Below are 114709 nucleotides of genomic sequence, written 5' to 3' on the forward strand. Positions count from 1 at the left end.
ATATACACGCTCATCGACGAAATTATGGATCGTATCAATTTTTTTATTCGGTTTAATCAGATCGTATGTCTGCGCAGCTAATGAATGTGATACAGCTGTTACGCGGTCAGATGATTCGATCGCAAACCGGATGACTTCCTTTAAAGATGGGTCATAGCCTAAAACCGTAATATCCGTCCCGTGAAGGGTGGTGACGACTTTGACAGACTGTCCAGTCATTTGTTTGGCTAAGAACGCACAGACAGCGTGAGGGACCGCATAATGCGCATGAATAATATCAAGCTTCTCTCGTTTTGCGACTTCTGCGAGTTTACTTGCCAGTGCAAGGTCATAAGGCGGATATTGAAATACAGCATATTGATTGACATCCACCTCATGAAAATAAATATTCGGATACACTTTATTGAGTCTAAACGGAATACTTGAGGTAATGAAATGAACATCGTGCCCTTTTTCAGCTAAACGTTTTCCAAGCTCTGTGGCAATAATGCCCGAACCGCCAACACTCGGATAACAAGTGATTCCGATCTTCAATTTTTTCATAATTACCCCCCAAGTAAGTCATCGTCCATCAAAAGTGGCTTCTTTGTCAGAAACCCTTCTGCAAAAGGTTTATTGACTTCCCTTCCATACATCGACTCTCTCATTTTGACAAAATCGATATAACCATTTACAAGCGGTGTCTCCACTGAACTCTCTGTTTTGACAAATTGGCTTTTATACGCATGTAAGCTATCAATTTTTTGCTTCATCTCGTCTGAGATATCGATCACAAAATCTGGACGATGGTGGCCATTAATCATGTAATAATACATCTGGCTTATTTTATGCGCTGGCTGCTTGTATGAATCTTCAAATTTATGTATACCTGCAGAAAAAGCGGCCTCTTCTACAAGTGAACCCGCATGACCATGATCAGGATGCCGATCTTGGTGGTGCGGGGCAAAAATAAGTCTCGGTTTGTATGTTCGGATGACACCTGCAATTTCTTTCATCGCTTCGTCATTCAGATAAAGTCCTCTATCTGGCAGCGTGAGCTGGATTCGAGTCGTGACGCCTAAAATGGCAGCGGCTGCTCTGGCCTCTTCTTTTCGGCTTTCAACCGTTCCATTTGAAGATAATTCAGCCTGAGTCAAGTCACAAATCCCAACACGTGCCCCTTTTTTTACGTATTTTGCAATCGTTCCACCCATACCGATCTCTACATCATCGCTATGGGCACCGAATGCAAGGATATCAAGTGGTTTCATGCGTTCCTCCGTTTTTTGCTACATCTCGAAAATCAAACGTACCTTTATTTAAATTCCTGACTAAAATTTCGGCAGTCCCCATATTGGTTGCTAATGGGATGGCATACACATCGCAAAGCCGGATGAGTGCAGATACATCCGGTTCATGCGGCTGTGCAGTGAGAGGGTCTCTAAAAAAGAGCACAAGATCCATTGCATTATCAGCAATCATAGCACCGATCTGCTGATCTCCTCCAAGTGGTCCTGATTGGAAACGATGAATGGGCAGCCCAGTCGCTTCTTTCACTCTTAAACCTGTGGTTCCTGTTGCATAAAGTGTATGATCTGCCAAAAGATCTCGATACGCAATGGCGAATTGAATCATGTCACTTTTTTTCTTATCGTGAGCGATTAAAGCAATGTTCATCAGGGATCCACTCCTTATTAGTCGATAATATTTTCTAAGCCATAGACGAGTTGATCAATATGCATCACCTGTTCAACAGAAAGCTTCACACCTGACATAAAGGATGCACGGTTATAAGAATCATGACGGATCGTGAGCGTCTGTCCGTCCATTCCAAACAGCACTTCTTGATGAGCAATCATGCCTGGAAGCCTTACGCTGTGAAGACGGATGCCATCATAATCTGCTCCTCGAGCACCTTCGATTAGTTCTTTTTCTTCAGGGTGCCCCTGCTTTTTGCTTTCTCTTACTTCAGCAATCATTTCAGCCGTTTTTAGTCCTGTACCGCTCGGAGCGTCCAATTTTTTATCATGATGAAGCTCAATGATTTCAACATCAGGAAAATAATTTGCTGCCATTTTGGCAAACTTCATCATTAAAACAGCACCAACAGCAAAGTTAGGCGCAATAATACAGCCTATCCCTTTTTCTTCTGTTAATTGCTGAAGTTCTTTTAGGTCGTCTTCTGAAAAACCTGTTGTGCCTACGACTGGACGTACGCCATGTTCAAGGGCTTTTTTTGTATGTACTTTCCCGATTTCTGGGGTCGTCAAATCAATTAATACATCCGGTGCTGTTTCTGAAAGACACACGTCAATATCTGTATAAATGGGCGCATCAGATGTTGTATGAAGCACATCTGATAGCTTTTTCCCCTCATGTGTGTGATCAAGTGCTGCTACTAGTTCGAAGTGGCTTGTTTCTTCTGCCAGCTTGACAGCCTCTATCCCCATTCTTCCTCTTGCTCCAGCGATTACTACTTTGATGGTTTGATTCGTCATCTTCTCTACTTCCCTTCTTTTTTCGTCCAGCGGTCTTTGTCTCTTGTATTGAATTTATGCATCACACGATCATGGGCTTCTTCAAGTGATATATTGAGTGAATTGGCAAGGCATGTTAACACAAACAGCACATCGCCAATTTCTTCTTCCATGCTTTTTTCTGTTTCTGATGTTTTTTTCGGCTTTTCTCCATAGTAATGGTTGACCTCTCTTGCCAGCTCACCTAATTCTTCTGTCAGACGGGCCATCATGGCAAGCGGGCTGAAATAGCCTTCTTTAAATTGTCCTATGTAATCATCGACTTCTTGCTGCACGTGACGCAGCGTTTTTTCATTCGTCATGAAGCTCATCCTCCTATCCATCTCTTACATGTTAGCGAAATCATAAATATTTGACAAATGTTTAAAACTCAGTTTGCTTGTTTCTCTTCCATACCATATAATATTATCGCTGTCTAAGCAAAAAAAGGAGTGATCTTTTGCTAAAAGAAATTCGTCTTAAAAATATCGTATTTATTTTAATAGGATCTGCGATTTTTTCTTTCGGCCTTGTTCATTTTAATATGCAGAACAACTTGGCGGAAGGCGGATTTACAGGTATCACACTGCTTTTATATTTTCTATTTCACATTGACCCATCTATTTCAAACCTTGTTTTAAACATTCCGATCTTTTTTATCGGCTGGAAAATGCTTGGCAGAACCATGTTTACATATACAATTGTCGGAACCGTCAGTCTTTCTGTCTTTCTAGCCATCTTCCAGCGCTTTCAAATACATATGCCTCTTCAGCACGATTTAGCCTTAGCCGCACTCTTTGCAGGTGTATTTATCGGAACAGGCCTCGGAATCATCTTTAAATTCGGCGGGACAACAGGCGGCGTGGACATTATTGCAAGACTGATCAACAAACATTATCAAGTCGCAATGGGAAGAACGATGTTTATCTTCGACGCATGCGTCATTACCATCTCTCTCACCTATTTAAATTACAAAGAAGCCATGTATACACTTGTTGCCGTATTTGTTGCTGCAAAAGTCATCGACTTCATGCAAGAAGGCGCTTACGCTGCCAAAGGAGCGATGATTATTTCTGAAAAGGATGACATCATTCAAAAGAAAATCACAGAGGAAATGGAGCGCGGAGTGACCATTTTAAAGGGTGTCGGCTCCTATACGAAACAGGAACGCAACGTCCTTTACTGCGTCGTTCCAAAAAATGAGCTTGTCCACCTCAAGAGCGTCGTAACTTCCGTCGATCCTCATGCCTTTGTATCAGTGAGTGACGTGCATGACGTACTTGGTGAAGGCTTCACATTAGATGAACATAAAAAGCCGCTCAATCCCCACTAAAAAAAGAAGCCCGATAACGGTGCTTCTTTTTTTATGATTTTGGATAATCGGCTTGTCGCTTTTGCTTTTTTTCTTTTTCAGCACGGTATTTCCTAAACCCAACATACGTTAGAGTGAGTAAAATCATACTTCCTGTTGTTAAGATGACCCATAAAAGCGATGGATCCGCTTCATCTTGATCAACGTTCGCAAACACACTTGATAAATCTTCTTCAAGTTTCGTGAGACGCTCAAGCTTTGTCCCACTCGATGCTTTTAAAAATTCACCTTGTTCAATTACTTCCATGTGCTGCTTAATCGTCTGCAGCTTTTCAGGCGAGATATCAATGGTTAAACTCGGATAAATCATATCATACAATGAAACCAGCTCATTCCAAGTTTCATAGAACGTCGTCGATTCTGGATCTTTTACTTCTTTCTTTAATGTCGGAAAAGACCCCATAATCGGCTTCTCGAGCGAACCCCAAAGAGGTTCCGAATTTGATTGTATCGCATCAAGAAGCATTCTAAACTGAGAGGCATACCGAAGTTTTTCGCGCTCATTTAAGTCTTCCTGCGGGAGTCCTTTAATGATATCTTGATAGCCAAGTGTAATTTGCCGAACCTGCGTATTCGTCAGAGTTCCACGCCAATTCTCAGCTTTAAATGTCTTTTCAGCATATAATGCGACTTGTAATGCCTCATCATATTTAGCTTGTCTCGTTAATTGAAAGATTGAATCTGATAGTTCCGTTAATTCTTGCAGCACTTTAGCAGCTGTTGTTTCCTCACCTTTTGCAGCAGCTGGATGCAAGACGAGAAATAATAATAGAATCATCGCGATTGACTTTCGTTTCATGCAAGTCCCTCCTAGCCTTTCTCCATACAGCGTATGAAGAAAAGGACAAGGTTAGACCAACATTGTTAAGGGAGTTCAAGCTTGACCGATTTTTTCGAGAGGACAAGATAATACGAAACAAGAAGAACGGCAATACTTAACCAAAACGTCACGTAGCCGATCTCATTTGAATAGGCAGAAAGCATAGAATAACGCGGCATCATTCCAAACACATAATCAATCACATCATTATGTAAAATCCATATGCCTGCTACAACCAAATGACGCATGTGAAAACGATAATACGGCGCAAATAACACAGCCTGTAACGCCATCGCAAAGTGCGAACCAATTAGCATATATCCTTCCCACGGAAAATCATCAACAGAAACGAGCACGAAAAGATTCATCCCTACAGCCCATAATCCATATTTGATCAAGGTGACAAGGGCCAGTGCTTCAAAATAAGGAGCATGGCGTTTCATTAGAAAGGCTAGTAATACAAATAAAAAGAAAAAGCTTGCCGTCGGACTGTCCGGTACAAAAGGTAAAAAGACAGCCGGCGTCTCTACGAGCTGCGGAATATACCAGTAATAGCCGTACGCAGTGCCAAGAAAGTTGACAATGAGCACGAGCACAAGCATGTAGCGTGTGGCTAGCAGATATTGAATCCATCTCATATTTCTCTTCACTCACGATCTGTTAAAATCAGAAAAAAGCTGACAGCGCCAGCTTTTTTCTCCTTTTGAGTATATCCTTGTACTTGCATTTAAACAACTGAATTATTTAGATTTGACCTCAGATAAATATTTCGAGAGCTTTTCAAGTTCTTCATCGCTGCCTTTAAAAATGCCCTTAGGCATGTTGCCTTTTCCTTCTACAGCGATTTTCGCAATTTCCTCTGGTGCTAAGCCATTGTCAACAAGTGACGGTCCAGCTGCCCCGCCTTGCATATTATCTCCGTGACAGGAGATACATGTCTGCTCTTGATAAATTTTATACTCTTCAGCTGAGGTATCAATCTCTGCTTCTTTCTTGATTTCACCTTGCTTCGCTGCTGCTTCCCAGTCATGAGTAGCAACAGACTCCCATGTTAAATAGGTTGCTGCACCAACTGCAAGAATCATCATCCCAACTGCAATTGGTCTTCGATATGGCCTGCGTTCAGGACCAGAATCAAGAAATGGTGCGAGTAAAAGAGCACCAAACGCAATTCCAGGCATAATCATTGCGCCAACTACTGTATAGCTCCCTGCAGCAAACTCATATTTTAACAACTGGTACAAAAATAAGAAATACCAGTCTGGCAGCGGAATATAGCCCGTATCTGTCGGATCAGCCATCCGCTCAAGCGGAGGTGCATGAACAACAGTTAGGACAAGAAATCCAATTAAAAAAACAGCACCTACAAGCCATTCCTTTAAAAGAAAGTTCGGCCAAAAGGCTTCGGTTTTTCCCGGATATTCGGAATAGTCTTTAGGTATGTTAGGTTTTCTTTCTGCCGGTATTCTGGAATCTCCGACAAACTTCATCCCTTTTCCCCTATGCAAAGTCATCCCCTCCTCATTGAACATTCATCAAACGCAAAATTTTACAGCGGTCCAGAAATTCCTTGCTTACGAATCATAATAAAGTGGGCAGCCATCAGCCCAAATAATGCCGCTGGCAAGAAAAAGACATGGATAGCGAAAAATCTCGTCAGCGTTTGTGCACCTACAATGTCAGGATGACCTGCAAGCAGCGTTTTAATCTCTTTCCCAATGAAAGGTGTCGCCTCTGCAATTTGAAGACCAACCTTCGTCGCAAATAGCGCCTTCATATCCCACGGTAAAAGATATCCTGTAAAACCAAGTCCAAGCATCACAAAGAAAATGAGCACACCGACAATCCAGTTTAGCTCTCTAGGCTTTTTATACGCCCCTTGGAAAAAGACCCTCAGCGTATGTAAAAACATCATAACAATGACTAGACTCGCACCCCAGTGGTGCATCCCTCTTACAATCTGTCCGAATGCCACTTCATTTTGCAAATAATAGACAGATTCCCATGCGTTTTTAATATCCGGTACATAATACATCGTTAAAAACATGCCCGAAAGGACTTGAATGACCGTCACAAAAAACGTTAAACCGCCAAAACAATACACAAAAGCAGAGAAATGATGTGCTGGATTGACGTGCTCTGGCACTTCATGATCCGCAATGTCTCTCCATATCGGTGTGATGTCCAGCCGCTCATCTACCCAATCGTAAATCTTGTTAAGCATCGTTACCCTTCCCCTTTCGGCACAGCTTTTCCAAGATAGAGGTATCCGTCCTTCACTTGCTGCTTATAATGGTCAAGCGGAGCAAGCGGCGGAGTTCCGGGTACGTTTGTACCATCCTTGTCGTACAGCCCATAATGGCATGGGCAGAAAAATTTGTTTGGATTTTTCGGATCACTGTTCCAGTTCACTGTACATCCTAAATGTTTACAGATTGGCGATAAAGCGACAATTTCATCCCCTTCTTTGTACACCCATGCAGACCTAGATTCCTTTGACTCATACCATGCATCTACTTGATCAATTTTAAAGTCAAAGCGCTTCGGTTCTTTTGTCAGTTCATCTACACTGACAACTTGAACCATATCCTGATCCTCTGTTCCTTTTAGCACTGGGTCAAGCGCAAAGCGAACCATAGGCATGAGCATTCCAGCGGCCATAAATCCCCCCACGCCGGTCAACGTGTAATTCAAAAATTGACGCCTGGACACTCCATGTCTCTTCTCGCTCATTTTTTTCTCCCCCCCTCAGGTCGTCAGCTACTTTATAACTGAATTAGAAAAAATTTCATAAAACTAGGACACCCTCATAATATATCAATCTATTCACAAGGTCAACAGCCTAAAAAGCTATGTACAATGCAAATGTAAGGGTTTTTATGAAGGGTTCCATTTTTGTAACAAAAAGTTCAAAATTTGTTCTACACTGTCTTGAATGACTTTTTGCTTTAAATTGACCTTTAAATGCTCAAGCGGAACAGACTGCAATATAAATGCCGATTCGCTCACTTCTAGCTGTTCTTTCCATTTGTTATCAGATGTGATAAACACAACATGCTGAAAATGTTCTTGCAATGATTGTTTTAGTGCAAGTATGTCTTCTTGCTTACGATTATTTACTTCTAAATATGTATATGGAGGAAAAAGAAACACTCTGCCTTTCAGTTGCCTTTCAAGATCCTCAGCCACAAGCATTGTAAACTCACCTAAAGACACGGTTTGTTTGATATGGCTTGCATTTATCCCAACTAATGGAATGATAGCGGTATCAATGTAATCTTTAGATTGTAAAAAGAGATCCGCGTCCTCCGCCTGAAACTTCATCTAGTTCCCCTCTTTCATCACATAAGCCCTGCCTGTATAGGGCAAGGCTTATTGGCTTGGTTTATGATAATAGGCTTAATTCTTTTGCTAACTTATTAAATGTTTCTTGATCATGACGGTCAAGCGCTTCATCGATTTCTTTCATCAGCCGTTCTTTTTGGAAAGTAGCGATAGAATGCTCTAGCACTTTCTCAGCAAGATCTTTATCTTTTTCATTTTCATAAAGATCTTTAGGAATATGAGGATTTGTTTCAAGTACAGCGGCATATTCCGGCGAACGATATGCAGATCGGAAATTCAATTGAATAAACAAATCTTGCTGTTTATTCAAACGAATATCATGAAATGATTTTTCTGCATCTGTCGTCATGATATTTTCTTTATAAAATCTAAAGGGAACTTCATCCACACAGTGTGTTGACATAATAATTCCCCTTGGGCAAAATTCTGCTTGCTCTACAAAATGAACCTTTTCCATCAAAGAGTCGTGACTCATTAAATAATTTAATATCCAAACACACTCTCTTCGCTTTAACTGATAATGGTTTAAGAACCACCGGATAAATTCCTTCTTTTCATTGACAGAAACAGGGGTCTGCATGTTATTCCCTCCTCTATCGTAAATTAAATTTCTATACATGAATTATTCAACAAACCAGTTCTTCATTCCTGCAAACTATAAGGAAATTTCGTCTTCAATTCTTAAAATCGTTTCTTCAATTTCTTCATTCGTGCCATCTTTCTGAAGAACTTTTCGTAATAACGGCAAGGCTTCTTTTTGTCTACCTTCTTCTAAAAGGAACGAAGCATATTCATATAAAAAGTCACGTTCCTCATCAAAATCAGGCAGAGCAAGTTTGAAATACTCAGCGGCTTCATCGTATTCTTCTCGTCCGACAGAAGCAGAAGCAGCATACCAATTCCATTTTGGATCTTCTTCCCCAAAGCTTTTAACCTCTTTAATCACATCCAGAATTTCATCAAACAGCTCTTCATTTAAATAGATCGCAAGCAGCGTTTGAACCGCTTCAATATATCCTGGATCAAGAGCAAGTGCTTCTTGAAGCAATTTTTTCGCATCTTCCGAATGGCCATTTTTTAAATCAATCTTTGCCCCATATAAGTATAACTCTTTGTTATACTCATCCACTTTAATTCCTTCTTTTACTATCTCTAAAGCTTCATGATATAGTCCTTCTTCCTCATAGCTTTTGGCTAAAGGCATATAAAGTGACGAATACGAAGGATCAATATCTTTTAGTTCAGAGAGCTGCTGAATAGCCGTTTTCGTTCTGCCAGCCCTCATCGCTGTAAATCCGTAGCCAAAAAGTGTATTTGGATCCACTTGATCCTTTACAGCCTTTTCATACCATTCAAGGGCATCTTCAAATTCTCCAGCTGTGCTTAATGATTCAGCGAGCCGCTGATATACATTGACACCACCAATTTCATTTTGTTGATCGGCCACTTTGTAGAAATAGTCGGACGCTTTCTTTGAAAGACCTTGAGAAAAATACAATTCCCCTAAAGCAAAATCAATGACGGCTTCATGAGGTAGTAACTCTTTCGCTTTTAAAAGCTTTTGTTCACTAACTTCAAATAGTCCTTGCATTTGATACAAATCTGCCATTAACAATAAACTCTCTGGATACGCATCGTCATCTTCAGGAATCGTTTCAAGAACTGCTATTGCCTTCTCTTCTTCATCAGAGTCTATTAACAGCTCTGCATAAAAACAGGTTAATCCTGTTTCTTCTGGATATAAATCATGTAAATCACTAATGAGATTCCGTGCTTTATCAATATCTCCCCAGTCATAATATAACTGAGCTGCCTGCGCTTTTTCTTCATCATGAAGATGCTTCTCTGCTTGAGCAAGTGTTTGGAGTCCCTTTTCAGTCTCACCCGCCTCAACTAATTTTATGGCTTCTTGTAATGAACTATTCAAATCAAACCGTTCCTTTCTGTTTCCAAAAACCTAAACTGTTGTTACTTCATATCATAATCGACAGCTGCATATCCAGCAAATATGTTGCTCTTTTAACATGAAGCCATTTTTGTGTTTTGAAGACTCTTTTTCAATCAATACTTTACTAAACTGATGATTTGTAAACCGAATACGCTAAAAAATTGTTTTTGAATCAGCAAAATGCTCTTTTTCAAGGTTTCACCTTGAGACAAGCTATGCTATAGTTCTTTCAAATATGCAAAAGGAAAGAAAAAGCCTGAGGAAATCCTCAGACTGTTTGCGTTAAGTATTCAATGTGTTCAAAGAAATTTGGGTAAGATACACGTACTGCATCTGTATCTTCAATCTCGATTGCTTGCTCTGTTATACATGCCGCAATTCCTAACATCATACCAATTCGATGATCTCCGTAGCTTGAGACGACTGCGCCGCCTTTAAGGCTCGTTTTACCATGAATCTTCATTCCATCATCTGTTGCTTCAATATGAGCACCTAGTTTTTTAAGTTCTGAAACGACTGTATCAATCCGATTGGTTTCTTTCACTTTTAATTCAGCGGCATCTTTAATGATCGTTGTTCCTTCTGCTTGAGTAGCTAGGAGCGCAATAATAGGAATTTCGTCGATGAGTCTAGAGATCATATCACCTGAAATGTCGATCCCTTTTAATGAAGAGGTAGAGATCGTTAAATCACCGTACGGTTCTCCGCCTTTAGCATCCACTTCTTGAATGTCGAGGTCTGCACCCATTTGTTTTAGCACATCTATTATACCAGTTCTCGTTTTGTTCAAACCGACATTTCTCAATACAATCCGGCTGTTTGGAACGATAGATCCAGCCACTAAGAAAAATGCAGCTGAAGAAATATCTCCAGGGACAAATACATCTGTTGCTTTTAACGTTTGTCCACCTTCAATTGAAACACTTTGTGCATCTTCATGTAGCGAGACACCAAACATTGATAACATTCTTTCGGTATGGTCTCTTGATTTATGCGGTTCAGTTAACGTCGTTGTTCCTTCTGCCTGCAGTCCAGCTAGAAGGACAGCCGACTTAATCTGGGCACTGGCAACTGGAGACTCATAAGAGATAGCTTTTAAATTACCCCCACGTATAGAAAGCGGTGTATACTCGCCATTTGCTCTACCATCGATCTTGGCTCCTAATTGTCTTAACGGACCTGTTACCCGTTTCATCGGTCTTTTGGCAATACTTTCGTCTCCGATCAGCGTACTGTGGAACTCACAGCCAGCCAAGATTCCCATCATTAAACGAATGGTCGTGCCAGAGTTACCAACATCGAGAATATCGCTCGGCTCTTTAAGTCCTTTTAGTCCCTTACCATGAATGACAACATCTGTACCTTTTTGTTCGATGTCGACACCCATTTTTCTAAAACAATCAATCGTGCTTAAACAATCAGCGCCAGGAAGAAAGTTTTTTACTACTGTAGTCCCATCAGCAATAGCGCCAAACATCACAGATCTATGAGAAATGGATTTATCTCCTGGAATATGAATTTCTCCATTCATAGGAGCACTTTTATGAATTTTCATGTTCCTCACCTCAATCAGCATAAAATGTATCGTAATTTGCTCTATTTTTTATACAGAGTTCTGCCCGCTTTCGATCGTCATCTGTTTGAAAACTAATACGTAAAATCCCGTTAATGTCTTCTCGCGTTTCAATAATACGGATATTTGTAATACTAATGTTTTCATTTGCTAGATATCCAGTAATTTCCGAAATTACACCAGGATGATCCGGCACATCGACATAAAGATCATAAAAAGCAGGGATCGCTCCTTTTTTCCTCAGAGGCAGGCCGTCGCGATATTCCTTGGCCTCTTGGAAATAAGAGAATAACCCCTCAGCATCTTCTTGTTGCACAAAGGATTCAATGCGGTCAATCTCTTTTTTCCATTCATTAAATCGGTCTAAAATCTTGTTTTTATTGTGCAAAAGGATATCGCGCCACATTGCAGGATTACTTGATGCAATACGGGTAATATCTCGAAAGCCTCCAGCAGCAAACCGTTTTACAAGAGGAAATTCTTCTTCAAAATGATGCGCTTGATGCACAAGACTGGCAGCGACGATGTGTGGAAAGTGACTAATCACACTTGTCACAGCATCATGTTCTTCGGGTGTCATTTCAATGAAATGAGCATTGGTTCCCTTCAGTAGATCCTTCAAACGGTCAACAGCTTGACGACTTGTTACTTTTGCTGGCGTTAAAATGTAGAATGCATTTTCAAATAAAAAGTCTTTCGCTGCAATGACACCTGATTTATGAGACCCTGCCATCGGATGCCCGCCAATAAATTGGTAATGATCAGGCAACGTTTTTTCAGCAAAATGAACGACCTTTTGCTTTGTGCTCCCTACATCCGTAATCGTGAGCTCTCTTTCAATTCCAGATGCCGCAATATCACTTAACATTTTGACGGTTTGTTGTACTGGCGTTGCCAAAATAATCGTTGCTGATGCTTTTAAGCCTTCCATCAAGGACTCAGCAGTCGCGTCGATGATTCCTAGTTTTGTTGCAGCAATCATTTGTTCTTTAGAGACATCATAGCCTACAATTTTTTTATGTGGAAATTCTTTTTTAATCGACAGTGCAATAGAACCACCAATTAAACCAAGCCCAGCGATTAATATGGTTTCGTTTGCTTCATTCATGTTCATCACCTGATTTTTCGCGTAAATTAAACAAGCTGTTTCAATAGCTTATATGTATATTGGATGAGTTACAACGAAAGCCATATCCCATAAACAGGATATGACTTCATTGTTATGCTACGCACGAATGCCTTGTAATAAATCGGCAAGTGTAGTTAGGATTTCTTCATTTTGCTCCTTTGTTCCAACAGTAATACGTAAAGAGGTTGGGAATCCGAGAGCTTGACCAGATCGAACGATATAGCCCTTTTTCAAAAGTGCATTGAACAGCTCATCTGCGTCTCTTTTAAAATCAATCAGCACAAAGTTTGTTTGAGATGGATAGATAAATAATCCAAAACGGTCTGCAAAATCTTGATATTGTTTGAGACCTGCTTCATTTTTTTGTCTGCACGATTGAATAAAGTCTTGATCTTTAATGGCTGCACGTGCAGCTGCCTGAGCGATACGACTTGTATTAAAAGGCTCTCTCGCAGGTTCAATGGCAGTAATCAACTCCTCTGAGGCAACCCCATAACCTACTCGAAGTGCCGCAAGTCCATATGCTTTAGAGAACGTGCGCAGTACAATGACATTTTGATAGGCTTTTAATAGAGATAAACTGTTCGGAAAGTCTTCCGCGCGAACATATTCAAAATATGCTTCATCTAGAACGACAAGCACGTGAGCAGGCACTTGATCTAAAAACGATACGAGCTCAGACTCTGACAAATGATTTCCTGTCGGATTGTTCGGGTTACACACCCAAACGACTTTTGTGTTGTCATCCACCGCATTCAGCATTCCCTTTAGATCATGAGCTCCTCCATTTAGAAGTGGTACTTCTCTAATCTCTGCATGCTCAATCACTGCATTGTGACGGTATTGCGGGAATGACGGAGATGGGATCACCGTATTTGTATGTTGATCAAGGAATGCCCTAGCAATAATTTGCACAAGTTCATCTGAGCCATTCCCGAATATTAATTGTTTTTCATTTACTTGAAGAAACTCAGCCAGTTCCGTTCTTAAACTTGCGCTGTATCCGTCTGGATAAATCGCTAAATGTTCAAGTTCAGCTTGTATGGCCTCTCTTGCATGTGTGGAACATCCAAAAGGGTTTTCATTTGAAGCCAATTTCACAATTTTGTCTAATTGATATTCTTTTTTGACCTCTTCAATTGGTTTCCCAGGTTGATACGGTTTTAGCTGTTTTAATTGATCTTTGATTTGCAAAATGTTTCACCTCATTTGAATGAATAGAGGGGACTAAATGTTTTTGCATATGTTTCAAATTCTCTTAAAGCCTCTTGGCGTGTATCACTTGCTACTAATTGTTCTTGAAGCTCTTCAATTTTTTTGACAAGCGCACTGCCGACAACGACACCATCACTCATTTTATTCATTGAGTCTACTTGTTCTCTTGTTGAAATACCAAAACCTACAGCAACTGGTATTTGACTCAACTGTTTTACTTGTTGAATAAAATCTGTAATCGATGCGTCGAAAGATTGTCTGACACCTGTGACGCCGAGAGATGAAACACAATACACAAAACCTTCTGCCTGCTCTACAATTTTTTCTAATCGTTCCTTGCTTGTTGGTGCAACGAGTGATATATATGAAATGTCGTGTACTTGACAGTTCTTCTGCAGCTCGCTACTCTCTTCAAAAGGCAAGTCGGGTGTTAAGAGCCCCGAAATATGATTTTTGCGCAGTAAAGCGAAAAAGTATTCTGTGTCTAATTGTAACACAGGATTATAATACGTAAATAGAATTACAGGAATTTTTACGCCGTTTTTTTTCATCTTTCCTGCTAATTCTATCGCTTTTACGATATTCATACCATGATGAAGTGCTCTTTTAGAAGCTCTTTGAATGACGGGGCCGTCCGCTAACGGATCGGAATACGGAACACCTAGTTCAATCGCATGTGCCCCTGCTGCTTGAAGCGTGAGGGCTAAATCAATGGTGATCTCTTCTGATGGATCACCCGCTATAATAAATGGAATAAATAATTTCTGACCTTGCTCTAATTGAAATGTGATCATTTTGTTTCACCCTCACTTTCAAGCACATTCATTAATGTATGCACGTCCTTATCTCCTCTGCCTGACAAGCAGACAAGAACAATGTCGTCTTCACTCATGTTCTGGCTCATTTCAAACGCTTTCGCTAAAGCATGTGCAGATTCGATCGCTGGCAGGATTCCTTCTTTTTCTGTGAGCAGCTTTAACGCATCTAGTGCTTCTTGATCTGTCGCACTCACATATTGAACCCGGCCGCTCGCATGCAAATACGCATGCTCTGGCCCGATCCCCGGATAGTCTAATCCAGCTGAAATCGAATAAGGCTCAATAATTTGACCAAATTCATCTTGAATCAAGTATGTCAAAGATCCATGTATGACACCTTTTGTCCCTTTCGTGATGGTCGCTGCATGAAGCGGAGTGTCGATTCCTTTCCCAGCAGCTTCTACACCAATGATATCGACCTCTTCATCTAAGAACGCCCGGTACATTCCTATCGCATTGCTCCCTCCGCCAACACAGGCAACGACTTTATGAGGAAGCTGCCCTTCCTTTTCAAGTATCTGCGCTTTCGCCTCATCTCCGATCATCCGCTGAAATTCACTGACGATTTGAGGATACGGATGAGGTCCAACGACTGAGCCGATCATATAAAAGTGGTCACTGCAATGCTGGACCCAATAGCGGATGGCTTCATTGGTTGCATCCTTTAATGTTCCGTTCCCGCTTGTGACAGGTATGACTTCAGCGCCGAGCAGTTTCATTCGGAACACATTGAGTGATTGTCTTTCCACATCTTCTTTTCCCATAAATACAGTGCAGGATAAACCGAATTTTGCGGCCACCGTTGCAGCAGCTACACCGTGCTGACCTGCTCCTGTTTCGGCGATGATATTTGATTTTCCCATTTTTTTCGCTAGCAGTGCCTGCCCAAGCGCATTGTTAATTTTATGAGCGCCTGTATGGTTTAAATCTTCTCTTTTTAAATAGATTTTAGCACCGCCGAGATATGCCGATAATTGATCAGCGTATGTGAGTGCAGTTGGTCTGCCTGAATAGTTTTTCAAAAGCGATATATATTCCTTTTGAAAAGCAGGGTCTTCTTTTAATTCACGAAAAGCTTGTTCGATCTCTTCTAGTGGCTGCATGAGCGTTTCAGGAACGAATTTCCCTCCAAATTCTCCATATCTGCCAATCTCATTTGGATATGCGTACATGGTTCAACATCCTTTCTTCGAGCACTTTCATCTTTGTACTGCTTTTCTTCCCGTTTTCTTCTATACCGCTTGAAAGGTCTATGGCGTCTGGACCAAAAGCAAGCAGATCTATTATGGTGTCTGGCGTGATCCCGCCAGCAATGGCGCAAGTTTTCCCCAGTTGTTTTGCATGCTGAACATATGAAGGCACCGCCTCCCATGCAAAAGCTGTTCCAGAACCGCCTCTCATGCCTTTTACTTTCGCATCAATGAGAAAGCCGTCGACACTTGGAGCAAATGCCGTCATATGTTCAAGTGTGTCGTTTACATCGGGCTCGTGATGGAACACTTTCCAAACGAGCGCCTTCGTTTGTTGTTTGATGTCGCTTGCATCTTCTGGCGTCTCATCGCCATGAAGCTGCACAATATCTAAGGGGAGGTTGTTTGTGATCTCGCACACTTTTGGTGTTTTTTCATTCACAAATACCCCCACTATCTCTTTTTTGCATTTTACTTTTGACAGCCAGTGTTTCACTTGATCTGGATCAACTCGTCTTTTACTCGGCGCAAAAATAAAACCGATGGCATCCGCTTGAGATTGCGAGATGCATGCGACATCCTCTTGTGAGACAGCCCCGCAATATTTTAAGTAAGGCTTACTTTTCTTCATTCTCCGAACAATGCCTGAACGGCTTTCTCCTGTGATTGTTCCCTCATTAAAGATTCACCAACAAGAACGGCATTTGCTCCGTGCTGTTTCACAAAGGTCAGATCATCAAATGTCTTTATCCCGCTTTCACTTACTAGTAATACGTCTTTTGGAACAAGTGGCGCGATCTCTTTTGTTTGTTCAACAGTTGTTGTAAACGTATTGAGATTCCGGTTGTTCACACCGATAATCTCAGGAGTAAATAGGTGTAAGATCTTTTCTAGTGTATGTGCTGCATGTACTTCAACGAGGACATCCAGTCCTTTTTCTTTCGCTTCTGTATAGAGCTCATACAGCTTTTGCGGCTCAAGTACCTCTCCGATTAATAAAATGGCATCTGCCCCTATCCGTTTCGATTCTTCTACTTGTATAGAGTCAATAATGAAATCTTTTCTTAAAATAGGACGTGTGATGTGTTCTTTAATAAGAGACAAATATTCGTTTTTCCCTTGGAAAAACGGTTCATCCGTTAAGACAGATAAACAATCTGCATTTGATGCTTCGTATGCTTTTGCTGTCTGTAAAGGATCAAAATGAGGCTGAATGATGCCTTTGGAAGGAGACGCTTTTTTCACCTCAGCAATCAGTCCGATCGAGCGGTGAGGATTCATAAGGGCTTCTTTAAATGATTGTCTTTCATAATGTCCTTCCTCAGGTAATTGCAAGGTTTGCACATGTTCTTTTTTACGGGCGATAATTTGATTAAGCATAGATCTCTTCCTCTTTCGTTTTTTGTTTTAGACGGGCTAATTGTTCTTTAGCTGATCCATTTTTGATCGTTTCTAATGCTTTCATTGTGCCTGCCATCAGACTCTCTGCTTTTCCTGCCACATATAATGCGGCCCCAGCATTAAGAGCTGTAATATGAAGCGGTGCTCCACCCGCTTGATAATTCAATATATTCTGAATCAATTTGGCGCTTTCTTCTGGTGATTGGACCTGAATGTCTGATAAATGCCCTTTTTCAAGTCCGAAGTCTTCTGGGTTTAACGTATATTCTGTCATGACACCTTTTTTGAGTTCAATGATGTATGAATTTGCTGTAATGGTTAATTCATCCAGCCCATCATCTCCGCAAACAAACAGGACATGTTCTGGCTCTAAAGGAGCAAGAGCTTTCGCCATAAGCTTTGCCTTTTCCTTTGCATACACACCGATGATTTGCTTTTTGGCCTGCATCGGGTGGCAAAGCGGTCCTAATAAGTTAAATACCGTCCGAAATCCGAGCTGCTTGCGTACGGTGGCTACTTGTTTCATAGAAGAATGATAGAGCGGTGCAAATAAAAAGCCCATGTTTTTCTGCTGTATTTGCCGTCTTGTTTCTTCAGGTGTGGATTGAATTTGAATACCAAGACATTCTAGCACGTCAGCACTCCCGCTTTTAGAGGAGACGGAACGATTTCCGTGCTTGGCGATTTTCGCCCCAGCAGCCGAAGCAACGATGGCAGCGGCTGTTGATATATTAAATGTTGATAAACCGTCGCCTCCTGTCCCGCACGTATCAACAACATCAAGTGACCTTTCTACTGGTGCTGCATGCTGCCTCATGGCTTTCACGAAGCCTGTCATTTCTTCAGCGGTTTCTCCTCGATGCGCTAAAATAGATAGACTAGCAGCGACTTCAGCATCTGTTAACGAGCCGCTCATCATATCATGCATCAGGTCATTCGCTTCTTTTTCTGATAGTTTTCCTCCATTAACAAGAGCTGATAGTCGTTGATTCATTTGGCACACTCTCCTTTTCTGAGAAAATATGTTCAGCAAGCTGAATGGCTTTTAGAAGTGCTCCTGCCTTATTACATGTCTCTTCCCATTCGTTTTCTGGAACGGAATCAGCTACAATGCCGGCACCTGCTTGTATAGAAGCAGTCTGATGTTTGACGCTCATTGTGCGAATGGTAATACAGGAATCGATATTGCCGTCGAAACCAATATAGGCAATACAGCCGCCATACGTCTCTCTTGGCTCAGGCTCCATTTCGTTTAATAATTGCATCGCCCTAATTTTTGGGGCGCCTGTCAATGTGCCTGCTGGAAAAGCGGACATAAGTGCGTCTACTGGATGTGTATCCTGCTTCAGCTTCCCTGTCACAATAGAAATAATGTGCATGACGTGCGAAAAATTCACGACTTTTGTAAAAGTTGGGACAGACACACTGCCGTATTCTGCCACACGTCCCACATCATTTCGAGCCAGATCCACCAGCATGTAATGTTCTGCTTTTTCTTTTTCATCATCGAGTAACTCTCTTGCTAGTGCATCATCTTCTTCTTTTGTCATTCCTCGTTTTCTTGTACCAGCAATTGGATGGATTTCTAAGTGTCCGTTTTTCGCATGGATTAATCGTTCTGGCGAGCTTCCGACTAAGTCTCGATCTTTTAATTTCATAAAATACATATACGGTGATGGATTGACGATCCGAAGCACACGATATAATTCAAATGAGCTCACTGTCACTGGAATGTCAAAACGCTGAGAAAGTACACCCTGGAAGATATCACCCGCTCGAATATACTCCTTGATTTTTTCGACATCCTTTAAAAATTTTGCTTTTTCATAGGTAGACGTCACCTGTTCAAACGAAGGGGGTTCATTCATATTCCCTGAGATAATCAGTTCTTTCATATCAATTTTTGTATGAAGCTGCTGTATCATCAGTTCAAGCTGCTTTTGATTTTCTCGATAAACCAGAATTTTTTCTTCCTCTGTTTCATGACCGTTCAGCTGCGTGTACTGAATAAAATGAACTTGGTTTGTTTCGTGATCAAATGCGATCATTGTTTGGCAAACAAATAATGTGCAATTATCTGTTGTTGATGCATTCGGATGCGGCTTGACAGACGGCTCAATGTTGGGAATGAGGTCGTAACTTAAGTACCCTACGGCTCCGCCAGTAAATGGGATATCAATTTCAGGTGTCTTGATTTGATATTGCTCTTTCATCCAGTCAAGCAACTCTTTCAGCTCCGCTTTTTGCATCACTGACTTTCCCGCAGCGTCACGAGCAATATAATGGTCTTGCTCGTCATGTAATGTTAAAAAAGGATGTAATCCGATAAAGGAATATCTCGACCAGCTAGAAGATTCGTCTTTGCTTTCTAGCAAATACACAATATCCTGTTTCAGTTTCTCAACAATTTGAATGGGTGAGAGCGTATCAACTGTAATGGTTTCAACAATCGGGATGGTTTTGTAAAACTGACTGTCTCTTAAAAATTGGGTAAGGTTTGATTGGGATTTCATAAGCACACTCCTTAAATGGAATTAAGGAGAATGAGGGGACATCTTGAGGATTTGTTTGAGTATACGAAATAAGCCTAAAAGAGGCTTCGCTCTTTTAGGCAGTATGATTAAATAGAAGTATCGTATCTCTGCTCAACTCTACTCATCTCAACTACCCTAGTCTCATTCTCATCTTCTCTAAGCTTGCAATGCCGTTCACACCTGTGTGTAAACTTCGGCTGTTCATATCGTATTATAATTCCTTGTTTTTTGTCAACTGTAAATCAGGCCGAAGCGTGACAGCCTCTTCCAAGTATACGTGCTGGATGTCTTCCTGCTTGACATCTGTCTGAACGGTCATTAAAACGCGAATACACTTCTTTAGACCTCCATCAATGTCAAGCTCTTGCATACAAGTAACAGGCACATAGGTCCATCCTTCAAACTGCCTGAGTGCTTTTGCTGGAAAAACAGAGTGAATATCTTGTGTAGCTGAAATCAAGATCTGCACGACACGCTCTGGATCTACTTGATTTTTTGAAATGATCGCTTCTAGCAGCTGCTTCGTTTTGGTTAACACTTCTGTTTCTGTATCTTCTGTCACAGTTGTAGCCCCGCGTATCCCGCGAAACATCATAGACAGCCCTCCTCCCGTTTCCATTCTTCGAGCCAGTGATACAGCTCATCTTTTGTGAAAGATTGCAGGGTGACGTCTCCAACTTGTTTTAGCAAAACAAACTGAACACTCCCGCCTCTTGCCTTCTTATCACCAATCATGCGATCGACAAATGTTTTGGTTGAAATCGTTTGTGTGACTTGTACTGGGAACCCTAGTTCTTTCATCCACAATTTAAGTTTCTCACGATCTAGGCTGAGTCCTTGCTCTTTTTCACTGACATATAAAGCAAACTGCATGCCAATTGCAATGGCATCTCCATGCGTGATCGCACCGTATCCATACTCCGCTTCAATGGCATGCCCTAGTGTATGACCTAAATTCAAGTATGCCCGCACACCTTGTTCTTTTTCATCTTCTTGAACAATGGATGCCTTCACTTGAATCCCTTGATAAAGCATATGTGCCAGTTCATCCTTTGATAATTCTGTCAACGAACGAATGGACATCAGTTCTGATAAAAAGACTTCACTTGAAATCAGTGCATGTTTTATCACTTCTGCAAAGCCTGATCTCAGCTCTATTGGTGAGAGTGTCTCTAGCATACTTGTATCATAAATGACAGCAGCCGGTTGATGAAACGCACCAATTAAATTTTTGCCGAGCGGATGATTGATTCCGGTTTTTCCGCCGACTGCACTATCATGTGCAAGCAGCGTGGTCGGTACTTGAATAAAATCAATGCCTCTCATATAAGTGGCAGAAGCAAAGCCAGCCAAGTCTCCAATCACCCCGCCGCCTAATGCAATGATGCATGAGGAGCGGTCGAGTTGAAATTGGATGGCTTTCGTATGAATCTGCTCAAACTGCGCAAAAGATTTTGATTGTTCTCCGTTTGGCACCACTACTTTTTGTACAGACCATTTCTGTTTAAGTAATTGAACCATTTCATCTCCATAAAGGGCATCGACGGCTGAATCTGTCACGATGAAGAGCTTCGTGTAGGATCGCCCAGTGGAAGTAATCAAGTCTACGATATTTTGTCTAATCCCATCACCGATATATACAGGATAAGTGGCTGAAGACGTCTTCACTTCCAGTGTTTTCATTAAAACTCCCTCTGAAGCTGGCGCATTTTGTCCACATTTTCTTTAATGCGGTCAATTTGATCAAGACCAAACTGCTCAACCACTGCATTGGCGATTTCCCATGCAACGACTGCTTCTGCTACAACACTTGCGGCTGGAACAGCACAGCTGTCAGAACGCTCAATACTTGCAGAGAAAGGTTCTTTTGTTTCAATATCCACGCTTTGCAATGGTTTGTATAAGGTTGGGATTGGTTTCATAACCCCTCTTACGACGATTGGCATGCCAGTTGACATTCCGCCTTCAAGACCACCTAAACGGTTTGTTTTTCTCGTATAGCCTTTTTCTTCATCCCAGATGATTTCATCATGAACTTCACTGCCATTTTTAGAAGCCGCCTCAAAGCCAATACCGAATTCAACCCCTTTAAAAGCGTTGATACTCAGTACTGCGCCTGCAAGCTTGCTATCCAGTTTGCGGTCATAGTGCACATAGCTGCCGACCCCAACTGGCATCCCTTCAACGATGACTTCGACAATACCACCAATTGAATCGCCGTTTTTCTTCGCTTCGTCAATGGCATCCATCATTTTTTGACCAGCTTCACTGTCATAGCAGCGAACAGGTGATTCTTCTGTTACTTTTTGCAAATCTTCAATAGATGCATAAGCGGTATGGGAAGCTTTTACTCCACCAATTTCAAGGACGTGACCAGCCACTTTGATTCCAAGGTGAGCCAAAATTTGTTTCGCTACTGCACCTGCTGCTACACGAACCGTTGTCTCGCGTGCTGATGAGCGCTCTAATACGTTTCTCATATCACGGTGACCATATTTAATCGCACCATTTAAATCCGCATGCCCTGGTCTTGGACGAGAGATTTGACGCTTCATTTCACTCTCTTCTTCTTCAGTAATTGGCTCTGCACCCATGACCTTTGTCCAGTGCTTCCAATCATTATTTTCAACAACAAGTGCAATAGGAGAACCTAATGTTTTCCCGTGGCGGACTCCACTTAACACTTTCGCTTGGTCTTTTTCAATCTGCATTCTTCTTCCGCGGCCATGACCTTTTTGTCTTCTAGCCAGTTCATAATTGATGTCATCCTGCTCTATGTAAAGTCCCGCTGGAACTCCTTCAATAATTGTGGTCAGTTGTGGACCATGTGATTCACCTGCTGTTAAGTACCTCATGACTTATTCTCCCTTCATCGCATTAACGCTTTTAAGTAAAACTATAATAACACACTTCCTACTAAAAAGTCAGCTACTACCCCTTCTTTTGATAAAAGAAAGTATCAGCAGAGGTTAGTCCAAACTTTTCTGGGTGAAAAATTTGTTCTGTAGAACCAACAAATAATACGCCGTTTTGCTTTAAACTGCTGCTCATTTTTAAGTAAATTTCTTCTTTCGCCTCTTCTGTAAAGTAGATGAGGACATTTCTGCACACGATGAGATCCAGCTGTTTTTCATATGGATCTGCTAAAAGGTTGTGTTTCTTAAATTGAATGTGCTTTCGAATCTCATCCTTCACCGTGTAAAATGAAGAATCTTCTTTGGTGAAATATTTTTGCTTGATTTGATCTGGCACCTCTTGCAAAGATCGTTCATGATATCTTCCTTTTTGCGCAGATTGCAGGACTTTATCATCTATATCCGTTGCAATAATTTGGAAGTCCTTCACAAGCGGATGGCTTGATAGCAACATTGAGAGTGTATATGGCTCTTCTCCAGTAGAGCAAGCTGCACTCCATATTTTTAGGGTGCCGCTGTTTTTTGAAAGCAGCGGCAGGATTTTTTGATCAAGTACTTCCCAGCGCTGATAATTTCGGTAAAATTCTGACACATTGATCGTCATTCGATCCATCGTTTCATCTAATAGCGCTTTGTCCTTTTCAAGAGCAGACGCAAATGCCTCAAAATCTTTATATCCTTTTTTATCATAAAGAGATGTTAATCTTCGTTTCATTTGTGCTTCTTTATATAAATTCAGATCTACCCCAGTTAGTTTTTTCCATTTCCCAACAAATACTTGATACTGATCCATCAATGTCCTCTCCTGTCTCATCTATCTTTGTCCTAGTATAGCTGTTTTTATCATAAATTTGTATCATCTCATGCGAAAATTCGGATAGAAATCTCAATATAAAAAAGCCAAAGTGATCATTTGATGAACACTTTGGCTTGAACATTAATAAATCCAGCTTGAGATCGTTTGATCCCAGTTTGTCAGTTCTTCTTGTTTGAAGAACAGGTTGATTTCTCTTTCGGCACTTTCTGGTGAGTCTGAGCCATGGATAATGTTTTTGCCAACAGTTAATCCATAGTCGCCTCTTATTGTTCCTGGAAGCGCTTCCTTCGGATTTGTCTTTCCAATTATCTGCCTTGTTACGTCTACGACTTGTTCACCTTGCCATACCATCGCAAATACAGGTCCTGACGTAATAAAGTCAACCAATTCACCGAAAAATGGTTTTTCTTTATGCTCTCCGTAATGTGTTTCTGCTACTTCTTTTGGAATGCTCATGAGCTTTGCTCCAACAAGCTGAAGCCCCTTTTTTTCGAATCTTGACACAATTTCACCGATTAATTGTCTTTCCACACCATCAGGTTTGACCATAAGAAATGTTTTGTCCATATACGTTTTCCACCCCGTCGTTATGTATGTATAGGCTTACATTGTTACAAAGTGATCGTATCATTTTTTTTTATAATAATCAATTTTTGACAAAAAATTTCACAAAAAAACCAATCAACGAAACGTTGATCAGAATTTTCGTTTACCAATATATTTTGCAATCGACGCTAATGAAGATTTAGCCCGCCCGCGCGGAAGTTGATCGAGCTGTTCAAATGCTTTTTTCAAATACATTTCACTCACTCGAATGGAACGGTCGATCGCATCTGTTTGTTTAAGATGTTCAATCACAGGTTTCAGCTGCTTTTCCGTCGTTTCACTATTGATCAGCTTCAACTGACCTTCTAACGTCGGGTTCTGAAGCGCATATAAAACGGGAAGAGTGACATTTCCTTGTAAAAGGTCCCCGCCAACAGGTTTACCTAATTCTTCTTCAGTTGCTGTAAAATCAAGGACATCATCAATGATCTGGTACGACATACCAACATAGTACCCAAACCAGTAAAGGGCTTTATGTGTTTTTTCATCTGTTCCAGCTGCAATCGCACCTAATTGGCAGCTACCTGCAATAAGCAAGGCTGTTTTTCGTTTAATTCTTCTTAAATATGTACGAAGGTTTTGGTCCATGTTGTATTTATCTTTGACTTGTTCTATTTCCCCAAGACAGAGCTCGACGACCATTTTTGACAAAATTTCATGTGCCATTGGGTGATTGATTTTCGTCATGTACTCGAGTGACCTTGCAAATAAGTAATCCCCCGTGTACATCGCAATTCTGTTGTCCCATTTTGCTTTAATCGTCGGTTTCCCTCTTCTTAGTTCTGCATCATCAATGACATCGTCATGGACAAGTGATGCCATGTGGATTAATTCAAGCGCTACGGCTACATATTTAATTTTATTAATATCATAGTCACCAAACATGCCTGAAAGGAGAACAAAAACGGGGCGGATTCGTTTTCCGCCCGCTTGCAGCAAATGAAGACCGGCTTCACTTAATAATGCATAATCAGAGCGAACGGTTTGTTCAAGCTCTTTTTCAATTATATCGATATCATGATTTAGAAAAGAAATCATTGCTTTTAGTTTCATTATTTTCACCCAAATATCGTTTATTCAAAGCTTCTTTCCGATATGTGTTGCTGCTACACCGCCTGTAAATGGATGATACGAGACATCAGACAGACCGGCCTCTTCAAAAAGAGACGCCAGTTCTTTCATGCCAGGGAACGTTTTGGCTGATTCTTGAAGCCATGAATACTCCTGATAGCTTTTGGCAAACAGCTTGCCAAAGAGCGGCATGATGTATTTGAAATAGACATAATATCCTTGTTTAAACCCAATCATCTCAGGCTGTGATGTTTCAAGGCAGACAACCATTCCACCGGGTTTTACCACTCGTGTCATTTCCTTTAGCACTGTTAAGTAATCAGGGACATTTCGAAGGCCAAAACCGATTGTTACATAATCAAATGAGTTGTCCTCAAAAGGAAGCTCCATTGCATTGCCGTGGAGCAGCTCAATTTGATTGTAGCCGCCTGTTTTCACCTTCGTTTCGCCAACACTCAGCATATTTTTACTGAAGTCAAGACCTTTGACCTCGCCTGTTTCTCCAACAGCGTCTGCAAGCGCAATCGTCCAATCGGCAGTTCCGCAGCATACATCTAGTGCTTTGGCTCCTTTTTGAACATTCATGAGCTTCATTGTTTTATCGCGCCATTTTTTATGCTGTTTAAAGCTAATGACAGAGTTCATTTGGTCATAGTTTTTATAAATTTTTTCAAATACACCGTGTACTCGCTGTTCTTTTGATTGCTGCATGACTTACCCTTCTTCCACTTTCTGATGGTACGCAGGCTCATTTTTCATATGATCCAAGCGATTTAATAGCTCTTTTTGAACGATCGGAGATGAAACTAGATGCTCCTTAATTGATCGTTTGGCCTTTTCATAGCCTTCACTTTCAAAGTTGTCAAAACATGTATAGGCGTCCGTATAGCTATCGTTCAAAAAAAGTTTTAAATGTTTGTCGTCTTCTGCTTGTTTCATAAAACGTTTATAAACAAGGAAGCGACTTGCAATTTCATTCCAATGCGTCAATTGAAAGTGCTCAGAAATTCTTTGGAATAGCGCAGATTCTACTGTAGCAACACTTTTATAAAAGTGGGCTGCATCTTGAATGGATCGATCATATAGTCTAATTTTATGTTCGTTAATCTCTTTGATCGCCGTGGCGAGAGTACGGATCATGTAAATATCTTTCATGTCAGAGAGAAGAGAGTAATAGAGACCGCTGAAATAGTCTCCTGCTAGGATGGTCAACTGACGATTTTTGAACTCGTCTTGTTTGATGGCTGCAGCAGTTGTGACTTCGTCATGGGTATCAAGGGCAATTTGCACAAGCATCGCCGTTAAAATATAATTTTCTTTTTTCTCAGCATCGATTTGAGCTTCATCAAACATTGCATGAAAAAGAAGGAGCTTATCTTCATCGATGAGCGGCGCACGCAAATGCTTCGCCAAATAAGGATGAGAAAGCTTTTTGTTTAATTTTATATTCAGATTAGATAAAATTCCGTAGATGTCTTGCAAAGATATCACCCTTGTCCCAAAAATTACAGTTTCATATGTAGCTCTCTACATTGTATAGAGATTTATTATACCATATCAGGCCTGACTTTCATGCTATCAAGTGCATAGTCGGGCGTTATTTCTTTGCTTCGCTTTGAATTTCACCGAAGCTTGTTTGAATAACAGCATCGCCCCGCACTTTGATGGCTGATGTGTGCTCAGTAAATTGTGCGATAATGACTTCACCTTTATCGAGCTTTTCGGAATGGTGAAATCTTGTATCGGAACCTCTAGTTAAGCCGATCACATTGACACCATTATCAATGGCTTTAATCACCACAAAATCAGATGCTTTATTTTCACTCAATCTGTTCACCTTCCATCTATGGATTAGTCGTTTTTAATAAATGAAAGCACTTCTGCTCTTGCTGCCGCATCATTTGCAAATGTACCGCGTACGGCTGAAGTGACTGTTTTAGCGCCGGGCTTCTTCACTCCGCGCATCGTCATACACATATGCTCTGCTTCAACGACAATCATCACACCATGTGGATTTAAAGTTTCCACCATACTATCTGCAATCGTTGATGTAATGCGCTCCTGAAGCTGCGGGCGCTTTGCCACGGCTTCTACTGCTCTCGCCAGCTTGCTGAGTCCCGTTACTTTTCCGCCGCGCGGAATATAAGCGACATGGGCTTTGCCATAGAATGGCACAAGATGGTGTTCACACATTGAATGAAAAGCAATATCTTTCACAAGAACAAGTTCTTCATGATCTTCACCAAAAATGGTTTTAAAATGTTCTTTTGGATCTTCATTTAATCCCGAGAACACTTCTTCATACATTTTTGCTACTCGTTTTGGGGTATCAAGAAGTCCTTCACGATCTGGATCTTCTCCGATTGCTTTTAATATATCGCGTACCGCGTGTTCGATTAATTCTTTATTTATTTCACTCATGTATTATATCCTCCAAAGGCGATTACATTTCATTCAGATTCTAGCACACTTCAGATCCTAAAAGCAAAGGAGAGCGTTCTAAACAAACCATTTGATTCAAAAGGAAAAGCCCCTTATCAAAGGGGCTTTTCTAGACCAGTGTGAAACTGTATATGTATAACTCCTTCAATAGGATCATTACACATAACGATTATTTACCTGCCACCGCGTCTTTAAGTGCTTTACCTGGTTTGAAAGCAGGTACTTTGCTTGCAGGGATTTCGATCTCTGCACCAGTTTGTGGGTTACGTCCTTTACGAGCTGAACGCTCACGTACTTCAAAGTTACCAAAACCAATAAGTTGGATTTTGTCACCATTTTTAAGTGCATCTAAAATTGTATCAAAAACAGAATCAACTGCTTTTGTCGCGTCTTTTTTAGATAACTCGCTTGCTTCAGCAACCGCGTTAATAAGTTCTGTCTTGTTCATGCCTTTCACCTCCTCCCAAAAATATGCATTCAATAGATTGTTATCATTTCTTCACAATTCATCTTCTTTCTATACACTTTTTTTGAAAAAAAGAGCGTCTAGAAAGCGTCATACATGGCTTTTCATTAGAAAACTTCTCTTTGAAGGAATGTTTGTCCAACAAAGTGAAGATTTTCTGTAAGTAGATTAACACATATGAAATACCATATCAAGCATTTTAAAGGGAAGAATCCTTATTCGTCAAGGATTAAGGGCACTTTTGCGAACGAATATTCCTAATTTCAGCCTGAATCTGACTAATCTTTATACAATTGTCTTTTTATGACTTCACCCGCACGCAAAAAAAGACCCCCATCAATGAGAGGTCTCACATCCTATAGAATAATCGCGATCAGACCGCCTGATCCTTCGTTAATAATTCGTTCAAGCGTTTCCTTTAGTTTATACCTTGCATTTTCCGGCATTAGCGAAAGTTTTGCTTGAATGCCTTCTCTGACAAGCGAGCTGAGTGAGCGTCCAAATATATCGGAATTCCAGATAGAAAGCGGATCATCTTCAAAGTCTTGCATTAAGTATCGGACGAGCTCTTCACTTTGTTTTTCTGTTCCGATAATCGGTGCAAACTCACTTTCTACATCTACCTTAATCATATGAATAGATGGCGCGACTGCTTTTAATCTGACGCCGAATCTTGATCCTTGCCTAATGATTTCCGGCTCATCTAAACTCATATCCGACAAAGCTGGTGCCGCAATTCCATAACCAGTCTGCTTCACCATTTTTAAAGCGTCAGACACTTGATCATACTCCGTTTTCGCATGTGCAAAATCTTGCATGAGCTCAAGAAGGTGATCTTTGCCCCTAATTTCCACACCAACCACTTCTTTTAGGATATGATCATATAGATCATCCGGCGCATACAGATCAATTTCTGCGATCCCTTGACCCATTTCAATGCCTGCTAAGCCCGCTCTTTCGATAAAATCGAATTCACTGAACTGACCTACCACTCGGTCAACATCTCTTAATCTCTTAATATCCTTGACGGTTTCTTTCACTGAATCCTGATAACTCTCTCTTAACCAATGATCTTCTTTTAGTACCATGACCCAGCTTGGCAGGTTCACATTCACCTCAAGCACTGGGAATTCATATAATGCTTCACGAAGTACACTGAGGACGTCTTGTTCTCTCATACTTTCGACACTCATCGCGAGTACAGGAATATCATATTTTTGACTAAGCTCCTGCCGCAGTGCTTCTGTTTCAGGGTGATAAGGTCTCACAGAGTTGATCACCATAATAAAAGGCTTTCCAACTTCTTTGAGTTCGTCAATGACACGTTCTTCTGATTCAATATAGTCATGTCTTGGGATTTCCCCAATTGATCCATCTGTTGTAATCACAACACCAATGGTTGAATGCTCTTGAATGACCTTGCGTGTACCAATTTCCGCTGCTTCATGAAACGGGATTGGCTCTTCATACCACGGCGTATTAATCATTCTCGGACCATTTTCATCTTCATACCCGCGTGCACCAGGCACGGTGTAGCCTACACAATCGACAAGCCTAATGTTGACATCCAGGCCGTCACTCACGTGAATGGATGCCGCTTGATTTGGCACAAATTTTGGCTCTGTGGTCATAATGGTTTTTCCTGCTGCGCTTTGCGGCAATTCATCCTGTGCTCTTGCACGGTCTGCCTCATTATTGATATTCGGGAGCACCACGAGCTCCATAAACTTTTTAATAAACGTAGATTTCCCTGTACGAACAGCTCCAACGACTCCTAAATATATATCGCCTCCTGTTCGTTCAGCGATATCCTTGAAAATATCGACTTTTTCCAAGTGATCCCCTCCCGGACTTGCTATCCTCGTTTTCAAATAAAATACTCTATACTTCAATCAAACGGTGCTTGAAAGGTGTCAGGACAATATATGTGTATGACGTTGTCCTATTTGAATATGACACCTTTTTTGTTTTGAGAGTATGTTTAGCCATAAAAAAACCTTTCTCCTCATTTATATGCAGAGGAGAAAGGTTCATTCTTGTTTATGACGTCTTTTTTTCTAAAAAAGCCGGCTCACCTTTTTTGTTGATCGTATATGGAACAGAAAACGCTGGTACAAACGGAGTTTCCTGCCAATAGACATCTTGAATATTTTCACCTGGTTTCAGCTTTTGTTTCGTATTTTTCAAAATCTGGGCAAAATCACTGCGATAGTCAACATAGATTTCGCCATTTGAGGAAATCAGTAATGGAAGTGATTCACCCGTGACAGGGCTCGTCACTGTAGGCGGTGCTTTTAACCCTAGTTTTTTTTCATTTAACGTATATAAATCTTTGGATACTACTTTGCCATATGGCGGATATGTATGTTCATCTTGATATATTTTGATCCTCAGGCGTAATTCACTGATCGTTTGTGTCATTTTGACATCAAGCAGTTTCACCGTTGGGTTTTGTTCGACGTCTGTGAGGACATAGATATATTCGCCCCCGCCTTCAAAAGATGTCGACGGTACATCGTGTAAATATCTTGGTGACAGACGCTTAAAGTCAATGACATACTTCTGATAAATAGGTGTGTCGCCTTCTTTTGTTTCAATCGGTAAAAGGCCATTTGTCGCTTTTTGAAAGTCTTCAATCGCTGTCTGCACACTTTGCAGCTGCTCTTTATATGGCACGCGGTTTTCAGCTTTGCGATTCTCTGGATAGAAGCACCCCGTAAGTAAAATAAGTGTTAACAGCATGACACTGATTTTTGCTTTGATCATCACATTCTTCCTTTTTCTTTATTCATTGACCGGCCCGCTAACTACAACTAAAAACACAATGATACCTGATATGAGCATCAAGCTGTACGCAACAGTCGAAGCTGTTATTTTCAGAAATCGGCTCTTCAACTTAAACCTACTCAAATAAATGGTTACAACGGCTAAAAACATGAGCCCCATTGAACCAAGCGCAAACCACATCTTGATTAAAGCAAAACTCATCGTGCCTGTCCCCCTTTAATATAAACGAATTGTAAGCGTTTATATTTCATTCTAAACCAAAATTAAGTAAAATATCAATCATTTTTCCAATCATTCAGAAAAAAGTGAATAAAAAAACTGAAGCAAAGAGGGGGACTCTGCTTCAGTCATTAGGTCGACTATTTTTCCTCATTCTGTAGAGGCAAAGCTCTATTCAAACTTCATTGTTATGTTATGCAAGTCTTCCCCTTCTTGCATCCTCTACACGCCTAAGTTCAGTCTTCCAATTACTTTGTTTGGTTTTCGAACATGTTCACAAGGTCTTCCATCTCATGTGTTTTCACACGTGCCATCAAGGATTCTACAGCATCGTCTACCTTTTTCCCTTCAAATAGGACGCCGTAAAGAGCCTCTGTAATCGGCATGCTGACCTTGTATTCTTTGGAGAGCTGATAAGCGCCTTTTGTTGTGCGGACGCCTTCGACAACCATCCCCATTTTTTCAAGCACTTCTTCGAGCTTAAATCCTTTACCGAGTAAATTCCCGCAGCGCCAGTTACGCGAATGAACACTTGTACATGTGACAATCAAATCTCCAACACCTGTTAATCCGGCAAACGTAAGAGGGTTTCCTCCCATTTTTGTGCCGAGGCGGGCGATTTCAGCAAGACCCCTTGTGATGAGCGCTGCTTTCGCATTATCGCCATATCCGAGTCCGTCTGTGATCCCTGCTGCAAGAGCGATGATGTTTTTCAGCGCCCCGCCAATTTCCACCCCAATCACATCAGGGTTGGTGTACACTCTAAAATGATTGTTCATGAACAAGTCTTGAACAAATTGAGCTGCTTCAATATTTTCTGACGAGACAGTCACAGTTGTCGGATGACGCAAGCCAACTTCTTCAGCGTGACTTGGTCCTGACAGGACAACCACTGCTTCCCTTTTCGCTTCTGGGACTTCTTGTTCAATCATTTGAGAAATTCTAAGAAGCGTATCTGGTTCAATTCCTTTACTGACATGAACAAATGGCACCTTTGACGTAATGAACTCATTTGCCTGTTTCAATACTTCTCGAATAGCCTTTGTTGGCACAGCGACAATAATCGCATCTGTCCCTTCTAGTGCCTGTTTCATATCTGTTGTCGCTTGAATAGACGCTGGCAATGCAACATTAGGCAAGTAATCATGATTTTCATGTTTCTCGTTGATTTGATCAATTAATTCTTGTCTATGTCCCCACATGTGTACATCATGATGATTATCAGCTAATACAAGCGCAAGAGCTGTTCCCCAGCTCCCTGCTCCAAGTACTGAAATTTTCTTCATCCTGCTCACCCTTTTTATTTTCTCGCTCTCGCAAATATTTTAATTGGTGTTCCTTCAAAACCAAATGCATCTCGAATTCGGTTTTCTAGGAAACGCTCATAAGAAAAGTGCATAAGTTCTGGATCATTTACAAACACAACAAAGGACGGCGGTTTGATCGCCACTTGTGTTGCATAGTAAATTTTCAGACGCTGTCCGTTATGGGTCGGCGTTGGGTTCATTGCTACGGCATCCATGATAATATCATTTAGAATGTTAGTTTGAACGCGCATCGCATGATTTTCACTAGCGGTAATAATTGTTGGCATTAACGTGTGAATTCTCTTTTTCGTAAGAGCAGACATGAATAAGACAGGTGCATAATCAAGGAATTGAAAATGCTCGCGAATGTTTTGCTCAAATTCCTTCATTGTACGCTCGTCTTTTTCAACAGCATCCCACTTGTTCACAATGATCACAACGGCTTTACCCGCTTCGTGTGCGTAGCCGGCAATACGTTTATCCTGTTCAATAATGCCTTCTTCACCATCAAGAACAACAGCGACAACATCCGATCGATCAATGGCTTTCAACGCACGGAGTACACTGTATTTCTCTGTTGTTTCATATACTTTCCCTTTTTTTCTCATACCGGCTGTGTCGACAATGACAAAGTCACGTTGATTGTACGTAAACATTGTATCTACAGCGTCTCTTGTTGTACCAGCGATGTTGCTGACAATGACACGTTCTTCACCGAGCATCGCATTCACCAAAGAGGATTTCCCTACATTTGGGCGGCCGATTAAGCAGAACTGGACCACTTCTTCATCATACTGTGTATCTGGTAAGTTTTTGAAATGCTCTGCGACAGCATCAAGCAAATCACCTAGACCGAGCCCGTGCGTTCCAGAAATCGGATACGGTTCGCCAAATCCAAGTGCATAAAAGTCATACACGTCGCTTCTCATTTCAGGGTTGTCCAATTTATTGACAGCAAGTACGACAGGTTTTTTCGTGCGATATAAAATTTTTGCGACTTCTTCATCCGCAGATGTGACGCCATCTCTTCCATTGACCATAAAGATAATAACATCCGCTTCATCCATTGCGATTTCAGCCTGATGGCGAATTTGCGCCAAAAACGGCTCATCTCCAATATCAATTCCACCAGTATCTATTAAATTAAAGTCATAATTTAACCATTCAGCAGAGCTATAGATTCGATCTCTTGTTACACCAGGTGTGTCTTCTACAATCGATATTCTTTCGCCTGCGATTCGATTAAAAATTGTAGATTTTCCAACGTTGGGCCTTCCAACAATGGCTACGACAGGTTTACCCATAGTACCCTTCCTTTCAATCCAGCCGCGATTCAATATGTTCATCATCATGTTTCAACCGGGATTTATAATTTTCATTCAGTTTTATGAAATAAACCCTTCAAACATGAAGGGTTCAACTTATATATTATATCAATTTTTAATCAGACCACAATGAATAACTTAAAAATGTTTGACGATCAAGTAAAGATCTTCTCCAATGCCGTGTGCAATTCCATCTAAAATGGCCTCTAAATTCATGGCATACATGTCGAGCTCTTCTTTATTTTCACAGAAAAAAACGGCTGTTCCGCCAATGACCCGCTCTTTATTTGTTGTCGCCACAGCCAATATAAATTGTTCAATGGTGTTCGCCATGCCCTATTACCTCACTTTCTTTTTAATGAAATCTGTCGGCATTCTAATGGCATTTTCTAAAATAGGCACCTCTTCTAATACACGGACAGCTAAATCTTCACGCTGCCATTGCGGTAAAATGAATACGCCAAGTGTGCCATTATTCAGATCACGTTTTGCGAGCGGACAAAGCGATGGTTCACCAGAATCTCGGTATACACCAAGCACGTTGGATAAATCAAATAAGATAGCTTGCCGCTGCCCAAGGTTTGCGATGGTTGTGGCCGAGTTAAAATTCTTCGGAGTCAAGATGAACCCCATTCCATGCTCTAATATCAATTTTTGCTTTTCAGGCAGCCCGATATTCATAATGTAAATATCATTTACGTAAAGTCCTGCGCCGTCAAAACGAAGTTCCCCTTTTTGAATATTCACGATATCCTTTAATTGGCTCCCTGACATTAATAGTTTTGCCATGAAAAAACAAAGAATACCGACCACGGTCCCAACGACGAGCGAAAAGAAAATACAGGCGGTCGTTGTAATAAGGGCAGTAAGAATGGCAATATAATTTCGACTTTCAAAGGCGATCGCAATGCCTTCGATATATGTACTGCCTCGTGAGACAAGCTCATACGAATCCATTTGGGTCAATGTATTTCTTTCCATATTACGCACATCACGAAATTGCGTGGCTGCAAGCGTCAGAAAGGTAATGGCAGTGAATTCTTCCTGGATCAGCGCAGGCATAATAATAGCACCAAGCCCTGATGCGATAAAACCTAGCGCAATGTGAATCACTTGTCCATGAATATATGTGGGATATTGCCGATAATCAGTTCTTAGCATATAAAGCCTAGCCGCCATCCCAAAGATGACACCAATAATCACAGGAAACGTGTAATCCGTCATGTTGATTTTGCAGCCCCTTTTACTGGTTTTCTAGATGAACGGGTGTTCAAGAGTTTTTCAAGCTGACCTACACCTAATAGAAAGACAGCTCCTTGAACAGTCATGGAAAGAAACGAGAGATCTCCTATGACAATGGAAGATGTGAGGCGATGAATCGTAAGCGCATAAAGGGCTTCCCCCAGACATATAGCCATCATCCATAAAGTGATCCGTTCCGTTAACTGATGCCCATATGTTAAACACATCAAGATCAGCAAGGCAAATACAACCCAGTCCACCTTTATTATCGTGAACCAAACTGGATCATATAATGCAAAAATCATAAAAAAGGCATACGCACTGACCATGGAACCTAATTGCATGATTCGCATGATTCGATGAGCAGGCCGAAAGATCACGAATGACATGCAAGCATATAAAAAGGTCATCAAAAATCCTGCATTGATCCTAATGTCTAAAATAGAAACCATGACATGACTGCATATAATATGAATGAGAACACATACGCCCAGCACATTGCGCCACGTGCTTTTCTCCATGATAAATGTCACCATAATCCAAACGAACCATATTGACCAATAATAGTACAATGCCTCCAACCCTCATCACCTCAATTACATTATGGGAAAATCTCCAGTTTTTAAACGTATGAGAAGGTGCGGGATTTGCATGAAATAAACAAGAGGTGACACCCTAATAGTTGAGGAGGGATGTATGATGGGTAAGGATAGACAGGAAAAACGCCTAAAGGCGTCAAGAAGAGTTGAATCTGATCGCGATCAATCCATTCATCACAAAGGGGCAACAACTTTAGAAGGCCCGGAAGACGCTCGCAAAAGAAATCAATAAAAAAAAGACATGTGATTACCACATGTCTCAGCGTGCAGACAAACCCTCGCATTCAGTGTCAGTCCTGCGCATTGGTGCTCACGAATGTCAAATTCGCTCCGCAAAAAGTAGCTGTCTTTCATAGACAAAAAAAGTTTTCTTTCACGCTGAAAAGAAGACAAAGGGCTACATTTCATTTAGTCCTTTGTCTTCTTATTTCTTAAACTATAGTACGTAGTATCCACGCCTCTTTCTTTCAGCCAATGACTTGTTTCCCCTGTAAGCACAATCGGAGCTTGCCTTAGCTCCTCAATTGTTTTCATGCCAAGTACTGTCATCAACATCTTCACATCATCTTGTAGATCAATGATATCAGAGATGAGGCCCTTTTCTCCTCCACTCGTCAGGGATTTTAAGAAAAAGCCGGCTAATCCAACGGCAGACGCACCAAGAGCAATTGATTTTGTCACATCAAGTGCATCTTGAATGCCTCCAGAAGCTAGGACGGTTTGATCTGGAAAGGCTGTATGTACTTCAGCCAGACTCGCTGCAGTTGGAATTCCCCACTGGTCAAAATAGCGAAGTGCTTTTTGACGGCGCAGGTTCTCGATTTTAGAAAAATTCGTTCCCCCAAATCCACCTACATCAACAGTAGCAACTCCAGCATCAAATAATTTCTTTGCTGTTTCCTTACTCATCCCAAATCCAACTTCTTTGACGACAACAGGCACCTCAATTGATTCAGCAATGGCTGAGATCCGCTCAACAGCACCTCTGAAATCACGATCTCCTTCAGGCATGACGATCTCTTGAATCACGTTTAAGTGAATTTGAAGCATGTTTGCCCCCAGCATGTCAACGGCTTCCCGCGCTTGCTGAATTGTCGCCTCACTGCCCAAATTGGCAAAAACGAGTCCATCTGGATTCACCTTTCGAACCACTTCATACGTACGACGTTCGTCTGCATCTTTCAGTGCAGCCATTTGTGATCCGACTGCTACTGGAATATTGGTTTCCTTCGCTGCGATAGATAAAGAGCGATTAATCTCATAGGTCGATTCTCCGCCTCCACCAGTCATTGCATTGATAAAAATTGGCGAACCGAAAGTCAGTCCGCCAATTGTCGTATGTGTATCAATTTGTGATGTCGCAAGATCTGGTAAACTGGCGTGAACGAAGGAAACATCTTGTAAACCTGTTGCTGCATGCTGGCCAGTCGACAAAGCATGCTCAATATGCTGTTTCTTTCTTTCTGCTCGCGTCAATTTTGATCACCAAATTATTTTAGTTTATTGAGTTTATCACCAATCAGGTCACCAAGCTGGAATCCGCTGGTATTTTCTTCTTTCGCCTGATATTGACGGTAATCCTCTTCGATTTGTTTTTCAGGATTCTCTTCTAATTCACGAATGCTAAGTGAAATGCGCTCTTCATCTTCATTGACATCAAGCACTTTCACTTTCACAGTCTGCCCTTCTTCAAGGACTTCTTGAGGAGTACCGATATGTTTGTGTGAAATTTGGGAAATATGCACAAGTCCTTCTACACCTGGCAGAATTTCAACAAATGCTCCAAAGCTCACAAGGCGTTGAACGGTTCCTTCAAGAACATCACCTTGTTTTACCTTTTCGCCAATTTGGCTCCAAGGTCCTGGTAATGTTTCTTTAATAGATAGTGAGATACGTTCGTTATCGCGGTCAACAGCAAGAACTTTGACTTTCACTTCCTGTCCTTCTTCAACAACGTCAGATGGCTTTTCGACATGCGCATGGGATAGTTGAGAAATGTGAACTAATCCATCAATGCCGCCAATGTCAACAAATGCACCAAAGTCAGTCAGGCGCTGCACTTTTCCATCAATCACACTGCCTACTGCAAGCTTTTGCAGGAAGTCTTGCTTCTTGTCTAATTGTTCTTGCTCAACGACTGCACGATGCGATAGAATCACGCGGTTTTTTTCGCGGTCAAGCTCTACCACAACAAGCGAGAGTGTTTTTCCTTTGTAGTCAGTGAAGTCTTCTACATAGTGTGCCTCAACAAGAGACGCAGGAATAAATCCGCGAACACCAATGTCGACCACTAGACCACCTTTGACAACGTCTTTTACTTCTGCTTCAAATACTTCTTTTGTTTCAAACTTTTTCTCTAGGTCTTCCCAAGCGCGGTCTGCATCAACAGCACGTTTCGATAAAATCAAAGCATCGTCTTCGACCTTTGTTACTTTAAGCTCTAACTCGTCGCCATCTTTCACGACATCTGATGCTTTTTCAACGTGAAGACTTGATAATTCACTGATTGGGATGATCCCAGGTTGTTTCACATTGACGATATCTACATTGACATGCTTGTCCTCAACTTTAGAAACAATCCCTTTCACTACATCTCCAACCTCTGGTACCTGAACATCGATTTGATTCATTTCCTCTGTCATTTCGATAACCTCCTTGGTCCAAACCTACACAGCTTAGTTAAAACGACTGGGTGAATATGTGTCCTTAGCATGATGATTGCCAGCCGAATATGTATTATAGAAACATTCAAATCAACAGAATTGCTTGAATGATCAATAAAAATAGTATTAGTATAAACTTCTAATAAAAGACCTTGTTTGTCAAGAGATAAACCTCTAACTTATAAAAGTTTTCTAAAATTTCTTACTGTTTTTCTACACGCTCTGCTGCATCTAAAATTTTACCTGCAACCTCTTGAATAGAAAGGGAAGTCGTGTCAATTTCAATGGCATCATCTGCTTTCTTCAGCGGTGATACCTCCCGCTCAGAATCAAGCTTGTCACGTCTTGCAATCTCTTCGATCAGCTGATCGTAATTGACATCATAGCCTTTTTTCTGATTTTCTTCAAAACGACGTTTTGCTCTTTCCTCTACTGACGCAAGCAAGAAAATTTTCACTTCTGCATCTGGAAGAACATGCGTGCCAATGTCTCTTCCATCCATGACGACACCGCCTCGGTTCCCCAGCTCTTGCTGCCTGCGGACCATTTCTTCCCGGACAGCTCTATGCTTTGCAACAACAGAGACTTGATTGCTTACGCGGTCTGTTCTGATGTCTTCTGTGACATCGATCGTGTCTAAATGTACTTTTTGACCTTCGTCAGTTGACACAAGTTCAATGACTGTGTTTTTCAATAACGCATCAAGTGCCTGTTCGTCTTCAAGGTCTACGCCTTGATTGAGTGCTGCAAGTGTAATTGCGCGGTACATCGCACCTGTATCGATATAAATATATGATTTTTTCGCTGCGACAATTTTTGCCACAGTGCTTTTTCCTGCTGCAGCAGGACCGTCAATTGCGATAGATAATTTCTTTTTCATAATACCTCTCCTTGATTGAATCTCCCTTATGAATTGTAACACGATCACCGCTCAAACGGGGGAATTTTCTATCAATCCTTTTGCTTAAATGTCTCAATCCAATCTTCAATGCTCATGTTATTCACACCCTCGTATTGTACGACTTTTGACAAAAATAGTTCTCCTTTCGTCAAGTGAAGGGTGACCTGAACCGCCAAAAGCAGAATGAGCTGAATGAGCACTGCTTTGAATAGCCATCTTTCCATTGTTTTCATACAAAAAGCCTCCAACGCTAGATTCTTTCTCTCTAGTATGGAAGCTTTTGACAACCTTTATTCTTATACTTTTTTCACACGTGTTAGAAGCTGCTGCTGGAAGCAATACTTCATGATGTGTTGCTGGTGGTCGTTTGTGATTTCAGTAAATTCCATGATCGCTCTTGTTTTCCCCGTCTGTTCATCTTGATAAACACGATTCATTTCTGCAATCGCTTTAATTTTCACTGGTTCTTTAAGTGAAAGTTCAAACTCTGTGACGACCTCGCCATATTCTTTTAGTGAGACACCTTCTGGAACAGCAATTGCTACACCGCCAGCACTCATATTGACAATAAATGTGTCGAAGGTTTCTTCACCATTTTGCGTAATGGACGCTTTCACCATCGTATCCACTCGAAGATATTCTCTTCGCTGAAGCCGAATCATTTCTTCTTTTGGCGGAATCGAAACGACAATCATCGGGATATCTTCTTTTCTTTTCCCAATGACTTTGCTTGTACATTTGTATGGAATTTGATTTTCATCGAAAAAGAAGACGGTGATTTCTGTTTCTTGATTTAAATAGATCGTGCGCCCCGTTTCTTTATCAGCTGGATAATTAATGCAAATATCATCGTTATTATTTTCCAAAACTTTCGATTTTGCAGTTTTCACTTCTTTGTTCTCATTGACATACTCAATTGTGATTGCATCCCCTATTTGTAACATTCCTCATCACTCTTTTCATCTGTGAAATCGTATCCTCTCTTATATTAAACCATGTATAAAACAAAAGGAAAAGGCTTATTCGCCTTTTCCTCGCTTCCTTTTCTATAGGTCTTTATATATAGGTTCTGCATTTTTTAGTTTATCTACTCTTTCTTCTTTTCCAGTATCTGCATTAATGAACATTCGGTACGTGTCGTTTTTAATGGTTCCTAAAAACTCATAGCAGAGAACTTCCTCTGACATATCATTTTGAACAAGAGCTACATGTGTATCCTCGATCTTCACATGTTTATTTAAGGTCTTTTCAGCTTCTTTTCGAGAAATCTTTGGTGCTTTTATGTCACGTTTTCTGTGATTCATTAAATAGTCTTTCGCTGAGAATCCCACAACCTCACCATCATCTAAAGCGACTTTCATTCGAATACTATCTGGATAAAGCAATACGTTATTCTGTAAAGGCACATAGGTAAATACGCCGATATTATCAAATTGCGCACTCTCATCTAAATGAAATGATTCGGTATCGAATCCATGCTTCTTTAAGAAACTTAGTGCTTTTTCTGAGGCATCATTTAAACTGATTTTTTGTTTTTTCACTTCACGGTTCTGAAGAAGATAGACAGGATGGCCGCCTTTTTCAGTCAAGTCTAAATAAAAGTTTGCCCGGTTGTCTGGGTCAGACATTGACAGGCTGTAGACATCACGGTTCGTTTTACTCCCACTTTTTCTCACCTTAAAATCTTTGTTATGGTCAGGCGCAAATTGCTGGGCGATGCGAATCGCTTCTTTTTTTGAAATCTTTTGCCCTTTTAAGTGATTGTAGCCTTGCGTTTCTGATTCAGTTGACACATTTGTAGGGCCAAGATCAACATCTGCAAACGCATCAGCATTTCTCTCAACGGTTTTTAATCCGTCAATGATGGTGTTGTCGTTTTTTCGATCTCCATCAGCCAGTGCCATTTCAACATCCATCCATTTTAAATTTTTGTTGAGTACGAGATGCTGCACTTGTCTAAGTTCGTTTTGAATATCTGCCGCTTGATCATATAAAGTGGTAATGGTTTTGTGTGTATCTTTGTTTAATGGTTCATCTGATAAAGATTTAAGTGACGATTTGTAGCTAAAGTCACCGACATTCGCTAGAAACTCTTCTGTTTTGTTAAAAGGCATCAATGTGAGCGGAAGCTGACTGACATTGTTATGCGCTTCTGATGACATTCTCCATACATCTGCCAGTGCTGGAGATATAGATGTTTGGCTATTCATCGCAAGTGTTGCGCCAAGTTTATCGTGCAGCTGATCGACTTGATACGTTAAATCATGGAAGGCTCTTTGATAGTTGTTCTCTGCATGAAGCAGTACTGCATCTTTTTCTTGATGCTCTTTATAGCCCCAGTATCCTGTTGAGATGACAGCAATTCCTAAAATAGCAATCAATATTCCTCTGATCATTTATTTACACCTCTTTTTATTCACAGAAAATATGTTTCCCGATTCGTTTAATTTGTGGTCTTCCCCAAATCCATGGGCTTGTTGCTGTATCAGGATTAAAGTAATAAACGGCGCTTTCAGATGGGTCCCAGCCATTAATGGCATCAAATACTGCCTTTTTAGCGGTTTCATTTGGCGCCATATAAAATTGTCCATCTGCTACAGCAGTAAACGCAAGCGGTTCAAAAATGACACCAGCAATAGTGTTTGGAAAGGTCGGGTTGTTTAAACGGTTTAAGATGACGGCTGCGATCGCTACCTGTCCTTCATAAGGTTCACCTCTCGCTTCACTATAAACAGCTTGTGAAAGAAGCTGAATGTCATTGCTTGAAAAACCACCTGGCATGTTGGCTGCTGTTTGTTTCGGCGTTTGATTTGCTTGACCATTTCCTGACTGCTTTCCAGACTTCCCAGTCGAGCTGTTTCCTCCGCTTTGACTTTTTTGATTCTCTTTTGCACCTTGTGCTGTCTTTTTTTGCGTGTTTCTTTGCGCAGGAGCCTTTGTTTGCTGATCAAGAGGTTTCCCGCCATAATGCGTAAACTGATTCCCTTTTTGCAGCTGCTGCTGCACAAACTCTTTATAGTATTTCGTCTTTTGAACTAATAGGTTTTTTGTTTTTTCCCCTACGAGTCCATCGACTTTCTTTACACCAAACTGGCTTTGAAAATTGCGCACGGCCCAGTAAGTTCCCCAGCCATACACCCCGTCTATTTTTCCATTGTAAAAACCATTGTATTGGAGCCTTGCCTGGAGCTCGACGACATCTTCTCCTGTAGCTCCCCGCTGAATCACTTGATTCGTGAAAGCTTCACTTTTTTCAGCTGTCATCAATGAAGACGCGAGCAGAACAATTGAGAAGATAAGGACGATTTGTTTCATGAAACGAGCTTTGTCCATATTTGATCCTCCTGTACTTTTGATGTTTGAATATATGTTTCTTCCGATCCCTATTTTTATACATTCATCACAGGAGGGAATTGGATGGAAAAGACAAAAAACGCCCTAAAGACGTATAGGACGTTTTCCAATTTAAATTTGTACCATCTTCACCGCACGGGCTTTTTTGGCTTTCCGCAGACCAAACCACCATAAAAAAATCATGAACGGCAACATAATATATCCCCAATTTTTCATGCCGAGAAGAATGAAATCATATAAGCCATGAAAAAGGATAGGAAGTATTAAAGAGAGAATCAGCCATTTTCGCTGCTCTTTTTTATCAGAGAAGCGAGCTTTACCTATATAAAATCCCATCACCACACCAAATAAAGCATGGCTTGATACAGGCAGCAAGGCACGTGTAAACGCGTACTCTACCCCATGACCCACTAAGTACAAAATATTTTCAAGTGTCGCAAATCCAAGTGAGACACTTGTTCCATAGACAATCCCGTCATAGTGTTCATCAAACTGTACGTGCGCATAGACACTGACCATTAAAATAAACCACTTTAATGATTCTTCTAAAAAACCCGATGTCACAAATGAAATCACGATAGGATTCGTGGCGATATTTTCCTCTTGGAGGACATACTGAATAAACATGGTTGGAAACACAAGTATGACACCTAGCATAAAAGATCTGATGACCATATGAACCGGCTCATTGTCGTATTGATCTTTCAAATAAAAATAACTTAAAAGTGCGATGCCGGGAGCTAAACCTGCTGAAATGATTGCGATCATAATCAGACCTCTTTCCCTACATTATCCTTTATTATCGTACCACGAATCACCCCTTTTTTATATGACTCGAGCCCATTTTCCCAAAAATAATCTTCTATATAATCCCAATTTACATAAAAAAGAACTGAATCCCTTAGAAGGACCCAGTTCTTTTTTTACCCGTTGATTCTTTTGTTGATTTCTTCTGCAATTAACCCGCCATGAAATCTTCCATTTTCAATGAAAATTTCGTTGGCGTTGTTACCAGCTGCAATGACCCCTGCAATGAAAATACCTTCTACATTTGTTTCCATTGTTTGTTCATCAAATGCTGGGCGGCCTGATTCTGGATCGATTGTTACACCCATTTTTTCTAAAAATGAATGATCAGGATGATAACCTGTCATCGCAAACACATAATCACTTTTCACTCGATCCGTTTGGCCCTGCTGGTTTGTAAAGACAATATCCTGTTCTGTGATTTCCTTCACCTCTGCACCGAACTCCATTCGAATGGTGCCATTTCGAACAAGCGCTTCAAACTCTGGTAAAATCCAAGGTTTGATGCTGGATGAATATTCAGTTCCTCTATATAAAACCGTCACCCTGCTTCCGCATTTCACAAGTTCCAGGGCAGCATCAACACTAGAGTTCTTCCCGCCGATCACCGTCACATCTTTATCAAAGTAGGGGTGTCCTTCTTTAAAATAATGATACACATGAGGAAGGTCTTCCCCTTTTACATTCATATAGTTAGGATGATCATAGTAGCCAGTCGCAATCACAACATATTCACATGTATAGTCGTCTTTTGATGTATTTACCGTAAAACGGCCATCTTTTTTCGTCACAGCGTTTACCTTTTCAAAAGCATTCACACGAAGGCTTTTTCGTCTGACCACCTCTCGGTAATAGGAAAGCGCCTGAATACGAACGGGTTTCCGATTTTCAGTGATAAAAGCGACGTCACCGATCTCAAGCTTTTCACTTGTACTGAAGAAGGTTTGGTGTGTAGGGTAATGATAAATACTGTTGACCACATTGCCCTTTTCAATCACAAGTGCATCAATCCCAATTTGCTTGAATGCAATGGCAGCTGATAGACCGCACGGGCCGCCTCCTATTATGATCGCTTTTTCTTGTTTCATTTGTTCCACTCCTGTCGTTTCACTGCAATAACAATTGCTGGGCTGTTTGATTCTTTGCATGATTCCATAAAAAAATCTCCTATTTAAGGATAGGAGATTTTAAGGCGCGATGCAAATAAGTCGCTTAAATCCAGCCTCTGAATCGAGAAGCTTCAGCCATTTTACGTACACCGACCATATATGCTGCTAGTCGCATATCAATACGGCGGTTTTGCGCCATTTCATAAATATTATTAAATGATTTCACCATCATATCTTCTAAACGAGTTTCTACTTCTTCTTCTGTCCAGTAGAACCCTTGGTTATTCTGAACCCATTCAAAGTAAGAAACAGTCACTCCACCCGCACTTGCAAGTACGTCTGGAACAAGCAGTACACCACGATCTGAAAGAATTTTTGTCCCTTCCAATGTCGTTGGTCCATTTGCTGCTTCTACGACAATTTTGGCTTTAATGTTCGCCGCATTATCTTCTGTAATTTGATTTTCAATGGCTGCAGGTACTAAGATATCACAATCTAGCTCAAGCAGCTCTTGGTTTGTAATTGTATCATTAAATAATTTAGTGACGGTTCCAAAGCTGTCACGTCGGTCAAGCAAGTAGTCAATATCGAGACCATCTTCATCATACAAACCGCCGTAAGCATCTGAAATTCCTACGATTTTCGCTCCGGCATCATACATAAATTTAGCCAAGTAACTTCCTGCATTTCCGAATCCCTGAACGACAACACGAGCCCCATTGATGTCAATTCCTTTTTTCTTCGCCGCTTCTTTGATACAGATCGTTACACCTTTTGCCGTTGCAGTATCACGTCCATGTGAGCCTCCAAGAACAATTGGTTTTCCTGTAATAAATCCTGGCGAGTTAAATTCATCAATTCTAGAATACTCATCCATCATCCATGCCATGATTTGAGAGTTTGTAAACACATCTGGTGCTGGAACATCTTTTGTTGGTCCAACGATTTGACTAATTGCGCGTACATAGCCGCGGCTTAGTTTTTCAAGCTCCCTAAATGACATTTCTCTTGGATCACAGATAATACCGCCTTTTCCTCCGCCATAAGGAAGATCCACAATACCACATTTTAAACTCATCCAAATTGAAAGCGCTTTTACTTCTTTTTCAGTAACGTTCGGGTGGAATCGAATTCCGCCTTTTGTTGGACCGACAGCATCATTATGCTGCGCACGATAACCAGTGAAAATTTTCACCGATCCATCATCCATACGTACTGGAATTTTGACCGTTAATAGGCGAATTGGCTCCTTCAGCAATTCATACACTTCTTGCGGATAGCCCAATTTATCAAGCGCTTTATGTATGACGGTTTGAGTTGACTTTAAAACATCTAGCTTATCTTCTGCGTTATGAGCGGCGTTTTGATCGGCTGCCATTAAAATAAACCCCCTAGAAATCTTTCATGATCTACTGCTCCCTTTCAAGCAATAGTATACACCTTCGTACTGGTAAAGCAAAGGTAAAAAGCGTTTTTTATCAAAATAAAATATCAGCGTTTATAAATATAAAAATGGATATAAAAAAATACTGTTGTTTCATCACAACAGTATTAAATATAATAGAAAAAAGTGATTAAAAATACAGTTGAATCGTTTTCACTGCATCTTCCTGCATGATCACTTTTCCGTATTCTTTTAACCGGTGAATGGTTAATGTCGTCGGTGAACCGAACTCCGCTAAAATAGAAATGACCGTATCTGCAGACAGTTCTTCGAAATCATCTAGACTGAGAAAATATTGACCTTCATAATGGTAAACTGTACCCCCTAAAAGTCCAATACGACTTAAAATATGGGACAGTTGAATCACATCTTCAAACGAGGCAAATTGATAGAGCACATGCTTGCTCTCGTCGAGCTTGACTTGCATCTCAATGTAATCTTCATCAAACTCATCATCAGCATCTTCCTGCTGACTCTTTGTCACAATGACGACCATCCCCTGCGCCTGAAGAGAAAATACTTCAACAGCAATCGGTCCATTCGCTTCAAAACCGAGCTCCTGATTCGCTTCGTTCATCATGTCTTTAAACAGCTGATGAACTTTGAACGAATCTTTCCAAAGGTCTTCTTTCGTAAGACCTCGGTCTGTCAGATCATCTAGTGTGAGAAAAATTTTGATTTTATTATAATTCAGACGCTCTAGCCGCATAACGTTCCCTCCTGCCTCTTCTAACACACATCATACTGTAGTATATGAGATGATGAGTCATAGGTTCTTAATTTTGTATTCAGTTTACACTGTGTCAAGACGGAAGACAAGCATGAAGCTATGCTTACGGTGACTTTTATGGAAAATATTGATGGGGCATCAACTTAGCGCGTTTTTAGCGGCATTAAATAGATCAGATGGGTTTCTGGTTCTGCTCCAAGACGCATCGGAATCTTTGTTGTTCCGTAACCATTACTAATCAGAAAGAAAGCACCTTTGACTTGGCCTGTTCTTCCTTTTTCATACGGACCAAATTTCCCAATGCGAATTTGACCCCCATGGGTATGACCGCTCAAAACGAGATCAATTCCCTCTTCTTCACTCATCAAGTGATGCACATCTGGGTTGTGTGATAAAAGGATATTCACGTCTTCTTTGACAAACTCCGGCCGTATCGCTTCATAATCTGCTTTTTCAAGCCGGATATCATCAATTCCGCCTATTTTAATGGGCTGTCCTTCAAAATTCCACACAGCCGTCTCATTTTGCAATGTCGTCACCTGATAGGTATGGAGGATGTCTTTGAGTTTTTGCTGATGCAGCTCATGGTCGTTATTCCCCCACACAAAATACACCGGGGCAATCCTTGCTAAACGTTTCACATTTTCTTCGACTCTAGCATATGGGACTCCCTTTTCAGCTAAGTCCCCGCCGATCATAATGACATCAGGCTGCTGCTCTTCCACTTCCGCTAATAAAGTATCACTAATTAGACGGCGATGGGTATCAGAAATAAAGAAAATGACTGCAGGTCGATCTGACTGAAGTCCTTCTATTGTAAAGTAATGCTTTTTGATGTTGTTTTGTTTTGCCGTTTTCACCATTTTCGCTGTTACACACACACCTGTTGTCACAGCCGCTATGGCAGCAGTAAATCCGATGGCATATTTCATTATGAATGACTCCCTTGTATCAGCTTTCTTTTATAGGACGCTTGAATGAAAAAAGACGTTTCAACTGTTTAAACGTCTTTTGCTCATTTATTTACTTTCATAATAGAGGTTGATGTCATATTGCGTCTGCATGAAGTGAAAAACGGCCTCGCGCTCTTTCCACTGATTTGATTGAGGCCATAAATCTGTGCTTTTCTGTATAATTTCACATCTGAGCTTATGATATTCATCCTCAGCCTTTTCTTCTTTTTTCTTATAATAATACGATGCGTAAAAAGCAAACACTTCAGCCATGATCCAAAACAGAAACACCTCATGGCCAAGCAATGTGGCAATCATCGCTTCCGGCTGCAGGGAGCCCCCGCTATTAGCTGTTATCACAAAATAAAACAGAAGAATCGCAAGTGATAAAAGGGCTGTCCATTGCCACCTTTTGCATTGTTTTGCAAATCCCTCGTATTTGCGTTTCCTTTTGATCAATGTTTCAATCATTTTCTGTGTCGGCTGATCCATATAGCGGCTGATTGCGTGCAAAGTCATCACATACACCCTTGTCCCTTTTTTCTACATATGTATGTGCTTTTCGATTCATTCATGTCAAATATTAATTTTCTAATGGGATATTCAATACTTGTCCGCTGTACACGCTATTTCCTTTTAAATGATTGTAAGCTCGAATTTTCTCTTCCCCTGATCGGTTTTGATAATACTTCATGGAAATTCGATACAAGTTTTCCTCTGGTCCAACAGTATGCTGCACGACACGAACAGGCTTTTCTTCCTTCTTCTTCTTCTCTTCTGCTTCTTTTCGCTTTTTCTCTTCCTGCTGTTTTTGAAGAGCGAGCTGTTGCTGCTCACGCTTTTTTGCAGCTTCGGCCTTTTCACGCTCAGCCTTCTCTTTAGCAGCTTGTTCTTTTTTCTTTTGCTCTGCTTTTTCTTTTGAACGCTGCTTTTCTTTATCAGCATCTTTCTTTTTCTTCTCATCATCAGACGCATCCGCTTTGTCAGCGCTTGAATCATTTTTTGTGTCAACAAGTGCTGACGGGACTGGATCTGTGTCAGCACTCGATGTTTTATCAATATAAACACCTTGATTGTTGTTATCGTTAATTTCCTTTGATGTGTAATAAATCAACAGGAAGAAAACCGTGACGACAATAATAGGAAAGATAATAGCCAGTGTCGTAAACAATGGATTACGCACCTTTTTGGTTCGCTGCTTTTTATATTCATGAAAATCTTCTCGTGTAGGAAAGTGAGAGTCATCTGAAGGATGCACTTTTTCTTCTTCAAGATTTTCCTCTACATCATCATGGATGTTTGTCAGCTGCTGCTTTTTTCTCTTCATTCTCGACATTTCTTCCATGTTCATCCCTCCCCCAATATTTAAAACGAATTTGACATGCAAAGACTAGGTCAATGACAAAGTGTGTCATGACAGGAACGAATAAATTTCCTGTCCACTCGTATAAAAGTCCTAAAAAAATACTAATAGAAACCACAAGGATAAACAAGAGTATTTTTGACAAGTAGCGAAAGTGAAGAAGTGCAAACACAATGCTTGCAATCTCCAGTCCAAATTGCTGCTGAACGATCCCGCGAAATAAAATTTCTTCTGAAAAGGCAATGAGCAGCGTTAACCAAACAATATGCAGGATGCTGCGGTTTTTGAACATTTTTTCATTTAATCCGCCATCATCATACATATGAGCCGGAAACACCTTCATGACAATAGCGTCGACAATAATCACAAGCAAAGCGCCGCCAATTCCGTAAGTCAGGATACGCATATCTCGGATCTGCCATAAGGCTGTAAAATCAGTCCAATGATCAAACATAAACATCCCTAGTAAAAAAGAGACAATCAGCATGAGCAGCTGTGTGAAATACAACTGTTCTACTACTTGTCGATCGGTTAATTTTTCAATAATACGGCGATGTTGTTCAATCAATGCTGCGCCTCTTTTGTCAGGTGAAACAGACGATCCAGCTCGGTCTTCCAGTGTTTCATTTCATTCAGCTCCAATGGTTGATCTTTTTTTTCGTAATCAGACAGGTCAAGTCCGCATGAAGAGCAGCAGTTCCCAAAGGAAGCGTCCTCCGTTAGATCAAGCTGCTCATCAAAGTATGATAACAGAGATTGCCTAAAGCAGCGATGGCCAGTGATATGCTCTTTAAACTGCCACACTTTTTTTAGCTTTTCTGTTTGTCTATCCTGCAGCTTTTCTTTCAGCTTCTTCATGAGCAAACGGGGCTGTTCAGTTTGGTACATCTTGTAATAATGCGAGAGCATTCGCGCACGCGTCTCCTGAAGCCCTGCTTCCATCAATTGTTCACGTAATTTCTTTTCATCATTTATCGGCATATGTGATACTCGAGCTAAGAAAAAATCAATTTCTGGATCATCAAAACCTTCTGCTTGAATCAAATGACTTTGAATATCCGCATCCTCTTCTGTATATAAAAGAACGCTCACACTATTTTTCCCGTCCCGTCCAGCTCTTCCAATTTCCTGCATAAATGCTTCAATTGACTGAGGCGGACTCATATGAATCACAAAGCGTATATTTGCTTTATCAATTCCCATTCCAAAAGCACTTGTACAGCAAATGAGATCAATTTGACCACTGATAAATTGCTGCTGGATCAGCATGCGGTCTCCTGACTCCATTCCACCATGATAAAACTCTACACGTTGATGCGTTTTTTGTTTCACCAAACGTGAAATATCTTCTGTCATTTGCCGGGTCGGACAATAAATCAGCCCAGGCCCTTGAAGGGTTTCCACAAGCTCCAGTGCTCGTTTCTCTTTTGCTTCTTTCGTTTCATGTGCCTCTTTTAATAGTGCAATATTCGGCCGGTTGACTGAATGAATATGAACATCTGGATGCTCTAGCCGCAACGTTTGCACAGTATCTTTTAAGGTTTGTTTCGTCGCAGTTGCCGTTAGTGCTAAGGCGACAGGATTGCCGAGCGCTTCCCTCCATTCCCCAAGCTTGGAGTATTCAGGGCGGAAATCATGTCCCCATTCCGATATACAGTGGGCTTCATCTACAACGAATAGCCCCACATGCATCGCTTTGAGCTGCTCTAACAATACCTCTGACATAAGCGCCTCAGGTGCGACAAATAAAAATTTATATGATGGCAAATGCCGAATAATATGTCTTCTTTCTTGAAAAGACAGTGTACTGTTAAGCGCAGCTACTCGCTTTTCACCGCGCATTTTCATGCGTTCCACTTGATCTTCCATGAGTGATAAAAGAGGTGAAATGATCAGCACTAACCCGTCTGTCAAATAGCCCGGAATTTGATAACAAAGTGACTTCCCGCCACCAGTAGGAAGCATGGCAACCGTATCTTTTTGTTGAAGTACACTTCGAATAATGTCCTCCTGACCTGTTTTGAAGGCATCATAACCAAAGTATCGCATCAGCGTCTGATGAAGCTTATCCACTTGCTTTCACCATCCTTGTCAATGCCAATCGTATTTGAAAATAAGTAAATGAATGCTCGAGACTTTCTTTGATCAGCTTCATCTTGTTGGTTTGGAGCTGACCGGCTACCTCATGTATCGCCTTTTGAGCTTCACTGCTGACATATGGTTCGATCGAGAAGCTCGGCTCATGTATCGAGAGCTCCACAATATGATCTTCAATTGTCGCTTTTTTTAATGAACGAATATGAGCAATTTGATCAATACTGAACCCTTTTTGTACAAGCTCAAGCGTTTTATGGGTAGAGGTGGTCAGCACACGTTTGAATTGAAGATCATCTATCATTCGCTGGATGATCGGTGCCTCACCTTTTTGCGCACATTGAATAAAATAATGGAGCACATTCCAAAAAAGCAAGTAAACATACCATACATCTTCTTTCATCCATTCCGCCATTTGCTGGTACGTCCGTCCGATTCTTTCATTTGAAGTCAATGAATAAACAAAAAGCAGTGCCTCTTGATCAGTTAAATGAGCAAGAAGTGTTTCAAGCTCATGATGGATATCTTCAGAAAGCTTTTTCTTCTGGTGATATTGCGAGAAGAAGGATTTCGTCCAGTTTTGAACCGATATATCTCTTTGAATCGGCACATAGTGTTGTGACCGCGCTGCATGATGTGAAAGGACCTGCACAAGTAAAGACAGCCTCATCCATAATATTTTTGCTTTATCATGATACTTGGCACCATCAAAATAAACTGGCATCGGTTTTTCAGCAAAACGCTGACTTAGCATACTTATTCCTTCATCTGTGGCAATGAATGTATCCTCTGTCTTTCTGATAAAGTGTTGCTCTAGCAGCCTTTTTACAGAGCGATTCAGCTGATCCCTCGTAAAAGCTGGATAGCAGCCGAAGTAGCTAGAAAGCTGAAACAAACTTGCATCCTGTATCGTTTGTGATGATTTTTTTCCTTTAAAAAGATGGTAGACAGCACTAATGGAGCGTTCGCCGTTCAATTTATGTACGCTGTCCATCAACATGACATCCAAGTAATGAATCGTCATTGACCAAAGCACCTGTCTTCCTGACAAAATTCGAATATTTTCTCCCTTTATTTTAACAGATTTCATTGAAGAAGAAATGTTTAAACTCAATTAATGGGGGAAAGTTATGAACAAACCCTTATGTGATAAGCATTCTCAATCACTTTACAGTTGAAATGTGAATTTAAAATCATTACAATAAGGTTTGAGGAAATTGGTTTTTTATCGGTGAAACTAAAAAGGTTAAACCATTTGTTCCATCGAACAATCTGGGAGGTATTTTTTTAACATGGCAAAATATACAATTGTAGACAAAGACACATGTATTGCTTGCGGCGCATGCGGTGCAGCTGCTCCAGACATTTATGATTATGATGATGAAGGCATTGCATTTGTCACGCTTGATGACAATCAGGGGACTGTAGAAGTTCCAGAAGTACTTGAAGAAGATATGCTTGATGCATTTGAAGGTTGCCCAACTGACTCAATTAAAGTTGCGGACGAAACTTTCGATGGTGATCCACTTAAGCATGAATAGGATAAAAGCCCCTTTAAAAGGGGCTTTTTTTATATTAACTATTTTGAAGTCGGCGTTTATTTTCAAACCATGGACGCATTTTGACAAAAATGAAACTAAAAACGATGGTGATGATGATTCCTTTAATCAGGTTAAAAGGCAAGATCCCTGCTGTAATGGTTGCCTTTAGCACATGATCTGACAGGACGGGTGCATTCAAAAACCATGTATAAGCAGGTAGGAACAAGAAATAGTTTAAGATGCTCATCATGACTGTCATGAGTAATGTTCCGAGAATCATGGACCACGCTAACCCTCTTGCTGATTTAATCTTTTTAAAAATAAAAGCCACCGGTAAGATGAATAGTACACCTGCTGTAAAATTCGCTACTTGATCCACAGGAACACCGGACATGCTACCATGAATGAGGTAGTGCAGTAGATTCTTTAAAGCTTCAACAGCAATCCCAGCACCTGGCCCATAAATTAAAATCGCAATAATCGCAGGAATGTCACTAAAATCAATTTTTAAATACCCAGGAAGCCCAGGGAAAGGGAAATTCAATAACATTAATACAAATGCGATACTGCTAAGCATGCTGATGACAACTAAACGTTTTACTTTACTTTGATTCAATATTCTCTCTCCTTTTCGATCAAATCTTTCGAAAAGAGGATTGTTCAATTTTAGCCACAAAAAAACCGCTCTGAATACATACACAGGAGCGGGAAATTTAGGCTACACAAATAAACGTATAAACAGACATGTTTTCAACGTTTACGAACCTCCATCTTCTCCCATCCAGACTATACTGTCGGCTTCGGAATCACACCGAATCCTGCCAAAAAAGGCTCGCGGGCTTAGAGACTATGCCTCATCACCGCCGGTAGGGAATTACACCCTGCCCCGAAGATTGATCATTATTCAATTCGACATCATTATATATGATATATGAGCATTTGTACAGATAAAAATCCTGAGCAAATTCATCAGTTTTAAGAAATCGTAAAAAACCTAAAATTTATAATGACAAATGCGTAAAAATTGGTTATCTTTTGTTTAAAGGTGTCCATTCTCGATCAAGACACTAAAAAATGTTCGTGTTTTCTTTTTCGCTTTACTGCTTTAATTTGATTGACACAGTGAAAAGGAATATGGTAAATTATCAGATATTTATGACGTTTATTTTAGGAGGAAATCTTACGATGTTTCGAGTATTAGTCTCAGATAAGATGAGCAATGATGGTCTTTTACCACTATTAGAATCAGATTTTGTTGAAATTGTTCAAAAAAATGTAACAGAAGCAGAAGATGAATTACACACGTTTGATGCCTTACTTGTCAGAAGTGCCACAAAAGTGACAAAAGAACTTTATGAAAAAATGACTTCATTAAAAATTGTTGGCCGTGCCGGTGTGGGAGTCGACAACATTGACATTGATGAAGCGACAAAACACGGTGTGATTGTCATCAATGCACCAAATGGGAATACGATTTCAACGGCAGAGCATACGTTTGCGATGATCTCATCTCTCATGCGTCATATTCCTCAAGCCAATATTTCTGTGAAATCAAAAGAATGGAACAGAGGCGCATATGTCGGTGCTGAGCTTTACGGAAAATCTCTTGGGATTGTTGGCTTAGGCAGAATTGGAAGTGAAATCGCCCAGCGTGCAAGAGCATTTGGCATGACGGTCAACGTATTTGACCCTTTCCTCACAAAAGAACGTGCCGAAAAAATTGGTGTCAATGCAAAATCACTTGATGAAGTGCTTGAAGTATCAGATATTATTACGGTACATACACCTTTAACAAAAGAAACTAGAGGACTTCTCAATAAAGAAACAATCGCAAAAACGAAAAAAGGTGTTCGTCTAGTGAACTGTGCACGCGGCGGCATAATTGACGAACGAGACCTTCTTGAAGCACTTGAAAATGGTCATGTCGCAGGGGCAGCTCTCGATGTATTTGAAGTAGAACCACCTACTGAGAATCCACTTGTGGATCATCCAAACGTCATTGCCACTCCGCATCTTGGTGCATCTACAAAAGAAGCACAATTAAATGTGGCGGCACAAGTCTCTGAAGAAGTTCTTCAATTTGCAAAAGGACTCCCGGTCATGTCATCTATTAATCTACCAGCGATGACAAAAGACGAGTTCAAAAAAATCCAGCCTTATCATCAATTTGCGGGAAAACTTGGACGTCTTGTTTCTCAATCGATGAGAGAACCTGTAAAAGAAGTCAGCATTTCATATGAAGGATCTATCGCAAAACTCGAAACATCATTTATTACAAAAAGTCTGCTTTCTGGCTTTTTGAAAGAGCGCGTCGATTCGACTGTAAATGAAGTCAATGCAGGTATGGTGGCAAAAGAACGCGGCATTAGCTTTAGCGAAAAAATTTCTTCAAGCGAATCTGGCTATGAGAACAGCATTTCCATTGAAGTCAAAGGTGACCTTTCCACCTTTACATTAAAAGCAACGTATATCCCGCATCTAGGTGAACGTGTCGTTTCTATTAATGGTTTCAATATTGACTTTTACCCAGATGGGCATCTTGTCTATATTCAGCATACTGACGCACCTGGTGTGATCGGTCAAGTTGGAAAGATTTTAGGCGACCACGATGTGAACATCGCGACAATGCAAGTAGGCCGTAAAGAAAAAGGCGGCGAAGCCATCATGATGCTATCTTTTGACAAGCACCTTGAAGATGAAATTGTCCAAACTTTAACTGAAGTAAACGATATTCTTTCTGTGCGTCTGATTGACCTATAAAAAATGGTAAACCTCATGCAAAAGCATGAGGTTTATTTTGTTGAAACGATTAAACGTTCACCTGTACGTATGAGATGCGTTGTCAGTGCATTGATTTTCTTCAATTGATCAACGGTCATTTGATGTGCTTTAGCAATGGACCAGAGCGTGTCCCCTTGTTGTATGACATATGTATGTTTCTCATATCCATCTACATGAAGGGCTGGCTCTTGGAAACGATCTCTTGCAATGATTGTGAGCGGATCTACTGCATCTTCTTTACTGACTGACCAATTACCCCTGTGCACCTCAAAATGCAAATGAGTGCCCCTAGAAGCGCCTGTGTTGCCTATGATGCCGATCGGCTGTCCTGTTTGTACATGGTCACCATTCTTCACAAAACGCGCATTTAAATGCGCATAGACGGTTTCATATCCATTTGGATGCCGAATAAATACAACTTCACCATATGTAGCAGATACATAGGAACGAGTGACCACACCTTCGCTAGCAGCCAAAATGGATTCTCCTTCCGGTGCAGCAATGTCTAACCCCTTATGCGAACCCCCTCTTGTCCCAAACAAATCAGTGACTTCACCTCTGATTGGTTCCACCCACTCGGTTGTTTTCTCTGCACGGGCAAACGGTGATAAGGTCAAGAACAAGAAACAGCTAGCACATATGTAGCAATACCTTTTCATCAGTGACTTCCCTTCTTTGAAGTTCTTTTCATGACAGCATAGTATACCTCAAGGAAGCCCTTTTCTATACATGAAAAAAGAACGCAATAAGTTGCGTCCTTTAGCGTTCTTTGATAACAACTGGGTTTGGCAGTGCCGGTACCTCTAGCGGTTCTTTTAATTCATATGGGCCTACTTGATCTGTTCCTGCATTTTGTATCGTGACATCTGTAAAACCGAAATCTTTCGCTGTGAGCAGCAGTCCTTCAATAAGTAAAATATGATCAATTGAGTCCGTTAATTGTGCTGATGCTCCAAACGTGATGGTTGCATGTTTTCCTTTTGATGTCACCTTTTGTATAGGCTCTTCTTTAATGAGTGGATCGAGTCCTGCATCATTCGCCCGCTTCATCGCCTCTACCGCATCTTTATAAGAAGGATAATTATCTTTTGACGGCACCAAAAATGTCCCGCTCTTATTTTCTAAAACGTAGTAAGCGTGCTTTGTTTGTTTATTAATTGAAATGGTACCAAGACGGCCATTCGTCCCTAATTGAAGGTGCGAGCCATTGACAGACTTGACCTGTACTTGTTTATATTGGCTCCATTTTAACGTTTCTTTGACCATGTCTTTAAAACGATTGGCTTCTTTTAATGTATCAAGAGACAAATCACTTTTCAGCTGAAAAATCAGTGTGTCCCCTTTTTCACTCACATCCACCATATCCATATAGGCTTGAAGAGGTTTTGTCATTTCAGGCAGCTCCAGTTTTTCGTATGTATCAAGAAGCGCCTGCACATCGTCATGCTTATTTTCTTTTTGAATACTGATTGGGACAACTTGAGAAGTCGATTCATCTATGTATGAAATCGTCATATACTTTTCTTTGTCAGATGCGTAAGCAACATGTGAAGGATCATTTGTGTTTTTTACCGCCTCTAATGTAGCATTCACCTGTCCTTTTTCAGCACTCGAGTCCATTTTCACTTTCTTTATATCTTGAGCAGCCGGCTGAAATAAATGAGGAGAAATCAAAAACGCCATAAATAAGACCACAACGGTTGCGACCGCTGGACCGATCCATCTGGCACTTTTCTTTTTCTTCCCGCTTGCCATCAGCATTTGCTGGTAAATCTGCTTAGATGAACGGTTGTCCTCCACCTTTGGAAGCTGACTGAGTAATACTTTAATTCGTTCTTCGCTCCAATTGGACCTGTTCGTTTTCATTCACTAGCTCCTCCTTCAAAAGCTCCATATGTTTTCGGAGCACTTTCAGGCCTCGGTGCTGCGTTGTTTTGACTTTGCTTTCCGAGAACTTTAGCGCCTTGGCCGTCTCCATGATTGAGTAGCCTTGGATAAACCTTAAAATGATGACGGCTCGTTGATCAATGGTGCAATGATCAAGTGCGGCATAAATTTCTTTGATATTTTCATCCTGTACAGCCAATTCATCTGGGAGCAGGTCTGGATCTTTTACATCCTGTTTATCCCAATCAAACGTGCCGAGCACCCGTTGTCTGATGGTTTGCTGTTTGCGAAACCAGTCAATTGCCACATGCCTTGCAATTGAAAACAGCCATGTTTTCTCGCTGCTTCTTCCTTCAAAAGTTTTATATGAGTGAAGTACCCGAATGTAAACCTCCTGCACGAGATCCTCTGCCTGATTTTTATCTTTTACCATATAAAATAAAAATTGGTACAAATCTTGATGGTACGAATCATATATTTTTTGAAAGGTTTCATGCATAGGAAACCCCTCCGTTCACTTATTTTTGTCGAGTGACTCTCACAAAACGTTACATTACAACTTTATGACAAATATATTACAAGATCGACAATTTGGAAAGGGCTTTTAGTTTAACTTCTCCTTAAAAATATGAAAATAGAAAAAACACTTCATTTTCTTTCGAAAAGAAGTGTTTCTCATGTAACAAGATTCTTCGTCAAGATTAGACGAGTTCCTGCTTTTTTTTCGGAATATAGAAAGTGAAGTGAGTACCTGTTCCAGCTTTACTATGTGCATGAATGGAGCCTTGATGCGCTTCTACGATGTTCTTCACAATCGCAAGGCCCAGCCCCGTACCGGAACGTCCTCTTGTTCTTGCTTTATCTGCTTTATAGAACCGTTCAAAAATAAACGGGAGATCCTCTTCAGGAATGCCGCTTCCCGAATCTTTCACATCCATTTTGAGCCCATTTTCCACCGATTGAACTGAGAAGTGAACTTCTCCGCCTTCTGGTGTATGACGAATGGCATTATCGATGAGATTTGTAAAAACCTGTTCTATTTTATCTGGATCAAATACAAAATACGGTTCTTCTACTTGAATTTCATACGTCAGGTTGATTTGTTTTTCTTTCGCAATTCCAAGGAATTTACGGTAGATTTTTTCAGTCAGCTCTTCTGTATCAGTTGATTCAAGATTCAGTGTAATATGACCAGCTTCCATACGTGCGAGATCGAGAAGATCATTCACAAGACGCCCCATTCGAAGTGATTCATCATAGATAATTTGGGCAATCTCTTTCTTTTCCTCTTCTGATCCGGCAATGTCATCGACAATCGCTTCACTATAGCCCTGGAGCATAGCAATAGGTGTGCGGAGTTCATGGCTGACATTTGCAATGAAGTCTTTTCTTAGCTTATCCAGTCTTCTCTCTTCTGTCATATCGCGAAGTACCGCTACCGCCCCTCTGACATCTTGCTGGTTATAAAGCGGAGACATGAGAAGAACCCAAGTACGCCCTTGCAGCGTGACTTCGATCATTTGCTCTTTTTCCGTACTGACGGCAGTATGAAACAATTCACGCGCTTCCGGCGGCAGTTCATCCCCATCTTTGATCTTCATATTTTGCTCGTAATACCAAGCCTGCAAGAATCTTTCTGCAGGAGGGTTTGTCATGAGGATCGTTCCATCAATATTGATCGTGATAACACCGTCTGCCATACTGCTGAGAATGTTGGACAAATGTTCTTTTTCTTGATTTAAAGCGGTTATATGAAATTTAAGCTGCTTACCCATTTGATTAAAGGCGATCGCCAGTTCCCCAATTTCATCTTGCGTTAAAATAGGAATCTTTGTATCAAATTTCCCTTTCGCCAAATCTTGTGCTCCCTCTCTCATCTTTCTGAGAGGATAGGTGACACGAGTGGATAAGAAGAAAGCGAAAATCGTGGTGAGCACAATCGCAATTCCGGCTGCGAGGAAGATATAACGCGTCGTATGTTTTGTTGTCTGCTCTACTGCGAGGAGGGATTGAGAAAGAAAGACCATCCCTTTCTTTCCGTTCGCCTCGTAAGGAACACCTACTACAATGCGCTCATCCTTCTGATTGCCTGTATCAGATTCAGCTCGTTTACTGATTTTTTTTCGTTCTGTCAGTGCCCTGTTCAAATCTTTGTCTGCTTCAATTTGTTCTTTTGTGATCGCAGGAAGCTTCCCGCCTTTTTCAGACGAATACCATTCTAGTCCATCCTCTTGAACAATCGCGATACTTGTCAATTTATCAGCTAGTTCTGATGTAATCGATCTTGCAAGTGATTGATCCTCATGGCTTTCTAAAATGACTGCTACTTTGTTGGCCATTTGTGTTAAATCAGACTTTGCTTCTTCCACATGGTAATTCTCAATGAACTCTAAAAGAAGCACAGTTAAAATCGATAAAACAATGAGCACGAGGAAAAGAATGGTTAACCATAGCTTTCCTACGACACTTTTCCACAGCTTCATTCAGCGCCGACCTCAAATTTGTACCCGACACCCCATACTGTCACGATTTTTTTCGCTGCTTCTGGTGACACTTTATTCAGTTTTTCACGAAGCCTTTTGACGTGGGTATCCACTGTTCTCAGATCCCCAAAGAATTCATACTGCCACACTTCTTTGAGAAGCTTTTCCCTGTCATAGACCTTATCCGGCGTTTTTGCCAAGAAATACAAAAGTTCGTATTCTTTCGGCGTGAGGCTGACTTCTTTTCCATCTGCTGTGACCCGGTGTGCATCATGATCAATGGATAGATGAGAAAACACGAGAACATCTTTTGTGGTTGTTCCAGTATTAAGGTATGACGTTTGAGACGATCTTCTTAGCAGTGCTTTCACACGAAGAACCACTTCACGCGGGCTGAAAGGTTTGACGATATAATCATCCGTTCCTGCCTCAAAGCCTTGCACACGGTTAGCTTCCTCACCTTTTGCTGTCAGCATAATAATTGGGGTGGCTTTTTTATCTCGGATTTGATTACACACTTCAATCCCATCTGTCCCAGGCATCATTAAATCAAGCAAAATGAGGTCATAATCGGTTTGAAGTCCTTTTTGAATGGCTTCATCCCCATTTTCCGCTTCATCAATTTCATAATTTTCCCGTTCTAAATACATTTTTAAAAGGCGACGAATTCTTGCCTCATCATCGACGACTAATATTTTCGTTTGAGTTGTGTGTTCCATTAGACAATCCTCCTGCTTTCTCCGTTGTTACATACATTTTAACAAAAAGCCGAATCGAATCATAAAAGTTGGCCTTTTTCATGCGATTACGCGTAAGAATGAAGCCCCGCAATCACTAGGTTGACAAAGATGAGGTTAAACATAATGATCGCAAATCCGATTACAGCAAGCCAAGCGGACTTTTCACCATGCCAGCCTCGTGATAACCGAAGGTGGAGATAGGCGGCGTAAAATAAAAATGTAATTAAAGCCCATACTTCCTTCGGGTCCCATCCCCAGAATCTCGTCCATGCAATTTGTGCCCAGATCATCGCAAAAATAAGACCGCCTAACGCAAATACAGGGAATCCTATGGAAACAGCCCTGTACCCAATTTCATCGACTAAATCGAGATTCACCTGTCTTACGAGCGGCTGAAGCAGCGCACTTAGTCGTTTGCGAATGATCAATCTTAGCAGTCCATAAATAATTAGCCCAACGCCAAATGACCACAGCACTGTATTCACCTTTCTACCTGAAAAAACAGGCGGCAGATCAACCGCAGGCTCTAAACGATCTTTTGTGATAAGTTCTCCTTTATGAGGTCCTACTAAAGCAGGCAGCTCATAGACCATGACGCTCTCTTCTTTATTTTTATCTACCCAATTAAATTTCGCTTCATACCCTGTCATTCTAAAAATGGACGTGACTGCGATAAATGCAAGGGTGACCACAATCATAAACATGACCAGCTCTAAGCCAAAGGTTTTCTTCCCCGGTTTTGTTTGATCGACATGCTTCAAAAGAAAAATCACACCTGCCACAAAACTGATCGCCAAAATGGCTTGACCAAGCGCTGCTGTCGTGACGTGAATATATAGCCAATTACTTTGAAGCGAAGGAATCAGCGGTGAAATATCCGATGGAAACATGCTTGCATAAGCAATGATTAATAAAGCGATTGGAAGTGTGAATAAACCTAGCACAGACACTTGATAGACAAAATATAAAATAATAAATGCGAGCACCAGCATCATGCCAAAGGCTGTGGTGAATTCAAACAGATTACTGACTGGTGCGTGACCAGACGCGATCCACCTTGAAATAAAATAGCCAAATTGACTCAAAAAACCGATGATGGTGAGCGTTATGCCGATAAGTGCCGCCTTGTTTTTGCGCGGACCCTCTTCTTTCTTTTTTCCTTTAATGGCCCCTCCAAAAAAAGGAACTGCCGCTAAATACAATAGAAAAGCTGCAAATAACAGGTTTTCACTGACTGCCGCCATCTAATCCTTCCCCCTTGCTTTTGCTGATACTTGTTGTATCAGGCAGTTCTTTTTGATCCACTGGCTGTTTGATGCCACTGCCGTGCAGTAACACCTTGAGATCAGACTTTAAGCCGAACCAGTTTTTGTTTGTATGTCCTGCCACAAACACTTTTCCATCCTTTACCGACAGCCAGATTCTTCTATGCTGCCAGTACATCCCTTGTACGACACCAATCATAAAGATCATTCCGCCAACAATAAGTACCCAGAGTGTTAAGTCTTTTCGAACCGTTAAACCTGTCACGTTTTTTGTTTCAACCCGGTCAAATTTCATTTTATAAAGATTGTTATCAGAACCCTCTACTGTCTCTTGAATCGCGACAAAACTTTTTTCACCTTTTGGTTTTTCAGGAGAGATCATTTCAAAGACGAACGCAGGATTATTCGGATTCCTCGTTTTCGTACTAGGTGTGCCATCTTCGTCAAAATAAAAATCAGGCAAATAACTCATCACCTTGACTTTGTAACCGCTACCAAGATCATATTCTGACTTAGGCTCCAGCAGATTAATCTTCACTGTTCCGAAAGATTTCTCAGTATCTTTTCGAATCAGCTGAAAGACCATTTGATCGAGTTCATTTTGTTTAAAATCCACTTGATATAATGAGAAATTGTCAAACTTAAGCGGTTCATTCACTTTAATATCGTGTTCTGTTACCTGCTTCAGCTTTGGCTTTTCACCAAAAACAACTTCCCCTTCACGTTTGTATAAAACGGCATCGGTTTTATAACTTTTGACGACTTGACCATCGCCAGCCTTTTCAATAGCATTTTCAAAGACTTCTTTTTCTTTTTCAGATTCATAGCGGTCAATTGAAAACGCATTATTCTTTAAGAAGTATTGGCCTCCCGTTCCTGGGATTGGTGCCGTTTCGCCTTCTCTTACCCATAATGTTTCATCCACGTACATTCCTGGGACAAACCGAAGCATGGATCCAATGAGAAATATAATTAATCCAATATGATTGACGTAAGGTCCCCAGCGGGAAAAGCGGCCTTTTTCAGCTAAAATATGTCCATCTTCTTCTCTTACGCGGTAACGCTTTTGTTTCATCTTACTAAGGATGCCTTCATATGTATGTTGATCTAATGTTTGATTTGTTTCGCTGAAAAGACGCTGCCTTCTCATAAAGCCTTCTTTTTTGACAACCCCTTGATTTTTGAGTGCACGATAAAGTGGAATCACTCGATCAAGGCTGCAAATCACAAGGGAAATTCCGATAGATGCGACAAGGGCTAAAAACCACCAAGAATTATAAAGATCATGGAATCCAAGAATGTAATATAACTTGCCAAACGACCCATATTGCTCCTCATAATAAGTGGAAGCTGATGCACCTGGCGGAATAAACCGCTCCTGCGGAAAAATAGTTCCTAGCGAAGAAGCTAACAGTGTGATGACAATGAGCCACACACCCACTTTTACGGAAGAAAAAAAGTTCCATACTTTATCAACAATCGTTTTGTTGTATGTTTGCGAGCGTCTTGCACTGCCGTCATATCTCATATCAAGCAGTTTTGATGAATTTTTCTCTTTTACTGAAATGGGATTCCCGCATGATTCACATAGAACAGTACCGATTGGATTAATATGTCCACACTCGCACTTTACCTCTTTCATTCTATGACCCCTTTGGTTTAATCAAATTCATATATTCATAGACATTACGTTCTGTCATCGTCCCCTTTATGACTTTGATTACTTTGCCTTCAGGATTAATTAAAAATGTGGTTGGCAGCGGCGTAATATCATATGCCTCTGTCACTTGACGATCTTTGTCCATGGCAACAGGAAAATTCACGCCATAAGCATCCATAAAGTTCTTCACAGCAATATTGGATTCCCCCACATTCACGGCAACAATTTCGACACCGCGATCCTTGAACACTTCATACTGATTTGCCATATAAGGGAATTCCTGCTTACATGGACCGCACCATGTACCCCAAAAATTGAGAAAGACGCCTTTGCCTTTTAAGTCCTTTAATTCAATCCGTTCCCCATCTACCGATTGAAGGACAAAGTTCGGCGCAATAGATCCTTCTTTGATTTGATCCTGTTTGGCAAATACTGAGTTATACATCGTATAACACAGTGCAGCAAGCATCACGAGGAGAATGCCCGTCCGTATGAAAAATCGTCTTTTCTTCATCTGAAGTACCCCTTCCCCATAGACATTCAGGTAAATTATAGCATTCTCCTTCTTTTGATGCTTCTTCATTTTTTGAAGTTTATGTGAAAATTAAAAAGCGCTTTTCCCATGATCCGCAATCGCTCTTAGGCGTTTTACTTCATGCGGCGTCAATTCTCTGCGATCTCCTGGTCTCATGCCTTCAATATGAAGGAAAGCATATTGCTCTCTTTTGAGTTTTAAAACGTCGTGGCCGATTGCTTCAAACATGCGGCGAACCTGTCTGTTTCTGCCTTCATGAATGGTTAATTGCACAATACATGTTTGCTTTCGTTTATCAATCGAAAGCATTTTGGCACGGGCAGGTGCTGTTTTTTTATGGTCTAACATGATTCCTTTTTCTAACTTTCTAAGCAATTCTTTTGAAGGGATGCCTTTTAGTTTCGCTGCATACGTTTTATCAATTTGATATTTCGGATGCATGAGCTTATGGGCAAATTCGCCATCATTTGTAATCAAAATTAAACCGCTCGTATCATAATCCAACCGGCCGATCGGATACAGACGCTGCGGAACATCATCAAAGAAGTCTGTCACGACTTTGCGTCCTTTATCATCCTCGGCAGCTGAAATGACGCCGCGCGGTTTATAAAGCATAAAGTAAACCGGTTCTTCTCTTTCAAGTTTTAAGCCATTGACTTCAATTTTATCTGAAGAGCCCACCTTTACTCCGAGCTCTGTCACTGTTTCACCATTAACGGTAACTCGTCCTTCTTTAATTAATTCTTCAGCCTTTCGTCTAGAAGCGACGCCGGCATGGGCAATTACTTTCTGTAAACGTTCCATTTGTCTTTCACCTCATGTACTATCTTACTTGCTTGGCTTGAAACAAACAAGCATTCGTGGAAAAATAAGCGTTTCATCTGTCTAATTTCGACAAAAAAGCTGTTTTCCATCCACGAAATAAAAAAAGCACCTGATTAGGCGCCGCTAAATAACAAACTGACGATAATAATTGATGCAATGATCCCAATCAGGTCTGCAAGCAGCCCCACTTTCAGTGCATCTCCCATTTTTTTAATACCAACTGCTCCAAAATAGACGGTTAAAACATAAAGGGTCGTATCCGTTGACCCTTGCATAACGGCGGCAAGCTTGCCGATAAAAGAGTCTGGACCATAAGTCGCAATTAAGTCTGATGTCATACCAAGCGCCGCTGTTCCTGATATAGGACGAATAAGCGCAAGCGGCACCACTTCTGTAGGAACACCAATCGCTGTAAACACAGGTTTCAATAATTCCATGACAAAATCAAGGGCACCTGATGCTCGGAAAATCGTAATGGCGACAAGCATACCGACTAAATATGGAATGATTGAAAAGGCAATTTGAATGCCTTCTTTCCCGCCTTCTACAAATGTTTCGTACGTCGGTACTTTTTTAATCGTCCCTGCAATCAATATTCCTGCGATGATCAGTGGAATCAAAGCAAGTGACAGCCAGTTAATAAATGCCACAAGATCACCCCCGCCTGCTTCTGCGATAGTGGAAATAGCGATCAATCATAATCGCACCGATACCTGAAATAAGTGTCGCCAAAATGGTTGGGCCTACAATATCTGTTGGCTGATCTGCGCCATAGGTCATACGAATGGCAATGACAGTCGTTGGCACAAGTGTGATAGAAGATGTATTGACTGCTAAAAACGTAATCATAGACCGGCTCGCCTCATTTTTTCCGCCATTTAATACTTTCATCTGCTCCATCGCCTTAATCCCAAGTGGTGTAGCGGCATTCCCAAGGCCAAAGAAATTTGCCATGAGATTGGACAGAATATACCCCATCGCTGGATGATTCGCAGGAATCTCAGGAAATAGTTTTGAGATAAAGGGCCGGCATAATTTACTAAAGAAATGTAACAACCCCGCTTCTTCTGCGATCTTCATCAATCCTAGCCAGAATACAAGAACACTAATCAGCCCTATTGAAATGGTGACCGCTTCTTTTGATCCTTTAAAGACCGCTTCATTCACTTCATGCATCGTTCCGTTAAACATTGCATAGACAAGACCGATGACCGTAAGGAATACCCAAATCAGATTGACCATGAAGATCCGCCTATCGATGTCTGAAAGACAGACTTAAACATTTCTTGAAAGCTTTTTTGGGGCATTCGGTTGCGTTTGTTTTCATAAAAAATGGGGACTTGCTCAATTACCTGACCATCCAGTAAGAACGTCATTTTCCCTACTACATCTGGGATCGCTTCTTTGTTTTTTTCCCATTTCTTTTCAGGCGTCAGCATTTCCGTTTCGATTTCCACTAGTTTTTTCTCATCCTCATTTAGTAAATAGTCCACATCCCGCTTAATAAACGCTTTTTTTTCGTAAAAAGTCCCTTTTAACGAAGCGAGCCTGCCTTTTTCAGCAAGCACATACGTTTTATAGTGATCAAATGCATACTCAAACATTGAGATATGATCCTTCCAGTCATCCGGTGCATTAATCGTCACAGCAATGAGCGCAGCATCTCCTTTTGCAGCTGTGGAGACAAGTGTGCGTTTTGCAAGTTTTGTATATCCTGTCTTCCCTCCAGTCGAATATTGATACAAACCCGTGAGCAGCTTGTTTTTATTTTTCCAATAACCCTCGATTGTTTTTGCTTTATAAAAGGTGGTACCGGCAATTTTTTGATATTGCTGATGCTTCATGGCGTACTTCGTTAAGATCGCCATATCATAAGCTGATGAATAATGGTTTTTATGATCATCGAGTCCATGCGGATTTTGAAAATTCGTATTCTCCATGCCTAGTTCAGAGGCCTTTTGGTTCATCATAAAAATAAACCCTTCTAAGCTGCCGCCAACATGTTCTGCAATGGCAACAGCTGCATCATTTCCAGAGCGCAGCATGAGCCCGTATGTCAAGTCTTCTAAACTCACCTTCTGTCCTTCCTTTAAATAAATCGAAGAACCTTCCGCTTGAATCGCACGTTTTGACACTTTGACCATGTCGTTCATTTTTCCTGATTCAATGGCTAATACAGCCGTCATAATTTTTGTGATACTGGCGATTCTTCTTTTTTTGTGCTCGTCCTTTCCAAATAGGACTCTGCCTGACTGTCCATCTATTAAAATGGCGCTTCTCGCACTCACCGATAATGAGACGTCTGCTTGAGCGTGTGAGGAAAAAGGCAGTAAGAGTGTTAATAGAAGAAGGACTGCTGTTCCAATTTTTAAATAGGGCATGTTCATTCACGTCCTTGTCCGTTTTGTACAAGTGTATGCGCGGTTGAAAAAGTTATGATGCCTCGTCCATAAAAAAAAGCAACTCTCATGTGAGAGTTGCCTTGTCTTCTTTATACCATTTTCATTTGCTGATGAGATGTTGTATATTCCAGCTCTTCTCTCATCGTTAAAAAATCTTTTTCTAATGAAGAAAACAAACGTTTGACCTCAGCCGATACTTCATGATGGAAAACAATGCAGCTTTTTCCTGTGTAGGCTGAACGGCTATTTTCATACCATGTATCCTTTTTTGGTGTAAAAAATTCTTCAATACATTGATGATAAATACGATGAAGCGTCTGCTGTGCGGCTTGCTGCGGGAATGTCTGCTGCTGCCTGATTTTCCTACAAACCGCCGCGGCATCCTCGCTATAAACTGCAAGCTTCCGCAATGTACTTAATATGTCACAATAATAGGCTTCCGCTTCCGGGTTTAATCGTTTCAAGCTTGATAAGGTAGCTTCGTTCAGAAAATCATTCACTTCAACTGCAACCTTTGATAAAAAAACGCCTGCTTGATCAACTTGAGCCTTTACATTCATATGTGCCATTTGTTTCGTGTTTACCTTCCCCTCATGGCTTTGTCACCATTTTATCTTTCAAACGAAGATTTTAGACCTAAAATCTTTTTTATATTTTATCATACATTTTTCCTTATTTTGAACTATTTTATCTCTTCAAATGTTTGATTGAAGTTTTCAAAAAAGAGATCAGCCTCTTCTTGCACCCCATCTGATTCCACATTCTCTGGAAGTGGCGGCAATTCATCTAAGGCTTTTAAACCAAATTGCTCTAAAAAGGTAGGTGTTGTCCCATAAAGGATCGCTCGTCCCGGTCCATCGGCACGTCCTACTTCACAGAGCAGTGCTTTGGCAACTAAACTATGCAGCACTCGTTCTGATTTAACGCCTCTGATCTCCTCGACTTCGCTGCGTGTAATCGGTTGTTTATACGAGACAATGGCGAGCACTTCTAGCGCTGCCTGTGACAAACCTTTCGATGGTGTCTCTACTAATTTTTTTAAATATACGCTGTATTCTTTTTTCGTCAGCAGCATATATGAATCTGCATATTCAATAAGCTCAATCCCTCGTTCTTGTTTTTGATATTCTTCCTTTACGGCAGACATAATATCAAGCAACGCTGCCTCATCAACTTCAAGAACAGACATGAGCTGTTTTCTTGTTAAGCCTTCGTCACCTGCTGCATATAGCAGCGCTTCTAAGATGGCTTTCCAATTCACGATATCAAGCGTCATGAATCGTTTCACTCCCTATGATATAAATATCTTCAAAGTTTCCTTCCTGCTCCAGCATGATTTGATGGCTTTTCATCAATTCGAGAACAGCAAGAAACGTCACGACAAGGTGTTCCTTTTGATCATGTTGAAATAAAGTCATGAAATTGGTTCGCTTTTTTGTTTTTCTTAAATGGTTCATAATCTCATTCATTTTGTCTTCAATCGGGATTTCTTGTCTTGTAATCTTTGATGGTGCTGGTTTTGTTATTTTTTTGCGGTTCAATACCTTTTGGAACGCACCTAACATATCATACACCGTGACATGTAAGTTTGTGTCCTTCGCTTCTGCTTCTTTTGCAAATTCACTTAAATCACTTGGTGGTTTTGTGAAGGCGTTTTGCCGCTCTTCTTCACGTTCCTTCAGTTCTTGCGCTGCATTTTTATACTTGCGGTATTCAATTAATTTGCCAATCAGCTCATCACGAGGGTCCTCTTCTTCTTCCATCAGGTCTTCATCAAACAGCTCTTCCTCTTGTTTTGGAAGAAGCATTCTGCTTTTAATGCTCAGGAGAGTTGCAGCCATCACCAAGTACTCACTTGCAACATCCAGTTCAAGCTCCCTCATCGTGTGGACATATAATAAATACTGCTCCGTAATTTTAGCGACGGGAATATCATAAATATCAATTTCCAAACGGTTAATTAAATGTAAAAGCAAGTCCAAAGGACCCTCAAACGAATCTATTTTCACCTGATATTCCAGCATTCTTTTCTCACCATTTCTACTGTCTTCTAAGTACCGTTTTCATCGGCTAACCTTTAGTATAAGACACGATAAAGCTCTCGTCCAATATAATTTCGACCATGAGGCAGCAGGCAAAAAAAGAAAAACAGTGGATTCGCCCATACCAATGAGGGCATTTATACATAGAATACCATTGTAATCAGAACTGATGAAAAAGGAGGCCGTAACATTATGGGAGATGGTTATTACTTCGGCGGAGGATTTGCGCTTATTGTTGTGCTGTTCATCTTGCTGATCATCGTTGGCGCGGCTTGGGTTTATTAAAGAAACAGAGCGTCCTTTCATAAAGGGGCGCTCTTTCTTCTTTTCTTTTCGGTATGTTAGACTGATAGTGGAAAAGGAGATGACCGCTGTGTATCCTAAAGCGTACGTGGCTTTTTTACATGAATTTCATACGACAAGAGATTATTTTGAGTGTCATGAAATTCTTGAAGAATTTTGGAAAGAAGATCCTCCTCATCAGCGCAAAAAGTACTGGGTGGGTCTCATTCAGCTTGCTGTTGCTTTGTATCATCAAAGACGAGGAAATGGAAAAGGAGCAAAACGGCTGATTTCAAACAGCCTTCATATATTAGATTCGGACCGGAACGTACTAACAGAATTAGGTCTTGATGAAGAGGCATTTCTTTTGCTGCTGAGAACACTGAAAAAGAAAATCGATGAAGACATGCCCTACGAAAGTGTGATGCTGCCAATCCGAGATGAAACGCTTCTTTCTTTATGCCAAGAGATGGCGGAAAAAGAAGGCTTAACCTTCGGACAGGAGAGCAACTTATCCCATACATTCTTAATTGAAAAGCATAGACTGCGTGATCGGACGGACGTATTGCTTGAACGTGAAAAACAGATGGAACGTAAAAAAAGCAGAGGCATATAACCTCTGCTTTTACATGTGTGATATTTAGTTTGTTTCATTGTGACACTTATGAAAGAAGCCTTGCGTTAATTCATTTGGAATGAGTGTTTTCGTTTTGAATACTTCTTCCACGGCTAATACCATTTCCTTGCCGATGCCTTGGTCACGATGGGACGGATTGACACTAATATGTTCGATTTGTACTTGGTCGTCTGTTTTCAGCACACCAATCGCACCGACGATATCCTCGCCATCTTTCCAAAGGAACAGCTGCCGATCTTCATCCATTTCATACGACTTTATCGTCTGCTGAAGCTGTTTGACGTCTTTCTCACCCGGCATAAAGGACAGGAGTCCCATGGCAATTTTTTCAAAAGACCTCTTGTAACGAATTAACATATATACCCCTCAATATTAAAATTATCCTATTTTACAGCAAATGTCTTATGAATCACTTGCTCATCACACATTATAAACACTTTTAGGTTGTTTTTAAACTCTTTTTCATCAAATTAACGAAACGTTCGATTTAGGTTGGCCATTTCAATAGCAGCTGCAGCCGATTCACTGCCTTTATTTCCAGCCTTTGTACCGGCTCTTTCAATGGCTTGTTCAATAGATTCTGTTGTCAGTACACCAAAGATAATCGGCACCCCTGTCGAGATGGCACTTTGTGCGATTCCTTTAGCCGCTTCATTACAAACATAATCGTAATGTGATGTTGCCCCGCGAATCACGGTTCCAAGTGTAATGACTGCATCATATTTTTTTGTTTCTGCTAGTTTTTTTGCCATATACGGAATTTCAAAAGCCCCCGGCACCCACACGACATCAATATCGTCACCGTTTGCTCCGTGTCTGAGCAATGTATCTTCTGCCCCATCTAGCAATTTACTTGTAATAAAATCATTAAATCTAGCGACGACGATTCCAAACTTTAATCCTTCTGCTACTACATTCCCTTGTATTGTATTCATATGTTCATCATCCTTTTTTGTGATTTTTATTTTGTTTTCATTGTCGTTGTTTGCTTGTTTATATATGCCTGCAATGCTTCAATCGTCAGCATCTTTAAATCGTGTTCTTTTTGAATTTTTTGTAGTTCGGGTACGCGGGCCATGGTTCCATCTGCATTCATAATTTCACATATGACACCCGCTGGCACTGAACCCGCAAGTTTAGCAAGATCAACGGCCGCTTCTGTATGACCTGGTCTTTCTACTACGCCTCCCTCTTTCGCAATAAGAGGGAAAACATGACCTGGGCGGGCAAAATCTTCTGGTTTTGACTCTTTATTTAACATGGCCAAAATGGTCGTTGAGCGCTCAAAAGCACTTATACCAGTTGTCGTTGACGTATGATCGATGCTCACTGTAAATGCTGTATGATGTGCATCCGTATTTCTCTCGACCATGGGATGCAGATCCAAGTGTTGCGCAATCGAGGCATGAACTGGTGTGCAAATAAGACCTCTTCCATGTAAAGCCATGAAGTTAATGACTTCCGGCGTTGCATGCTCAGCAAGTGCCACAAAGTCTCCTTCATTTTCTCTGTCTTCATCATCTACTACGATAATGATTTCTCCTCGTTTCAGGGCATTTACTGCCTCATCAACTGAATGATACATACAATCGCCTCCTAGAATCCGTGCTCTTTTAAAAATGATGGGGTTAATCGTGATGGCTGCTTTTCGTTTTGCTCTTTTGTTAAAAAGCGATAAATGTATTTACCGATCATGTCACATTCAATATTTACTACATCCCCCATAGATTTAGTCGGGAAAATAGTTCCTTCAAGCGTATGTGGAATGATAGAAACTGTCACATGAGCATCTAGCAAATCGAAAATAGTCAAGCTGACGCCGTCTATTGCGATCGATCCCTTTTTTGTGAGCATATCTGTGAGGGTCTTGTCCATTTTCAAATCATAGTAAATGGCATTACTCTTCTTTTCTACACGGGTAATCACAGCCGTTCCATCAACATGACCTGAAACAAAATGACCGCCGAATCGTCCATTTGATGACATCGCTCGCTCTAAATTCACTTGGCTACCTGGCGCAAGCTGATCAAGTGATGTCGCTTTGACCGTCTCAGGCATCACATCTGCCGCAAACTGTTCTTTTGTGAAGCTTGTGACAGTGAGACAAACGCCATTGATGGCGATACTATCGCCTAGGTGAACATCTTCTAGTACACGACTGCACTTGATGATAATTTCCATGGCATCTGCGGATCTTTTGCTCAATGACTGGACTGTACCCACTTCTTCAATAATCCCCGTAAACATGTGATCCTCCCTTTCTCTTTCTTTTGTATTTCTCACTTTATGAAAAAGCGATGTTTGGGACATGTGATCGATTGAACACCTTCGTCGCTTTTTATGGTCCATACAAGGTAAATGAGGGATCACCTAATAAACACTGCATGCGATGACTATATTGACATACAGAAAGCCCCGGAAAAATTCCGGGGCTGTGGTTTTTTTGCATTAGAAATAAAACTATGATCAACACATATTTTTTGTTCATACATAGCTCTCGTTATCCTTCTCCCATCCAGACTTTCACTGTCGGCTTCAGCTTCTCACTGAATCAACCGTTAATAAATTAACGGGTCACGGGCTGTAAAGCATTTGCTTTATTACCGTCGGTCGGGATTTTCACCCTGCCCCGAAGGATACAATCGATATTTAGCTGTCCTTAGGGGCTATTATAGCGATCCTTGTGGTCAAATGCAACAATCAAGATTTATCACCTGTTCATAAAAAAAGCCTCCCTATAGGAAAGGAGACTTGTTAATTGACGACTTTTACTACTTTTATAAGACCGTCTATTCTTTTTTCATTACTAAAGTATGCTTTAATACGATCGCCTTTTTTCAGATCGGCCACATCATCTTCAAATTTCTTTCCGTTAAAAATGATTTTCGTGCCATTTTTGGCTTGACCGTAATACTCATCACCATCAATTTTTGTAATGGTATATTCATAGATGGTGTAATCTTTATCATTATTCGTTAAACTTTCGCCAATGGCTGTTGGCACATCTTCAATTTTCATGCCATTCATGTATAAATAACCTGCGCCTAAACAAAGCAGTAAAACAAATAAGATTGCGATTTTCAATTTAATTTTCCCCATATTTAGAACCTCCATCATCTGCACTTCGCCTATTTGTATGTTCTATTCCTTCTTTTGATGAAATAAAACCAAAAAAGCTGATTTTCATTAATGGTTACTTATATAACGATTCAAATGGACTTTTGGTTCCACCTTTTCATCATTACATATGATACGAATATGCGTTCTTTATTAAGGGGGTCTTTTTTCCTCTTTATCTGTTAGCAGGGTAAACAAGAAAGACGAGCTTTTTGATTATATTCTTTTCTCTAATGCGAATAGATCTTCCTCTAACAATTGAGATCTTTGAACAGCGATATTTCGGCTGTCACGAACCCCTTGATTATAATAGTAGCTTCCAAGATGTTTTGTGATAAATTCTAATATATTGATGGCTGCTAATTCACCAATCTCCTCTTCTCGTTCTTCAGCAAAGTAACGCTGAATGGCAATCATCATCTGATTTTTTTCTTCTTTTGTTAATGGTTTCAAAGTATCTCCTGCTTTCTTACAGCATGATCAAACGCTTTTTAGATGTGCACTTTCACTTATTTTTAGAGCTACATATGGTGACACTCACGAATACGAATGTTTGTTCTCTTATCATATCACAAAAACGTGTCCATCACACCCTAAAAGAAAAAGCGTGTTTTAATCAATGGATCAAAATACGCTTTCTTTATATAAACTATTTATTTCAATATGGATAGGATCGTCGCTACAGAATGATCTACAAATGAACGCTCTGGGCGAGATTTCATGAGAACTGTAAGTCCAATAAAAGAAACAACCAGCGCCTGTGCTAAGGCTTTGGCATTCAGACTGCTTTCGAGCTCACCCGAGCGAATACCTTGTACAATTTTTTCTTCAAAAATGACCGAAAGATACATCTGATGCTCTCTTGTGAGAATTTCAAATTTCTCTTCGTGTGGGGCAAGCTCGACTATTGTATTGATGCAAAAGCACCCTTTACTCGGCCCATGTCCATATTCCTCTTCTACTAATTCAGCAAATAATGTATGAAATGCTTCCTTTACAGATAGATTGTTTTGAAGTTTTGTTCGAATGTGGGCAGCATGCTGAGTTGTATATTTGCGTAATGCCGCTTCAAACAATTCCTCTTTATCACCGAACGCTGAGTATAAGCTTGGCCGCTGTATTCCCATTTTTGCAGTTAAGTCGCTTAATGTAGTGGCTCTGTACCCCTTCTCCCAAAAAAGCAACAAGGCCTCATCTAATGCTTTTTCCTCATCAAATTCCCGTTGTCGAACCATCATCAACCCTCATTTCTATCATAAAAACCTCTTCACTAAATCAATCATCTATTTCTTATAACGTTTTTTACTCATCGGTACATTATCATTTTATTTTATTGACATATCATTGTCAAACCGACTGCCTCTCTCAAGATCTTCACTACATCATCTTGACTTTAAAACGTTTCTCTGGTTATCCTTAACAGGAATCATTTTATACCAAACAGTATATTATACTATTTAGTACAAAAGGAGAGGATGACATGCATGAAAAAAGAAAAAATGAATGCCGTTGAACATTCTAATCTGGAAACGACTCATTTACAAATAAACACCCGATCAACGATGACTCGCAATATGGCTCTACTGTTTTCGACAGCCTCAGGGATGGCAGTTGCAAACATATACTTTGCACAGCCATTATTAGACTCCCTCGCAGCCGAGTTTGGTATCAGCTATTCATCCGTTGGTATGGTCATTACGATTACTCAGCTTTGTTATGCGCTAGGACTGCTACTGATCGTACCACTTGGTGATCTGTTCAACCAACGGCGGCTCATCGTAGCTCAAATGCTAGTATCCGTGTTATCTCTCATTCTAGTCGGTATCGCCCCTACCGCCACCGTCCTGTTCATAGGACTAGCTGCGGTGGGACTGCTCGCTGTAGTCACTCAGGTACTCGTAGCATTCGCAGCGACATGGGCCGCTCCTGAAGAACGTGGCCGCATAGTGGGCTTGGTTCAAAGTGGAATTGTGATTGGTATTCTTCTCGCACGAACGTTTGCTGGTGTACTAACCGATCTCGCCGGCTGGAGATCAGTCTATCTCGTTTCCGGCGTGATGATGCTGATCATAACTGGCGTGTTGTACCGGTATCTTCCGCGTGCTGACAGCAAGAGAGCCTCCATATCCTATGTGAACTTGCTCGCTTCAATGTTTATATTGTTCAGACAAGAACGAATTCTACGTATTCGTGGCGTACTGGGTTTTCTGATCTTTGTTGTGTTTGGCACGCTGTGGACTTCACTTGTGCTGCCTCTCAGCACTACGCCATACAATCTGTCACATACGGCAATTGGTGCATTTGGCCTTGCTGGAGTTGCCGGAGCATTAGGTGCCGCTCGAGCTGGAAGCCTTGCTGATCGAGGCTTAGGACAGTTAACAACGTGCATCGCCCTTGTCCTATTACTCTTTTCATGGTGTTTTATTTTTTTCAATGAATATTCCCTCATTTTATTAATCGTTGGTATAGTCATTCTTGACCTATCTGTGCAGGCCGTTCATGTGACCAATCAAAGTATGATTTTCATGGTCCGGCCTGAGGCGAGAAGCCGGCTGACTGCTGCTTATATGATTTTTTATTCACTTGGCAGTGCGCTCGGTTCTATTGTATCAACTAACATATACGCAAACGCTGGCTGGAATGGGGTATGTCTATTTGGAGCCTCTATCAGCGCCTTAGCCCTTTTATATTGGATGATCACCTACCGCTTCACGGCACAGATCACAGGAACATCAGATGTAAAATAAAAAAAACACCGCAATTAAGCGGTGTTTTGGATTAAGCATCGATCACTTCGACTTTTTCCATGCCTTGTCCTTGTTCCATATCAAGAACAGCTTCAATACCAGATGTTACTTTGCCAAAAACAGTGTGAACACCGTTTAAGTGCGGCTGTGGGTCATGTACGATAAAGAATTGGCTGCCGCCAGTGTCTTTACCAGCGTGTGCCATTGATAATGAACCTCTCTCGTGCTGATGAGGGTTTCCTTCTGTTTCACATTTAATTGTGTAACCAGGTCCTCCAGTTCCATTACCGTTTGGATCGCCGCCTTGGCTTACGAACCCTGGGATCACGCGGTGGAATTTCAATCCATCGTAGAAGCCTTCATTCGCTAATTTTTCAAAGTTTGCTACTGTACCTGGAGCAGCCTCTGGGTAAAGTTCAAACTCAATTTTCTTTCCATTCGTTAATTGTATGTATCCTTTTTTCGCCATTTTTCACATTCTCCTTTCAGGTTAAACAACGCTCATTATAGCACATTTTCAGTGATGTTAAACATCCCCTGCTTGTCGAATGTGATTTACCTCTTTTGCCATCATTGATAAAATAAAAGAGCTTGATCCTTTTCTCCTAAGGAAATGATCACAGACTGAGCAAATCACTTCATCATATTGGAGGTTTCAAACATCTTTAAAAGAAAATTGAAACGTCAGACTGATTTGTTACGTCTATATGATGGAGTACGATTCAAATCATGTACTCAAAAGATGAGTTTCTCACCCTCGAGAAACGCTTTCGACTTGAAGGAGGTCAACATGTTTAAAAAAACAATGCTTGGTATGATGGCAGCGCTCCTTTTACTGATTGGTGCGCCAAAAGTCAGCTTAGCGGATGCAGCTGTCGGCGATGTCATCGTCACACTCGGGCAAGACTTAACACCGGCTGATCGTCAGAAGGTGCTTGACGAGTTGAATCCACCTGAAAATGCGACAAAAATTGAAGTAACCAATAAAGAAGAGCACGAATATTTAGGAAAGTATATCCCTCGTTCTTCTATCGGGACGAGAGCATTATCATCTTCATCCATCACCATTGAAAAATCAGGTACGGGTCTGACCGTGGATACACATAACATTAAGACCATTACAGATGAGATGTATTTAAATGCTTTAATGACCGCAGGCGTGAAAGATGCAAAGGTTGTCGTGACGGCGCCGTTTGAAGTATCTGGTACAGCAGCACTGACAGGTCTATTAAAAGCCTATGAAGTGTCAAGCGACAAAGCCATTCCCGAAGATGTGAAACAGGTGGCAAACGAAGAACTTGTAACAACATCTAAACTGGGAGACTCTATTGGAAAAGACAATGCTTCTGCCCTGATTGCAAAAATCAAAGATGACATTGCCAAAAATGGAGTTCCTAAAACAACAAAAGAAGTGGAAGAAAAAGTAGATCAAGCCGCTTCTGATTTGAACTTAAATCTAACACAAGACCAAAAAGATCAACTTGTCTCTCTCTTTGATAAGATGAAAAATATCAATATCGATTGGAAACAAGTCGGATCTCAAATTGATAAAGCAAAAGACAAGATTACAAAATTCATAGAATCAGATGAAGGGAAAAACCTTCTACAGAAGATTTGGGATTTCTTTGTCTCCATTTGGAACGCGATCGTCTCTGTATTTACTGGTGGAAAATAAATGTCATAGAAAAAGCTGCCTGATGATCAGGCAGCTTTTTTTAAGTCGATGATTTCACTTTTGATTGATAAGGTAAATCCAATTTGACAATGTCCTCATATGTCTCACGCTCAACGACAAGCTGCGCTTCCCCATCTTCTACAAATACTACAGCCGGGCGCGGGATGCGGTTATAGTTGTTTGACATGCTGTAGCCATAAGCTCCTGTACAAAAGACAGCTAACAAGTCTCCCTGTGATAACTCTGGCAGATCAATATCCCAAATGAGCATATCTCCACTTTCACAGCATTTGCCTGCAATGGACACAGTTTGATCATGCGTTTGGCTCATTTTATTGGCGCTCGCTGCTTCATATTTTGCTTGATATAAAGCAGGTCGAATGTTATCACTCATTCCGCCGTCAATGGCTACATAATCGCGAATGCCAGGTACATGTTTGGATGAGCCGATCGTATAAAGAGTGGTTCCCGCATCTCCAACAAGGGAGCGGCCTGGCTCAATCCAAATTTCAGGCATCTTAAACTCATAGCGGGCTACATTTTCTTTCACCGCTTGAATAATTTTCTCCACGTATTCAGTTGCTGGAAGTGGTTCGTCCTCTTCTGTATAACGGATGCCAAAGCCTCCGCCTAAGTTCAGCACTGTGGAAATAAATCCAAATGATTCTCTCCATTCATCTAGCTTCAAGAAAATCTTATCTGCCGCAAGGACAAAACCAGCTGTATCAAAAATTTGTGAGCCGATATGACAATGAACACCTAAGAGCTCGATCACTTCTGATTTAAGCACTTGTTTGACCGCTTCGTCTGCTTGTCCATTATGAAGATCAAAACCGAATTTTGAATCTTCTTGACCTGTTGTAATATAGTCATGCGTATGTGCTTCAACGCCCGGCGTGATGCGGAGGAGTACTTTCACCTGTTTTGACAGCTCTTGCCCAAGCTGTTCAATGAGGTTGATTTCATAGAAATTATCAACAACAATACAGCCGATTCCATGCGCTAATGCCATCTTTAATTCTTCTCTGCTTTTGTTGTTACCATGGAAATGAATTTTTTCTACTGGAAACCCGGCACAAATGGCTGTGTGTAGCTCCCCGCCTGAAACGACATCAAGTGATAAGCCTTCTTCTTTTGCCAGCTGGAACATGGCAATAGAAGAAAACGCCTTACTCGCATATGCCACCTGAGCCTTTAGTTCTTCTTCAATAAATGCTTTCTGAAAGCTTTTTGCACGCTCCCGTATTAAAGCCACATCATATACATAAAGTGGTGTCCCATACGTTTCAGCTAAAGAAACGGCATCAACACCACCAATTTCTAAATGTCCGAGTTCATTTTGTCTGCAAGTGCCGTGTAAATACAATGTCATTCCCTCTTTCTCCGCCTCGGCTGAAAAAAGACAGCTGCACAAGCTGCCTTTTGCCGTTTCTCAAAGTTAAAAATACAATATCACAATCTTCAGCCACTTTCAACGAGCGTTAAGAATTTGGCGGAATTTTTGATCTGTTCTGAGGGTGAACGATGCTTGGTCTTACTTTTGAGCCAGGAACAGACGTCCGAATGAGCACTTGCCACAAAGCCTTTCCATTAAAAGGAATAAACGGCCACATATAAGGCGTCTGTAAGGAACGAATGGATGTTAAGTAAATAAGTAACAGTGTAAAACCGATGATCAGTCCATTCAGCTTAAAGATCGCTACTAGTGCTAATATGATCAGTCGGATGATTTTATTAGCGACACTCAGTTCATAACTTGGAGTGGTGAATGTACCGATGGCTGCTAGCGAGACGTATAATATGACCTCTGGTGTAAATAAACCGACATCAATTGCAATTTGTCCAATTAAAACGGCTGCAATCAAGCCCATGGCAGTCGACAAGGCGGTCGGCGTATGAATCGCCGCCATTCGTAAAAATTCCACCCCAAAATCAGCAAGGAATACTTGGAGAATGACAGGGATATGGGAGGGTTTGTTAAATCCAATATAGCTTAGATTGTCTGGCAGAAGATTCGGTTCTAGAATAAAAAGAAACCAGATCGGCAAAAGAAAAGTAGAACATAAGATGCCTAAAAAACGCACCCATCTTAAAAAAGTCCCAACTGCTGGCGCCTGGCGGTATTCTTCAGCATGTTGAACGTGATGAAAAATAGTGGTTGGTGTAATGATGACACTAGGAGATGTATCCGTAATGATGATGACATGCCCTTCTAATATATGGTTAGCGGCTACATCTGGGCGCTCGGTGTATCGCACAAGCGGGAAGGGATTATATCCTTGCTTAATGATAAATTCTTCTATTGTTTTATCAGACATCGTCAGTCCGTCAACTTTAATCCCAGACACTTCTTTTTCGATAATATCAACAAGATCAGGGTCAGCTATGTCTTCAATATAACAAACACAAACGTCTGCTTTAGAACGCTCGCCTACTTTAAGCATTTTGTATCGCAGTTTTTCATCCCGCACTCTTCTGCGAATGAGTGCTGTGTTCACAATGATGTTTTCAACAAAGCCGTCTCTTGCACCTCTGACAACCTTTTCTGTATCCGGTTCCTCCGGCATTCTGCCAGGGTAGCTCCTGACGTCAATAATAAATGCGTAATTTTCACCTTCGACAACGACTGCCACAAGTCCAGACAACACTTGATCCACTGCTTCATCAAGTGTTTCAACTTTTGAGACTTGCTGATTGACAAGACGGTTTTCTACCACACGTGCAAGATCATCTGATTCAGGTTCGTTGTCATTGATTTCAATCAGTTCTTTTAATAAATAGATCACATATTGTGTATCACATAATCCATTTACATAGTAAAGCTGGATTTCCTGATCATGGACATAAATTTTCCGAACGCCAAGGTCAAAGCTGAGACCCATCCCGACATTGTCTTTGAAAAAATCTTCATTTTTCTTCGGATCTCGGTACACGTGCACCTTGTCTTTCTTCATGGAAACCGCTCCTTTCTAAAATTAATTCGACTGCCTTCATTGTGATGGGGGACCCTTTGCTTAGATCATCTTTCCGTCCCATCTTGCCAATATCTCCAATGCCGACAACAATCGGAAGCTGTAGTGAATCGAGACAATACACTGTATCTCCACTCATTTTGTGTGGTTCCATTTCTGGAAGTCCATGTTTGTCAACGCCGTATTCTGTCAGTTCACCTTCCCGGTCAATGGAGACATGTACCTTTGTCCATTCCGCTTGATGGGTTTTAGATGCCACTGCAATGGCGCCAATCACTTCAATTTCAGGGTGACGTGCTACGTGCTTCATAGCCGTCTCCCCTGTTCCTTCACCTGTTAAGCCAGAATCATCAAACATGACAAACACTGGGTCATACGGCGTTTTTAAAATCATCTGGACCAGTTCTGGTCCTGTTCGTTTGCTCGGATTCCCTTTTGAGCTGGAAATACATCTTCCGCCGACTTTCTTTGCGACAAGCTCAATCGTTTTGGCAGCATATATATCTCCGTCTGTCACTAAAATGACTTTGCGTCTTTGCCCCATATTAGGTTATCCTTTCGGTTTAAAGATAAGTGCAATGATAAATGAAAATAAAATCGCAGCTGATATTCCAGCAGAGGTTAACTCAAAAATCCCAATTCCGATTCCAATAAATCCGTGGACATCGGCCTGATGCATCGCCCCATGAAGCAAGCTATGACCAAAGCTTACGATAGGGACGGTAGCACCCGCTCCTGCAAATTCAATAAATTTATCATAAATACCAAACCCGTCTAAAATCGTCCCCGCCACAACAAAGGTCGTCATGACATGTGCCGGTGTGAGTTTCAGTACATCAAGTAAAAGCTGGCCGATTACGCAAATCAGTCCGCCTGCAACAAAAGCAATCAAATAATCCATTAGCTTTCTCCTCCTGCACGCTCAAATACAACTCCGTGCGCAATGGTTGGAATGGTCTCTTTTTGCTGAACCATCATTGGGCTGAGAAGCGCCCCGGTTGCTACAACCAATACTCTTTGCAAATTCCCTGCTTTCATTTCTTGAAAGATGTGACTGAATGTCACGACAGCTGAGCAGGCACAGCCGCTGCCTCCAGCGAATACATTTTGATCAGGTGTGTATATGATTAATCCGCAATCATCATGCTTCCGTCCAAGCTGAATGCCATCTTCTTTCAGAAGATCCTTTAAAATAGGCGATCCAATTCCAGATAGATCTCCTGTTAGGATGAGATCATAATCATCTACTGTTCTTCCTAAGTCTTCTAAATGTTGTTTGATTGTGTCTGCCGCTGCAGGCGCCATAGCAGAACCCATATCGAATGGATCTGTAATCCCAAGATCCATCACCCGTCCGACGGTGGCACTTGTAATTTGAATTTGGGAAGGTTCTTGGCTGATGACGACAGCACCGCTCCCTGTCACTGTACTTGTGGCTGTATCTGGTTTTTGCCCGCCATATTCTGTTGGATTACGAAATTGCCGCTCTGCCGTCGCATTGTGACTGCTTGTCGCAGCAAGTGCTCTATTGGCAAACCCACCATCTATTAACGCTGAGGCAATGGCGACTGATTCCATAGATGTGGAGCAGGCACCAAATAAACAAAGAAACGGGATTTTGAGTTCTCTTGCCACATAGTTGGCTGTCACGTTTTGGTTTAGTAAATCTCCTGCCAGCAAAAGGTCAATATCACTTTTTTGCAAATTCGCTTTTGATAAGGCCATTGATATGGCATCATCCATGAGCTGCCTTTCAGCCATTTCCCAGTTCTTTTGATAACAGTGCATTTCATCATAGGTTTTATCAATGAGATGACCGATTGGGCCTTCTTTTTCTTTCGGTCCTGCAGCTGTTCCTTCCGCATTCACATAAAGCTTGTGTTCAAATACCCAAGATTGCTTACCTGTTAGTTTCACGTTTTATTCCTCCTACGAAAACATCTTTTCCAAGACGTATCGAATAATCCCTACGACATATGCCGAGACGACACCAAACACAATGACGTTCCCAGCCAGTTTAAACATGTTGGTCGCTACACCTAACACAAGCCCTTCACTTTTATGCTCAAGAGCCGCACTTGTCATGCTGTTTGCAAATCCTGTCACCGGGACAGCTGATCCCGCTCCAGCAAACTGGCCGATTTTATCGTAAATACCAATACCAGTTAAAATAGAAGAAATTAAAATAAGGGTCGCCACCGTTGGATTCCCTGCTGTCTTCTCATTAAAATCAAAAAAAGTAATATAGAAATTTTGCAATCCCTCGCCTATCGCACAAATCAAACCGCCGACAAGAAAAGCCTTGATGCAGTTCAGTACATAAGGAGGTTTCGGCTGATACGTTTTCACTTTAGATGGATAGTTCTCTTTTAAACTTGACACGTGTTGTTCCCTCCACATTTTTAAATATAAATAAGCCAATGAAATAGTGAGCCAAACACCTTTCCTAAGACGATGGCCATGAGCAGCAGCACAATTTTGCCGTCCATTCCAATTCTTTTCGTTAAGATAGGAAGTACATTTAACACTTCAGTGAGTGCGGCAGCAAGCATGCCGACAAAAATGCCAGATAAAAGACCGATCGGTAGCGCCAGCCATTTGGATAAATGCAAATGGACTTGACTTAAAGTAGCCCAGCCGCCAACGACCGCTCCACTTATCACGGCAGCCTCATATCCTTGAATAAAACGCTGCGTTTTCGTTAATTGCATTAATCGAGGGATAATACCAAGCACTGTGAGAAACGCCACGAATCCTGCCCCTACCGTTAAACCGCCGCCGAGCCCAACAAGCACCACAAAAAGCCATTTACCGATCATGGATATCTTTCAATGTTTCTTTGTTTTCATTGAGTGCGACATAATGATCAAGATCGAGCTGATATTTAAACATTTCCACTTCAAGCGGGCTTGGCTCTTCGTTTAAACGCTTTTTAAACACATGATTGAAAAATAAAATCATGCCAAAACCGAGTCCAAAGCTATATGGAATTTGTAATAAATACGGATGCTCAACCGTGTTTCCAGTAATCATCTCGTAAAGGCGGATATGAACAAGCCGCATACTAACATCCTCATGGAAATTCATGATGGCAAGGGCCGCTCCGACAAATAAGAGGAGCCATACAAACACGAATAATACGGGGGACAGCTGGCGTTTGCCTGTGTCTATTTCAACAATGGCTTCTGAGCCTCCGACCGTTTGAATGTCAATGTCAGGCCATGTTTTTTTGATCGTTTTGACCACATGCATGATATCTAACACAACGATGTGACGATCCTTTTTGCTGACATGGTATATCGGCATTTTGCTCAGCTTTTGCACAGCACTGTCATCTCCAGTGATTTGGGCGATATCCTCTAAATAAATAAGCTGATCATTACCAGTCTTAATCCGATGGCGCAGCCGAATAAAGATTTGTCCGTCCATCCAAGTCACTTCCTATACGATGGGTTAAAAATAGTATGTGGTGAAAAATGGTTCTCATACTGAAAGAACTTGATTTACCGGTAATTACCACACAAAAAAAGCCAGCCGAATTGGCTAGCTGTCTTTTTGATCCATTTGCATTTGGATTTGTTTTAAAATCTTCTTTTCAAGCCGTGAGACTTGCACTTGGGAAATTCCGAGTCTTTCTGCTACTTCTGATTGTGTTTGGTCTTTATAATACCTTAAATAGACAATCAGTTTCTCACGCTCTTCTAATTCTTTAATCGCCTCTTTTAGCGCAATTTTATCAAACCATCTTTCTTCTGAATGATCGGCAATTTGATCGAGCAACGTAATCGGATCGCCGTCATTTTCATACACGGTTTCATGAATAGATGATGGTGAGCGGACCGCTTCTTGAGCAAGGACGACATCCTCAGGTGTGATGTCCAGATATTCAGCGATTTCCTGAACAGTCGGCATTCTGCCATGAGATTTAGACAATTCGTCCCTTGCCCGCCTGATTTTATTTCCAAGTTCCTTTAAAGACCTGCTGACTTTGACGGTTCCATCATCACGAATGAAACGCTGAATTTCACCAATGATCATTGGAACGGCATAGGTCGAAAACTTCACATCATAAGACAAATCAAATTTATCAACAGATTTCAGCAGGCCAATACAGCCTATTTGGAACAGATCATCTGGTTCATATCCTCTATTTAAAAAGCGCTGAACAACGGACCAAACAAGACGCATGTTTTTTTCTACGAGGAGGTCTCTTGCTTGTTGATCTCCGTCTTGGCTTTTTTTGATGAGCTGTTTCACTTCATCATTAGACAGCTGTGCTTTTTTTGCTTGCTTTTTTACCTCCACATCCATATGAGCAGCTCCTTAATTACAAAGCGCTTTGCTTTTTGATAGATGCTTTGTTAAGCGGATTGTTGTGCCCATTTCTGGAGATGAGTCCACCATGACATCATCCATAAAGTTCTCCATGATCGTAAAACCCATCCCGGAGCGCTCTAAGTCTGGTTTCGTCGTAAAAAGCGGCTGCCTTGCTTCCTCAAGATCTGAAATGCCCATACCTTCGTCTCGAATCGTCAGATACACAATATGGTCATCCAGCGTAACGCTAATGTGCACCTTGCCGTCTGGATTCCCGTCATACCCGTGAATGATCGAGTTCGTTACCGCCTCTGATACAACGGTTTTGATTTCTGTTAACTCATCTAATGTTGGATCGAGCTGAGCGATGAATGCTGCCACCGTTACTCTCGCAAAGGATTCGTTTTGACTTAAAGCAGAAAAAGTCAGATTCATTTCATTTGTCATGATGCCACCCCCAATGTTTGCAGCGCAGTTTGCTCTGAAGGCTCCATACGAATAATTTTAAACAAGCCGGACATATCAAATAAACGGTTCACCGCTGGCGAGATCGCACAGACGACCATTTCACCGCCAAGTTGTTTAATTTCTTTGTATCTTCCTAAAATCACTCCGAGCCCAGAGCTGTCCATAAACGATAAATCAGCTAAATTCAGCACAATGTGGCGAATGTCCTCTGTTTCCAAATAATTCGTCACCTTTTGTCTCAATGTCTCTGCGGAGTGATGATCAAGCTCCCCTGTCAACCGAATGCAAAGTACGCTCTCTTTTATTTGAAAATCAATATCAAGGCTCATCTTTTCTTCCTCCTTGCTCTATTTTCGGATAAAGAATGTTTCTCTTTCTTCACATGCAAATCCTTCACCATGACAAAACTAGTGATCATTCGTCACATTTAGATGTTCTTTTCGTTCATAGCAAAAAAGACTGCCAGTTGCAGCAGTCTTTCACCTTTTACTTCCATTTAACAAATTCGGCCATAGCCCGTTTGAAGAACGTCCAAACACCGGCTTTTTCCATATCTTCTTTCGCTTCAACAGGACTTTCATGAAGCACTTTTCCATCTTTTTTCAAGATGATGGTGCCAAGTTTCGTTCCTTTTGAAAATGGGGCTGTGACATCTTGAGTTAATTTAATTTCTTTTTTGATCTGATCGACATTTTCGCCTTTTTTCGTTAGAAGAGAAATCGGTTCAGACGTGACAAGCTGAATTTTTTTCTTTTTCCCTTTGCTCACTTTGATCTCTGCTACATCTTGACCACGCTTGTACAGAGGATGCGTTGTATATTGACTAAAGGCGTAATCCAGCATTTTGACGACTTGAGCATTTCTGTCTTTTGGTGTGCTTGCGCCGAATACAACAGCAATCACACGCATGTTGCCTTTTTTAGCGGATGCAGTTAGACAGTATTTCGCCTCGCCTGTAAACCCTGTTTTCACCCCATCCACACCTGGATAAAATTTAATGAGACGGTTTGTATTCACAAGCCAGAATTTTTTATCCGTGTTCTGACGAAGATAGTCTTCGTATACACCTGTGAACTTGGTGATCTCTTCATATTTCAACAGCTCTTTCGCCATTTTTGCCATATCATGAGCCGTGCTGTAATGATCTTTTTCAGGAAGTCCTGTTGGATTTTGAAAGACCGTTGAGGTGAGTCCAAGCTCTTTTGCCTTTTTGTTCATCTGCTCAACAAACTGTTCTTCAGATCCAGCAATATGTTCTGCCATGGCAACTGAAGCATCGTTTCCTGACGCAATCGCAATGCCTTTTAGCATGTCTTTAACCGTCATTTCTTCTCCCGGTTCAAGGAAAATTTGTGAGCCTCCCATAGATGCTGCGTGATCGCTCGTTCTTACTTTATCAGTCATTTTTAATTTCCCTTGATCCATCGCTTCCATGATGAGAAGCATCGTCATGATTTTGGTCATACTTGCAGGGGCAAGTTTTTCATCACTGTTTTTGTTGTAAAGCACTTTTCCCGTGTCACGTTCCATTAAAATCGCTGATTTGGCTTCATGCGCCAATTCTGATGTTTGTTTTTCTCCTGGCTTTTCAATCTTTTCTTTTGCCATCGCTGATGGTGAAACCATTGAGATAAGGATCATTAAAGTAAACAATGCACATATATGACGTTTCAAGTGGCAGACCTCCATTATCGTAATCCTTTCTATTTTTTCCTCATAAAGGCTGTTTTATTCAGAGATCGTTTGATTGCCATAAAAAAAAGCCCTCTGTTTATGAACAGAAGGCTTTTTCACACGATCTATGAGAGTTGTTTGACAACTTCTTTCACTAAATCAAGGAAACTTGCTTTCACTTTTTCCGTCACTTCGATCACTTCATCATGAGAAAGCGGCTGATCTAAAATACCTGAAGCCGCATTAGAGATGCATGAAATACCAAGTACTTTTATGCCTGCATGACGTGCCACAATCACTTCTGGCACAGTCGACATACCGACTGCATCAGCGCCAAGCGTTCTGAGGAAACGAACCTCTGCCGGTGTTTCATATGAAGGGCCTGTCATTCCTGCATAAACCCCTTGCTGCACAGATATGCCTAAATGTTTAGCCGTTTTCTCTGCAAGTGCCAACAAATCTTTATCATACGGTGCAGACATATCAGGGAAACGAACCCCTTGACTGTCGTTTGGTCCAATTAACGGATTGGTCCCCATCATATTGATATGATCTGTAATCAACATAAGATCGCCAGGATGGAAGGACGTATTCACACCGCCCGCTGCATTTGTCACAATACATGTCTCAATGCCGATTTCTTTCATCACACGGACAGGAAATGTCACCTGCTTCATATCATACCCTTCATAGTAATGGAAACGTCCTTGCATGGCACAAACGACCGTGCCTTGCAGCGTTCCAATGACGAGCTGGCCTGCATGCCCTTCTACTGTTGAAACAGGGAATCCAGGAATATCTTCATATTTCAATTTGATTGGATTTTCAATCTCATCGGCTAAAATGCCAAGACCTGAACCTAAAATCAATCCAACTGTTGGTACATATGTCGATGCTTGTTTAATATATGCCGCCGCTTCTGAAAACTGTGCTCCCACGTGATTTCCCCCTATTTGAGTTTAGATAAAAAGCTTGTGCCGTATTTTGGCAGCGTTGATTTAAAATTATCTGCTACCGTTGCCCCAAGATCAGCAAATGTTTTCGCTGTTGGCAGCTCATTCGCTTCTTGATGCTTTTTGCTGTAAGCAATAAGCGGAACGTATTCTCTTGTATGATCTGTTCCGTGATGAACCGGGTCATTTCCGTGATCTGCTGTGATCACAAGCAGATCATCCTCTTTTAATAGATCAAACACTTCAGGTAGACGTGCATCAAATTCCTCTAGTGCCTTACCGTAGCCTTCTGGATCTCTTCTATGTCCATAAAGCGCATCAAAGTCGACAAGATTTAAGAAGCTCAGCCCAGTAAAGTCTGTTTTCAGCGTCTCCACTAGCTTGTCCATTCCATCCATGTTGGATTTCGTTCTGAGTGAAGAGGTGATTCCTTCACCATCATAAATATCAGAGATTTTTCCGATCGCAATGACATCAAGTCCATCATCTTTCAATTCATTCATGACGGTACGGTCGAATGGTTTTAATGCATAGTCATGACGATTTGGTGTTCTAACAAATGCCCCCGGCTCCCCGACAAATGGACGAGCGATGATGCGCCCTACCATATATTTTTCATCTAAAGTCAGTTCACGTGCGATTTCGCAAATGCGGTAAAGTTCGTCTAATGGCACAACTTCTTCGTGTGCAGCAATTTGCAGCACAGAATCTGCTGAAGTATAAACGATTAAATCGCCTGTTTTCATATGCTCTTCGCCAAGCTCATCCAGAATTTCTGTACCAGACGCTGGTTTATTTCCAATGATGCCGCGCCCTGTTTTTTCTTTTAATTCATTTAACAGTTCATCTGGAAAGCCGTCTGGAAAGACTTTAAATGGTGTGTCGATGTAAAGACCCATGATTTCCCAATGCCCTGTCATTGTGTCTTTCCCGTTGGATGCTTCTTGCATTTTCCCATAATACGCAAGCGGTTTTTCGTCCGCTGGAATTCCTTTAATTTCTTTAATATGACTTAGCCCAAGCTTCGCCATATTCGGCATATGAAGCCCGTTCATTTTTTCAGCAATATGTCCAAGTGTATCTGCACCTACATCATTAAAATCAGCAGCATCAGGTGCTTCCCCGATTCCTACTGAATCCATCACAATGAGGAAAATACGTTTATACTGATAATCAGGCATAAAAAAGCGCCTCCTTCAATATTCTTGTCCTTTCACCTTTCACAACTGGAGAGGTCAGACATCTCAAGTATAAACCGTTTTCAAGTCAATTGACAACCATAAACGGTCCAAACATAAAAAAGCATGATACACGTTCACCGTGCCATGCTTTACTTATGCCCTTGGATGGAATTTGTGATACACGTCTTTTAATCTTGTTTTTGTGACATGTGTGTAAATTTGTGTAGTAGAAATATCGGCATGTCCGAGCATTTCCTGTACGGCTCTAAGATCCGCACCGTTTTCAAGCAAATGTGTCGCAAATGAATGTCTGAGCGTATGAGGCGTCAGTTCTTTTTGAATACCTGCTTCTATGGCTCGTTTCTTTAAGTTCTTCCAAAAGCCCTGCCGCGACATTTTTTTTCCGTGATGATTCAGAAATAAAGCATCGGCCGGCTGTTTTTTGAGCAGCTTGTTTCTGCCTTTTTCTATATACACTTCAATCGCACTTGCAGCAGCTTCACCAATAGGCACGATTCGCTCTTTTCTTCCTTTTCCAAAACAGCGGATAAACCCCATGGTCAGATGCACATCTGCAAGAGTCAGATCAAGCATTTCACTTACGCGAATACCTGTTGCATATAAAAGTTCGAGCATGGCTTTGTCACGGTAGTCAAATGGTGTTTGCTGCTTAGGTGTATCGAGCAGCTTTTCTACCTCATCTAATGATAGAACTTTCGGTAATTTCCGCTCTGTTTTTTGTGATTCAATGTTCCATGACGGGTCATCTGTTGTCACTTTTTCACGGAGCAAAAATTGATGAAAGGAGCGTATCGATGATAGATGACGGACGGACGTTTTACTCGATTTCCCCTCGTCTTTTAACTGTTTTAAATAATGAATAATATGAAGGCGTGTGACGTCTTTTACATCTGTCAATTGTTCATGCGTCATTAAAAAAGACAAATAGTTCTGTAAATCTCTTTTATAAGAGACAATGGTATTTTCAGAGAGTCCTCTCTCTACTGTCATAAAATGAATAAAGTCGGATAATTGATCCTTCAATGGTTTCTACTCCCCGTTTTGATAAAAATAAATCAATCGATCCTGCCACCTGTCTTGTTTCGGCTGATCCATTTCCATCACTTTTATCGCTGCACCTTCTGGTTTATCGTAACGATGATAGCTTTCATATTCTGAATTTATCCATATCATAGCATAATAGAACAGGACGGTAAAACCAGTGAACAAGATAAATACTTTCATTACTTCACCTGTTGTTTTGAGCCATTTTCGCATGTTCTTCATGTCCTTTCTCGTGTTCTCATTACTTCAGCATATGCCAGGTGGGACAAGGAATATACAGCGAACATGCAAAAAACCTTTTCATTTTAAATGAAAAGGTTCCAATTCGGATTATTTGCCGGATTCATCATCATGACACCGGTGGCAAATACCATGGAATGTCAATCTATGATCCTTAATTTTAAATTTCCAGTCGCGTTCAATAATTTCTTCAACATCTTCTAATAAATCATCTTCTATCTCATCGACTGTTCCGCATTCCATACAGACAAGATGGTGATGGAAGTGAGCGGCTCCTTCTTTGCGAAGATCATATCGCGAAACGCCGTCTCCAAAGTTAATTTTATCAACAACTTTCAGTTCAGTAAGCAATTCTAACGTCCGATAAACAGTAGCAAGACCAATTTCAGGAGACTTCTCTTTTACGAGGAGGTATACATCTTCTGCACTTAAATGGTCTTCTTCATTCTCAAGCAGTACTCTTACTGTTGCTTCACGCTGTGGCGTGAGCTTATAGCTGGAAGAATGAAGCTGTTTCTTAATTCGATCAATCCGATTTTCCATTGACTTTCCCTCCTACGCCACATTACTTGATCATTATATCAAATGATGTGCAGAGAGCCAACTATAATCATTTTAAATTGATAAATAAATTGATTATTATTTAATAACGATTACAAAATCATCAAAACAGAACACCTGCCAGCTTTTTCATCAGCATAAATGATAAGTATGATTCAAAAAAGGACGAAAGAGCAGCGAGGGTTAAAATCATCAGTAGAACAGAAGCATACCGGCCAAACCAATGGATTGGCGCTTGACTGATGGTTTTTTTCATAAAAAGCTGACCAATTAAACGAATGGAGAACGCAATCGCACAAGTTCCGATCACTAAATACGCAGGAATGAGCAAGATATTTTGAGGAAGCACCGAGACAAAAGATAGAAAAAAACCGCTAAGCCCCATTTGATTGACCAAAAAACCGACAGTAAACCCAACTACAATCCCTTTTAAAAAGATCATCAGAAAAATAAGCGGCAGGCCAATGATGGAAATTCCGAGTATCCACATGAGGCCCAAATATTTCATATGATGCAAAAAGCTTTGCAAAAACATTTCTTTTGATTCTGCTGCTTTCTCATTCGTCAGTTGACCAAAAAATTGATTTAAATAGTAGAATAAATCCTCTTTCTGACTCATTGTCATACTATTGACGATAATGGCTCCAAAAATGACGCCCATTAAAAATAGTACAGAAACAAACAAATAAATCGATAAATGATCTTTCACGTGCTGAAGAAGATGTTCTTTCCAAGACTTTTTCCGCATGCGCCTTCCTCCCAAATAGTAAAGGTTACTAGATTCTATGAGAGAGCAGACGAAACATGACAGTTTTATGAAAAGAAAAAACGAGAAAGCAGCTGCACACTGCTTTCTCGTTTCCTTTATCGTGCAGCTTTTTGTACGTTCACAAGCCCAGCCCCATAATAAAAAGGTTCGCCAAGTTTTGTTGCCGTTTTTGTCAGCCTTTCACGCAATTCATCATTTGTGAGATTCGGATGTTTTGATAGAATGACTGCCGCAGCACCAGCTACATGAGGTGATGCCATAGACGTTCCACTCTTATATCCATATTCGTTATGAGGAATGGTACTTAATGTTGAAACGCCTGGTGCTGATACTTCCACTTCCTCCCCAACAGAGGAATCAAAGGCTCTTTGCTTTCGTTGATCCACTGATGCGACTGCCATGACAGAGCTGTATTTGGCCGGGTAATCTATCGTATTAAGTGACCCGTAGCTCCCAGCATTTCCTGCAGATGCGACAATGAGAATCCCGTTGTCATATGCTCGATCGACCGCTTCTTTCAGCGCCTCCGATTCACTTGCTCCCCCCATACTAATATTGATGACATCCATCTCATTCTCAATCGCCCATTCAATGCCTTTAATGATCCAGCTATAGTAGCCGTCACCATTTTCATCTGCCACTTTCACCGCATAGATCGAAGCTTTTGGTGCCACACCAACGACGCCTACCTTATTATCTAATGCTGCGATCGTGCCTGCAACGTGGGTTCCGTGTTCATGCGGGTCAACGAGCGGATCGGACTCTGTTGGAACAAAGCTGACACCACCAGTTACATGTAAATCTTCATGCTTGCCGTCGATTCCACTGTCAAGAACAGCTACTTTGACATTCTGTCCGGCATATCCTCGTTTATGTACCTTTTGTGCTTTAATGCTTTTGATACCATAAGGGACGCTTTGACCGCTTGTTTTTGCTTTTTGGTCTTCCTCAATAAAAGTAACTTCTTTTGCTTGATGTAGTTTTTCTTTTGATGCTTCGTTCAACGAAACTTTCATCATATCTATTTTATCTATTGATTCTTTCACATGACCGCCAGCTTTTTCAACAAGCTGTTTTTGTGTTTTGTCTTGAACGGAAGAAGAAAAACCGATCATATACTCTTTTTTTGCTTGATCCTTTGCAGATACATCTGATGCGCCGAATGTCATCGATGCCAGCAGCATACTTGCCATACAAAGCCCTGCTCCAAATGATTTGACCTTCACGATACCCACTCTCCCTTTCATTTCTTTTTGTCATTTAACTACATTTTTAGACAAAAAGAAACGACCGTTTGTCCTATTTTTTAAAATTTTTCCAATTATTTGATCTACTTGTCACAAAAAAGCAAAATAAAAATGCTTATGATCCTGTTCATAGCGATCATAAGCATTCCTATCTTTATGTTTTTTCATCATATGTTGCAAGGCTTCTTGTTTTGTTTTTGTCTTTCTTTCGTGTGTACTAAAATGCGGTATATTTCCTCTCGATTGTTCTGGAGTTCGACTGTGCTGCCTTTGAAGGTGTTCTCTCTTTTTCTTTGCTTTGCTTTTTCCCATTTCGCAAAACCCCTTTCGTTGTCGTTATGATACATGAAAGAACCTAAAAAAGATAGACGTATACACGCCTATCTTTCTATTCTCATCATATCAAGATGCGGAATTCCATCCTCATCATAACAATCTGAGACAGCTTCGAAGCCAAACGATTCGTAGAACGATTTCAAATAAGCCTGTGCTTGGATTTTAATCTTTGTTTCGCCTAATTCACTGAGCTTTTTTATCGCCTGATCGAGCAGGATCTTCCCGTAACCTTTTTTTCGGCCGGTCTTCGTCACAAGGACACGGCCAATGGATGCCTCTTTGTACATGATCCCGCTTTGGAAAATGCGGCAATAAGCCACAATCGTGCCGTTCTCTTTGGCGATTACATGCAGCGCCTCTTGATCACGATGATCAATTTCAGGATAAGGACATGTTTGTTCTACAACAAACACATTCACTCTTTCCATTAAAATCAGGTAAAGGTCTTCTTTAGACAGTTGTTCAAATGTGTGACATGTCCATTTAAGTTGATTCATGATTGATATCCACCTTACCGTAGACCCCGCCTCCTCCAGCGATCAGTCCAACTTCACCTCTTCTTGCTTTGATGATGTAATCGGCTGTTTTCTCAGGCAGGACCGCTTTTAATTCTTGTTCTGTTGCTTGATGAAGAATATTCATCTCTGTATGAAAGACAGCTTTTAACTTTTCTAACGTTTTGGCTCCAACACCCGGAATAAATTGAAGGGGAAGCTGGTGAACATAAGGAGGCCTTATTCCTTTGTCACTTTCTTGGTCAGCAAGCTCCTTTAACCGCTCACTCACCCCTTTTGTCATTCGGGTATGGCCGCATGCTTGGCACTTTTCTTGCTCCTGACTGTCAGGTCTTACCCCGCATTTCTCACAGGTCGTATGATAATACTTTCCGAGCCGCGGAGCGAGCCCATAATTTCCAGTGATGTTTCTGCCATCTTTTCCTTGAAGCGCTAGCTCGAATTCAGCAAAGGAGGCATGATCCATTCGGATCTTAGTATATTCCCGCGCAATTTTCCCTAAAGAATGGGCATCTGAATTTGTTAAAAAAGGATAGCGGTTTAGCTCACTTAGCTGGGAGGCCATAGACGTATCACAGCTAAGGCCAAGCTCAACAGCATCAATGAGTTCTGGATCGAATACTTCGGTTAAAGACGTATTGACCCCTTTGCCATATAAACTTTTATGCGGCGTAAAAATATGGGCAGGAATAAATAATCCCCCTAGTTCCTTCACCTTATGCTGAAGCGTTCTCCCATCCACATATAACCGCTGTGAACTCAAATGCACATTTTTCATATGAAGAGAAAGCCATGCGGAAAACTCAGACATTTTACGAAGCGTGGGCATAAAGGCAAGCACATGAATCGGACCTTTTGATTGGTCATCATTGATTTCTAGCTCACTGCCTAAAAGCAAAACGGTCTTTCCAAATGATAAACCGCCATCGGTTAGTTCAGTGTACGTGCCTTCCTCTACACCTTCTATCAGTTCTTCTAGTACTTCGGGAGATTGTGCATCAATGACACCAATCATCCCCATCCCTTTACTTTGAGACGCTTCAATGAGAATTTGGTCAATGGTCAGTGACCTTGCACCTGTAATTTTGACAGCCCTGCCTGTTCTTGTTCGACCAATATGAATATGGATATCTGCAAAGAATTCCCTCATTTTGTAGACTTAAGTACCTCTTGCAATTGTAAGTATTGAATGGCATAGGCTGTTTTTGCATCATAAATATGCTGTTTTTCGATGAGGTGCAGCGCTTCTTCTAATGAAACTTCCATCACTTCGACAAATTCATCCTCATCCAGCTCTCGTTTCTCTTCAAGCGGGACCAGCTGATCGGCAAGGTAGATATGAACAATTTCATCCGCAAACCCTGGTGATGTATAAAAGGCGGTCAGTTTTTGGAGCGCCTGAGTAGTATAGCCTGTCTCTTCTTCCAATTCTCTCAGTGCTGTATGTGCCGGCTCTTCCCCTTTTTCTAGTTTTCCAGCCGGAATCTCAACGATGGCTCTCTCCAGTGCTTTACGGTATTGCTTGACCAAAATGATTTTATTTTCGTCTGTACGTGCAATGACGGCTACTGCACCTGGATGTTTAATGATTTCGCGTTTGCCTGGTTTTCCGTTCGGCAATTCTACATCTTCAAGAACCAAGTCAATGATTTTTCCGTTATATAATGTTTTTGACGATAATGTTTTTTCTTCAAAGTCCTTCAATTTTGTCAGCTCCTCGTTCTACTTTCACTTTTTACTTCATTCATTTTAACATAGATGTTTTAAGAGAAGCCAAAATGCGGATGCCTGCTTCAATGCGCCTTTTGAAATCACCTAGCTTGAATTCCAGAATTGTTTCACTTAATGTGAAAGGATAGGAGTGTGATTGAATTGAAAAAAAGACGAATTGGCACCTCTGATCTCTTGGTTAGTGAGGCGGCACTAGGATGTATGTCCCTTGGGACTGAAAAAGAAAAAGCGCTCTCTTTATTAGATGAAGCCATTGATCTTGGGATTAACTATTTGGATACAGCTGATTTATATGATTTTGGAACAAATGAGGAAATCGTCGGGGAAGCCATTAAGAACAGACGCCAAGATTTGATTTTGGCCACTAAAGGCGGCAACCGCTTTGAAAAAGGCAAACCTGGCTGGGACTGGGATCCTTCAAAAGCATATATAAAAGAGGCAGTGAAACAAAGCCTGAAACGACTTCAAACAGATTATATTGATTTATATCAATTGCATGGCGGCACAATTGACGATCCAATTGACGAAACCATCGAGGCATTTGAAGAATTGGTTGAAGAAGGTGTCATTCGCTATTACGGCATATCGTCGATCCGTCCGAATGTCATTAAAGAATACGCCAAAAAATCAAATATCGTGAGCGTGATGATGCAATATAGTTTACTCGATCGTCGCCCAGAAGAATGGTTCTCTCTTCTTGAAGAACAAAGCATTAGTGTCGTGGCAAGAGGTCCTTTAGCAAAAGGATTATTAACTGAAAAACCCCTTTCGCAAGCAAGTGCGGCGATTCAAAAGAACGGGTATCTTGAATATTCATTTGAAGAGCTCCAGCAAATCATTCCTTCGTTAAAGAAAGTCGCTTATGACCTATCACTGACAGAGCTGTCCATTCAATACTTGCTCAAGCATTCTGCAGTCAGCTCTGTTGTTTTTGGCGCAAGCTCGGTGAAACAGTTAAAAGAAAATGTGGCAGCGGCAAATGCACGTTCATTAAGCGACCAAGAAGTTAAAGCTTTGTCATATTTCACAAAACAGTCTGTGTATGAGACGCATCGTTTGAATCAATAGAAGACAAATGGAAGAACAGCTTGCCACTTATGTTTTGTTTTAATGTACAACCCTATTGGTGCGATTCTGAAATGAAGTGATACGAGGGAGTCAGACGTGTTTTCTCTCAGCTCATGTAGTATGTATTCATCTCAATGATATAACATAAAAAAGGGAGCACCATAGCTCCCTTTTTTAACTTTTATACTTTCTCCAGTCTAAATGACTTTCATCTAGCAGCTCTGAGAAGCTTTTATTTTTTTCTTTTTCTTTCTGTTGCCGAAGGAGGTCTTGTCGTTTTTGTTCTTCTCTTTTTTCTGTCTCGGCGGCCAGATTCTGCTTCATTTGAAGGAGCTGCTGTTTCACATCATCCTTTATGCCGTCCTTTAGCTTTGCTTGATCTTGATTGGTCTTTTTCACTTTGCCTCTCTCCTTTTGCTTTAGTGTATCATCCGTTTTATTTGCTCAGCAAGAGTCACGCCAAACTCCCAACATGTGGTATGATCTTCATAGAAACCCTTCGGAAAGGAAGAATCAGCTTGAAGAAGAAATGGCTCGCTATACTCGCCTTGGTATTATTTCCACTCGCTGCAATCGGCATTTTTTTTACCAATAAAATGATGTATATACGAAAATTAACGGATGAAGAGCTCATCAAACGAGAATCAGATGAAGGGCACTATCATCACGAGGAGTTTCAACAGCTGCAAAAAGAGAAAGTTTGTATTCCTTCAGCATTTGGTTATGATCTTCATGGCTATTTTGTACCGATCCCTCATACAACACGTACCATCGTTCTTTGTCACGGGGTTACAGTCAGTTTGATCAATTCCGTGAAGTATATGAAATTATTCCAAAAGCTTGGATGGAATGTACTGCTTTATGATCATAGAAGACATGGGATGAGCGGCGGAAAAACAACGAGCTATGGATATTATGAAAAAGAAGATTTGGCTCAAGTCGTCAAGTGGCTGAGAAAAAGGCTTGGGGAAAAAGCAATCATTGGGATACACGGAGAATCGATGGGCGCAGTCACAACTTTATTATATGCTGCAAAACCGGATGCAAACGCCAATTTTTACATCGCTGATTGTCCTTTTGCTTCCTTTGAGGATCAGCTTCTGTATCGATTAAAAACAGATTTTCGTCTTTCAGGACAGTGGATTCTTCCACTAAGTGATCAAGTGTTGAAATGGCGGGACGGATACAGCATTCGGCAAGTTTCTCCACTTGATGTCATCGATCAGGTGAAAGAACCTATCCTTTTTATTCATAGCCTCCATGATGACTATATCCCTTGTGAGCAAAGCGAGCAGTTATACGCACGCAAAAAAGGTGATAAACGGCTATTTATTGCGCAACATGGTGCGCATGCGATGTCTTATAGTGACAATAAGGAAGTCTATGAACAAGAGGTCGAAGCATTTCTGGAAGCATTTCAATTCAATCAAAATGAAAGAGGAGAATGAACAGCCGTTCGTCTCCTCTTTTTGCTAACTTATACGATAGTCACCACTGTTGTATGGTGTCTGCCCGCCAGCTCCATATGGCTCTCTTCCGATTGCTGCTGACTCATGACCGATAACCCTGCAGTTGCTGCCAATAAAAGAACTATCAAACTCATTTTCATATAAATGACCTCCATTTTGAATTTTTGATATGGCTTGAATTTTCCTTTCGTAATACCGGGTAGAAACTTCAAATAATCCAAGCTCATTATAATAATGAGCCGCATCAAGTGCCAGTTCCTCAATATCTGGGTATAAACGCTTGTCCTCCAACAAATCTAATGTATCGTCTATGATTTTTATTTCTGCATCAACGTATAATGCTTTTAAAAACTGAAACTTGCAGATGTAAATTTCATCTTCTAATTCACAGGCTTTCATAATACCTTGTTGATAGAGAGTTAACGACTCTTCTATTTGTTTTTGTTTAAACAGGATTTGGGTCAGCATAAATAGTGGGTCTAGAGAGCGATTCAGATGGGTTAAATTCTCCTTTTCAAACACTTCAAGAGAGTCTTTGAGATAGCGACTTGCTGTAGCAAGATCGTTCATTTGGTAATAGCAGTTACCTAAGTTGAAAAGGGCCGAACCTATGACTCGAGGGTTTCCAATTGAGCGTGCTCGCTTTAGAGCATTTTTAAAGTAGGGCAATGCATGTTCATAGCATTTCAAATCATCATAGTTTGCACCGATGACAAATTCACAGTGGATGATTCTCAGCGTGTACGTTCTGTAGGCAGAGTACGTATCTAACGCTTGCAAAGCATAGTGCATCGAAAAGTGGGTTTGTTTCATGTGGTAGTATATTTCTGCTAATTTAAAATAAAATTCTGCTCTTTCTATATCATCTGATATGAGATTGAGCTTTTTTTCTGCGGAACGGTAATAAGCAATGGCGCTCAAATAGTTTCTCTGTTCAAATTCAAACATCCCTGTAAAAAAATGAACATAATATTCAAGCATATCTGTTAATTTGTTCTGCGAATGTTCAATTGTTTCTAGAAGCTTCTTAATCTCCTCATCATTCGAGGCTTTTTTTGCCGGTTCAAAATATTCAAGCATGACCTTATGTCGAAAATCCATCAGCTGGTAAAAAAGCAGCAAGTTCTGATCTTGCTCCATCTCAAGGATTTCCTGCTCGATCTCGGCCTTTAGCTTCTCTGCTTTCATGACATGAAATCCGCAAATCTGCCTATACCATTCGTTTATTTTGATTCCAACCTGAGGCGATGACAGCTTGAGCTTCAATTCACCTTAGCACCTCCCTCCTCATGTACGATACATGTTGTATTCTATCATATTTCCTCGAATGGAAGAAATATGAAATGTCGTTTTTCGTAAAGTTTTCGGTATCCCGCAATAACCGCTTTCATTGCCGATTTTTCGGCATTTACAGTCTCTATTTTTCTCTTTCTATTTTTCTCATTTTGTCTAAATGTTTGTTAAAAATGACTTTTTATCGTTGAAAAATCTCATTTTTCAAATTAGACAGTTCTCCTGTTTGATGAGATGATGATGGCACAAAAAAAGCCCTCTTCAGCAAAGGGCTTATAACACATCTGTTACGTGTTCCATATTCTCTTTTATCCAACTGACTGCTAATTCAAGCGTTGGAAATTCTTCCGTTTCAAATGTGACTTCATCTTGGAGAAGCCAGACGTCCTTTTTTACTGAATCCATTCCACCGATTGACCAGTGCAAAAGGCTATATGGATGATTATTATTTAAAAACGACACCCACGTTTTATTTTGTGCCGTATTTTGTATCACTTTCAGCTTTTGATCCACTACGTTTCCACCTTACTTTACAAGTATACCCATTCTCGGGCTGAGTATTTGTTGAGGACTTTTCAACATAAGTGTATTGGCTTTTTCATTAAAATCAATCGTCATTTCCTCGTCAAAAAACACCTTTTGTGCTGTGTGTATATATAGTTTTAAATGTTGGCTATTTTTAAGTGGTTCCCATTCACCTGTTCTTTCACTTGTTAACCAAAGCATCGGTACGCCACTCACTGCACAGCCACAACCTTCTGAATCGTAGCGAAGCAGTAATTCCTTCGTTCCGTTTCCTGTTTGCTGTTTTTCTATATACGTTTTAGCCAGTTCTGTGATGTGAATATACATGGCGAACATCCTTTTTAAATTGATGCTTACATTGTAACACATAAAACACCATAAAACATGACACACGACTAAATCCGAAAGTCATACTCTTTGAAATACACGCTCTTCTCACTAGGATTATATCTATCTATTGGCTCTTTCTGCATCCTGTTTTTTAGAATTATACTGATGACGCTATCAATTTTAAAAGAAGAAACAGGAGGTTTTAGATCGTGAAAAAAAGATTATCTCTCTGCTTTATCGGGGCGTTGATATTGATGTTGAGTTTCACTATGCCCAACATGAAAGCGGCATCTATCCTTGATGAAGTACGAGAAAGCTATGCGACTTATACGGGATCTGGTTACTCAGGGGGCGCCGCTTTATTAGATCCTATTCCCTCTGACATGAAAATTACAGCTTTAAATCCCCATGACTATAACTATAAAGGGGTAAATGCGGCACTTGCAGGGGCTTACCTTGAAGTAACGGGGCCAAAAGGAAAAACCGTTGTGTATGTAACCGATAAATATCCAGAAGGAGCAAAAGGAGCTCTTGATCTTTCTCCTAATGCCTTTGCCAAAATTGGCAATATGGAAGATGGGAAAATCCTAATTAGTTGGAAAATTATAAAAGCACCGATTAGCGGAAATGTAGCTTACAGAATAAAAGAAGGTAGCAGTGAGTGGTGGGCTGCGATTCAAGTGCGCAATCATAAATATCCGGTTATAAAAATGGAATATTACAAAGATGGACAATGGGTGAACATGGAAAAGACCGACTACAACCATTTCCTTGGCTTTCATATGGGGTCTACATCTCTTCCTGTTCGAATCACAGATATTCGCGGGGTCATAGTAAAGGATCAATTACCCGCTCTTCCATCTACTGCTGCTTCACAGGCCTATATTGTAAAAGGCAATGTTCAGCTTCCTAATTAACCGAGGAGAAGAGGCAGCTTATTTAAGAGCTTCCTCTCTTCCTTCTTTATCCCAGCGATATGCCTCATTTTCTATTTTTTTTATGATTTCATTCTTTCCTGCCATATAGCTTTGTATATCTTCCGGATACTGCTTTGCTAATTGTTCCTTGACAGACGCATACGCTTCAGCTCGTTCTGGGTGGACTCTTAAGTAATCTCGAAACAATAAATGTCTTTTCACATCAGGATGATTTCTTTCATACACATGGACATGATGCGTACGATTCAAGCCACCCTTTTGAAAAAAGCGTCTCCCTTTTATACCATTTTCACCGAGCGCTTCGTATCCAAGGTGTTCAAATCTCTCTTTTTTTCTATCGATCTCTTCTATATCGCTTACTTCTATTAATATATCTATAATTGGTTTGGCAACAAGTCCTGTAACTGACGTGCTGCCTATATGGTAGCCTTCTATCCAGCTCTTTTGAATGATTTGCTTGAGTCGCTGCTTTTCTTGACGGAATTCTTCATGCCATTCTTTTTTGAATTCGACAACCTCAACCCTGCGTCGCGGTGTCCATTTCATTTTTGATAGGGTGAGCTCTTTTGCCACATGAATGACATTTGTTTCAAAAAACCCTAATTTTTCATATAGCCTTTTTGCAGGGGTGTTTTCCTGCCCTGTGGTCAGTTCTATCGGCACATTCTTCTCTATGATTGTGGACATAAGTCTTGTTCCAATACCCTGCTTTAGCGCTTTTGGATGCACAGCCAATCGACTTATGATCAGACAATCTTTCAGCTCTTCATAAGAGACTACACCTAATAAGAGATCATGTTGCTGAAAACCAATAAATTGCTCTTTTGCTTTCATGACATCTTGAATGGTCTCTTTTAATGGCGGAAGATCAGCATAGCCAATTTGTTCAGCTTCTTGTTGGTATGCAGCTAGTTGAATATGTAAAATCTGCTTTGCTACATCAATTATTGTGTGATCTAAATGAACAATCATTTCATTGCCTCCAGCTTCTTCACAAATAACACACGGTCTTCATGAATGCCATCGTAATCTGAAAAGACTGAGATGCCATCTACTGTTTTATCTCCCTTTTCTATCTGAAACCCGAGTTTTGTATGGTAAGCAATGGAGACTTTATTGATAGGAGCTGTGACAGCTTTAATTGTTGTTCTTCCTTCCTTTTCAGCCGCTTCATAAAAAGCTTGATAGAGGATTTTACCTATCTTTAATTTACGGTGATCTGGGTGGACGCCAACAAAGTGAATATAGGCTTCATCCGAATGAGATTGCGATAAAAAACCAACCAAAAAGCCGATCAGCTCTCCCTTTTCAACGACAACAAAACTTGTTTGCTGGAAATGTTCAAAAAAGAGCTTTGGCAATTTTGCACGCAAATCTCTGCCTCCCCACCAGCTTTGAATGACGGATGTGACTGCGTAAAAATCTGACGGTTTCACTTGACGTATCATGATGGCCTCGCCCCTTTTTCCATTTTGGCTTTCCTTTGATTCGTTTTTTCTCAAAAATGCGATTGTTTCAATAGTCTACTGTCTGATCAAATGGTTGTAAAGACAGTATGCACGTCTTTTTTCATGTTCATTTGTTGGTTCTTCGTCTTTCAGCCGTCATCTCCTTTTAAATCTTCACACTTATTTCAAAAAGTTCACTTTTTGTGCGAAAGTTTCATTCATTTGTTATGTTAAGATGGTTCATATAGGAAATGGTACAAATGTTTATTGGAGATGATGAGATTGGTTTGGGTTGTTATTTCGCTTGTTGTGTTTAGTCTTTTAAAGCTGCTTGTCACCTCTTTGCCTTCTGGTGTTGTTGAGCGCCTTTTTAGCCGCTACGCCGTACATGCTAAATTAACAAGTGAGCAAACAAATATTACTTTTCAAGGTCGTTCGCTTGATGAGCAGCGAGCATCTGAAATCATTCAACATTTTAATGATGCGATCTTTATTGAACGCTATTATATTTACCCTGGTGATGAAGAACGCTTTCTTCATCCGAATGAAGGGCCAGCGCCGCTTACTATGCAAACAAAGCATGGGAAACATGATGTCACCCTTTATCTGTTCCATTATGATGACCATGTGGATGTGGTTCGGCAGTTTACACATAAGCCAAAGAAAAAGCTGATGGCTTATCGTCTGCGTTCTGAACCGCTCCAAACATTCCACAACATGGCACATGCCTAACAATCGTTGCAGCAGACGAGACGAAGTGTTCACCACTTCGTCTTTTTTGTATGGACAGCTTTTGAATGATTTACCAGTATGAATTTCACCTCATATTGTTTACAATAGATACAGAACATACGTTCTAAGAGGTGAAGTACAATGAATGAACGAGCCATTCTGCTTGTGGATATGCAGTCATTTTATGCATCAGTCGAGAAGGTGGAGGCGCCACATTTGGAGAATGTACCGCTCATTGTCTCTGGAGATCCAGAACGAAGAAGCGGAGTCGTCCTGGCAGCCTGCCCTCTCGCGAAGAAACGTGGCGTACAAAATGCATCAAGGTTATGGGAAGCACAGGAGAAATGTCCTGAAGCAGTGGTTGTACGTCCACGTATGCAGCGCTATCTCGATGTCTCTGTCATGATTACAGAACTGCTTGAACAATACACAGACCTTGTCGAGCCATATTCCATTGATGAACAGTTTCTTGATATTACAGGCAGTCTTACACTATTCGGCTCTCCACATGAGATCGCTCAACATATACAAACAACGATTATGAACCAGACTGGCATTTACGCACGTGTGGGCATCGGCCCTAATAAAGTGCTCGCTAAAATGGCCTGTGACCATTTTGCCAAAAAAAACACATCCGGCATCTATGAACTGAGTGCCGACCGGGTTGCTGCTGATTTATGGCCGCTTCCAATTGGAAAATTATTTGGCGTCGGCAAACGAATGGAGCATCATTTGAAACGAATGGGCATCAGTACTATTGGCACACTTGCTACTTATCCGTTAGACCGATTAAAAAAACGCTGGGGAATCAATGGGGAGCTTCTGCAGCGAACAGCTTTAGGACACGATCCCTCCCCAGTCACTATTCACACACATGATCAGCAAAAAGCCGTTGGGCATCATATGACCCTTCCCCGTGATTACGCATCTTTTGAGGAGATCAAAGTCGCTCTTCTTGAATTGAGTGAGGAAGTCGCTAGGCGGGCACGTTTTAAGCATTATCTCGGTCAAACGGTGTCTGTTGGTGTAAGAGGGGCTGATTTTTCACATCCAACAGGCTTTCATCGACAAATGAAGCTTCATTCACCGACACAGTATGGCTCAGATATTGCAGAGGCAGCGATTCAGCTATGCCAGCAGCACTGGGATGGCCAGCCCATTCGCAGTGTAGGCATTACCCTCTCACAGCTGCAGCCTGACAGCCACTATCAGCTGACTTTATTTGATCATCATTTGAAGAAAGATCAACTCAGCAAAGTATTTGATGAAATCCATCTGAAATATGGACCTGCGGCATTATTACATGCTTCGTCACTGACAAGCGCTGGGCAGGCATATCACCGCGCCGAAAAAATTGGCGGGCATTACAAATAACGGAGGCGAACAAGCATGAATCCCAATAAATTAACACCTGGATACAACATCATGTGGGAATCAAGCCGAATGATGCTACCAGAGCACCGAGAGCAACTACTTGCTCAAAAACGAAAGAAAAAAGAATATACACCTCTACCGCTCAGCTCCGATCAACTAGAGGAAATGAATGTTTTGATCACACAGTCGATTACCGAGGATCAAGCGATTTGCGTGACATATGTCTCATCAGGCATGAAAGCACAGTTTTGGGGCTGGGTGAAAGCCATTCATTATGAAACACGCCAAATGAAAATCGTGAATGACGAAGATGTTCTAAACCTTTCCTTACATCAAATTATTGCCATCGATCTCAATTGATTTTCGCAAAACGAAAACATGATCATTGAAAAACACGCTTCGTTTTTCCGAAAAAATTATGACCCATCAAGGCTTAAAACCTTGAAAACGAGGCATATGCTCTTCGAATGAACGGAACGGTTCAAGCTTCTCTGTCATTTGACGGATGACTCCTCCATCAAATTGTGTATTTAATTTGCACAATTTTTCATGTATGATTGGAACATCTTACAAACTCAGGGGAGACACAGCATGAAAAATAACTTACGCACTTTACATCCACTTAGTTGGACGATCATCATCGGCACGATATTTGGCCGAATGGCGACATCCATGAGCATTCCCTTTTTAGCCGTTTATTTGACACAAGTCAAAGGCGCCTCAGCCTCTTCAGCTGGATTGATCATTGCCGTCAGCTCTCTTATTGGGATTGTTGCGAGTTTTTACGGCGGCTATGTTTCCGACCGAATCGGCAGAAAAAAGGTCATGCTTTTATCCATCTTTGGCTGGACACTTGTCTTTGTTGGCTTCGCATTTGCAGATGCCATTTGGGTCTTCTTTTTTATGAATGCTTTAAATGGACTGTGCCGGGCGCTGTTTGAACCAACGTCTAAAGCACTCTTATCCGATGTCACCCCATCGAGCATTCGGTTGTTTGTCTTTAACTTACGGTATACGGCCATTAACATTGGTGTCATTTTCGGCCCGCTGCTTGGCTTATATCTCGGGTCATCAAAAACGACTTTTCCATTTCTCGTCGCTGCCCTCATTTACTTGTTGTACGGGTTAACGCTGGCATGGCAATTTCAAAAGCATCCAGTGGCTGCTCCAGAAAGCACCAAACAAATCGGCGTCAAAAAAGCTCTTTCCATTATTCAGAAAGATACGGTCTTTAGCATCATCCTCATTGGCGTTACTTTATGTTCATTTGGCTATTCACACCTAAGCTCAACACTGCCTCAATATTTATCGGCATCCCCTATGATTGAGGATGGCCCTAAACTGTTTGGGTATCTTTTATCCTTAAACGCAGTGGTTGTCATTGTCGTTCAGTACCCGCTGATTATGATCGCTAAGCGCTATTCAACGATTTTGTCATTAACGACTGGGAACGTGCTTCTAGCAGGCAGTTTGTTTGCCATTGCTTTTTCACAAAGTCTCGGTACGCTTGCTTTCATCATTGTCGTGTTTACGATTGGTGAAGTGCTGCTCTTTGCGATGATGGATCTGTTTGTAGACAATATTGCAAAACCTGAAGTGAAAGGATCATACTTCGGCGCAATGGGGTTTTCTCAGCTCGGCAGCGTCGTCGGACCGTTTGTCGGAGGATTGTGTATTGACTTATTTGGCGCAGCCCATCCCCTTTCTATTTTTTCAGTCTTGGCGATTGTCACCGCTGCAGGCGTTCCGTTTTTACTTATCGGATACTACCGCCTAAAAAAACGAACGGCGGCTGCCGTGGCTGTGAAAGTAAGTGGAGGTCATTAAAAAAACCGCTCTCAATTGAGCGGTTTTCTTTATACCCTGCGGATGGCGATCTCTTCCACCTTATGCTGATCGCCTTTTTTTAAAATCAAATCGGCTCTATATTTTGTCGGCAAAATATTTTCATATAAATTTGGCCGGTTCACTGTATTCCAAATCGTGCTTGCCATCTGATCTGCTTCTTCATCCGTCAAATCTTTGTATTGATGAAAGAAGGATTCAGGGTCTTGGAAGGCTGTTTCCCGCAGCAAACGGAACCGTTCTTTATACCAGCATTGAATTTGCGTCTCAGCGGCATCTACATAAATCGAAAAATCGAAGTAATCTGATACAAACACGCGCGGCTCATCCTTCAGATCATCCAGTGCCGGTGATTGCAACACATTGATCCCTTCAATGATCACAATATCTGCATCTTCTACTGTTTCATACACCCCTTCAAGACGGTCATAGGTCAGATGTGAATATACAGGTGCATGCACAGTTTGTTTCCCTGATTTTAATTCATTTAAAAACGAAAGTAGCGCTTTAACATCATAGCTTTCCGGGAAGCCTTTCTTTTCCATCAGCCCCCGATCTTTTAACTCTTTTTGAGGATACAAAAAGCCGTCCGTTGTTACGAGACTCACCTTCAGCCCATCTCCAAGCCTTGATAAAAGTGTTTCAATAATACGTGCTGTCGTGCTTTTTCCGACGGCCACACTTCCTGCAATCCCAATTAAAAAAGGGATTTTCGCATGATGCGGGTAGTTTAAAAAAGCATTGACATGCTGATTTTTTTGTTTTTCTGCAAAGACATGTAATGTCAGAAACCGAATAAGCGGTATGTAAATATCTCGCACTTCTTCTAGCGATAAGTAGTCGTTTAATCCTTGAAGTGCTCTCACTTCTTCTTCTGAAACAGATACCGGCATATATTCTCCAAGAGCGGCCCATGCCTCTCTCGTATGGCGTGTATATAGTGTATTAAAATCTAGTCGTTCGTCACCCAAAGTCTTTCCCACCAATCTAAACTAAACTCATAACCAAAAAGACGATAATCCGATTGTAGCTTAAAATGAAGGCGCTGTCTTTATTTTTCAACGAAAGTTTGCTTCTTTTGCGAAAAAAAAAGCATTAAATAAAGGAAAATGAGGGTAAATAAGAGTATTCAGTTTGATAGATAGAAGGGAGCACACCAAATGAAATATGTGATGATTGGCGGAGATGCAGCAGGAATGAGCTGCGCTATGCAAATATATAGAGAGGATCCAGACGCGCAAATTGTAGCTTTTGAAAAAGGAGAGATTTTCTCATATGGACAGTGCGGACTCCCCTACTTGATCGGCGGTCTCATTGATCATCACAGAAAACTCATCGCACGTAGCGCTGAAACTTTTCGTGACAAATACGGAATTGATGCCAGATGCTTACACGAAGTGACCTCAATTGACCCGGAGCAAAAAACAGTATCGGGTATTCATTCTAAAACAAAAGAGCCCTTTACAGAAACGTATGACCGTCTGTTAATTGCGACAGGAGCAAGCCCCGTCACACTTGATCTAGACAGTCATTCATTAGAAGGTGTCCACGTATTAAAAACAATCCCGCATGCGCTGTCTATTTTAGACAATCTAAAAAAAGACGTCACACATATCACGATCATCGGCGGAGGATATATCGGCTTAGAAATGGCAGAAAATTTAAAAGGGCTAGGCAAAGACGTTCATATCATTCAGCGGGGTGCAACACTTGGCCCAGGCTTTGATCCCGATATGGCAAAATATCTGAAAGAAGAAGCGGACAATCAAAGCATTCAAGTAGTACTTGGTGAAACAGTGCAAAAGTTAAAGGGCAAAACACATGTAACAGCTGTTCAAACAGACAAACAGACCATTGAAACAGATATGGTCATCATTGCCGTTGGCGTCACTCCGCAAACATCCTTTTTAGACAGCACAGGAATTCAGCGTCTTCAAAATGGTGCAGTTGTTGTGAATGAATACATGCAGACCAATGTACAAGATATCTATGCGGCGGGTGACTGCGCAGCAACCTATCACCGTATCAAAAAGGAACTGGACTATATTCCGCTCGGCACGACAGCAAATAAACAAGGAAGAATCGCAGGTTTTCATATGACAGGAACAAACCGTGCGTTTCAAGGCGTAACCGGCACAGCGGTGATGAAATTTATGGACGTGACAGCAGGGCGAACGGGTTTATCAGAGAAAGAAGCAAAAGACGCGGGCCTTCCTTTCTCCACCGTCACCATCGACAGCACTGACCACGCTGGATATTACCCAGATGCAGAGAAAATAAAAGTGAAACTGATTTACAGAAGCGATGATCACACCTTGCTTGGCGCACAAATCATCGGTAAAGAAGGTGTTGATAAACGAATTGATGTCATGGCAACTGCTCTTTATCAAGGGCTGACTGTGACAGACCTTGAAGATTTAGATATTAGCTATGCCCCTCCTTTTAACAGTGTATGGGATCCACTTCAGCAAGCGGCAAGACGAATATAGAAAAAGGAGTGAAGCCATTGACCATTCAACAAAATGCTACTATTGAAATTCCTGTGACTGATATCCCCCGGGCTGTCTCTTGGTATGAACAGATTTTAGAGATGATCGTTCTACATCAATCAGAAGAAGCCGCCATGCTCACTTTTACTCATGGCGAGGGACCTTCTTTTTATCTCGTCAAAACAAAACACGAGAAACGAATCTACTTTATGAACTCTTTTACAGGAGTTCGGCATAGTATGATTGATCTATTTGTGAAGGATTTAAAAAACTTTCACCAGTATTTAAGCGAGCATGAAGTGACCGTATCGGATATTCAAATATTAGCTGACCCAGACTTAGGCGGTTTAAGCTTCGAAAATGTTGATGACAATGTCTTTGGCGTCACCAATATTAAGCTCCATCAAACAAAAAAAGAAACCAGCCTGTGACCGGTTTCTTTTTTTTGTTATTTTTTCATCATCGCTTTACGTGCTGCTTTTTCAAATAAAAACGGGAATAATTGATACAATTTACTGCCAGCATTCATCCATCCTGGTAAATTAATCTCTCTTTTTTTCGTCATCATGGCGGAAACGACCTTCCCTGCTACCTTGTCAGCACTGAGCATCATAAAATCAACATTTTTCACATATTCACCACTGCGGTCTGCAATGGTAAAGAAGTCTGTCGCAATCGGTCCTGGATTGACGGTTGTGACATGAATTCCGCTGTCTGCCAGCTCCATTCTCAGGCTGTTTGAAAAACCGAGAACCGCATGCTTTGATGCGGAATAGATGGCGGATTTAGGGGTGGCAATTTTGCCTGCCTGTGACGCAATATTGATAATATGTCCCTTCCCTCTTTGTTTCATCTCAGGAAGGACCTTTTTTGTGCAGGCAATTAAACCAAAGACGTTGACCTCAAACATCGACACCATTTCCTCAATGGATGCGTCTTCGACGAGATCGAACACACCAAAGCCGGCATTGTTCACCAAAATATCAACAGCACCCACTTGTTGATAGGCTTGATCAATGTCCTCAAGCTGACTGACATCAAGCTGAACGATGTGACATACGCCGCCAGCACTTATAATCTTTTCTTGTACACCTGTGAGCTTTTCAATTCGTCTTGCCGACACAATGATTTCTGCTCCTTCGGCTGCTGCCAAGTACGCCATCTTTTCACCAATACCGCCTGAAGCACCTGTAATCCATATTCTCTTTCCTGTTAGTCGCCCCATTTATTTCACTCCTTCATTTGCTCGATAGTAGAGGGTTCCGTCTTTTTGCACTTCTTCAATTTGTCCAGCCGCTAAAAGCACATCAAGCTGTCCGACTGTCTCAGACATTGTCAGAAATAATGCTTCTTCATACAGGCCCGGAAATAGGGTGCGACAAAGATGAAAGGCGGTCATTTCCTTTCGTTGAAGCAGCTGATACATCGTATTGGCCCGTTTTTCCTGTTTTTTAAATCTTTCTTCGATCAATTCGTGATGAGAGGTAATGAGCTGGCCATGCCCTGGATAAATCGCCTGAATGGGCAAATGCAATAAACGCTTGAGTGATGCTTTATATTGAAGCAACGATTTTTGACGTTCTGTTCCTTTCATTGGCGCTTCCATTAACGGATTGGAAGAAATGGTCGTAAGCAGCAGATCACCGCCGATGAAATTCCCTGTTGTTTCATCTAAAAAAGAAAGATGAGATTGTGCATGTCCCGGGGTCTCTAGCACTTGGAAGTGCTCATGTCCCTTCAAACGATCGCCTTCTTTTATGACGTCATCGACATGTGCCGTACATGAATATGTATAGGACTGCATCACAATTCTTTCACACTCACCTTGACGAAGCGGCACACCTAACTGCTGAAAAAAATCATTCATAAAATGGATTTGACGCTGTTTAAACGCTTCATCCTGACTAATATAGGGCTCATTTAACTCGTGTCCGATGACACGGACATGAGGTTTCATCAGATCTAAAAGACCGACATGATCTGCATGATGATGTGTCAAAACCACTTGATCAATATCATCTATTGATAAATGATGTTCCTTTAATTGCGTGACAAAGGCATGCTGCGCCTCTTGTGTCATCGGTCCGCAATCGACTAAGGTCACGGCATCGCCTTTTAATACATATGCATGGACATCCCCCACCGCAAACGGTGTGGGGATGGATAATTGAATCATTTCTTCTTTCACTTTTATACGTCATCTCCTGATTTTTGACTCATAGATCATCTGAACTCACTCTTCTTTATTCATTGTATCTTGCAAAGGGCAGACTGTCATGCGGTTTAGATGGTCAATTTTTTTATCTCTCCCTATTGACACAAACTTGTCCATCGTTGCATAATGAACAACAAATATAAGATGCGCGATGACAAGGATTAGTAAGCAAAATAACGATGCAAGAGAGTGAGGTCCGCCGGCTGTAAGACTTCACCATCCTCTTATTTGCTGAACCTGCCCTTTGAGCTGTTAGGCAAACCTAAACGTTTCCCGCGTTAAGGGACTAGAGCTGAGTATGCATGATTGCATGCTAATTGAGGGTGGTACCGCGAAAAACCTTTCGTCCTTTGCAGACGAGAGGTTTTTTTATTTTCTACAAGGAGGAGCAGCTTATGAGTAAAATTGGATTTATTGGTGCAGGCTCAATGGCCGAGTCTATGATTAAAGGTCTTTTAAAGAGCGGCATTATGTCAAATGAAGATATCATTGTCACAAATAAAACAAATGAAAAACGATTAGAAGAATTAAATGCACGTTATGGAGTCAAAACAGATTTCGCGCGTTCCTTTATTTATGAAGAAGCCGATATGCTGGTGTTTGCTTTAAAACCAAAAGATGCGGAAAGTGGCATTTCTGAAGTAAGGCCCCATTTAAATGGACAGCTGATTATTTCTATTTTAGCGGGCATTTCTATTGAAACCATTCAGCATTATGCTGGCGCAAAAACGGCGGTGGTTCGTGCGATGCCAAATACATCAGCAGCCATACAACAATCAGCTACTGGCATTGCTGTCAGTGATGAAGTCACAGAGGCGCAAAAGGAAAAAGCAGTTCAGCTGTTTGAAACGATCGGTCATGTGACGGTTTTAGATGAATCACAGCTGAATGCGGTCACAGCCATTGCAGGCAGCGGTCCTGCCTTTATTTATCACTTGATTGAAGGAATGGAGCGAGGTGCATCGGAACTTGGGATGGACCAAGAGACAGCGAAATTGCTCATTTGTCAAATGATTGCAGGCGCTGCAAATATGCTTCAGGATAGCGGTAAGGAACCTGCTGAATTGCGCAAAGAAATTACGAGCGAAGGTGGAACGACAGAAGCAGGACTGAATACCCTTGCTTCCTATCAATTTGAAGAAGCGATTGTCGATTGTGTGAAAACAGCGACAAAACGCGCAGCAGAATTAAACGACATGTTTTCAGCGAGTACGTATAAATAATATAGAAAAGCACCTGCCTTGATGACAGGTGCTTTTCATCTATCACTCGATGCTCTCATGGACATGATGGCTTTGATTTGATCGAGGTGATGAATTTCATGTAAAGCAATGGTTTCAGCTAATATTTGGACTGTCATCATCCCTTCTTCAGGATGGAGACCTGAAAAATCCCATGTATCCTTTTCTAATAGTTGTAGTGTTTTGTTTCTGCTCTCTTTTAAGCGCTCGATCAATGCACTGACCTCTTGTGCGGTATACGTTTCATAAGCTCTTCCCTTCACATATATCTCTGGATCATATGATGCGAAAAGCGTGTGCTCATTTGATATTGCCTGCTCTATCCGCTCTGACCAGACTTCTTCTGTATCATACAAATGTCCAACAATTTGTTTAATCGACCACTTGCCTTCCCCAAAAGATTCATCTAATGTAGCCTCATCACATGTCCATAATAACTCCTCAAGCTTACGCAAACTCTCTTGAAGTGATGTCATGATCTCTGTTTTTGTTAGTACTCCTGTTTTCACTCTCACAATCCCCCTTCAAATATATGTAAGTATCATTCTATATCATACTCTATTTCTTTAGACAGAAGGTGATTAAAATCAAAAAGAAAAGCCCTATCATGGCGATAGGGCTTTCACTTAATTCATTTCTAGTAAAGCATGAATTGTTGATTCTAAGAGCGACGGCAAAACGCCAAAAGAGAATGGGACATGCAGCCGTTCTGTCCATTTGTGCGCATCCTTTCCTAATGGACCAACGTTGATGACAGGAACGTTAAGAGCTTCTTTTTCTCCTTGTGGTAACGAGTAGCCTTTTTGGTATAGCGGCATGTTGGCTGTATAATCGGCTATATCTTGATTTTCAAGCTGTAAGTAGCTTAAATCAGATAAACCAGGAAAATATTTGACTTCTTCTACTTCGATTCCATAGATCTCTTTTGCTTCTCTTTGAATCTTCTTTAAGGTCGTTTGAATATGCAGATCGTTTGTTGAAGAAACTGATGGGTAAAATGGCGGACTATAAAACAACACAATCAGTGCTCCATCTTCCTTACAAAGGGTCGTCAGTTCCGATACAATTTTGGTTGAAAAATCACGATCCCCAAGCTCACCCCGGTTGGCAAAGGCGTAGTTGACAATTCGCTCGACCTCCTGCTTGCCGGATCGTTCAGCAGCTTTTTCGTACAGCTCATGATACGTTAACACCGTGATGTTTGTATCGATGGGTGTAAAATGTTTAAAGCGTTGAAATGCAGCGGTTTTCTGTTTGAGATTGGCTTCGATTTGGGCTGCTGCTTGTTTCGCAGTTTCATAGAGGAGCCCGTGAAGCTCTTCACTAGAGCGGTTCATCATCAGAACATTAAATAAAGAAACAGCCGTGTGAGGCGTTTGAACAGAGTAAGCTTCTTTCAAATCCTTTTGCATCAAATTGGTCGGAGGCGGTGTCACTTCACCATCTACTTCCTCACAATAATCACTATTCAGTTCTAACAGCCTGTTTAATTCAGATACCATAAAATTTGCATTTAATCCTGAGAAGGGCTCACCTACATGTGTTTCAATTCCTTTGCAGAAAAATCCCGCAAGTACCTTCCCTATACTACCTGTATAGATGTATTGGTGCGCATCCCCGGGATACTTTTCAAACATCGGCTCACTGTTTAAACACGCGGTATACTCAAGGTCATACTTCTGCTTGAGTTCCTTTAGTTTCGGAACAGCCTCCAGCATTCCCTGTGAATTCACTTCTTCATCTGGCACTGTGACGAGCAGAATATTTCCTTCAAACCTCCCCGCCATCGCTCTTTCCAGCATGGAAAGCTGGACAGTCAGGCCTGCTTTCATATCCATGGACCCTCGTCCAAACAGCCAGTCACCTGAAGCTAAATCCTCTCTTGCCCTTTTTGGAAGAAGTGCACTTTTTTGAGAAAAGGACGCCATTAACTCTTCGGGCTTACACGCCATATTTTGAAATTCTCCGTAATCCTCTGTATCGACGACATCAAAATGGCTCAGGAGTAAAACAGTACGTGGCAGCGTACTTCGTTTGACA

134 protein-coding genes, 2 riboswitches and 1 other annotated feature (2 of these 137 running past the window's edge) are annotated in these 114709 nt (G+C 41.1%); of the genes, 18 read left to right on the plus strand and 116 right to left on the minus strand.

The features are described from left to right. The 5 genes in view from bshA to NST73_RS10575 are tightly spaced (at most 17 nt apart) and all read right to left on the minus strand, a layout consistent with a single transcriptional unit that may run on beyond the window. Window positions 1-543, minus strand: the 5' portion of a protein-coding gene (gene bshA / locus NST73_RS10555) for an N-acetyl-alpha-D-glucosaminyl L-malate synthase BshA (protein ID WP_144679426.1). It extends 603 nt beyond the left edge of the window; only the first 543 of its 1146 coding nucleotides appear in the window; it begins with the start codon at window positions 541-543; its stop codon lies beyond the left edge, outside the window. 2 nt (window positions 544-545) lie between these two features. Next, on the minus strand, window positions 546-1250 hold the full coding sequence (gene bshB1 / locus NST73_RS10560) for a bacillithiol biosynthesis deacetylase BshB1 (protein ID WP_024718519.1): 705 nt from the start codon (window positions 1248-1250) through the stop codon (window positions 546-548). Continuing rightward, the gene (gene mgsA / locus NST73_RS10565) at window positions 1237-1656 is read right to left on the minus strand and encodes a methylglyoxal synthase (RefSeq protein WP_035702930.1); all 420 of its coding nucleotides are present in this window, start codon (window positions 1654-1656) and stop codon (window positions 1237-1239) included. The genes bshB1 and mgsA overlap by 14 nt, the downstream gene beginning before the upstream one ends. 17 nt (window positions 1657-1673) lie before the next feature. Next, window positions 1674-2477: a 4-hydroxy-tetrahydrodipicolinate reductase gene (gene dapB, locus NST73_RS10570; RefSeq protein ID WP_017359745.1), complete on the minus strand. Its 804-nt coding sequence runs from the start codon at window positions 2475-2477 to the stop codon at window positions 1674-1676. A gap of 5 nt (window positions 2478-2482) precedes the next feature. Further along, window positions 2483-2818 (minus strand): nucleotide pyrophosphohydrolase, encoded by a 336-nt coding sequence (locus NST73_RS10575; protein ID WP_039165700.1) that lies wholly within the window; start codon window positions 2816-2818, stop codon window positions 2483-2485. Between the two features lie 137 nt (window positions 2819-2955). Here NST73_RS10575 and NST73_RS10580 point away from each other — a divergent pair, with 137 nt between their 5' ends. Further along, the gene (locus NST73_RS10580) at window positions 2956-3828 is read left to right on the plus strand and encodes a YitT family protein (RefSeq protein ID WP_003215598.1); all 873 of its coding nucleotides are present in this window, start codon (window positions 2956-2958) and stop codon (window positions 3826-3828) included. Between the two features lie 31 nt (window positions 3829-3859). Here NST73_RS10580 and ypjB read toward each other — a convergent pair whose 3' ends face one another. The 36 genes from ypjB to NST73_RS10760 form a co-directional block, all read right to left on the minus strand. Further along, complete coding sequence (ypjB, locus tag NST73_RS10585; RefSeq protein WP_212338113.1) at window positions 3860-4666, minus strand: sporulation protein YpjB; 807 nt, start codon at window positions 4664-4666, stop codon at window positions 3860-3862. A 65-nt stretch (window positions 4667-4731) separates the two neighbouring features. Then, window positions 4732-5325, minus strand: a complete 594-nt coding sequence (locus NST73_RS10590) for a DUF1405 domain-containing protein (RefSeq protein ID WP_342499084.1) — start codon at window positions 5323-5325, stop codon at window positions 4732-4734. A gap of 102 nt (window positions 5326-5427) precedes the next feature. Next, window positions 5428-6195, minus strand: a complete 768-nt coding sequence (locus NST73_RS10595; RefSeq protein ID WP_008344567.1) for a menaquinol-cytochrome c reductase cytochrome b/c subunit — start codon at window positions 6193-6195, stop codon at window positions 5428-5430. Window positions 6196-6236: 41 nt separating this feature from the next. Further along, complete coding sequence (qcrB, locus tag NST73_RS10600) at window positions 6237-6911, minus strand: menaquinol-cytochrome c reductase cytochrome b subunit (RefSeq protein ID WP_003215804.1); 675 nt, start codon at window positions 6909-6911, stop codon at window positions 6237-6239. Between the two features lie 2 nt (window positions 6912-6913). Next, on the minus strand, window positions 6914-7420 hold the full coding sequence (locus NST73_RS10605; RefSeq protein ID WP_007500911.1) for a ubiquinol-cytochrome c reductase iron-sulfur subunit: 507 nt from the start codon (window positions 7418-7420) through the stop codon (window positions 6914-6916). A 144-nt stretch (window positions 7421-7564) separates the two neighbouring features. Then, window positions 7565-8011, minus strand: coding sequence for a YpiF family protein (locus tag NST73_RS10610; protein WP_024718515.1), 447 nt, complete (start codon window positions 8009-8011; stop codon window positions 7565-7567). A gap of 61 nt (window positions 8012-8072) precedes the next feature. After that, window positions 8073-8612, minus strand: coding sequence for a ReoY family proteolytic degradation factor (locus tag NST73_RS10615; RefSeq protein ID WP_008344562.1), 540 nt, complete (start codon window positions 8610-8612; stop codon window positions 8073-8075). Window positions 8613-8687: 75 nt separating this feature from the next. Next, window positions 8688-9959: a tetratricopeptide repeat protein gene (locus NST73_RS10620; protein ID WP_268373056.1), complete on the minus strand. Its 1272-nt coding sequence runs from the start codon at window positions 9957-9959 to the stop codon at window positions 8688-8690. 289 nt (window positions 9960-10248) lie between these two features. Beyond that, on the minus strand, window positions 10249-11535 hold the full coding sequence (gene aroA / locus NST73_RS10625; RefSeq protein WP_024718513.1) for a 3-phosphoshikimate 1-carboxyvinyltransferase: 1287 nt from the start codon (window positions 11533-11535) through the stop codon (window positions 10249-10251). Window positions 11536-11545: 10 nt separating this feature from the next. Beyond that, window positions 11546-12661 carry a prephenate dehydrogenase gene (locus tag NST73_RS10630; RefSeq protein WP_039165713.1) on the minus strand — a complete coding sequence of 372 codons (1116 nt, stop codon included), beginning with the start codon at window positions 12659-12661 and terminating at the stop codon, window positions 11546-11548. A gap of 117 nt (window positions 12662-12778) precedes the next feature. After that, the gene (hisC, locus tag NST73_RS10635) at window positions 12779-13876 is read right to left on the minus strand and encodes a histidinol-phosphate transaminase (protein ID WP_342499085.1); all 1098 of its coding nucleotides are present in this window, start codon (window positions 13874-13876) and stop codon (window positions 12779-12781) included. A gap of 11 nt (window positions 13877-13887) precedes the next feature. Further along, the gene (gene trpA, locus NST73_RS10640) at window positions 13888-14691 is read right to left on the minus strand and encodes a tryptophan synthase subunit alpha (protein WP_342499086.1); all 804 of its coding nucleotides are present in this window, start codon (window positions 14689-14691) and stop codon (window positions 13888-13890) included. Beyond that, entirely contained in the window at window positions 14688-15887 is a 1200-nt protein-coding gene (gene trpB, locus NST73_RS10645) for a tryptophan synthase subunit beta (RefSeq protein ID WP_007500937.1), read from the minus strand. Before trpB ends, trpA begins: the two co-directional genes overlap by 4 nt. Next, entirely contained in the window at window positions 15868-16536 is a 669-nt protein-coding gene (locus tag NST73_RS10650) for a phosphoribosylanthranilate isomerase (protein ID WP_178930296.1), read from the minus strand. Before NST73_RS10650 ends, trpB begins: the two co-directional genes overlap by 20 nt. Then, a complete protein-coding gene (gene trpC, locus NST73_RS10655; RefSeq protein WP_024718509.1) occupies window positions 16533-17285 on the minus strand; it encodes an indole-3-glycerol phosphate synthase TrpC in 753 nt (250 codons plus the stop codon). The genes NST73_RS10650 and trpC overlap by 4 nt, the downstream gene beginning before the upstream one ends. Continuing rightward, window positions 17278-18300: an anthranilate phosphoribosyltransferase gene (trpD, locus tag NST73_RS10660; protein WP_326112936.1), complete on the minus strand. Its 1023-nt coding sequence runs from the start codon at window positions 18298-18300 to the stop codon at window positions 17278-17280. Before trpD ends, trpC begins: the two co-directional genes overlap by 8 nt. Then, window positions 18272-19819 (minus strand): anthranilate synthase component I, encoded by a 1548-nt coding sequence (trpE, locus tag NST73_RS10665; protein WP_072368270.1) that lies wholly within the window; start codon window positions 19817-19819, stop codon window positions 18272-18274. The genes trpD and trpE overlap by 29 nt, the downstream gene beginning before the upstream one ends. 232 nt (window positions 19820-20051) lie before the next feature. Further along, on the minus strand, window positions 20052-20435 hold the full coding sequence (gene aroH, locus NST73_RS10670; RefSeq protein ID WP_008344549.1) for a chorismate mutase: 384 nt from the start codon (window positions 20433-20435) through the stop codon (window positions 20052-20054). Further along, window positions 20432-21523 (minus strand): 3-dehydroquinate synthase, encoded by a 1092-nt coding sequence (gene aroB, locus NST73_RS10675; RefSeq protein ID WP_342499087.1) that lies wholly within the window; start codon window positions 21521-21523, stop codon window positions 20432-20434. The genes aroH and aroB overlap by 4 nt, the downstream gene beginning before the upstream one ends. Then, a complete protein-coding gene (gene aroC / locus NST73_RS10680) occupies window positions 21523-22695 on the minus strand; it encodes a chorismate synthase (protein ID WP_039165734.1) in 1173 nt (390 codons plus the stop codon). Before aroC ends, aroB begins: the two co-directional genes overlap by 1 nt. A 76-nt stretch (window positions 22696-22771) precedes the next feature. Further along, window positions 22772-23548, minus strand: coding sequence for a protein-glutamate O-methyltransferase CheR (locus NST73_RS10685; protein WP_008344547.1), 777 nt, complete (start codon window positions 23546-23548; stop codon window positions 22772-22774). Between the two features lie 144 nt (window positions 23549-23692). Further along, entirely contained in the window at window positions 23693-24139 is a 447-nt protein-coding gene (gene ndk / locus NST73_RS10690; RefSeq protein WP_003216015.1) for a nucleoside-diphosphate kinase, read from the minus strand. 129 nt (window positions 24140-24268) lie between these two features. Continuing rightward, window positions 24269-25231: a heptaprenyl diphosphate synthase component II gene (gene hepT, locus NST73_RS10695; RefSeq protein ID WP_024718506.1), complete on the minus strand. Its 963-nt coding sequence runs from the start codon at window positions 25229-25231 to the stop codon at window positions 24269-24271. Window positions 25232-25255: 24 nt separating this feature from the next. Then, window positions 25256-25960 carry a demethylmenaquinone methyltransferase gene (locus NST73_RS10700; protein ID WP_007500957.1) on the minus strand — a complete coding sequence of 235 codons (705 nt, stop codon included), beginning with the start codon at window positions 25958-25960 and terminating at the stop codon, window positions 25256-25258. A gap of 3 nt (window positions 25961-25963) precedes the next feature. Then, window positions 25964-26731 (minus strand): heptaprenyl diphosphate synthase component 1, encoded by a 768-nt coding sequence (locus tag NST73_RS10705; protein ID WP_024718505.1) that lies wholly within the window; start codon window positions 26729-26731, stop codon window positions 25964-25966. A 115-nt stretch (window positions 26732-26846) separates the two neighbouring features. Continuing rightward, window positions 26847-27077, minus strand: a complete 231-nt coding sequence (mtrB, locus tag NST73_RS10710) for a trp RNA-binding attenuation protein MtrB (RefSeq protein WP_008344541.1) — start codon at window positions 27075-27077, stop codon at window positions 26847-26849. Between the two features lie 23 nt (window positions 27078-27100). Beyond that, window positions 27101-27670, minus strand: coding sequence for a GTP cyclohydrolase I FolE (folE, locus tag NST73_RS10715; protein ID WP_003215789.1), 570 nt, complete (start codon window positions 27668-27670; stop codon window positions 27101-27103). 190 nt (window positions 27671-27860) lie between these two features. Continuing rightward, on the minus strand, window positions 27861-28139 hold the full coding sequence (gene hbs, locus NST73_RS10720) for a non-specific DNA-binding protein Hbs (protein WP_003215863.1): 279 nt from the start codon (window positions 28137-28139) through the stop codon (window positions 27861-27863). Between the two features lie 374 nt (window positions 28140-28513). Continuing rightward, complete coding sequence (spoIVA, locus tag NST73_RS10725) at window positions 28514-29992, minus strand: stage IV sporulation protein A (RefSeq protein ID WP_008344534.1); 1479 nt, start codon at window positions 29990-29992, stop codon at window positions 28514-28516. Between the two features lie 205 nt (window positions 29993-30197). Further along, window positions 30198-30923, minus strand: a complete 726-nt coding sequence (locus NST73_RS10730) for a hypothetical protein (RefSeq protein ID WP_342499088.1) — start codon at window positions 30921-30923, stop codon at window positions 30198-30200. An 18-nt stretch (window positions 30924-30941) separates the two neighbouring features. Next, window positions 30942-31145, minus strand: coding sequence for a DUF2768 domain-containing protein (locus tag NST73_RS10735; protein WP_024718503.1), 204 nt, complete (start codon window positions 31143-31145; stop codon window positions 30942-30944). Between the two features lie 266 nt (window positions 31146-31411). Further along, complete coding sequence (locus NST73_RS10740) at window positions 31412-32449, minus strand: NAD(P)H-dependent glycerol-3-phosphate dehydrogenase (RefSeq protein ID WP_342499089.1); 1038 nt, start codon at window positions 32447-32449, stop codon at window positions 31412-31414. Between the two features lie 14 nt (window positions 32450-32463). Then, a complete protein-coding gene (gene der, locus NST73_RS10745; RefSeq protein ID WP_008344528.1) occupies window positions 32464-33774 on the minus strand; it encodes a ribosome biogenesis GTPase Der in 1311 nt (436 codons plus the stop codon). A gap of 159 nt (window positions 33775-33933) precedes the next feature. Further along, window positions 33934-34128, minus strand: coding sequence for a hypothetical protein (locus NST73_RS10750; protein ID WP_008344527.1), 195 nt, complete (start codon window positions 34126-34128; stop codon window positions 33934-33936). Window positions 34129-34134: 6 nt separating this feature from the next. Beyond that, window positions 34135-35019, minus strand: a complete 885-nt coding sequence (locus NST73_RS10755) for a YIEGIA family protein (protein ID WP_007500964.1) — start codon at window positions 35017-35019, stop codon at window positions 34135-34137. Further along, complete coding sequence (locus NST73_RS10760; protein ID WP_342499090.1) at window positions 35016-35558, minus strand: hypothetical protein; 543 nt, start codon at window positions 35556-35558, stop codon at window positions 35016-35018. The genes NST73_RS10755 and NST73_RS10760 overlap by 4 nt, the downstream gene beginning before the upstream one ends. Before the next feature lie 178 nt (window positions 35559-35736). Between NST73_RS10760 and NST73_RS10765 the strand changes: the two genes are divergently transcribed. Further along, window positions 35737-35868: a YpzI family protein gene (locus NST73_RS10765; RefSeq protein WP_008344525.1), complete on the plus strand. Its 132-nt coding sequence runs from the start codon at window positions 35737-35739 to the stop codon at window positions 35866-35868. 176 nt (window positions 35869-36044) lie between these two features. On the opposite strand, the gene fni is transcribed toward NST73_RS10765, so the two are convergent. The 17 genes from fni to NST73_RS10850 form a co-directional block, all read right to left on the minus strand. Beyond that, a complete protein-coding gene (fni, locus tag NST73_RS10770) occupies window positions 36045-37112 on the minus strand; it encodes a type 2 isopentenyl-diphosphate Delta-isomerase (RefSeq protein WP_342499091.1) in 1068 nt (355 codons plus the stop codon). A gap of 14 nt (window positions 37113-37126) precedes the next feature. Then, window positions 37127-38278 (minus strand): 30S ribosomal protein S1, encoded by a 1152-nt coding sequence (gene rpsA / locus NST73_RS10775; protein WP_008344519.1) that lies wholly within the window; start codon window positions 38276-38278, stop codon window positions 37127-37129. A 223-nt stretch (window positions 38279-38501) separates the two neighbouring features. Continuing rightward, on the minus strand, window positions 38502-39179 hold the full coding sequence (gene cmk, locus NST73_RS10780) for a (d)CMP kinase (RefSeq protein ID WP_017359766.1): 678 nt from the start codon (window positions 39177-39179) through the stop codon (window positions 38502-38504). Window positions 39180-39250: 71 nt separating this feature from the next. Beyond that, window positions 39251-39433, minus strand: coding sequence for a YpfB family protein (locus tag NST73_RS10785; protein ID WP_008344514.1), 183 nt, complete (start codon window positions 39431-39433; stop codon window positions 39251-39253). A 63-nt stretch (window positions 39434-39496) separates the two neighbouring features. Further along, the gene (locus NST73_RS10790; protein ID WP_007500975.1) at window positions 39497-40144 is read right to left on the minus strand and encodes a flagellar brake domain-containing protein; all 648 of its coding nucleotides are present in this window, start codon (window positions 40142-40144) and stop codon (window positions 39497-39499) included. 102 nt (window positions 40145-40246) lie between these two features. Beyond that, entirely contained in the window at window positions 40247-41596 is a 1350-nt protein-coding gene (gene ypeB / locus NST73_RS10795) for a germination protein YpeB (RefSeq protein WP_008344510.1), read from the minus strand. A gap of 16 nt (window positions 41597-41612) precedes the next feature. Next, window positions 41613-42533, minus strand: coding sequence for a spore cortex-lytic enzyme (gene sleB / locus NST73_RS10800; protein WP_144679408.1), 921 nt, complete (start codon window positions 42531-42533; stop codon window positions 41613-41615). A 132-nt stretch (window positions 42534-42665) separates the two neighbouring features. Then, window positions 42666-43322 (minus strand): glutamic-type intramembrane protease PrsW, encoded by a 657-nt coding sequence (gene prsW, locus NST73_RS10805; protein WP_008344507.1) that lies wholly within the window; start codon window positions 43320-43322, stop codon window positions 42666-42668. A gap of 155 nt (window positions 43323-43477) precedes the next feature. Next, window positions 43478-44449 carry a YpdA family putative bacillithiol disulfide reductase gene (locus NST73_RS10810; RefSeq protein WP_039165767.1) on the minus strand — a complete coding sequence of 324 codons (972 nt, stop codon included), beginning with the start codon at window positions 44447-44449 and terminating at the stop codon, window positions 43478-43480. Between the two features lie 124 nt (window positions 44450-44573). Next, window positions 44574-45848 (minus strand): Glu/Leu/Phe/Val dehydrogenase, encoded by a 1275-nt coding sequence (locus tag NST73_RS10815; RefSeq protein ID WP_007500982.1) that lies wholly within the window; start codon window positions 45846-45848, stop codon window positions 44574-44576. A 196-nt stretch (window positions 45849-46044) separates the two neighbouring features. Continuing rightward, window positions 46045-46623: a genetic competence negative regulator gene (locus tag NST73_RS10820; protein ID WP_342499092.1), complete on the minus strand. Its 579-nt coding sequence runs from the start codon at window positions 46621-46623 to the stop codon at window positions 46045-46047. Between the two features lie 164 nt (window positions 46624-46787). Beyond that, window positions 46788-47576, minus strand: coding sequence for a metallophosphoesterase (locus NST73_RS10825; protein ID WP_217967025.1), 789 nt, complete (start codon window positions 47574-47576; stop codon window positions 46788-46790). 87 nt (window positions 47577-47663) lie between these two features. After that, entirely contained in the window at window positions 47664-48116 is a 453-nt protein-coding gene (locus tag NST73_RS10830) for a DUF2663 family protein (protein ID WP_007500988.1), read from the minus strand. A 64-nt stretch (window positions 48117-48180) separates the two neighbouring features. Continuing rightward, window positions 48181-48942 (minus strand): LysM peptidoglycan-binding domain-containing protein, encoded by a 762-nt coding sequence (locus tag NST73_RS10835; protein ID WP_342473319.1) that lies wholly within the window; start codon window positions 48940-48942, stop codon window positions 48181-48183. Then, window positions 48887-49528, minus strand: a complete 642-nt coding sequence (locus tag NST73_RS10840) for a CPBP family intramembrane glutamic endopeptidase (RefSeq protein ID WP_017359770.1) — start codon at window positions 49526-49528, stop codon at window positions 48887-48889. Before NST73_RS10840 ends, NST73_RS10835 begins: the two co-directional genes overlap by 56 nt. After that, a complete protein-coding gene (locus NST73_RS10845; protein WP_268412376.1) occupies window positions 49525-51033 on the minus strand; it encodes an ATP-dependent DNA helicase RecQ in 1509 nt (502 codons plus the stop codon). The genes NST73_RS10840 and NST73_RS10845 overlap by 4 nt, the downstream gene beginning before the upstream one ends. Further along, window positions 51026-52078 carry a helix-turn-helix domain-containing protein gene (locus tag NST73_RS10850; RefSeq protein ID WP_274660405.1) on the minus strand — a complete coding sequence of 351 codons (1053 nt, stop codon included), beginning with the start codon at window positions 52076-52078 and terminating at the stop codon, window positions 51026-51028. The genes NST73_RS10845 and NST73_RS10850 overlap by 8 nt, the downstream gene beginning before the upstream one ends. A gap of 268 nt (window positions 52079-52346) precedes the next feature. On the opposite strand from NST73_RS10850, the gene NST73_RS10855 reads away from it, so the two are divergent. Beyond that, entirely contained in the window at window positions 52347-52595 is a 249-nt protein-coding gene (locus NST73_RS10855) for a ferredoxin (RefSeq protein ID WP_008344492.1), read from the plus strand. Between the two features lie 34 nt (window positions 52596-52629). On the opposite strand, the gene NST73_RS10860 is transcribed toward NST73_RS10855, so the two are convergent. After that, window positions 52630-53211: an ECF transporter S component gene (locus tag NST73_RS10860; RefSeq protein ID WP_008344490.1), complete on the minus strand. Its 582-nt coding sequence runs from the start codon at window positions 53209-53211 to the stop codon at window positions 52630-52632. Window positions 53212-53360: 149 nt separating this feature from the next. Then, window positions 53361-53493, minus strand: a riboswitch (FMN riboswitch). 287 nt (window positions 53494-53780) lie between these two features. Between NST73_RS10860 and serA the strand changes: the two genes are divergently transcribed. Then, a complete protein-coding gene (serA, locus tag NST73_RS10865) occupies window positions 53781-55355 on the plus strand; it encodes a phosphoglycerate dehydrogenase (RefSeq protein ID WP_041507010.1) in 1575 nt (524 codons plus the stop codon). A gap of 32 nt (window positions 55356-55387) precedes the next feature. Here the strand turns inward: serA and NST73_RS10870 are convergent, their stop codons facing one another. The 15 genes from NST73_RS10870 to NST73_RS10940 form a co-directional block, all read right to left on the minus strand. Next, the gene (locus NST73_RS10870; protein WP_039165787.1) at window positions 55388-56035 is read right to left on the minus strand and encodes a M23 family metallopeptidase; all 648 of its coding nucleotides are present in this window, start codon (window positions 56033-56035) and stop codon (window positions 55388-55390) included. Window positions 56036-56135: 100 nt separating this feature from the next. Continuing rightward, the gene (locus NST73_RS10875) at window positions 56136-57242 is read right to left on the minus strand and encodes a sigma X negative regulator (protein ID WP_096881583.1); all 1107 of its coding nucleotides are present in this window, start codon (window positions 57240-57242) and stop codon (window positions 56136-56138) included. After that, a complete protein-coding gene (sigX, locus tag NST73_RS10880) occupies window positions 57202-57762 on the minus strand; it encodes an RNA polymerase sigma factor SigX (protein ID WP_007501006.1) in 561 nt (186 codons plus the stop codon). Before sigX ends, NST73_RS10875 begins: the two co-directional genes overlap by 41 nt. 202 nt (window positions 57763-57964) lie before the next feature. Further along, complete coding sequence (locus tag NST73_RS10885; protein ID WP_024718919.1) at window positions 57965-59746, minus strand: ATP-binding protein; 1782 nt, start codon at window positions 59744-59746, stop codon at window positions 57965-57967. After that, window positions 59743-60465 carry a response regulator transcription factor gene (locus NST73_RS10890; protein WP_003215596.1) on the minus strand — a complete coding sequence of 241 codons (723 nt, stop codon included), beginning with the start codon at window positions 60463-60465 and terminating at the stop codon, window positions 59743-59745. The genes NST73_RS10885 and NST73_RS10890 overlap by 4 nt, the downstream gene beginning before the upstream one ends. 86 nt (window positions 60466-60551) lie before the next feature. Next, on the minus strand, window positions 60552-61730 hold the full coding sequence (gene ccsB, locus NST73_RS10895; RefSeq protein ID WP_144679400.1) for a c-type cytochrome biogenesis protein CcsB: 1179 nt from the start codon (window positions 61728-61730) through the stop codon (window positions 60552-60554). After that, a complete protein-coding gene (locus NST73_RS10900) occupies window positions 61714-63393 on the minus strand; it encodes a cytochrome c biogenesis protein ResB (protein WP_144679397.1) in 1680 nt (559 codons plus the stop codon). The genes ccsB and NST73_RS10900 overlap by 17 nt, the downstream gene beginning before the upstream one ends. Before the next feature lies 1 nt (window position 63394). Next, window positions 63395-63925: a thiol-disulfide oxidoreductase ResA gene (locus tag NST73_RS10905; protein ID WP_017359780.1), complete on the minus strand. Its 531-nt coding sequence runs from the start codon at window positions 63923-63925 to the stop codon at window positions 63395-63397. 90 nt (window positions 63926-64015) lie between these two features. Continuing rightward, window positions 64016-64750: a 23S rRNA pseudouridine(2605) synthase RluB gene (gene rluB, locus NST73_RS10910; RefSeq protein WP_008344472.1), complete on the minus strand. Its 735-nt coding sequence runs from the start codon at window positions 64748-64750 to the stop codon at window positions 64016-64018. Between the two features lie 134 nt (window positions 64751-64884). Further along, the gene (locus NST73_RS10915) at window positions 64885-65421 is read right to left on the minus strand and encodes a spore maturation protein (RefSeq protein ID WP_039165799.1); all 537 of its coding nucleotides are present in this window, start codon (window positions 65419-65421) and stop codon (window positions 64885-64887) included. 4 nt (window positions 65422-65425) lie between these two features. Then, window positions 65426-66013 carry a nucleoside recognition domain-containing protein gene (locus NST73_RS10920; protein ID WP_008344468.1) on the minus strand — a complete coding sequence of 196 codons (588 nt, stop codon included), beginning with the start codon at window positions 66011-66013 and terminating at the stop codon, window positions 65426-65428. Next, window positions 66001-67152, minus strand: a complete 1152-nt coding sequence (locus NST73_RS10925) for a D-alanyl-D-alanine carboxypeptidase family protein (protein ID WP_342499093.1) — start codon at window positions 67150-67152, stop codon at window positions 66001-66003. The genes NST73_RS10920 and NST73_RS10925 overlap by 13 nt, the downstream gene beginning before the upstream one ends. A 110-nt stretch (window positions 67153-67262) precedes the next feature. After that, on the minus strand, window positions 67263-67742 hold the full coding sequence (locus NST73_RS10930) for a YpuI family protein (protein ID WP_024718922.1): 480 nt from the start codon (window positions 67740-67742) through the stop codon (window positions 67263-67265). A gap of 113 nt (window positions 67743-67855) precedes the next feature. Further along, window positions 67856-68449, minus strand: coding sequence for an SMC-Scp complex subunit ScpB (gene scpB / locus NST73_RS10935; RefSeq protein ID WP_061419517.1), 594 nt, complete (start codon window positions 68447-68449; stop codon window positions 67856-67858). After that, on the minus strand, window positions 68439-69197 hold the full coding sequence (locus tag NST73_RS10940; protein ID WP_007501021.1) for a segregation/condensation protein A: 759 nt from the start codon (window positions 69195-69197) through the stop codon (window positions 68439-68441). The genes scpB and NST73_RS10940 overlap by 11 nt, the downstream gene beginning before the upstream one ends. Before the next feature lie 210 nt (window positions 69198-69407). Here NST73_RS10940 and NST73_RS10945 point away from each other — a divergent pair, with 210 nt between their 5' ends. Together NST73_RS10945 and NST73_RS10950 are read left to right on the plus strand one after the other, a co-directional pair. Beyond that, a complete protein-coding gene (locus NST73_RS10945; RefSeq protein WP_008359694.1) occupies window positions 69408-69500 on the plus strand; it encodes a YjcZ family sporulation protein in 93 nt (30 codons plus the stop codon). 88 nt (window positions 69501-69588) lie between these two features. Continuing rightward, entirely contained in the window at window positions 69589-70113 is a 525-nt protein-coding gene (locus tag NST73_RS10950) for a DUF309 domain-containing protein (protein ID WP_072367786.1), read from the plus strand. A gap of 24 nt (window positions 70114-70137) precedes the next feature. Here the strand turns inward: NST73_RS10950 and NST73_RS10955 are convergent, their stop codons facing one another. The 7 genes from NST73_RS10955 to NST73_RS10985 all read right to left on the minus strand — a co-directional run bounded on the left by NST73_RS10955 (window position 70138) and on the right by NST73_RS10985 (window position 74486). After that, entirely contained in the window at window positions 70138-70491 is a 354-nt protein-coding gene (locus tag NST73_RS10955) for a GNAT family N-acetyltransferase (RefSeq protein WP_017359785.1), read from the minus strand. A gap of 113 nt (window positions 70492-70604) precedes the next feature. Then, complete coding sequence (gene ribE / locus NST73_RS10960) at window positions 70605-71069, minus strand: 6,7-dimethyl-8-ribityllumazine synthase (protein WP_007501031.1); 465 nt, start codon at window positions 71067-71069, stop codon at window positions 70605-70607. A gap of 26 nt (window positions 71070-71095) precedes the next feature. Continuing rightward, entirely contained in the window at window positions 71096-71719 is a 624-nt protein-coding gene (gene ribB / locus NST73_RS10965) for a 3,4-dihydroxy-2-butanone-4-phosphate synthase (RefSeq protein WP_144679395.1), read from the minus strand. 11 nt (window positions 71720-71730) lie between these two features. After that, entirely contained in the window at window positions 71731-72381 is a 651-nt protein-coding gene (gene ribE, locus NST73_RS10970) for a riboflavin synthase (RefSeq protein ID WP_144679393.1), read from the minus strand. 252 nt (window positions 72382-72633) lie between these two features. After that, window positions 72634-72775, minus strand: a riboswitch (FMN riboswitch). Between the two features lie 113 nt (window positions 72776-72888). Continuing rightward, window positions 72889-73233 (minus strand): hypothetical protein, encoded by a 345-nt coding sequence (locus tag NST73_RS10975; RefSeq protein WP_008344451.1) that lies wholly within the window; start codon window positions 73231-73233, stop codon window positions 72889-72891. A gap of 234 nt (window positions 73234-73467) precedes the next feature. Continuing rightward, window positions 73468-73704, minus strand: coding sequence for a DUF2164 domain-containing protein (locus tag NST73_RS10980; protein WP_017359788.1), 237 nt, complete (start codon window positions 73702-73704; stop codon window positions 73468-73470). Window positions 73705-73904: 200 nt separating this feature from the next. Then, on the minus strand, window positions 73905-74486 hold the full coding sequence (locus NST73_RS10985) for a TetR/AcrR family transcriptional regulator (protein WP_017359789.1): 582 nt from the start codon (window positions 74484-74486) through the stop codon (window positions 73905-73907). 249 nt (window positions 74487-74735) lie between these two features. Between NST73_RS10985 and NST73_RS10990 the strand changes: the two genes are divergently transcribed. After that, window positions 74736-75998, plus strand: a complete 1263-nt coding sequence (locus NST73_RS10990; protein ID WP_144679551.1) for an MFS transporter — start codon at window positions 74736-74738, stop codon at window positions 75996-75998. A gap of 31 nt (window positions 75999-76029) precedes the next feature. Here the strand turns inward: NST73_RS10990 and NST73_RS10995 are convergent, their stop codons facing one another. After that, window positions 76030-76467: a peptidylprolyl isomerase gene (locus NST73_RS10995; RefSeq protein ID WP_007501040.1), complete on the minus strand. Its 438-nt coding sequence runs from the start codon at window positions 76465-76467 to the stop codon at window positions 76030-76032. Between the two features lie 321 nt (window positions 76468-76788). On the opposite strand from NST73_RS10995, the gene NST73_RS11000 reads away from it, so the two are divergent. Beyond that, complete coding sequence (locus NST73_RS11000; RefSeq protein WP_008344446.1) at window positions 76789-77673, plus strand: DUF1002 domain-containing protein; 885 nt, start codon at window positions 76789-76791, stop codon at window positions 77671-77673. Window positions 77674-77713: 40 nt separating this feature from the next. On the opposite strand, the gene lysA is transcribed toward NST73_RS11000, so the two are convergent. From lysA to NST73_RS11115, 23 genes are all read right to left on the minus strand, one after another. Next, window positions 77714-79039, minus strand: a complete 1326-nt coding sequence (lysA, locus tag NST73_RS11005; RefSeq protein WP_039165814.1) for a diaminopimelate decarboxylase — start codon at window positions 79037-79039, stop codon at window positions 77714-77716. 115 nt (window positions 79040-79154) lie between these two features. Further along, complete coding sequence (locus NST73_RS11010; RefSeq protein ID WP_007501043.1) at window positions 79155-80627, minus strand: spore germination protein; 1473 nt, start codon at window positions 80625-80627, stop codon at window positions 79155-79157. Continuing rightward, window positions 80581-81189, minus strand: a complete 609-nt coding sequence (locus tag NST73_RS11015) for a stage V sporulation protein AE (RefSeq protein WP_007501044.1) — start codon at window positions 81187-81189, stop codon at window positions 80581-80583. The genes NST73_RS11010 and NST73_RS11015 overlap by 47 nt, the downstream gene beginning before the upstream one ends. Window positions 81190-81195: 6 nt before the next feature. After that, the gene (gene spoVAE / locus NST73_RS11020) at window positions 81196-81546 is read right to left on the minus strand and encodes a stage V sporulation protein AE (protein WP_007501045.1); all 351 of its coding nucleotides are present in this window, start codon (window positions 81544-81546) and stop codon (window positions 81196-81198) included. Further along, window positions 81546-82562, minus strand: coding sequence for a stage V sporulation protein AD (gene spoVAD / locus NST73_RS11025; protein WP_024718928.1), 1017 nt, complete (start codon window positions 82560-82562; stop codon window positions 81546-81548). Before spoVAD ends, spoVAE begins: the two co-directional genes overlap by 1 nt. 12 nt (window positions 82563-82574) lie before the next feature. Then, window positions 82575-83027 carry a stage V sporulation protein AC gene (gene spoVAC, locus NST73_RS11030; protein WP_024718929.1) on the minus strand — a complete coding sequence of 151 codons (453 nt, stop codon included), beginning with the start codon at window positions 83025-83027 and terminating at the stop codon, window positions 82575-82577. 20 nt (window positions 83028-83047) lie between these two features. Beyond that, the gene (locus NST73_RS11035) at window positions 83048-83464 is read right to left on the minus strand and encodes a stage V sporulation protein AB (protein ID WP_007501049.1); all 417 of its coding nucleotides are present in this window, start codon (window positions 83462-83464) and stop codon (window positions 83048-83050) included. Then, window positions 83454-84074, minus strand: a complete 621-nt coding sequence (locus NST73_RS11040) for a stage V sporulation protein AA (protein WP_024718931.1) — start codon at window positions 84072-84074, stop codon at window positions 83454-83456. Before NST73_RS11040 ends, NST73_RS11035 begins: the two co-directional genes overlap by 11 nt. A 114-nt stretch (window positions 84075-84188) precedes the next feature. Continuing rightward, window positions 84189-84956: an RNA polymerase sporulation sigma factor SigF gene (gene sigF / locus NST73_RS11045; protein ID WP_007501051.1), complete on the minus strand. Its 768-nt coding sequence runs from the start codon at window positions 84954-84956 to the stop codon at window positions 84189-84191. A 12-nt stretch (window positions 84957-84968) separates the two neighbouring features. Beyond that, window positions 84969-85409, minus strand: a complete 441-nt coding sequence (gene spoIIAB, locus NST73_RS11050; RefSeq protein ID WP_007501052.1) for an anti-sigma F factor — start codon at window positions 85407-85409, stop codon at window positions 84969-84971. After that, on the minus strand, window positions 85406-85759 hold the full coding sequence (spoIIAA, locus tag NST73_RS11055; RefSeq protein ID WP_342461765.1) for an anti-sigma F factor antagonist: 354 nt from the start codon (window positions 85757-85759) through the stop codon (window positions 85406-85408). Before spoIIAA ends, spoIIAB begins: the two co-directional genes overlap by 4 nt. 157 nt (window positions 85760-85916) lie before the next feature. Continuing rightward, window positions 85917-87119 carry a D-alanyl-D-alanine carboxypeptidase family protein gene (locus NST73_RS11060; RefSeq protein ID WP_007501054.1) on the minus strand — a complete coding sequence of 401 codons (1203 nt, stop codon included), beginning with the start codon at window positions 87117-87119 and terminating at the stop codon, window positions 85917-85919. Between the two features lie 110 nt (window positions 87120-87229). Beyond that, window positions 87230-88042: a purine-nucleoside phosphorylase gene (locus NST73_RS11065; protein ID WP_342499094.1), complete on the minus strand. Its 813-nt coding sequence runs from the start codon at window positions 88040-88042 to the stop codon at window positions 87230-87232. An 11-nt stretch (window positions 88043-88053) separates the two neighbouring features. Continuing rightward, window positions 88054-89238 (minus strand): phosphopentomutase, encoded by a 1185-nt coding sequence (gene deoB / locus NST73_RS11070; RefSeq protein ID WP_025207568.1) that lies wholly within the window; start codon window positions 89236-89238, stop codon window positions 88054-88056. 153 nt (window positions 89239-89391) lie between these two features. Continuing rightward, window positions 89392-90282 (minus strand): site-specific tyrosine recombinase XerD, encoded by an 891-nt coding sequence (xerD, locus tag NST73_RS11075; protein ID WP_007501057.1) that lies wholly within the window; start codon window positions 90280-90282, stop codon window positions 89392-89394. 6 nt (window positions 90283-90288) lie between these two features. After that, window positions 90289-90516, minus strand: coding sequence for a YqzK family protein (locus NST73_RS11080; RefSeq protein WP_024718934.1), 228 nt, complete (start codon window positions 90514-90516; stop codon window positions 90289-90291). Between the two features lie 117 nt (window positions 90517-90633). Next, window positions 90634-91086, minus strand: a complete 453-nt coding sequence (fur, locus tag NST73_RS11085) for a ferric iron uptake transcriptional regulator (protein ID WP_003215577.1) — start codon at window positions 91084-91086, stop codon at window positions 90634-90636. Window positions 91087-91207: 121 nt separating this feature from the next. After that, a complete protein-coding gene (gene spoIIM / locus NST73_RS11090; protein WP_017367532.1) occupies window positions 91208-91852 on the minus strand; it encodes a stage II sporulation protein M in 645 nt (214 codons plus the stop codon). Between the two features lie 116 nt (window positions 91853-91968). Beyond that, window positions 91969-93099: a S8 family peptidase gene (locus NST73_RS11095; protein ID WP_024718936.1), complete on the minus strand. Its 1131-nt coding sequence runs from the start codon at window positions 93097-93099 to the stop codon at window positions 91969-91971. A 111-nt stretch (window positions 93100-93210) separates the two neighbouring features. Beyond that, entirely contained in the window at window positions 93211-93432 is a 222-nt protein-coding gene (locus NST73_RS11100; RefSeq protein WP_217967018.1) for a hypothetical protein, read from the minus strand. Between the two features lie 68 nt (window positions 93433-93500). Next, window positions 93501-93953, minus strand: a complete 453-nt coding sequence (locus NST73_RS11105; RefSeq protein ID WP_041091980.1) for a GNAT family N-acetyltransferase — start codon at window positions 93951-93953, stop codon at window positions 93501-93503. Further along, on the minus strand, window positions 93940-95121 hold the full coding sequence (locus NST73_RS11110) for a TIGR00375 family protein (RefSeq protein ID WP_135009210.1): 1182 nt from the start codon (window positions 95119-95121) through the stop codon (window positions 93940-93942). Before NST73_RS11110 ends, NST73_RS11105 begins: the two co-directional genes overlap by 14 nt. Continuing rightward, a complete protein-coding gene (locus tag NST73_RS11115) occupies window positions 95118-95675 on the minus strand; it encodes an NUDIX hydrolase (protein ID WP_024718940.1) in 558 nt (185 codons plus the stop codon). The genes NST73_RS11110 and NST73_RS11115 overlap by 4 nt, the downstream gene beginning before the upstream one ends. A 168-nt stretch (window positions 95676-95843) precedes the next feature. Between NST73_RS11115 and NST73_RS11120 the strand changes: the two genes are divergently transcribed. Beyond that, window positions 95844-96770 carry an aldo/keto reductase gene (locus tag NST73_RS11120; protein ID WP_008343842.1) on the plus strand — a complete coding sequence of 309 codons (927 nt, stop codon included), beginning with the start codon at window positions 95844-95846 and terminating at the stop codon, window positions 96768-96770. A gap of 174 nt (window positions 96771-96944) precedes the next feature. Here NST73_RS11120 and NST73_RS11125 read toward each other — a convergent pair whose 3' ends face one another. Next, window positions 96945-97169 carry a YqkE family protein gene (locus tag NST73_RS11125; protein WP_008343840.1) on the minus strand — a complete coding sequence of 75 codons (225 nt, stop codon included), beginning with the start codon at window positions 97167-97169 and terminating at the stop codon, window positions 96945-96947. 119 nt (window positions 97170-97288) lie between these two features. Here NST73_RS11125 and NST73_RS11130 point away from each other — a divergent pair, with 119 nt between their 5' ends. After that, complete coding sequence (locus NST73_RS11130) at window positions 97289-98218, plus strand: alpha/beta fold hydrolase (RefSeq protein WP_268431868.1); 930 nt, start codon at window positions 97289-97291, stop codon at window positions 98216-98218. Window positions 98219-98242: 24 nt separating this feature from the next. On the opposite strand, the gene NST73_RS11135 is transcribed toward NST73_RS11130, so the two are convergent. The 3 genes from NST73_RS11135 to NST73_RS11145 all read right to left on the minus strand — a co-directional run bounded on the left by NST73_RS11135 (window position 98243) and on the right by NST73_RS11145 (window position 100384). Next, window positions 98243-99505: a tetratricopeptide repeat protein gene (locus NST73_RS11135; protein ID WP_025207573.1), complete on the minus strand. Its 1263-nt coding sequence runs from the start codon at window positions 99503-99505 to the stop codon at window positions 98243-98245. A gap of 300 nt (window positions 99506-99805) precedes the next feature. Further along, window positions 99806-100045: a YqkC family protein gene (locus tag NST73_RS11140; RefSeq protein ID WP_008343836.1), complete on the minus strand. Its 240-nt coding sequence runs from the start codon at window positions 100043-100045 to the stop codon at window positions 99806-99808. A gap of 12 nt (window positions 100046-100057) precedes the next feature. Beyond that, the gene (locus NST73_RS11145) at window positions 100058-100384 is read right to left on the minus strand and encodes an iron-sulfur cluster biosynthesis family protein (protein ID WP_039165847.1); all 327 of its coding nucleotides are present in this window, start codon (window positions 100382-100384) and stop codon (window positions 100058-100060) included. 212 nt (window positions 100385-100596) lie between these two features. Between NST73_RS11145 and NST73_RS11150 the strand changes: the two genes are divergently transcribed. After that, window positions 100597-101304, plus strand: a complete 708-nt coding sequence (locus NST73_RS11150) for an expansin EXLX1 family cellulose-binding protein (protein WP_342499095.1) — start codon at window positions 100597-100599, stop codon at window positions 101302-101304. An 18-nt stretch (window positions 101305-101322) separates the two neighbouring features. Here NST73_RS11150 and NST73_RS11155 read toward each other — a convergent pair whose 3' ends face one another. Further along, window positions 101323-102297, minus strand: coding sequence for a GNAT family N-acetyltransferase (locus NST73_RS11155; RefSeq protein ID WP_342499096.1), 975 nt, complete (start codon window positions 102295-102297; stop codon window positions 101323-101325). Beyond that, window positions 102294-102773 carry a GNAT family N-acetyltransferase gene (locus tag NST73_RS11160; RefSeq protein ID WP_007501073.1) on the minus strand — a complete coding sequence of 160 codons (480 nt, stop codon included), beginning with the start codon at window positions 102771-102773 and terminating at the stop codon, window positions 102294-102296. Before NST73_RS11160 ends, NST73_RS11155 begins: the two co-directional genes overlap by 4 nt. A gap of 282 nt (window positions 102774-103055) precedes the next feature. Between NST73_RS11160 and NST73_RS11165 the strand changes: the two genes are divergently transcribed. The 4 genes from NST73_RS11165 (at window position 103056) to NST73_RS11180 (ending at window position 106706) form a co-directional block, all read left to right on the plus strand. Further along, window positions 103056-103505 carry a YfmQ family protein gene (locus NST73_RS11165; RefSeq protein ID WP_342473333.1) on the plus strand — a complete coding sequence of 150 codons (450 nt, stop codon included), beginning with the start codon at window positions 103056-103058 and terminating at the stop codon, window positions 103503-103505. A gap of 141 nt (window positions 103506-103646) precedes the next feature. Next, window positions 103647-104879 carry a DNA polymerase IV gene (locus tag NST73_RS11170; RefSeq protein ID WP_024718949.1) on the plus strand — a complete coding sequence of 411 codons (1233 nt, stop codon included), beginning with the start codon at window positions 103647-103649 and terminating at the stop codon, window positions 104877-104879. Between the two features lie 15 nt (window positions 104880-104894). After that, window positions 104895-105239 (plus strand): YolD-like family protein, encoded by a 345-nt coding sequence (locus NST73_RS11175; protein ID WP_017367544.1) that lies wholly within the window; start codon window positions 104895-104897, stop codon window positions 105237-105239. 231 nt (window positions 105240-105470) lie between these two features. After that, entirely contained in the window at window positions 105471-106706 is a 1236-nt protein-coding gene (locus NST73_RS11180) for an MFS transporter (protein ID WP_008343828.1), read from the plus strand. A gap of 29 nt (window positions 106707-106735) precedes the next feature. Here the strand turns inward: NST73_RS11180 and coaA are convergent, their stop codons facing one another. Beyond that, a complete protein-coding gene (gene coaA / locus NST73_RS11185; RefSeq protein ID WP_008342294.1) occupies window positions 106736-107695 on the minus strand; it encodes a type I pantothenate kinase in 960 nt (319 codons plus the stop codon). Window positions 107696-107884: 189 nt separating this feature from the next. Between coaA and NST73_RS11190 the strand changes: the two genes are divergently transcribed. Together NST73_RS11190 and NST73_RS11195 are read left to right on the plus strand one after the other, a co-directional pair. Beyond that, window positions 107885-109213: a CoA-disulfide reductase gene (locus tag NST73_RS11190; RefSeq protein WP_342499097.1), complete on the plus strand. Its 1329-nt coding sequence runs from the start codon at window positions 107885-107887 to the stop codon at window positions 109211-109213. Between the two features lie 8 nt (window positions 109214-109221). Next, window positions 109222-109644, plus strand: a complete 423-nt coding sequence (locus NST73_RS11195) for a VOC family protein (protein WP_235701743.1) — start codon at window positions 109222-109224, stop codon at window positions 109642-109644. Between the two features lie 17 nt (window positions 109645-109661). On the opposite strand, the gene NST73_RS11200 is transcribed toward NST73_RS11195, so the two are convergent. Both NST73_RS11200 and NST73_RS11205 read right to left on the minus strand, forming a co-directional pair. Beyond that, complete coding sequence (locus NST73_RS11200) at window positions 109662-110438, minus strand: SDR family oxidoreductase (protein ID WP_058336677.1); 777 nt, start codon at window positions 110436-110438, stop codon at window positions 109662-109664. Further along, window positions 110439-111401: an MBL fold metallo-hydrolase gene (locus NST73_RS11205; RefSeq protein ID WP_335364632.1), complete on the minus strand. Its 963-nt coding sequence runs from the start codon at window positions 111399-111401 to the stop codon at window positions 110439-110441. It lies immediately after the preceding gene. Between the two features lie 169 nt (window positions 111402-111570). Next, window positions 111571-111782 (plus strand) — a binding site (T-box leader). A 41-nt stretch (window positions 111783-111823) separates the two neighbouring features. Between NST73_RS11205 and proC the strand changes: the two genes are divergently transcribed. Next, window positions 111824-112651 (plus strand): pyrroline-5-carboxylate reductase, encoded by an 828-nt coding sequence (gene proC, locus NST73_RS11210; RefSeq protein ID WP_024718913.1) that lies wholly within the window; start codon window positions 111824-111826, stop codon window positions 112649-112651. A gap of 35 nt (window positions 112652-112686) precedes the next feature. On the opposite strand, the gene NST73_RS11215 is transcribed toward proC, so the two are convergent. Beyond that, on the minus strand, window positions 112687-113178 hold the full coding sequence (locus NST73_RS11215; RefSeq protein ID WP_159145792.1) for a DinB family protein: 492 nt from the start codon (window positions 113176-113178) through the stop codon (window positions 112687-112689). Between the two features lie 117 nt (window positions 113179-113295). Continuing rightward, window positions 113296-114709, minus strand: partial view of a M20/M25/M40 family metallo-hydrolase gene (locus NST73_RS11220; RefSeq protein WP_342499098.1) — the 3' portion only. The gene runs 200 nt beyond the window's last position; 1414 of the gene's 1614 nt are visible here — the last part of the coding sequence; the start codon falls outside the window, past its right edge; the stop codon is at window positions 113296-113298.

The organism is Bacillus sp. FSL W7-1034 (assembly GCF_038593365.1).
GTDB lineage: Bacteria > Bacillota > Bacilli > Bacillales > Bacillaceae > Bacillus > Bacillus altitudinis.

Excerpts from the sequence above, each read along its gene's own strand:
- bshB1 (WP_024718519.1), bottom strand. The coding sequence starts at position 1,250 with ATGAAACCACTTGATATCCTTGCATTCGGTGCCCATAGCGATGATGTA.
- mgsA (WP_035702930.1), bottom strand. The coding sequence starts at position 1,656 with ATGAACATTGCTTTAATCGCTCACGATAAGAAAAAAAGTGACATGATT.
- dapB (WP_017359745.1), bottom strand. The coding sequence starts at position 2,477 with ATGACGAATCAAACCATCAAAGTAGTAATCGCTGGAGCAAGAGGAAGA.
- NST73_RS10575 (WP_039165700.1), bottom strand. The coding sequence starts at position 2,818 with ATGACGAATGAAAAAACGCTGCGTCACGTGCAGCAAGAAGTCGATGAT.
- ypjB (WP_212338113.1), bottom strand. The coding sequence starts at position 4,666 with ATGAAACGAAAGTCAATCGCGATGATTCTATTATTATTTCTCGTCTTG.
- NST73_RS10590 (WP_342499084.1), bottom strand. The coding sequence starts at position 5,325 with ATGAGATGGATTCAATATCTGCTAGCCACACGCTACATGCTTGTGCTC.
- qcrB (WP_003215804.1), bottom strand. The coding sequence starts at position 6,911 with ATGCTTAACAAGATTTACGATTGGGTAGATGAGCGGCTGGACATCACA.
- NST73_RS10605 (WP_007500911.1), bottom strand. The coding sequence starts at position 7,420 with ATGAGCGAGAAGAGACATGGAGTGTCCAGGCGTCAATTTTTGAATTAC.
- NST73_RS10610 (WP_024718515.1), bottom strand. The coding sequence starts at position 8,011 with ATGAAGTTTCAGGCGGAGGACGCGGATCTCTTTTTACAATCTAAAGAT.
- NST73_RS10615 (WP_008344562.1), bottom strand. The coding sequence starts at position 8,612 with ATGCAGACCCCTGTTTCTGTCAATGAAAAGAAGGAATTTATCCGGTGG.
- aroA (WP_024718513.1), bottom strand. The coding sequence starts at position 11,535 with ATGAAAATTCATAAAAGTGCTCCTATGAATGGAGAAATTCATATTCCA.
- NST73_RS10630 (WP_039165713.1), bottom strand. The coding sequence starts at position 12,661 with ATGAATGAAGCAAACGAAACCATATTAATCGCTGGGCTTGGTTTAATT.
- trpA (WP_342499086.1), bottom strand. The coding sequence starts at position 14,691 with ATGATCACATTTCAATTAGAGCAAGGTCAGAAATTATTTATTCCATTT.
- trpB (WP_007500937.1), bottom strand. The coding sequence starts at position 15,887 with ATGTACGCATATCCAAATGAGATTGGCAGATATGGAGAATTTGGAGGG.
- NST73_RS10650 (WP_178930296.1), bottom strand. The coding sequence starts at position 16,536 with ATGAAGAAAAGTAAGCCTTACTTAAAATATTGCGGGGCTGTCTCACAA.
- trpC (WP_024718509.1), bottom strand. The coding sequence starts at position 17,285 with ATGCTTAATCAAATTATCGCCCGTAAAAAAGAACATGTGCAAACCTTG.
- trpD (WP_326112936.1), bottom strand. The coding sequence starts at position 18,300 with ATGAATCAACGACTATCAGCTCTTGTTAATGGAGGAAAACTATCAGAA.
- trpE (WP_072368270.1), bottom strand. The coding sequence starts at position 19,819 with ATGAAATCCCAATCAAACCTTACCCAATTTTTAAGAGACAGTCAGTTT.
- aroH (WP_008344549.1), bottom strand. The coding sequence starts at position 20,435 with ATGATGTTTCGCGGGATACGCGGGGCTACAACTGTGACAGAAGATACA.
- aroB (WP_342499087.1), bottom strand. The coding sequence starts at position 21,523 with ATGAAAACACTGGAAGTGAAGACGTCTTCAGCCACTTATCCTGTATAT.
- aroC (WP_039165734.1), bottom strand. The coding sequence starts at position 22,695 with ATGAGGTACTTAACAGCAGGTGAATCACATGGTCCACAACTGACCACA.
- NST73_RS10685 (WP_008344547.1), bottom strand. The coding sequence starts at position 23,548 with ATGGATCAGTATCAAGTATTTGTTGGGAAATGGAAAAAACTAACTGGG.
- ndk (WP_003216015.1), bottom strand. The coding sequence starts at position 24,139 with ATGGACAAAACATTTCTTATGGTCAAACCTGATGGTGTGGAAAGACAA.
- hepT (WP_024718506.1), bottom strand. The coding sequence starts at position 25,231 with ATGAAACTAAAAGCAATGATTTCTTTTCTAAATCATGATATCGATATA.
- NST73_RS10700 (WP_007500957.1), bottom strand. The coding sequence starts at position 25,960 with ATGCAGCAATCAAAAGAACAGCGAGTACACGGTGTATTTGAAAAAATT.
- folE (WP_003215789.1), bottom strand. The coding sequence starts at position 27,670 with ATGAGTGAAATAAATAAAGAATTAATCGAACACGCGGTACGCGATATA.
- hbs (WP_003215863.1), bottom strand. The coding sequence starts at position 28,139 with ATGAACAAGACAGAACTTATTAACGCGGTTGCTGAAGCAAGCGAGTTA.
- NST73_RS10730 (WP_342499088.1), bottom strand. The coding sequence starts at position 30,923 with ATGATCAAAGCAAAAATCAGTGTCATGCTGTTAACACTTATTTTACTT.
- NST73_RS10735 (WP_024718503.1), bottom strand. The coding sequence starts at position 31,145 with ATGAGTTTTGCTTTAATCAAGATGTGGTTTGCGCTTGGTTCAATGGGG.
- NST73_RS10740 (WP_342499089.1), bottom strand. The coding sequence starts at position 32,449 with ATGAAGAAAATTTCAGTACTTGGAGCAGGGAGCTGGGGAACAGCTCTT.
- der (WP_008344528.1), bottom strand. The coding sequence starts at position 33,774 with ATGGGTAAACCTGTCGTAGCCATTGTTGGAAGGCCCAACGTTGGAAAA.
- NST73_RS10750 (WP_008344527.1), bottom strand. The coding sequence starts at position 34,128 with ATGGCGAACACCATTGAACAATTTATATTGGCTGTGGCGACAACAAAT.
- NST73_RS10755 (WP_007500964.1), bottom strand. The coding sequence starts at position 35,019 with ATGACGGATTACACGTTTCCTGTGATTATTGGTGTCATCTTTGGGATG.
- NST73_RS10760 (WP_342499090.1), bottom strand. The coding sequence starts at position 35,558 with ATGGAGAAAAGCACGTGGCGCAATGTGCTGGGCGTATGTGTTCTCATT.
- NST73_RS10765 (WP_008344525.1), top strand. The coding sequence starts at position 35,737 with ATGGGTAAGGATAGACAGGAAAAACGCCTAAAGGCGTCAAGAAGAGTT.
- rpsA (WP_008344519.1), bottom strand. The coding sequence starts at position 38,278 with ATGACAGAGGAAATGAATCAAATCGATGTTCAGGTACCAGAGGTTGGA.
- cmk (WP_017359766.1), bottom strand. The coding sequence starts at position 39,179 with ATGAAAAAGAAATTATCTATCGCAATTGACGGTCCTGCTGCAGCAGGA.
- NST73_RS10785 (WP_008344514.1), bottom strand. The coding sequence starts at position 39,433 with ATGAAAACAATGGAAAGATGGCTATTCAAAGCAGTGCTCATTCAGCTC.
- NST73_RS10790 (WP_007500975.1), bottom strand. The coding sequence starts at position 40,144 with ATGTTACAAATAGGGGATGCAATCACAATTGAGTATGTCAATGAGAAC.
- ypeB (WP_008344510.1), bottom strand. The coding sequence starts at position 41,596 with ATGATCAGAGGAATATTGATTGCTATTTTAGGAATTGCTGTCATCTCA.
- sleB (WP_144679408.1), bottom strand. The coding sequence starts at position 42,533 with ATGGACAAAGCTCGTTTCATGAAACAAATCGTCCTTATCTTCTCAATT.
- prsW (WP_008344507.1), bottom strand. The coding sequence starts at position 43,322 with ATGATCGCAATCATTTCAGCAGGTTTAGCTCCCGGCATCGCACTTTTA.
- NST73_RS10810 (WP_039165767.1), bottom strand. The coding sequence starts at position 44,449 with ATGAAACAAGAAAAAGCGATCATAATAGGAGGCGGCCCGTGCGGTCTA.
- NST73_RS10815 (WP_007500982.1), bottom strand. The coding sequence starts at position 45,848 with ATGGCAGCCGATCAAAACGCCGCTCATAACGCAGAAGATAAGCTAGAT.
- NST73_RS10820 (WP_342499092.1), bottom strand. The coding sequence starts at position 46,623 with ATGCGGCTAGAGCGTCTGAATTATAATAAAATCAAAATTTTTCTCACA.
- NST73_RS10825 (WP_217967025.1), bottom strand. The coding sequence starts at position 47,576 with ATGAAATATGCCATCGGATTTACTGCTGCCATAGCGGCTGTGACAACA.
- NST73_RS10830 (WP_007500988.1), bottom strand. The coding sequence starts at position 48,116 with ATGACTTTGCACGCAATCAGCCGCTATATGGATCAGCCGACACAGAAA.
- NST73_RS10835 (WP_342473319.1), bottom strand. The coding sequence starts at position 48,942 with ATGGAAGAAATGTCGAGAATGAAGAGAAAAAAGCAGCAGCTGACAAAC.
- NST73_RS10850 (WP_274660405.1), bottom strand. The coding sequence starts at position 52,078 with ATGACGATTCATTACTTGGATGTCATGTTGATGGACAGCGTACATAAA.
- NST73_RS10855 (WP_008344492.1), top strand. The coding sequence starts at position 52,347 with ATGGCAAAATATACAATTGTAGACAAAGACACATGTATTGCTTGCGGC.
- serA (WP_041507010.1), top strand. The coding sequence starts at position 53,781 with ATGTTTCGAGTATTAGTCTCAGATAAGATGAGCAATGATGGTCTTTTA.
- NST73_RS10870 (WP_039165787.1), bottom strand. The coding sequence starts at position 56,035 with ATGAAAAGGTATTGCTACATATGTGCTAGCTGTTTCTTGTTCTTGACC.
- NST73_RS10875 (WP_096881583.1), bottom strand. The coding sequence starts at position 57,242 with ATGAAAACGAACAGGTCCAATTGGAGCGAAGAACGAATTAAAGTATTA.
- sigX (WP_007501006.1), bottom strand. The coding sequence starts at position 57,762 with ATGCATGAAACCTTTCAAAAAATATATGATTCGTACCATCAAGATTTG.
- NST73_RS10885 (WP_024718919.1), bottom strand. The coding sequence starts at position 59,746 with ATGAAGCTGTGGAAAAGTGTCGTAGGAAAGCTATGGTTAACCATTCTT.
- NST73_RS10890 (WP_003215596.1), bottom strand. The coding sequence starts at position 60,465 with ATGGAACACACAACTCAAACGAAAATATTAGTCGTCGATGATGAGGCA.
- ccsB (WP_144679400.1), bottom strand. The coding sequence starts at position 61,730 with ATGGCGGCAGTCAGTGAAAACCTGTTATTTGCAGCTTTTCTATTGTAT.
- NST73_RS10900 (WP_144679397.1), bottom strand. The coding sequence starts at position 63,393 with ATGAAAGAGGTAAAGTGCGAGTGTGGACATATTAATCCAATCGGTACT.
- NST73_RS10905 (WP_017359780.1), bottom strand. The coding sequence starts at position 63,925 with ATGAAGAAAAGACGATTTTTCATACGGACGGGCATTCTCCTCGTGATG.
- rluB (WP_008344472.1), bottom strand. The coding sequence starts at position 64,750 with ATGGAACGTTTACAGAAAGTAATTGCCCATGCCGGCGTCGCTTCTAGA.
- NST73_RS10920 (WP_008344468.1), bottom strand. The coding sequence starts at position 66,013 with ATGGTCAATCTGATTTGGGTATTCCTTACGGTCATCGGTCTTGTCTAT.
- NST73_RS10925 (WP_342499093.1), bottom strand. The coding sequence starts at position 67,152 with ATGCCCTATTTAAAAATTGGAACAGCAGTCCTTCTTCTATTAACACTC.
- NST73_RS10930 (WP_024718922.1), bottom strand. The coding sequence starts at position 67,742 with ATGGCACATATGAATGTAAAGGCTCAAGTTGATCAAGCAGGCGTTTTT.
- scpB (WP_061419517.1), bottom strand. The coding sequence starts at position 68,449 with ATGACGCTTGATATCGTGAATTGGAAAGCCATCTTAGAAGCGCTGCTA.
- NST73_RS10940 (WP_007501021.1), bottom strand. The coding sequence starts at position 69,197 with ATGCTGGAATATCAGGTGAAAATAGATTCGTTTGAGGGTCCTTTGGAC.
- NST73_RS10945 (WP_008359694.1), top strand. The coding sequence starts at position 69,408 with ATGGGAGATGGTTATTACTTCGGCGGAGGATTTGCGCTTATTGTTGTG.
- NST73_RS10955 (WP_017359785.1), bottom strand. The coding sequence starts at position 70,491 with ATGTTAATTCGTTACAAGAGGTCTTTTGAAAAAATTGCCATGGGACTC.
- ribE (WP_007501031.1), bottom strand. The coding sequence starts at position 71,069 with ATGAATACAATACAAGGGAATGTAGTAGCAGAAGGATTAAAGTTTGGA.
- ribB (WP_144679395.1), bottom strand. The coding sequence starts at position 71,719 with ATGTATCATTCAGTTGATGAGGCAGTAAATGCCCTGAAACGAGGAGAA.
- ribE (WP_144679393.1), bottom strand. The coding sequence starts at position 72,381 with ATGTTTACGGGGATTATTGAAGAAGTGGGTACAGTCCAGTCATTGAGC.
- NST73_RS10975 (WP_008344451.1), bottom strand. The coding sequence starts at position 73,233 with ATGGGGAAAATTAAATTGAAAATCGCAATCTTATTTGTTTTACTGCTT.
- NST73_RS10985 (WP_017359789.1), bottom strand. The coding sequence starts at position 74,486 with ATGGTTCGACAACGGGAATTTGATGAGGAAAAAGCATTAGATGAGGCC.
- NST73_RS10990 (WP_144679551.1), top strand. The coding sequence starts at position 74,736 with ATGAAAAAAGAAAAAATGAATGCCGTTGAACATTCTAATCTGGAAACG.
- NST73_RS10995 (WP_007501040.1), bottom strand. The coding sequence starts at position 76,467 with ATGGCGAAAAAAGGATACATACAATTAACGAATGGAAAGAAAATTGAG.
- NST73_RS11000 (WP_008344446.1), top strand. The coding sequence starts at position 76,789 with ATGTTTAAAAAAACAATGCTTGGTATGATGGCAGCGCTCCTTTTACTG.
- NST73_RS11010 (WP_007501043.1), bottom strand. The coding sequence starts at position 80,627 with ATGAAGAAAGACAAGGTGCACGTGTACCGAGATCCGAAGAAAAATGAA.
- NST73_RS11015 (WP_007501044.1), bottom strand. The coding sequence starts at position 81,189 with ATGGGGCAAAGACGCAAAGTCATTTTAGTGACAGACGGAGATATATAT.
- spoVAE (WP_007501045.1), bottom strand. The coding sequence starts at position 81,546 with ATGGATTATTTGATTGCTTTTGTTGCAGGCGGACTGATTTGCGTAATC.
- NST73_RS11035 (WP_007501049.1), bottom strand. The coding sequence starts at position 83,464 with ATGATCGGTAAATGGCTTTTTGTGGTGCTTGTTGGGCTCGGCGGCGGT.
- NST73_RS11040 (WP_024718931.1), bottom strand. The coding sequence starts at position 84,074 with ATGGACGGACAAATCTTTATTCGGCTGCGCCATCGGATTAAGACTGGT.
- sigF (WP_007501051.1), bottom strand. The coding sequence starts at position 84,956 with ATGGATGTGGAGGTAAAAAAGCAAGCAAAAAAAGCACAGCTGTCTAAT.
- spoIIAB (WP_007501052.1), bottom strand. The coding sequence starts at position 85,409 with ATGACAAATGAAATGAATCTGACTTTTTCTGCTTTAAGTCAAAACGAA.
- spoIIAA (WP_342461765.1), bottom strand. The coding sequence starts at position 85,759 with ATGAGCCTTGATATTGATTTTCAAATAAAAGAGAGCGTACTTTGCATT.
- NST73_RS11060 (WP_007501054.1), bottom strand. The coding sequence starts at position 87,119 with ATGGAGGTCTGCCACTTGAAACGTCATATATGTGCATTGTTTACTTTA.
- deoB (WP_025207568.1), bottom strand. The coding sequence starts at position 89,238 with ATGCCTGATTATCAGTATAAACGTATTTTCCTCATTGTGATGGATTCA.
- NST73_RS11080 (WP_024718934.1), bottom strand. The coding sequence starts at position 90,516 with ATGCGAAAATGGCTCAAAACAACAGGTGAAGTAATGAAAGTATTTATC.
- fur (WP_003215577.1), bottom strand. The coding sequence starts at position 91,086 with ATGGAAAATCGGATTGATCGAATTAAGAAACAGCTTCATTCTTCCAGC.
- spoIIM (WP_017367532.1), bottom strand. The coding sequence starts at position 91,852 with ATGCGGAAAAAGTCTTGGAAAGAACATCTTCTTCAGCACGTGAAAGAT.
- NST73_RS11100 (WP_217967018.1), bottom strand. The coding sequence starts at position 93,432 with ATGGGAAAAAGCAAAGCAAAGAAAAAGAGAGAACACCTTCAAAGGCAG.
- NST73_RS11105 (WP_041091980.1), bottom strand. The coding sequence starts at position 93,953 with ATGAATCAACTTAAATGGACATGTCACACATTTGAACAACTGTCTAAA.
- NST73_RS11110 (WP_135009210.1), bottom strand. The coding sequence starts at position 95,121 with ATGAGGGAATTCTTTGCAGATATCCATATTCATATTGGTCGAACAAGA.
- NST73_RS11145 (WP_039165847.1), bottom strand. The coding sequence starts at position 100,384 with ATGTATATTCACATCACAGAACTGGCTAAAACGTATATAGAAAAACAG.
- NST73_RS11155 (WP_342499096.1), bottom strand. The coding sequence starts at position 102,297 with ATGATTGTTCATTTAGATCACACAATAATTGATGTAGCAAAGCAGATT.
- NST73_RS11160 (WP_007501073.1), bottom strand. The coding sequence starts at position 102,773 with ATGATACGTCAAGTGAAACCGTCAGATTTTTACGCAGTCACATCCGTC.
- NST73_RS11170 (WP_024718949.1), top strand. The coding sequence starts at position 103,647 with ATGAATGAACGAGCCATTCTGCTTGTGGATATGCAGTCATTTTATGCA.
- NST73_RS11175 (WP_017367544.1), top strand. The coding sequence starts at position 104,895 with ATGAATCCCAATAAATTAACACCTGGATACAACATCATGTGGGAATCA.
- NST73_RS11180 (WP_008343828.1), top strand. The coding sequence starts at position 105,471 with ATGAAAAATAACTTACGCACTTTACATCCACTTAGTTGGACGATCATC.
- NST73_RS11190 (WP_342499097.1), top strand. The coding sequence starts at position 107,885 with ATGAAATATGTGATGATTGGCGGAGATGCAGCAGGAATGAGCTGCGCT.
- NST73_RS11200 (WP_058336677.1), bottom strand. The coding sequence starts at position 110,438 with ATGGGGCGACTAACAGGAAAGAGAATATGGATTACAGGTGCTTCAGGC.
- proC (WP_024718913.1), top strand. The coding sequence starts at position 111,824 with ATGAGTAAAATTGGATTTATTGGTGCAGGCTCAATGGCCGAGTCTATG.